This window comes from Blastococcus sp. SYSU DS0541, from assembly GCF_054050875.1.
Window position 1 is genome coordinate 1 of sequence record NZ_JBJHAD010000013.1, and the last position, 113,154, is coordinate 113,154.

Consider the following 113,154-nt stretch of genomic DNA (forward strand, 5'->3'; position numbering starts at 1 on the left):
TTCGCCACCCCTACCGACCCCGGGTCCCCCTACAGGCGCTGAGGCTACCGCGGCCACGAACAGCTGCCCTGAACGTGCCGCGACCACCCTCAGGGTGGGGGTTGTGGGAGGACGCGCCACGGTGAGGGAGGACGCGGTCAGGGGGCTGCGGCGGCCGGCCAGCGGACGAGGCCGTCGTCGCCCAGGACCGCGCCGTCGGCCGGGCGGTGGGGGGTCACCCGGCCGTCGGGCATGAGGTGCCCGACGGTCACACGCCGGCCCAGGACGGCGACGTCGGCGACCAGCCGCCGGTGGCAGCGCCACCACACGTACTCGCTGCACATCACCGCCACCGTGGCGTCCGCCGCCGCGGCGAGCACCTCGTCCAGCGCGGCCGCGAACTCCGGCGTCCGGGTGTACCCGGCGTAGGCCGCGAACTGGGCCACGGTCCACCACCCGTCCGCGGCCGGCTCGTCGCGCGGCAACCGGCGGCGGCCCCCGAGGCGCTCCTCCCAGCGGTAACCGATCCCCGCAGCGGGCAGCCACCGCTCCAGCGCCTCCCGCCGGACGTCGGGGTTGCTGCGGCTGCCGGGAAAGCGCCGCACGTCCACGACCTGCTCCACGCCTGCCGCGCCGAGCCGGGCGGCCAGCGCGGCGCGGTCGTCGGACCCGTGGCCCACGGTCAGCAACCCCACGCCCACGTGCCTACCCGGGTGCCGCCGGTCACTCCCGGCCGGTCATGATCGGCGGGCACGGGATGGACGACGGCGACGGCGAGCGGGGGAGCAGTGGAGGTGCAGGCCCCCCTGTGGCGGTCCCGCGGGGTGCAGTCGCTGGTCGGCGTGACGGCGCTGGGGTTCGTCAGCTACTTCCTCACCCTGGCCTCGCTGCCGGCGTACGCGGTGGCCGGTGGTGCAGCGGAGAGCTGGGCGGGGGTGGTGACCGCGGTCTTCCTGGGCGTCACCATCGCGGTGCAGTCGGTCGTGCCCGCCTTCGTGCACCGCTTCGGGACCGGCCCGGTGTTCGTCGCGGGGCTGCTCGCGCTCGGGGTGCCGGCGCCCTTGTACGTGCTCGACGACGGCGTCGCCTGGATATCGGCGCTCTCCGCGGTGCGCGGCGCGGGGTTCGCGGTGATCACGGTCCTCGGCGCCACCCTGGCGGCGCGGGTGGCGCCCCCGGGGCGGCGGGGGGAGTCCATCGGCCTGTACGGGCTGGCCATCGCGCTGCCCAACATGGCCGCCGTCCCCGTGGGGGTGGCGCTCGTGCTCAACGGGCACGTCGGCGTGCTGTCGTGGCTCTCGGCGTCGCCGGTGCTGGGGCTGGTCTTCCTGCCCGCGCTGCTCCGGGCGGCGGGTGGCCGCGAGGAGCCCGCCCCGGCCGGCAACGCGCGGGCCGCGGTGCGCGCCGCGCTCGCGCCGTCGCTCGTGCTGCTCGTGGTGACGACGGCCGGCGGCGGGTTCGTGACCTTCCTGCCGATCGACCGCCCCGACGGGCTGGTGGCCACCGCCGCCCTGCTGCTGTGGGGGTTGGCCGGTGCGGTGACCCGCTGGCGCGCCGGCGTGCTCGCCGACCGTCTGGGCACCGCGGTGCTGCTGCCGCTCTCGGTGCTGGTCGCCGGGCTGGGGCTGGCGGTGGCCGGTGCGGGGCTGTGGTGGGGCACCGTCTGGGTGCTGCTGGGCGCGGCGCTCTTCGGTGCGGGGTTCGGCGGGGTGCAGAACCTCACGCTGCTGCGGGCCTTCGCCCGGGCAGGGGAGCGGGGGACGACGGCGGCCAGCGCGCTGTGGAACGCCTCCTTCGACGCCGGCACGGCGGCCGGGGCGCTCCTGCTCGGGTTGGCCTACGGCGCCGTCGGGCTCTCGTGGACGCTCGTGCTGTCGGCCGTCGCGCTCGCCGCTGTCCTGCCGGTGGCCGGGGCCGCCGCCCGCGAGCCGTCGGTGCGCCGCTGAGTGCCCTCAGCCCTGCCGGGCGGCGTGCAGCGAGCGGATGAAGAGGATCTCCTCGGCCGACCGCTGCAGCCAGGTGCGCAGCCCGTCGGGGTCGTCGCGGTTGGCGTCGCGCACCTGACCGAGCTTGAGCTGCCGGGTGCTGGCCTGCGTGCGCTGCGCGGTGGGGAGCGCGCGGCCCTCGGCGCGGGCGATCGCGGTGAGCCCGGCGCCCACGAACACCAGGTCGCGGATCTCGTCCAGGCCGGCGAGCAGCCGCTCGGCGGCGGCGTCATCGCCCGCGGTCAGGGCGGTCAGGAGTTCGTCGGCGCGGCGGCGGCCCTCGGCGGCCGGGTCGGGCGTGGTCACCGCACCACTGTGCCCCGGCCGTCGGGGCCGGGGCACAGCGGGGGCGGGGGACTGCGCCGGTTCCGGACGCCTGACGGCCCCCTTCCGGGTACCGCCCCGAGCCTGCGAGGGGTGGGGGGAAGGGGGCCCTTCGTCAGGCGTCGCGCCGGCGCAGCACCAGGTAACCGGCGAGCAGGACGGCGGCCACCTCGGCGCAGAACACGGCGAACCCGGTCCACGGGCCGAGCAGGTTCGGGTTGAACGACACCGGCGTGGCGACGACGGAGCCCGCGTTGCCCGGCATCAGCTTGGTGGCCCACTCGCCCCAGGCGCCTGGCAGCAGCATCACCATGTTGCCGACCACCAGCAGCAGGGCCAGCACGATCGACAACGCCGCGGCGGTGTGCCGCACGAGCAGCCCGACGGCGGCGGCGAACAGGCCGATGCCGGCCATGTAGAGCCCGCTCCCGAGCAGCGAGCGGAGCACGCCGTCGTCGGAGAGCGCCAGGCCGATGCCCTCCCGCTCGAGGAACCAGTTGCCGCCGAGGTAGCCGAGGACGGCGGTGACCGTGCCCGCGACGAACAGCGTCCCGGTCAGCACGAGGGCCTTGGCCACCAGCACCCGGCCGCGGTGCGGGGTCGCGGTCAGCGTCGCGCGGATCATCCCGGTGCCGTACTCGCTGGTGACCACGAGGGCACCCAGCACGATGGCGGTGATCTGCGCGACCGTCATGCCCCAGGTGATGAACGCGCCCGCGGCCTCGCCGGCGGTCCCGTCCGCGAGGTCCGCGGCGCTGACCGCGCACACCAGCACGGTGAGGCCCGCGCCCAGGGTGACCAGCGCGCCGATCGACCAGGGCGTCGAGCGCACCGACCAGAACTTGATCCACTCCGCGCGGACGGTCTGCGCGAAGCCGGGTTCACGGACACCGGGCACGTGCCGGTGCGGGTCGAGGGTGACGGTGTCGGTCATCCGGGGGCTCACGGTTCCGGTCATCGGGTCGCTCCGGCGGGGGTCCGGTCGCGGGCGGTGTACTCGACGCTCGCGGCGGTGAGGGTCATGAACGCGTCCTCGAGCGAGGAGCTGACGAGGGAGAGCTCGTGCAGGAGGTGCCCCTGCCGGCCGACCAGCTCGCCGATGGCGGCGGCGTCGCGGCCCTGCACCCGCAGCTCGTCGTCGACGGTGGTGACCTCGAGCCCGTCCCGGCGCAGCAGGTCGGCCACCGCGGCCCGCTGGGGGCTGCGCACCCGCACGTAGGAGGCGGCGTGCTCGGCGATGAAGTCGGGCATCGAGCAGTCGGCGAGCACCCGGCCCCGGCCGATCACGACGAGGTGGTCGGCGGTGAGCGCCATCTCGCTCATCAGGTGGCTGGAGAGGAACACCGTGCGGCCCTCGGCGGCCAGCTGCCGGGTCAGCGTGCGCACCCAGCGGATCCCCTCCGGGTCCAGGCCGTTGACCGGTTCGTCGAGGACGACGACCGGCGGGTCGCCGAGCAGGGCGACGGCGATGCCGAGGCGCTGGCCCATGCCGAGGGAGAAGCGGCCCACCCGCTGGCCGGCGACGTCGGTCAGCCCGACCAGGTCGAGCACCTCGTCCACGCGGCGCACCGGGAGCCCGTTGCTCGCGGCCATCCAGCGCAGGTGGTCGCGGGCCGAGCGCCCGGGGTGCACGGCGCGGGCCTCCAGCAGTGCGCCGACCTGCCGCAGCGGCGCGGGGTAGTCGGCGTAGCTGCGCCCGTTCACCGTGACGGTGCCGGCGGTGGGCCGGTCCAGGCCGAGCAGCATGCGCATCGTCGTGGACTTGCCGGCGCCGTTGGGGCCGAGGAAGCCGGTGACCCGGCCCGGGTGCACGGTGAAGGAGATGCCGTCGACGGCGGTGCGGTCGCCGTACTTCTTGGTCAGGCCGCGCGCCTCGATCATCGCGGGCCTCCGGGGAGCGGTCGGGAAGTCATGCCCCGGAGCCTGTCGCGCCGGCGGTCCCCGCCACATCGGGGAGCGCCCTGATCGGACCCTGAAAGCTCCCTGGGAGGTCAGGCGGTCCGGGGGAGGGGCATCCCCGGCTGCAGCTCCCGGCGGAGTGCTCGCGCGGCCGCCTGGCCCGCCCGGTTGGCGCCGATCGTGCTGGCGGAGGGCCCGTAGCCGACCAGGTGCAGGCGTGGCTCGCCGACGACCTGGGTGCCGTCCATGCGGAACCCCCGGCCGGGCTCGCGCAGTCGGAGCGGGGCGAGGTGGCCGACCGCCGCGCGGAAGCCCGTGGCCCAGAGGATGACGTCCGCGTCGACGGACCGGCCGTCCTCCCACGCGACGCCCTGGGGTGTGATCCGGTCGAACACCGGCAGCCGCCGGAGGACACCGCGATCGAGCCCGTCGCGCACGTAGGGGGTGTCGACGGGCAGCCCGGTGACGCCGACGACGCTGCCGGGCCGCCGGCCCTCGCGGACCGCGGCCTCGACCATCGCCACGGCCCGCCGCCCGGCGTCCTCGTCGAACGGACCCTCGCGGAAGACCGGGGGGCGGCGGGTGACCCAGGTCGTGGACGTCACGCGGGAGATCTCGGCCAGCAGCTGGGTGGCCGAGGCGCCGCCGCCGACCACGACGACGTGCTGCCCGCGGAACTCCTCCGCGGCGCGGTAGTCGACGGTGTGCAGCTGGCGCCCGCGGAACAGCTCCTGACCCGGGTAGCGCGGGACGAAGGGCCGGGTCCACGTGCCGGTGGCGTTGACGACGGCGCGCGCGTTCCAGGTGCCGCGGTCGGTGGCGACGGCGAAGCGGCCGTCGTCGGCCCGGCGGACGGCGGCGACGCGGACCGGCCGCAGCACGGGCAGGTCGAAGCGCCGCTCGTACTCCGCGAAGTACGCGGGGACCGACTCCACGGCGGGCGCCGCGTCGTCGTCCGGGTGGAAGGGGAGCCCCGGCAGGTCGTGGACGCGGTGGGTGGTGCCGAGGGTCAGCGAGGGCCAGCGGTGGCGCCAGGCGCCGCCGGGCCCGGGCTCGCCGTCGAGCACCACGAACCCGCTGTCCCGCTCGAAACCCTGGCGGGCCAGCGCCCATGCAGTGGAGAGCCCGGCCTGCCCGGCGCCGATCACGGCGACGTCGACGTCGCGGGGCGGCGGGGTGGCGGTCACCCTCCCGGCAACCGGCCGCGGCAGCCGCTGCTTCCCGTCGCCGTCCGACGACGGGGCGCCGGACCCGTTCCGGGAAAACCGACCGGCCGGTATGGTGCGCCGGGCAACGACCGCCCCGACGGGAAGAGCGCACATGACCACGCGCGAGGCAGCCGACCGCACCCCGGGGCCGGATGGCGCGCCGTGGTTCGTCTCCGTCGAGGTGCAGGTGCGGGTGACGGCCGCCCGGCCCGAGCTCGCGGCCGGCGAGCGCCTGGACGCGGCGGGGGTGGCGGTGCTGGAGCGGGCGCGCTCCCGGGGGCTCCGGACGGCGGTGCTCTCGCTCGACCGGGGTGCCTACGGCGACGACCTGGACTGGGTGGTCGACCACTGGGTCGACTGCGACACCCGGGACGCGGCCGGGATCGTGGGGGCGGTGCGCGCGCTGGGCGGGACGGCGGCCGCAGTGACCAGCGCCGTCGCCGGTTGCACCGGCGCCGCGGCCGTCGCCGCCCGCGCGCTGGGGCTGCGCGGCCCGACGCCCGGGTCGCCGGCGTTGGCCGACGACCGCGGCGCCGTTCGCCGGGCGATCGGTCGAGCCGGCCTGCCCGACGTGCGCTGGGCCGAGGTGGCGGCGGACGCCCCGGACCTGACGTCCCCGGTCGGCTACCCCTGCGTGGCGTGGCCGGGCCACGGGGACGCGCGGCTCGTCTCCGACGACCGGGAACTGCGCGAGATCGCGGCCCGGGACCGGGCGCGGTCGGGGCACGGCAGCGCACGGGCGTCCCGCCACCGGTTCGTCGTCGAGGAGCACGTCCCCGGTCCCCGGTTCGGTGCAGACGGCTTCTGCGACGACGGGACCCCGCTCGTCCTCGCCTGGTCGGAGATCGTCACGACCCCGCCTCCGCGGCTCGACCACCTGGTCAGCACGGCGACGACGCGGCCGCCGGTACCGCAGGCCGCCGGCTGGGTCCGCGCCTGGCTGGCCGCGGTCGGCCACGACACCGGGCCCTTCCACGTCGAGTTCGTCCTCGGTCCGGCCGGTCCGCGGCTGGTCGACGTCGGGACCGCGCTCGTCGGCGACGGCGCGCACACCTGCGTCGACCAGGTGAGCGGTGTCGACACCGCCGACCTCCTGGTCGCCCGCCTGCTCGGCGAGCCCGCCACTACCCCGGCAGCGGTCGCCGGCGCCTGCACGCAGATGCACCTGACCGCACACGCGCCGGGCCGGGTGCGCGCCGTGGGCGGCGTCCGCGACGTGGCCGCGATCCCCGGTCTCGTGGTTGCCGAGGTCTTCACCGGTGCGGGCGAGCTCATCGGGGCGGTCGCCGGCCGGCCGGAGCGCCTGGGGCAGGTCGTGACCGTGGGGGAGACCGCCGAGCAGTCCCGGCGGCGGGCCGCCGCGGCGCTCGACGGCATCCACCTGAGCGTCGACGACCTCGACCCCGTGCCGCCTCCGCGACGGCCGGGTCGCCGCGCCTGCGAGGGCGGCGCCGGGTTCCCGACCAGCGGGCGCCGTCGGGGATCGGCGCGGCGGACCGCCTGACCACCGCCGTTCGGCCGTACCGGGCCGACCGGCGCAACGTGCGCACCGCACGCAGGTCCCGGCCGACGGGTGTGGTCCCGGCCCACTGGAGGTCGGCGCAGGGGCCCGGGGCAGCAGAGTGACCGATCCGTGACCGTTCGGGGGATCGCGCTGCGCCGATCTACCCCTAGAGTCACGGCCCATGTGTGCCAGATCACTCGCCGGCCGTGCAGCCGGTGTGCGCCGCACACCCCGGCCGGGGCGCGTGCGCCGTCGTCGCCCCGGTGGGCGAGCGGCGGCGGTTCCCGCGCCGGCCGCGCGGCCCGGGAACGCGACCGCCCCGAGGCCTCGCCTCACCCTTCCTCGCACGCTCGCTCCCGCGCCCTCCGGCGGCGCAGAAAGGAGGTCCTCCTCGTGCTGAGCATCGAGTCGCTGCACGTCACCTACGGCGGAGCCGTCCAGGCCGTGCGGGGGGTGTCCATGGAGGTCCCCGACGGGAAGGTCGTGGCCGTCCTCGGCAGCAACGGCGCCGGGAAGACGACGCTCCTGCGCACCATCTCGGGCACCCTCCGGCTGCACCGCGGCCGGGTGGAGTCGGGGAGCGTGCGGTTCGACGGCACCGACCTGGTGTCCAAGGACCCGGCCCAGGCCGTCCGGCTCGGCCTCGTGCAGGTGCCCGAGGGGCGGCGCATCTTCGGGCGGCTGACCGTCGAGGAGAACCTGCGCGCCGGGGGGATGGGCAACCGCGACAAGGCGGCGAAGTCCGAGGCCCAGCAGCGGGTCTACGACCTGTTCCCGGTGCTGAAGGAACGGAGCTCGCAGCGGGGGGCGCTGCTCTCCGGCGGTGAGCAGCAGATGCTCGCCATCGGCCGCGCGCTGATGGCCAGCCCCCGGTTGCTCCTGCTCGACGAACCGTCGCTGGGGCTGGCGCCGCGCATCATCGGCCAGATCGGCGAGGTCATCGCCGAGATCAACCGGCAGGGCACCTCGGTGCTGCTGGTCGAGCAGAACGCGACGATGGCGCTCGGGGTCGCCGACCTGGCCTACGTGCTCGACGTCGGAGAGGTGTCCCTCTCCGGTGACGCGCGGCAGCTGTCCCAGACCGACGAGGTCCAGCGGCTGTACCTCGGTCACGACGGCGCCGGCGAGGCCGGCGAGCGGCGGGTCCGCGTGCCCTCGGGGAAGAAGCTCTCCCGGTGGACGGCATGACCGCCCCGCACGCCGCCGGCTCGCACGCCGCCGGGCCGGCCGCCGCCGGGCCGGACACCGGGTCGGAGATCCGGTCGGACATCCCGCCGGTCGAGGTCGACAACGTCAGCGTCCGGTTCGGGGCGATCAAGGCCCTGTCGGAGGTGTCCTTCACGGTCGCGCCCGGCTCGATCCACGCGATCATCGGCCCGAACGGCGCCGGCAAGTCGACGATGTTCAACGTCCTCTCCGGGGTCTACAAGGCCGCCGAAGGCCAGGTCCGGTTCGGTGAGCACCGGCTGGACCGGATGCGGCCGTACCAGATCGCCGGCATCGGCGTCGCCCGCGCGTTCCAGAACATCGCCCTCTCCGGCACCCAGTCGGTGGCCGAGAACCTGATGCTGGGCCGTCACCACCTGACCAAGGCCGGCTTCCTCGCTGCCGGCCTGCGGCTCCCGCGGGCGACGCGGGAGGGGAAGATCCACGGGGCCCGCGTCGCCGAGATCGCCGACTTCCTGGAGCTCGGGGAGAAGCTGCACACGCCCGTCGGCGTCCTCTCCTACGGCGACCAGAAGCGGGTGGAGGTGGCCCGGGCGCTCTGCACGGAGCCGCGGCTGCTCCTGCTCGACGAGCCCGTGGCGGGCATGAACGCCGAGGAGACCGACCGGATGGCCGACGCCATCCTCGAGATCCGGTCGGCGCTCGGGATCTCCGTCGTCCTCGTCGAGCACGACATGGGGATGGTCATGTCGCTGGCCGACCGCGTCACCGTCCTGGACTTCGGCCGGCGGATCGCCGACGGCACCCCGGCCGAGGTGCAGAACGACCCCGAGGTGATCCGGGCCTACCTCGGCTCCGGCGACGAGGAGAACCCCGCCGACGCCGCCGCCCACCACCACCCCTCCGACACGCCAGGGGCGACCTCGTGACCCAGTTCCTCTCCCTGCTCCTCAACGGCATCTCCCTGGGCGCGCTGTACGCGCTGATCGCCCTGGGCTTCGTGATCATCTTCAAGTCCAGCGAGGTGGTGAGCTTCACGCACGGCTCGCTGCTGCTGCTGGGCGCCTACTCCATCGCGCGGCTGTCGGACTCGATCGGGTTCCTGCCGGCCGTCGTGGTGGGCATCCTCATCACCGCGCTCGCCGCGTTCGTCATCGAGCGCCTGATCATCAACCGGCTCCGCGGTGCCGCGGTGATCAGCCTCGCGATCGTCACCATCGGCGTCGACATCATCATCCTGACCGAGCTGATCCGGCGGATCGGCTCGGACATCCTGAACGTGCCGCACCCGTGGGGCGGGGAGTCCTTCCGGGTCGGGAGCGTCGGGCTCAGCCAGAACCGGCTGATCGCCTTCATCGTGGCGGCGGTCCTCATCGCCCTGTTCTTCGCGGCCTTCAAGTACTCGAACTGGGGCATCGCGATGCGCGCCTCGGCAGAGGACGGCGAGACGGCGGCGCTGATGGGCATCCGCCAGGGGAGGGTCTCCGCGCTCGCCTGGGTGGTCGCCGGCGTCCTCGCCGCCGTCGCGGCGCTGTTCCTCGTCGGCTCCCCCACCCCGGGCGTCAGCCCGACGGCGTACGCCGTCGCGCTGCGGGCCTTCCCGGCCGCGATCCTCGGGGGCCTGGACTCGACGGGGGGCGCGCTCGTCGGCGGCCTCCTCATCGGCATCGCCGAGGCGCTGGCCGCCGGGTACCAGGACCAGTTGCTCTTCCTCGGCCGCGGCTTCAGCGCCGTCGTCCCCTTCATCGTGATGATCGCGGTCCTCATGTTCCGGCCCTCCGGCCTGTTCGGGACGAAGGAGCTGACCCGTGTCTGAGTCGACGATGACGGCGCCCCAGGGGGCGCACCGGTCGGGAGTCGACGCGGAGTCGTCGGCCGGCGCTGGCGGTTCCCGGTTGCGGTCGCTGCTGCGGCCGCTGCTGCTGGTCGCGTTCCTGCTGGTCCTGCTCGCCCTGCCGCTGTACGTGGAGGAGTTCTGGCTGCGCACGGGGTTCGCCGCCTTCGGCGCGATCGTCGGCGCGATCGGGCTGAACCTGCTCGTGGGCAACAGCGGGCAGCTGTCGCTGGCGCACGCCTTCTTCCTCGCCGTGGGTGCGGTCAGCTACGTCTACGTCTCCGGCGAGCCGGGCGGGCTCGGCGTCGCCGAGCTGGGCGGGCTGGGCCTGCCGCCGATCATCGGCATGATCGTGGGCGTCCTCCTCGCAGGGCTGGCGGGGCTGGTCTTCAGCCCCCTGGCCGCCAGGCTCCGCGGCATCTACCTCGGTGTGGCGTCACTGGCGCTGGTCTTCATCGGCATCCACGTGCTCAACAGCTGGACCGAGGTCACCGGCGGCTTCAACGGGCGGGCGGCACCGGACTTCTCGCTGTTCGGCTTCACGTTCGCCAACAGCGATCCCGACCTGTTCGTGCTGGGTGTGCCGTTCCGGGAGGCCGAGCGGCTCTGGTACCTCGGCTTGGCCCTGGCGCTGGCCGCCTACGTGTTCGCCCGCAACCTGCTGCGCGGACGCCCGGGCCGTGCGCTGCAGACCCAGCGGGACAGCGAGGTCGCGGCCTCGGTGATGGGCGTCAACGTCCAGGGCTACAAGGCGCGGATCTTCCTGGTCAGCTCCATGTACGCCGGGCTTGCCGGCGTGATGTACGCGCTCTCGATCGGCAGCATCGCACCGGAGTCGTTCGGCCTCGAGCTGTCCATCCTGTACCTCGCCATGATCGTCCTCGGCGGGCTCGGCTCGGTGAACGGAGCCGTGCTCGGGGCGATCTTCGTGAGCGCGCTGCCGCTGGTCTTCCAGAGGTACGCCGACCTGATCCCGTTCGTGGGTCGCGGCGAGGGCCTGGCGGCCGGTGAGGCGGCCCGCTTCCTCTTCGGCGCGGCCATCGTCCTGGTGATCCTCTTCGAGCCCGCCGGCCTCGCCGGCATCGCCCGCCGCATCTCCGGGCGGTTCCGCCGTCCGGGAGGCCGGCTGACCCAGCGCCCACCCGACACACCCAGTCGTTCCACCGAACCCACTCCGTCCGACCCACCAGCCCAAGGGAGCACCACGTGAGACTCAGCAAGCGATCGGCCGGCGCCACGATGCTGGCCGCCACCTTCGTCATGGCCGCCAGCGGCTGCAGCACCAAGGCGCCGGAGTCCTCCGGCGGCGGCGGTGGCGGTGCGGCCGCCGGCGACGTCGCGACCGACATCGGCGTCGAGGGCGAGACGATCAACCTCGGTGTGCTCACCGACCTGACGGGCGTCTTCGCGGCGCTCGGCAACGACATCACCAACGCCAACTCCCTGTTCTGGGAGAACAACCAGGTCTGCGACACCTACGACGTCACCCTCGACGTCCAGGACACCGGCTACGTCCCCCAGCAGGGCGTCTCGCTCTACAGCGGCATGCAGGACAACGTCCTGGCCATGCAGCAGACGATCGGGTCGCCGATCAACACCGCGCTGGCCCCGGAGTACGAGGCCGACCAGATCGTCAACTTCCCCTCGGCCTGGTCCAAGACGCTGACCGAGATCCCGGGCACGGGTGTCGTGGGCGCCACCTACGACGTGGAGATCGCCAACGGCTACGACTACCTGTTCCGGGAGGGGCTCCTCCAGGAGGGCGACACCGTCGGCCACATCTACTTCGAGGGCGAGTACGGCGCCAACGGCGTCGAGGGCACCCGGGCCGTCGCCGAGGCCAAGGGCCTCGAGGTGATCGAGGCGCAGATCAAGGCGACCGACCAGGACATGAGCGCCCAGATCACCCAGTTCAACTCGGCCGGCGTGGACCTCATCGCGCTGACCGTGGCCCCGGGCCAGACGGCCTCGGTCGCGACGGTCGCCGCCGCGCAGGGGCTGGACGTGCCGATCCTCGGCAGCAACCCCGTCTTCGCGCCCGGCCTGCTGGAGGGACCGGCCGCCGAGTGGCTGAAGACCCACCTGTACGTGGCGTCTCCGGTGTCGTCCTTCGACGCCCACCCGGAGCTGCTCCAGCAGTACCAGGAGGCCTACCCCGACGCCGTCCCGAGCCTGGGCGTCGTCGTCGGCTTCGGCATGAGCGAGATCATGAAGCAGGTGCTCGACGCCGCCTGCGAGAACGGTGACCTGACCCGTGAGGGCGTCCTGACCGCCTTCCAGGAGCTGGAGGAGGTCGACACCGGCGGTCTCGTCGTCCCGATCCGCGGCTTCGAGGTCGGCCAGTCGCCGAGCCTGGAGAGCTTCATCCTCCAGCCGGCCGACGTGCCCGGCGGTGCCACCGTCCTCCAGGACGCATTCGAGGGCGAGTTCGCGGCCGACATCGCCGGCTGACCCGCACGACCAGCGGCGCCCCCTCCCTTCTGGGAGGGGGCGCCGTCGCGTGTGCCTACAGCCGCCCGGCGCGGGCGACCGGCACCAGCCGGAGGGCCAGGAGCGCGGCGAGCCCGGCGGCCGCGGCCAGGGGCAGGGTCGCCGACGTGGCGCGAGCGGCCACGGCCATCGCGAAGGGCGCGGCGAAGCCGAGGTAGGCGAAGGAGAGGAAGACCGAGGTCAGCGCACCCAGCCGGGCCGGCGGGGCCAGCCGCGCGGTGAGCGTCAGCCCGGCCGCCAGGCAGAGCCCCCCGCCCGCACCGAGCAGGGGTGCGGCGAGGACCAGCCAGGGCAGCGCCCCGGTGGCGGCGAAGGCGGCGGCGCACCCGAACCCGAGCGTCCCCGCCGCGACGCCGACGACGGCGGTCCACGCGCGCAGGCGGCGCTGCAGCCCGGCGACGACCGTGCCCGCGCCCAGCGTGACCCCGGCGAGCACGCCGGTGACCGCCACCCCGCCGTACGGCAGCTCCACCAGCAGCGGGACGGCGCTGATGATCGTCGAGGGGAACGCGTAGACGCAGATCGCCACCGGGGCCAGCACGCTCAGCAGCAGCAGCCCGTCGCCGCGGCGGACCAGCGGCGCGTCCGGCGTCCCCTCGGTGCCGGCGCGCCGGGCGGGGACCAGGTCGACCGTCTCGGGGAGTCGCACCGCGAACGCCAGGCCGGCCGCGACGAGCACGGTGTGCACCAGGTAGGGGAGCACGGTGGGCGCGGGGGCGTACTGGCCGAGCAGGCCGCTGGTCAGCGGACCGAGGGAGAACCCGGCGGTCATGGCGAAGGCGGCGCGCCGCCCGCCCGCCCCCTCCCCGGAGGCCTTCGACAGCTCGCCGACCCACGCGCTGCCGACGCTGAAGACGACCCCGCTGACCACGCCCTGGGCGAAGCGGGCGGCGAAGAGCAGGAGCAGGGAGTCCCCGGCCGCGGCGAAGGCGAGCGATGCCAGCCCCGAGAGGACGATGCCGGGGATCGCCACCCGCCGGCGGCCCAGCCGGTCCGACAGCGGGCCGGCGAGCATGAGGGCGGGCACGAGCCCGGCGGCGTAGCAGCCGAACAACGCGGTCAGCACCTCGGCGGAGAGGCCGAGCCGCTCCTGGTAGACCAGCAGGAGCGGGGTGGGGACGTTGGTGCCCGCCGCGACGGCGAACAGCGCGAACACGGCGCGCTTCCAGATCACCGGCGCACCCTACGGTGCCGCCGCGTCCGGCCCGCCGTCGTCGCGGGCGTGGTCGCGCAGTCCTCGCTGGGCAGCCGGCCGGCGCGCCCCCGTGGCCGCCGGGCCGGTCGCGGTGCCGGCGGCCCTGGGAAACGGCCTCCACGACCCGGATACGACGAAGCGGCGACGCCGTGGGGCATCGCCGCTGGTCGATCCTGGTGCGCCATCAGGGACTCGAACCCCGAACCCGCTGATTAAGAGTCAGCTGCTCTGCCAATTGAGCTAATGGCGCGGTGCGCCCGGGCAGCCGGGCACGAGCAGGAACGATACCAGCGACCACGCCGTGCCCGGTGCCGGGGGCAGGTGCTCTCCGCCACGTTCCCGGAACCGCCCGCCGGTCGTGCCCGTGTCGCATCCCACTCCCGGCTGTCGGACGTGCGTGGACACTGGTGGGGATCGCCCGCCCGGGTCCGGGGTGGGCCGGGGGAGGAGTCCGACGAGGTGCGACGCACAGCCACGATGATCGCGACGGGAGCGCTGGTCCTGCTGGCCGGCTGCACCGGGTCGGACGCCGAGGTGTCGGCCGAGCCGACCGTCGCGGCCGCGCCGGCGACGATCGAGCTCGCGGTCGCCGACGGGGCGGTCGACGTCTCGCCCGTGATCCCGCTGGAGATCGCGGTGACCGGCGGGGAGCTCGACCAGGTCACCGTCACCGACGCCGCGGGGGCGCCGGTGCCCGGCGACGTCGCGGAGGACGACGGCACGGCGCTGTGGGAGCCGGAGACACCTTTGGCCTACGGCACCGGCTACACGCTCACCGCGACCGCCACGGGCGAGGCAGCGGAGCCCACGACGGCGACGTCGTCGTTCACGACGGTGGACCCGGTCTCCGTGGTGACCCCGGGCATCGGCCCGCTCGACGGCCAGACCGTCGGTGTCGGGATGCCGATCCGCGTCTACTTCTCCGAGCCGGTCGTCGACAAGGCCGCCGTCGAGCGCAACCTCGTGGTCACGAGCTCTACGCCCACCGACGGCGTCTGGAGCTGGTTCAGCGACACCGAGGTGCACTTCCGCCCGTCGACGTACTGGCCCGCGGAGATCGACGTCACCCTGGACGCGAACCTCTACGGCGTCGACTTCGGCGACGGCGTGTGGGGGGAGAAGGACCGCTCGATCTCCTTCTCCATCGGGCAGCGGCACGTCTCGGTCGCCGACGCCGCCACCCACACCATGGAGGTCTACGACGGCGACGAGCTGGTGCAGACCTTCCCGATGAGCGCCGGCGGCCCCGAGTTCCCGAGCCGCAACGGCCCGCACGTCGTCACCGAGCTCAACCGGGACCGCATCATGGACTCCAGCACCTACGGCACGCCGGTCGACAGCCCGAACGGGTACCGCACGCCGGTGGAGTACGCGGTCCGGCTCAACGACAACGGCGAATTCGTGCACGCCGCGCCCTGGTCGGTGGCGCAGCAGGGGCGGGAGAACGTGTCGCACGGCTGCATCAACCTCTCCACCGAGCGCGCCGCCTGGTTCTTCGAGTTCTCGCGGCCGGGCGACGTCGTCGAGATCCGGAATTCCATCGGCCCGACGCTCTCGGCGGCCGACGGCGCGATCTACGACTGGGCAGTCCCCTGGGAGGAGTGGCGCGAGGGCAGCGCGCTGGCGTAGGAGCGGCGTTTCCGCGAGATCCCCGGGGGGCACCACCCCGTCGCATCCGAGGAGGGGGTCCGTCGTGGAGCCGTGGTTGATCGTCGTGCTGGTCGTCGTGGCACTGGTGCTGCTGGCGTTGGTGGCGTTCGCGTACACCAGGCGCTCGCGGACCACGGGGGCCCGCAAGCGGGCGCAGCAGCGCGAGGAGGCCCGCGACCACCTGCGAGAGGCCGAGCTCCGCGGCGCCCGGGCCGAGAAGGAGCAGGCGCTCGCCGAGGAGCAGGCCGCCCGCGCCCGCCGGGAGCTCGCCGAGGTGCAGGAGCGCGCCGCGCTCGCCGAGCAGGAGGCCCGGCAGCGCGCCGCGCGCGCCGAGGAGGACCGCACCGCCGCCGAAGAGCTCCGCGCGCAGGCCCAGCGCCTGGCGCCCGACATCGCCTCCGACGGTCAGCCGCACCCCGAGGGCGGCGCCACGCGCATCTGACGCGCCACCGCTCAGTTCGCGCCCCAGCGGCGGTCCCAGTTCCGAGGACCGTCGAACCGGAGGGGTGCCATGACCGATCTGCTGGCCATCGGGACGCGCAAGGGGCTGTGGCTGGCCCGCAGCGAGGACGACCGCCGCACCTGGTCGCTGGACGGCCCGCACCTGCTGGCGCAGGAGGTGGCGGCGGTGTCCGTGGACACCCGTCGCGCCACGCCGCGGGTGCTGGCGGGTGTCCAGTACGGGCACTGGGGTCCGTCGGTCACCTGGTCGGACGACCTCGGGGGCAGCTGGCAGGAGACCGACCACGGGGCCATCCGCTTCCCCGAGGACACCGGCGCCGCGCTCGGCCGGGTGTGGCAGCTGCGCCCGGACTCGGCCGACCGGCCCGACCTGGTCTGGGCCGGGTGCGAACCGCAGTCGCTGTGGCGCAGCACCGACGGCGGCTGCAGCTTCTCGCTGGTGCGCGGGCTGTGGGACCACCCGCACCGGCCCACCTGGGAGCCGGGGGCCGGCGGCGGCGCGGTGCACACCGTGCTGCCCGACCCGGTCACCGACCGGGTGACCGTCGCGATGAGCACCGGCGGGGTCTACGTCAGCGACGACGGCGCCACCGGGTGGTCGCCGCACAACTGGGGCATCAGCGCCGTCTTCCTCCCCGAGCCGCCCGAGTACGGGCAGTGCGTGCACAAGGTCGCCGTCGACGCCGGTGACCCCGCGCGGATGTACGCGCAGAACCACTTCGGGGTCTTCCGCACCGACGACGGCGGCGGGTCGTGGACCTCGATCGCCGACGGGCTCCCGGCCGACTTCGGCTTCCCCATCGCCGCCTCGCCGACGGTGCCCGGCACCGCCTGGGTGGTCCCGCTGGTCGCCGACGTGCAGCGCGTCCCGCCGGACGGCCGGCTCCGCGTGCACCGCACCCGCGACGCCGGGGGGAGCTGGACCGAGGTCGGCGCCGGACTCCCCGACGGCTCCTGGACGGCGGTGCTGCGCGACGCCTTCTGCACCGACGACCACGAGACCACCGGCGTCTACCTCGGCACCCGCGACGGCTGCGTCTACGCCAGCGCCGACGAGGGCGAGACGTTCACCCTGGTCGCCGACCACCTGCCCGACGTGCTCGTCGTGCGGGCGGCCCGGCTGCCGTGAGGGGGGCCGGCATGACCGTGGAGGTGGTCCTTCCCGGGTCGCTGGCCGACCTCGCCGGTGGGACGCGGCACCTGCGGGTCGACCCGGACGACGCGACGCTCGCCGCGGTGCTGGACGCGGTGGCCGCCCGGCACCCGGTGCTCGGCCGGCGCATACGCGACGAGGCGGGCGCGCTGCGGCGGTTCGTCAACGTCTACGTCGACGGTGAGGACGTGCGCTGGCAGGGCGGCCTGGCGACCGCGGTCCGCGACGGCGCGGTGGTGCAGGTGCTGCCCTCGGTCGCCGGCGGCTGTTGAAGGACCCGCTGCCCACGGCCCCGTCCCGAGGGTCGTCCCGAGCCTGCGAGGGATCAGGAGGACGGGGTCCTTCCACTCGTGGCGGGACCCCGCAGGCGGCCTCAGAGGGCGGCGAGCGTGGCGCAGTTCGGGCAGAGCTGCGCGTCGTCGTAGCCCTCCGGCGGCCAGGGCAGCTGCTCGTCGATGGAGACGAAGGCGCCGCACAGCGCCTTGCGGCTCTGCCCGTTCACCCGCCCGATCGTCGCGTGCGCCGGGCCGATCTGCCGGGGAGTGAGGCCCTCGGCGCCGAAGGACCCGACCATGACGACCGCGTGTGCCGTGCCGTACGCGTAGACACTCGTCATGCGCCCAGAGTCCGAGCCCGCAGCCGGTTGCGCCACCACCGCCGGGCACGTGTCCGCCGCACCCGTCACACCACCCCCACCCGACTCGCGCGGTGTGCGGCGGGTGGGGATGGTGGCCCGGTTTCCCGGCGGGGTCCTTCCTCAGGAGGCGTAGATCTTCTCCACCTCGGCGGCGAACTCCTTCATGACCACCGAGCGCTTGAGCTTCAGCGAGGGGGTCAGCTGGCCGCCCTCCACCGTCCACTCGACCGGCAGGACCGCGAAGGACTTGATCGACTCGGCCTTGGACACCTGCGCGTTCGCCCGGTCGACCGCGGCCTGGAGCTCGGCCATGACCTCCGGGTCGTCGACCAGCTCGGCCAGCGGGGTGTCGGTCGGGCGTCCCTTGGCCTCCAGCCACCCGGGCAGCGCCTCGGCGTCCAGGGTGATCAGGCAGCCGATGAACGGGCGGTTGTCGCCGACGACGATGCACTGGCTGACCAGCGGGTGGGCGCGGATCTTGTCCTCGAGCACCGCGGGCGAGACGTTCTTCCCGCCCGAGGTGACGATCAGCTCCTTGATCCGCCCGGTGATCGTCACGTAGCCCTCGTCGTCGATCACGCCGACGTCGCCGGTGGCGAACCAGCCGTCGCGCATCGTCTCGGCGGTGGCCTCCGGGTTGTGCCAGTAGCCGCGGAAGACCTGCGGCCCGCGGATGAGGATCTCGCCGAGGTCGTCGATGCGCACCGCCGAGCCCGGCGCCGGCCGGCCGACGGTGCCGACCTTCATGGCGTCCGGGCCGCTGACCGTGGCCGGGCCGGTGGTCTCGGTGAGCCCGTACCCCTCGAGGATGGTGACGCCGATGCCGCGGAAGAAGTGGCCGAGGCGCTCGCCCAGGGGCGCGCCGCCGGAGAGCGCGTACTCCACCTGGCCGCCCATCGCCGCCCGCAGCTTGCCGTAGACCAGCCGGTCGAACAGCGCGTGCTGCAGCTTCACCGCCAGCGAGGGGCCGCCGGTGTCCTGCCCCTTGGACCAGGCGACGGCGACGCGCTCGGCGCGGTCGAAGATCGCGCCCTTGCCGCCGGCGTGCGCCTTCTGCCGGGCGCCGTTGTAGACCTTCTCGAAGACGCGCGGTACGGCGACGAGGAAGGTCGGCCGGAAGCTGCCGAGATCGGCCAGCAGCGAGGCGAGGTCGGGGGTGTGGCCGAGCCGGGCGCCGTTCTGGATGCAGCCGACCTCGATGATCCGCGCGAAGACGTGCGCCAGCGGCAGGAAGAGCAACGAGCTCGCGTTCTCGGCCACCATCGCGGGGATCACCCTGGGGGCGAGCTCCGCGACGTACAGCAGGTTGCCGTGGGTCAGCTCGCACCCCTTGGGGCGCCCGGTGGTCCCCGACGTGTAGATGATCGTGGCGAGGGTTTCGGTGGTGAGCGTGGCGCGGCGCGCGGCCAGCTCCTCCTCGGGCACCTCGTCGGCGCGGGCGGCGGCGGCCTGCAGGTCGCCGGCGTCGACGGTCCAGATCTCGCGCAGGTCGGGCAGGTCGGCCCGCACCGACTCCACCAGGGCACGGTGCGCGGCGCTCTCGACGACGACGGCGACCGCGCCGGAGTCCGACAGGATCCACTGGGCCTGCTCGGCCGAGGAGGTCTCGTAGATCGGGACGCCGACGGCTCCGGCGGTCCAGATCGCGTAGTCGGCCAGCGTCCACTCGTAGCTCGTCCGGCCGAGGATGCCGACCCGGTCGCCCGGCCCGACGCCGGCCGCGATCATCCCGCGGGCGAGCGCTGCGACCTGCTCGGCGAACTCCCGGCTGGTGACCGGCACCCAGACGCCGCCGACGTTGCGGCTGAGGGCGACCCGGTCGGGGTTCTCGCGGGCGTGGGTGGTCACCGCGTCGGGCAGCGCGGCGGTGGCCGGGATCTCGAAGGCGGTGGGGCTGGAGTACTCCTGCACGGGTGGGCTCCTCGGGGTGACGACACGACACTGTGACGTGGCTCGCGAAGATACAGAACGAGCGGTCTGTATGTTCGGGTTCCCGGCGCGGGGACCGCCCGGGATCCGTGAGTTCCCGGAGGTCGGTGTGCAGTCAGCCCTCTACGAGGCCGAGCACGAGTCGTTCCGCGCGATGCTGCGTGACTTCCTCGCCAAGGAGGTCACCCCGCACCACGACGAGTGGGAGAAGGCCGGCGTCGTCGACCGCTCGGTCTGGCTGCGGGCCGGCGAGCAGGGACTGCTGGGCATGGACGTGCCGGAGGAGTTCGGCGGCGGCGGGGTCAAGGACTTCCGCTACAACGCCATCCTCTCCGCCGAGGTCAGCCGGGCTGGCGCCAGCGGCCTGGGATTCACGCTGCAGAACGACGTCGTCGCGCCCTACCTGATCGGGCTCACCACGGACGAGCAGAAGCGACGCTGGCTCCCTGGGCTCGTCAGTGGCGAGATCATCACCGCGATCGCCATGACCGAGCCGGGCGCGGGCTCGGACCTGCAGGGGCTGCGCACCACCGCCCGCCGCGACGGCGAGGAGTGGGTGCTCAACGGGTCCAAGACCTTCATCACCAACGGCATCAACGCCGATCTCGTCATCGTCGTCGCCCGCACCGACCCCGAGGCCGGCGCCCGCGGCTTCTCCCTGCTCGTCGTCGAGCGCGGCATGCCCGGGTTCGAGCGCGGCCGCAACCTCGACAAGATCGGCCTCAAGGCGCAGGACACCGCCGAGCTGTTCTTCGAGGACGTGCGGGTGCCGGCGGCCAACCTGCTCGGCACGGAGGGCCACGGCTTCTTCCACCTCATGGAGAACCTGCCGCAGGAGCGCCTCTCCATCGCCGCGGGCGCGGTCGCCTCGGCGCGCATCGTGCTCGACCTGACCGTCCGGTACTGCAAGGACCGGACCGCCTTCGGCAAGCCGATCGGGTCCTTCCAGAACACCCGGTTCGAGCTCGCCGAGATGCACACCGAGGTGTCGATCGCCGAGACCTACCTCGAGAAGGCGATCCTCGAGCACAACGCCGGCCGGTTCACCGTCGAGGACGCGGCGATGGCCAAGTGGTGGACGACGGAGCTGCAGAAGCGCGTCGTCGACCGGTGCCTGCAGCTGCACGGCGGCTACGGCTACATGCTCGAGTACCCGGTCGCCAAGGCGTTCCTCGACTCGCGCATCCAGACGATCTACGGCGGGACGACGGAGATCATGAAGGAGATCATCGGCCGCTCGCTCGGCGTCTGAGCCCGTCCACCCATCCCGAGAGGACCCGTATGGCCACCGAGGCACGAGCATGAGCACCGAGGCGTTCATCTACGACGCCGTGCGCACCCCGCGCGGCAAGGGCAAGAAGACCGGTGGGCTGCACTCGGTCAAACCGATCAGCCTGACCACCGGGCTCATCGACGAGGTGCGCCGGCGCAACCCCGGGCTGGACCCGGCGCTGGTCGACGACATCGTCCTGGGCGTCGTCTCGCCGGTCGGGGAGCAGGGCGCGGTCATCGCCCGCACCGCCGCCCTCGCGGCCGGCCTGCCCGAGACAGTGGCCGGCGTGCAGATCAACCGGTTCTGCGCCAGCGGCCTGGAGGCGGTCAACCTCGCCGCGCAGAAGGTGCGCTCCGGCTACGAGAACCTGGTGCTCGCCGGCGGCGTCGAGTCGATGTCGCGCGTGCCGATGGGCTCCGACGGCGGCGCCTGGCCGATGGACCCCGAGACCGCCGCCCGCACCGGCTTCGTCCCCCAGGGCATCGGCGCGGACCTGATCGCGACCCTGGCCGGCTGGAGCCGGGAGGACGTCGACGCCTACGCCGCAGAGTCCCACGCCCGCGCGGCGAAGGCCTGGTCGAACGGCTACTTCGACGGTTCGGTCGTCCCGGTGACGGACCGGAACGGCACCGTCGTCCTGGACACCGACGAGCTGGTCCGCCCCGGCACCACCGTCGAATCGCTGGCCGGGCTGCCGTCGGCGTTCGCCGGGATCGGCGACATGGGCGGCTTCGACGCCGTCGCGCTGAACAGGTACCACTGGGTCGAGCGCATCGACCACGTCCACACCGCCGGCAACTCCAGCGGCATCGTCGACGGCGCGGCCCTGGTGGTCGTCGGCACCGAGGATGCGGGGCGCCGCAACGGGCTGACCCCCCGCGCCCGCATCGTGAGCACCGCCGTCTCCGGCGCCGACCCGGTGATCATGCTGACCGGCCCGGCGCCCGCGACGCACAAGGCGCTGGCGAAGGCCGGGCTCACCGTCGACGACATCGACCTGGTGGAGATGAACGAGGCGTTCGCCGCCGTCGTCCTGCGGTTCATGTCCGACACCGGCTTCGACCACGAGCAGGTCAACGTCAACGGCGGCGCGATCTCGATGGGGCACCCGCTGGGCGCCACCGGCGCGATGATCCTGGGCTCGCTCGTCGACGAGCTCGAGCGGCGCGACCTGCGCCGCGGCCTGGCCACCCTGTGCGTCGGCGGCGGGATGGGCATCGCCACCGTCGTCGAGCGAGTCTGAGGAGCACCGCAGTGAGTGACAGCACCATCCGCTGGGAGTCCGGCGCCGACGGCGTCGTCACCCTCACCCTCGACGACCCCGCGTCGTCGGCCAACACCATGAACGACGCGTACGTGCGGTCGATGGGCGAGACGATCGACCGGCTGGAGCGGGAGCGGGACTCGGTCCGCGGCGTCGTCCTGACCAGCGCCAAGAAGACCTTCTTCGCCGGCGGGAACCTCGGCAGCCTGATCCAGGCGACGCCGGAGACCCGCGACCAGGTCCTCGCCCAGGTGACGCTGGTGAAGAGCCAGCTGCGCCGGCTGGAGACCCTCGGCGTCCCGGTCGCCGCAGCGATCAACGGCGCCGCGCTCGGTGGTGGCCTCGAGATCGCGCTGGCCTGCCACCACCGCGTCGTCCTGGACGACCCGAAGGTCACGCTCGGCTTCCCCGAGGTCACCCTCGGCCTGCTGCCCGGCGGCGGCGGGATCGTCCGCTCGGTCCGGCTGCTCGGCCTGACGACGGCGCTGCTGGAGCTGCTGCTGCAGGGTCGGCAGGTGCGGCCGGACAAGGCCGTGGCGCTGGGGCTGGTGCACGAGTCGGCGGCCGACCGCGACGAGCTGCTCGCCAAGGCGCGCGCCTGGGTGCTGGCGAACCCGGACGCCGCCCAGCCGTGGGACACCAAGGGCTACAAGGTGCCCGGCGGCACCCCGTCGTCGCCGTCGCTGGCCAGCACGCTGCCCGCGTTCCCGGCGAACCTGGCCAAGCAGCTCAAGGGGGCGCCGTACCCGGCTCCTTACGCGATCCTCTCGGCCGCGGTGGAGAGCCTGCAGGTCGACGTCGACACCGCGTTCACCGTCGAGGGGCGTTACTTCGTCGACCTGGTGGTCGGGCAGATCTCGACCAACATGATCCAGGCGCTGTGGTTCGACCTGAACCGCATCAACGGCGGCGGGTCGCGGCCGGCGGTCCAGGAGCGGTTCACCGTCGCCAAGGTCGGCGTGCTCGGCGCCGGGATGATGGGCGCCGGCATCGCGCACGCGTTCGCGAAGGTCGGCGTCGACGTCGTCCTCAAGGACGTGAGCGCCGAGGCCGCCGAGAAGGGCAGGGACCACGTCGCCGGGCTGGTCGGCACGCAGGTGTCCCGCGGGCGCATGAGCCGGGAGAAGGCGGATGCCTTCCTCGCCCGCATCACCCCCACCGGCGACGCCGCCGACCTCGCCGGCTGCGACGTGGTCGTGGAGGCGGTGTTCGAGGACACCGCGCTGAAGCACCGGGTGCTCGCCGAGGCCGAGGCGCACGCCGCGAGCGGTGCGCTGCTGGCCTCCAACACCAGCACGCTCCCGATCACCGGCCTCGCCACCGGTGTGCAGCGGCAGTCCGACGTCGTGGGCATGCACTTCTTCTCGCCGGTGGACAAGATGCCGCTGGTCGAGCTGATCGTGGGGGAGCAGACGTCCGACGTCGCGCTCGCCCGCGCCTACGACGCCGTGCGGCAGATCGGCAAGACGCCGATCGTCGTCTCCGACAGCCGCGGCTTCTTCACCAGCCGGGTCTTCGGCACGCTGGTCATGGAGGGCGCCGCACTGCTGGCCGAGGGCGTCGCGCCGATGAGCGTGGAGCGGGCCGCGCTCCAGGCCGGCTTCCCGGCCGGGCCGCTGACCCTGCTCGACGAGGTCACCCTCACCCTGCCGCTGAAGATCCGCGACGAGGCGGCCAGGGCCGGCGCCACCGACGACCACCCCGGCGTCGCGGTGCTGCGCACGCTGGTCGAGCACGGGCGGACGGGGAAGTCCTCGGGGCAGGGCTTCTTCGACTGGCAGCCGGAGAAGCGGGTCTGGCCCGGGCTCGCCGAGCTGTTCCCGGCCCGCGACCCGCAGGACCCGGCCGCGGTGCCCTTCACCGACGCGCAGGAGCGGCTGCTGTTCGCCATGGCGGTGGAGACGGCGCGCTGCCTCGAGGAGCAGGTGCTGCGGACCGTCGAGGACGCCAACATCGGCTCGATCATGGGGATCGGCTTCCCGCCGCTGTACGGCGGCGTGCTGCAGTACGTCGACCAGTACGCGGGCGGGGTCGCGGGCTTCGTGGCCCGAGCCGACGCGCTGGCCGACCGCTACGGCGAGCGGTTCCGCCCGACGGCGATCCTGCTGGAGCGGGCGGTGCCGGCCGGCAGCCTGCGGGCCGCCGCGGCGGTCTGAGACGACGCCGAGGTGACCGCTGCTCCGACGGCGCGCCGGACGCAGGCCGAGCGGCGGGCCAGCACCCGCGAGGCGCTCGTGCGCGCCACCGTGGGGGCGCTGGTCGAGCTGGGCTACGCACGCACCACCACCCAGGAGGTGCAGCGCCGGGCCGGCGTCTCCCGCGGCGCGCTGACCCACCAGTTCACCACCAAGGCCGAGCTCGTGCTGGCCGCGGTCGACCACCTCTACGAGGAGTTCAGCGCGAGCGTGCGCCAGGCCGCGGTCGACCTGCCGGCGGACCCGGCGGCGCGCGCCCGGCTGGGGGTGCAGCTGGTCTGGGAGAGGTTCCACGGGACCTTGTTCGTCGCGGCGATGGAGCTCTGGGGTGCCGCCCGGACCGATCCCGAGCTGCGCGCCGCGCTGCTCCCGCACGAGCGGCGGCTCGGGGCGCAGCTGCGGACGCTGGCCATGGAGGTGTTCGGTGAGCAGGTGGCGCGGCATCCGCAGGCCGAGGCGGTCTACCAGGTGCTGCTCACCTCGATGCGGGGCCAGGCGCTGACCTACGCGCTGCAGCCCGACGCCCCCCGCACCGGCCCGCACGTCGAGCACTGGCAGTCGATCGTGGAGGCCTTCACCGCCCGCGGGGACCGCCTGAGAAGCTGACACCCTCGACAGGTGCTGCTCCGGGGGGCGCGGATCGATGGCCACGACGGCCCTGCTGGTGCTCGACCTGGTCGGCACCTTCGCCTTCGCCCTCAACGGCGCCCTCACCGCGCTGCGCACCACCCGGCTCGACATCGTCGGCGTGGTCACCCTGGGCATGATCACCGCGCTGGGGGGCGGGACCATCCGGGACGTCTTCCTGGACAGCCTGCCCCCGGCCACCTTCCTGGACTGGCGCTACCTCGCGGTCGCCGCCGGCGGTGGCCTGATCGCCTTCATCGCGGGGCCCTACCTGGAGCGGCTCAACGGGGCGATCAACGTGCTCGACGCCGCCGGCCTGAGCCTGTTCGCGGTCACCGGCGCGCTGAAGGCCCTCGACCTCGGCTTCGGCCCCGCGCAGGCGGTGATCGTCGGCGCGATCACCGGCGTCGGCGGCGGCACGCTCCGCGACGTGCTGATCCGGCAGGTCCCCTCGGTGCTGACCAGCGGGCTCTACGCCGTGCCTGCGCTGGTCGGGGCGACGGCCGTGGTGGTGGCGGAGCTCCTCGGCACCCGCGGGCCGGTCGCCTCGGTCTGCGCCGCCGCCCTGTGCTTCACCATCCGGATGGTGGGGGTGCGCTTCGACGTGCACGCGCCCTTCCCGCCGGTGCGCCGGCCTCGTCCGCGGGAGGGGCCGGCGTCCCGGGGGCGCCTGCGCCGGGCACCGGGCCGGCGACGATCCCGGTCCTGACCGGCGCCGGACCCGCCACCGGCCCGCGCGGCGCGGTTCAGGGTGTCCGCTCGGCCACCGGCAGGATCTCGCCGCTCTCCACGCGGGCGCGGTAGCCGTTGATCTCCCGCTTCACGACCCGGGCCAGGATGTAGAGCCCGATGATGTTCGGCAGCGACATCAGGAAGATCATGCTGTCGGAGAAGCCGATCACCGCGTCCAGGGTCGACGAGGCGCCGATGACCACGAAGAGGCAGAAGATCAGCTTCCACGTCCGGTCGACGATCATCGACTCGCCGAACAGGTAGGTCGCGGCCTTGAGGCCGTAGTAGCTCCAGGCCAGCATCGTCGAGTAGGCGAAGAGGATGACCGCGACGGCCAGCACGATGGGGAACCAGTCGACGACGGTCTCGAAGGCCGCCGACGTCGTCTCCACACCGGGGTCGCTCGCCTCGTCGGCGTAGGTGCCGGTGATGACGATGGCCAGCGCCGTCATCGTGCAGATGACCACGGTGTCGATGAACGGCTCGAGGACGGCGACGTGGCCCTCGGTGGCCGGGTGCTCCGTCTTGACCGCCGAGTGCGCGATCGCAGCCGAGCCCAGGCCCGCCTCGTTGCTGAACGCGGCCCGGCGGAACCCCTGGATGAGGACGCCGACGATGCCGCCGTAGCCGGCCTCGGGGCTGAACGCCTGGGAGACGATCGCCCACAGCGCCTCGGGGATCTGCCCCAGGTTGGCGAACAGCACGGTCAGGCAGGCGAGCACGTAGAAGACCGCCATGAACGGGACCAGCTTGTCGGTGACCCGGGCGATGCTGCGGATCCCGCCGATGATCACCGCGCCGACGAAGAGCGCGAGCACCAGGCCGAACACCGCGCCGGCGGCGCCGAACCCGAGCGGGCCGTCGTCGCCGCCGGTGACCGACTGCGCCTGCTGGAAGGCCTGGTTGGCCTGGAACATGTTGCCGCCGCCGACGGCCCCGCCGAGGGTGAAGATGCAGAACAGGATGGCGAGGACCTTGCCGAACGTGCCCAGCCCCGGACTCCTCTCCCGCAGCCCCTTGGTGAGGTAGTACATCGGGCCGCCGGAGACCCGCCCGTCCGGGTAGACGTTGCGGTACTTCACCCCGAGCGTGCACTCGACGCCCTTGGTGCACATGCCGAGCAGGCCCGCGACGATCATCCAGAGCGTGGCCCCCGGCCCGCCCAGGGAGATCGCCACGGCCACGCCGGCGATGTTGCCCAGGCCGACGGTGCCCGAGACCGCCGTCGCCAGGGCCTGGAAGTGGGTGACCTCACCGGCGTCGCGGGGGTCGTCGTACCGGCCGCGGATCAGCTGGATGGCGTGGCTGAAGGCGCGGAACTGGAAGCCGCGCAGGTAGATCGTGAAGAAGAGGCCGGCGATGACCAGCCAGACCACGATGAGCGGGAGCTCGACGCCCTCGTCGATGAACTCCAGCGGGACGGCGAAGAAGACGATCCCGGTGATCCACTCGGAGATCGGCGCGAAGAAGCCGTCGACCTGCTCGTCGAAGGTGGCGGCCAGGAGCGAGTCGGACGGCGAGGTCATCACGGCACCACCAGGACGGGGATGGGGGACAGCTGGATGAGGCTGCTCGGCGTCGAGCCGAACAGCAGGGTGCGCACCCGGCTCTGCCCCGTCCGGCCGACGGTGATCCAGGCGGCGTCGTGCTCGCGGGCCAGGCGCACCAGCGTCTCGGCGGGGTGCCCGTGCCGGACGACCCCCTCGATCGTCAGGTCGCCGGCCTCGGAGAGCCGGGCGACGACCGGGTTCAGGACGCGTTCGCGGGCGGCGGTGGCCTCCTGCTCCTTCTCCACGGGGCGGCGCTCGTTCTCCTCCGCGGTGGTGAAGGAGTAGGGCGACCACGGGACGACGCAGGCGACGACGAGCCGCAGGTGGTGACGGCGGGCGGCATCGGCCGCCGCGTCCGCGGCGCGACCGCTCGACTCGCTGCCGTCCAGGCCTACCAGGATGGATTCGGGCACGGGCCCACCTCCGGCGGAGAGGATGATCGGGCGACCGTAGCGGTGTTCGCGCCGGTCGGCAGGTCGAGCGCGCCCCTCCGCCGGCCGGGGGTCAGGACGCCGGTGTCACGTGCCGCGCGGGCGGGCGGAGAGCCCCGTCGGCGGGGTCGCCGTCCTCGGTGACCCCGCCGCCGGCAGCCTCGCCGCCCGGAGCGTCGCCGTCGTCCGGCTGCCACTCCGACCGACGGCCGACCTGCCGCCGCCAGCCCTGCACGGCGGCCGCCAGCACCCCGGCCACCGGGACCGCGACGAAGAGGCCCAGCAGTCCGAAGGCCGAGGCGGCTCCGGTGGTCAGCAGCAGCACGACCAGCGGGTGGAAGCTGATCGCCCGGGACAGCAGCAGGGGGGCGAGCACGTTGCCCTCGATCTGCTGCACCAGGACGACGATCAGCAGCGCCCACAGCGCCGTGTCCCAGCCGTTGGTCACGCCGGCGACCGCGACCGCCACGGCGCCGGCGATGGTCGCGCCCACCAGGGGGACGTAGGCGAGCAGGAACGTCAGCGCCCCGATGGGGAGGGCGAGCGGGACGTCGAGCAGCCACAGCCCCAGCCCGATCAGCAGGCCGTCGATCAGCCCGGTGGCGGTCGAGGCGTAGAACCAGGCGCCGGCGGTGCGGAGCCCGGCGCGGAATGCTGCGTCGACCGGCGACCGGTGCTCGACGGGCAGTGCCCGGACGAACTGGCGCCACAGCGCGTCGCCGCTGGTCAGCGCGAAGATCGTGAAGAAGAGCGCGATCAGCAGGACCGTGGTCACGTTCCCCACCGCGTTCAGCCCCTGGGCGGCCGCGCTCCCGAGCCCCGACGCGGCTGTGCCCACCGAGGACTCCAGCTGCTCGAGCACCTGGTCGAGCCCGGCGTTGTTCATGTCCTCGGTCCGCGCCTGGACCCAGGCCGTCGTCTCGTTGATCGCGTCGGCGCTCGCCGCGACGAGGCCGGGCCAGGCCACGATCAGCTGCAGCACCAGGAAGGTGAGCACGCTGACGAAGAAGGCGAGGTAGCCGATGACGCAGAGGATCGCCGCGAGCACGGCAGGGACGCCGTGGCTCCGGAGCCAGCGGGCGATCGGCCAGAGCATGGCGACCTGGGCGAGGCCGAGCATCGCGGCGGCGGCGACGAACTGCACCTGGAGCAGCAGCCAGATGACGCCCAGCGCGGCCAGCCCGATGACCAGCAGCCGCCCGGCGATCACCGCCTCCCGCTGGAAGAGCGCCGCCCGGCTGTCCGCGAGCTGTGGCGTCGCGGGGTGCGCCCCGGCGGCGCGGATCGGCGGCGGTTCGGTCATGCCCCACCCCCCCTCCGCTGCGCGCGGGCCCGTGCCGGGGGCCTCGACGCGCCCATCCTGACGCCTCCGCCGGTCCGGCGGGGAAGCGCCTCGCATGGCGGTCCCCCCGAACGGGTAGCCGACCGGGGGTCACCAGCACGTCGGACGTGCGCGCGGTCGCGGGGCGGCTGCGCGCCGAGGGAGGAGGATCCCGTGCTCGGACTGATCGGGCTGCTGCTGGTCGTGTGGCTGGTGCTCGCCGTCGTCGGTGCGGTCGTGGAGGGGCTGTTCTGGCTCCTCGTCATCGGCGTGGTGCTGTTCCTGGCCACCGCCGCCTGGGGGTGGACCAAGCGCAACACCAGGGTCTGACCGCCGCGGCGGCCGGTTCCGCGGGGACCGGCCGCCCGGCGGGCGGGCCTCAGCCCCGGGCGTGGAGCTGGTCGGCGAGGCCGGCGGCGAAGCCCTCGGCGACGGCGAGCTGCCCGCGCAGCGCGGTGACCCGGGCGGTGGCCGCCTCGTGGAACATGCGCAGCCGGTCCAGCAGCTGCGCCCGGTCGCCGGTGCCGGCATCCAGGTCGGCGAGCAGGCCGAGCAGCTCGCGCATCTCCTCGAGCGCGAACCCCAGCGGCTTCATCCGCTTGATCACCTCGAGGCGCGCGACGTCCCCGTCGCTGTAGAGGCGGAAGCCGCCCTCGGTGCGGGCGGTGGGGACGACCAGCCCCTCCTCCTCGTACCAGCGGATGGTGCGCAGGCTCAGCCCGGTCCGCTCCGCGACCTGGCCGATCTGGAGCAGCCCGGCGCGTGCCGCCTGCATCAGTGCGCCCCGGCGAGCCGGCCGGTGTGCCGCTCGAAGCGGTCGGCCGAGTGCCCGTTGAGGCCGACGATCTCGACCGTCTTGCCGCGGGTGGCGTACTTGTGCGTGATCGCGTCGAGCACCGCCACGGTGGAGGCATCCCAGACGTGCGCGTTCGACAGGTCGACCACGACGTCCTCCGGGTCGCCGTTGTAGTCGAACTGGGAGACGAGGTCGTTGCTCGAGGCGAAGAACAGCGCGCCGTGCACCGAGTACACGCGGGTGCCGCCGTCGGGGTCCAGGACGCTGGTCACCTCGACGAGGTGCGCGACGCGGCGGGCGAACAGCACGCACGCGGTGAGGACGCCGCCCCCGACGCCGATCGCGAGGTTGTGGGTGAGCAGCGTGCCGGCGACGGTCACCAGCATCACCGTGGTCTCGCTGCGGGGCATGCGGTGGAGGGTGCGCAGGCTGTGCCAGTCGAAGGTGGCGATCGACACGAAGATCATCACCGCGACGAGCGCGGCCATCGGGATGATCGCGACGACGTCGCCGAGGGCGACCACGAGGACCAGCAGGAAGGCGCCGGACAGGAAGGTCGACAGCCGGGTGCGGGCACCGGACTTCACGTTGATCATCGTCTGGCCGATCATCGCGCAGCCGCCCATGCCGCCGAAGAAGCCGGAGGCGACGTTGGCCACGCCCTGGCCCCAGGACTCGCGGGTCTTGTCCGAGTGGGTGTCGGTGAGGTCGTCGACGAGCTTGGCGGTCATCAGCGACTCCATCAGCCCGACCAGGGCCACGCCCAGCGCGAACGGCGCGATGATCGTCAGGGTCTCCCAGGTGAAGGGGACGGCCGGGATGCCGAGGAAGGGCAGGCTGTCCGGCAGCTCGCCCTGGTCGCCGACGTCGGGCAGCGCCCAGCCGGCGGCCACCGTCAGCCCGGTGAGCACGACGATCGAGATCAGCGGCGAGGGGACGGCGGCGGTGAGCCGGGGCAGCAGGAAGATCATCGCCAGCCCCGCGGCGACCAGCGGGTAGACCAGCCAGGGGACGTCGACCAGGTGCGGCAGCTGCGCGGTGAAGATGAGGATCGCCAGCGCGTTGACGAAGCCGACCATCACGCTGCGCGGGATGAAGCGCATCAACCGGGCGACGCCGGCCGCGGCGAGCAGCACCTGGAAGACGCCGCCGAGGACGACCGCGGCGAACAGGTACTCGACGCCGTGCTCGAGGGCCAGCGGCGCGACGACGAGCGCGATCGCGCCGGTGGCCGCGGTGATCATCGCCGGGCGGCCGCCGGTGAACGCGATCACCACGGCCATCACGAACGAGGAGAACAGCCCGACCCGCGGGTCGACGCCCGCCAGGATGGAGAAGCTGATCGCCTCCGGGATGAGGGCCAGGGCGACCACGAGGCCGGCGAGGACCTCGGTGCGGGCGGTGCTCGGGGAGAGCCACGCCGGCCGGCGGAACCGGGGCGTGGACGGGGCAGCGAGGGCTGAGGACATGGATCCGTCTCGGTCGTGCGCCGTCGGGGCGCGGGGTGCGGCACCGCGGCGGTGCGGGTCGTGGGTGAGGTGCGCCGGTGCACCTGCGGTGCGGCGCGCCGGCGCGGGGCAGGGGCGCCGCCGGGGGGCCAGGGCGTCGGTGCCGGCGACCGCGGCGCCGGGCTCACCGAGAGTGTGCCGGTCACCCGTCCCTCACGTCAGGGTCTGGCCGGTGAGTCGTTCGTCACCGTGGTGGGGGAGTGGTCGTCGTCACGCACGCCCGGCGCGGGAACTCCGCCGGGGGCTGGAGCGACTACTGGACCACCGCACGGCCCGGCAGCCCGCCGGGCCGGCGGCAGACGAAGGAGCCCGCCCGTGCCCGTCCGTCCTCTCCGCGCGCTCGCCGCGACCTCTCTCGCCACGGTGGTGGTCCTCGCCGCCGGTGCCGGCGCGGCCTCGGCGCACGTCCGGGTGTCCTCGGGCGATGCCGCCCCCGGCGGCTTCGGGGAGTTGACCTTCCGGGTGCCGAACGAGAGCGACACGGCTTCGACGGTCTCCCTGCGGGTCCAGATCCCCGCTGCGACCCCGCTCGCCTCGGTCAGCGTGAAGCCGGTGCCCGGGTGGACGGCGACGACCACCACCGGGCCGGTCGACCCGCCGGTCGAGGTGCACGGGAGCGAGGTGACCGAGGCGGTCAGCGAGATCACCTGGACCGCCGACCCGGGGGCCGGGATCGCGCCCGGGCAGTACCAGAGCTTCTCCATCAGCGCCGGTCCGATCCCCGAGGTGGACGAGCTCACCTTCCCGGCGATCCAGACCTACGACGACGGCACGGAGCAGGCTTGGATCGAGCCGACCGTGGAGGGGCAGGACGAGCCGGAGAGCCCGGCTCCCGTGCTGATGCTGAGCGGTGCGGCCGACCACGGCGGGGGTGCCGCCGAGGCGTCGACGGACGTGGACGAGGCATCCGCAGCGCAGACCTCCGACGGCTCGGGGCTGGCGATGACCGCCCTCGTCGTCGGCGGGCTCGGCCTGCTCGCCGGCGTCGCCGCCCTGGTGCTGGCGCTGGGCTCCCGGCGCCGCGCCGGCTGATACCTGGACGGTCAGCCGGCGGCGGCCGGTCGTCGGCCGGCCCGCCAGGCCCCCTCGAGCGCCGCCACGGCCTCGGCGAGGCCCGGCAGCGCGACGGCCGGGCGGATGTCGGTGCCGGCCCATCCCGAGCCACCGACCAGGACGCGCACCGTCCGGTGCGCGCCGGCGATCTCCGGCAGGGCGCGGACCGCCTCGTCGTCCGGCCGGCTGAGCCAGATCAGCACGGCAGCCGCCCGGGTGCGGCGAGCAGCGGTCACCAGCGCGACCGGTGGCGTCCGGGGGCCGAGCAGCCGGGAGGGCACGCCGCGCTCGACCAGCGCCGCCCGGACGGCGTGCAGCGGCAGCACGTGCTCCTCCTGCGGCCCGCCGGCGAGCAGCACCGGGTGGTCGGCCGGTGGTTCCGGCAGCCCGGCGGTGTGCCGGACCAGCGCCGACGAGACGGCCTGGCTGAAGAGGTGCTCGATCTCGACGCCGGTGCCGGTGGCCTCCCAGTGCGCCCCGGCGGCGACCAGCACCGGCCGGACGACGTCGTCCCAGGCGCGCAGCGTGCCCAGGTCGCGCAGCGCGGCGACGATGGCGTCCTCGGCACGCATCTCGTCGAGCCGGGCAGCGGCCCGAGCCAGCCCCCGGGCCTCGCGGCCGGCTCCCGGTACGGCCAGCACGCTGCCGCCCGCTCCCGACCTGCGCCGGCCGGGGCCGACGTCCGCCGCGCTGCTGTCGAGGCCCCGGGCGGTGGCCGCGGCGACGGCCGGGTCGGTGCCGGACAGGACGGCCCGGTGCACGGCCTCGAGGAGGCCGACGTCACCGGGGGTGTAACGGCGGTGGCCCCCTGCCGAACGGGCCGAGGCGACGAGCCCGTACCGGGTGCCCCACATGCGGACGGCCGACGGCGAGACGCCGAGGCGCGCGGCCACCTCGCCGACCGACAGCAGCTCCATCGGCAGATCGTCACACGAGCCGGGCAGCTCCGTGTCCCGGCGCTCGGCCGGGGGAGACCCTCACCGGCCGCAGCCGCTGCCGGGCCCGGGCGTCCCGTCGGGGACGGGCCGACCAGCGCTCAGCGGGCCGCGTGGGCGACCTGCCACACGGCACCCCGGTGGGCGACGGTGGCCCGCATCCCGTGCTCGGCGAGGAGGGCGAGCATCTCCGCCGGCGGGTGCGCGAACGTGCGGAACCGGCGGCCGCCCCAGTCGAGCAGCCGGTTCTGCACCGCGACGAACGCCCGGGAGACGGCGTTGCGCGGCGGGAAGCTGAAGACGAGCTGCGCGCGGGCGTGGCCGGCGGCGGCGGCGAGGAGCGCCGGGTGGTCGGGGTAGCAGCACACGACGCGGTGCAGGACGACGATGTCCGCCGGCCGGGCTGCCGCCGGGTCGGCGGCGATGTCGGCCAGGCGGCGGTCCACGCGCCCGGTGAGCCCGGCCTCGTCGAGCAGCCGGGCTGCTTCGGCCTCGTAGCCCGGGGAGAGCTCGAGGTTCGTGGCCGAGGCGGCGCCGCGGCGGAGCAGCTCGATGTGGATCTCGCCGACGCCGCCACCGATCTCCAGCACGGTCGCGTCCCGGAGACCGCGCTGCTCGAGCAGGTCCACCATCCGGCGGGCCGTGGCGTCCAGGCCCTTCCTCCGGTAGCGGGCGGCCCGTCGCCTGGCGAACCGCTCGTCGAACACCCCGTCGCACCCTCGGGGATCGCAGCAGCCGGCCACGGCGGCAGTGTCCCACCGTCGCCTGCCGCGGTGGGCCGTTCGCGGGACGGGCCGGTCAGACGGATGACGACCCGTGGCCGCGCGGGTCGGCCGTCCCGGGGGTGAGCAGCCTGAGCGCTATCGACCCCAGCTGGGCGACCTCGGCCGAGGTGAGCCTGTCGAAGACCAGCCGGCGGACCTCGGCGACGTGGCCCGGGGCGACCTTCTCCAGCAGTGACATCCCGGGGTCGGTGAGCGTGGCGTACTGGATCCGCCGGTTCGTGGGACACGGCCAGCGGCTCACCCAGCCCTGCTCCTCCATCGCGGCGACGGCGTGGCTGAGGCGTGACGGGCTGGTCGCGGTCTGCCGGGCGAGCTCGCCCATGCTGAGCGTCCGCTCCGGCTGGGCGGAGAGGATGGCCAGGACCTGGTAGTAGGCGTGCTTCATCCCGGCGTCCTGGCGGAGCTGCCGGTCCAACGCCTGCGGCAGGAGCTGGAGGACCTGGACCAGGGCCAGCCAGGTGGCCATCTCCTCGTCCTCCAGCCAGCGCGCCGGCACCTCCCCCGCGTCGGCGGCCGGGTCCGGGTGCAGCGGGTCGTCGGTGGGGCGGGCCATCAGGACTCCCGACGTCAGAGGATGTGGAAGGACCGCTTGGACAGCCCCAGGAAGTACCCGTCGACGGCGGTGGTGACCGGTGCGGTGGGGGCGGTCGCGGCGCCCAGGGTGACGAACAGCGGGGTGAAGTGCTCGACGGTCGGGTGGGCGTAGCGCAGACCGGGAGCCCGCATGCGGAACTGCGCGAGCTCCTCGACGTCACCGCGGTCCAGGGCGTCGGCCACCCACGCATCGAAATCGGCCGACCAGCCGGGGACGGCGTCCGGCCGCGACCAGTCCATGTACTGCAGGCCGTGGGTCATGAAGCCGGAGCCGATGACCAGCACCCCCTCCGCCCGCAGGGCCCGCAGTCGTTCGCCGAGGGCGAGCAGTGCGGTCGTGTCGTGCGTCGGCAGGCTCAGCTGGAGGACCGGGATGTCGGCGGCCGGGTACATCACCTTCAGCGGCACCCACGCGCCGTGGTCCAGTCCGCGGTTGCGGTGCTCGTGGACGTGCTGGGTGTCCGGCAGGACCGACAGCACCTGGCGGGCCAGCGCGGAGGCGTCGGGAGTGTCGTACCGCATCCGGCGGTACATGGGGTGGAACCCGCCGAAGTCGTAGACCAGCTCGGTAGGGGCCGTGCTGGTGATCCCCAGGCCGTCGGACTCCCAGTGCGCGCTGACGATGAGGATCGCCCTCGGGCGCGGGAGTTCGCGGGCCCAGTCGTGCAGCTGCCGCATCCACCGGCCGTCCTCGAAGGTCGGAGGCGCGCCGTGGCTGATGTAGAGCGCCGGCAGCGGGCCGTCGTCCGGTCTCCATCCGCGGTGCGGCCCGGCAGCCGCGTCGTGCCGCAGGTGAGCCGCGAACGGGTGACGGGTGTCGATCAGCGCGTCGGCTGCGGCTGTGCTGGTCAGGGTGGTGCCGGTGCTCATGCTGGTCTCCGGGAGGGGTGCGGTCTCGAGGGTTCCGGGCTGCGGTCAGACCTGCGCGTGCGCCGGCGCCGGGGCGACGGCGAGCTGCAGAGTCTCCAGGGGAAGCCGCGTCCGGGCAGCCGTCTCGCGGCCGGCGAACGGCTCGGCCAACCGGGCCGTCGCGTCCTGGCGGCCGATGGCCAGCACGACGAGCGGTGTGACGCCGGGAGGCAGCAGGGCCCGGAGGCGGGCGGCGTCGAAGCCGCCCATCTGGTGGACGGCCAGTCCCTCGGACTGCGCCTGGATCGACAGGTGCGCCACGGCCTGACCGGTGTCGTAGCGGGCCCACGGCCGCTCGGCGCCGTCGGTGCCCTCCTCCGTCGCGGCGACCACGACGAGGGCGGAAGCGGCGTGCGCCCATACCCGGTTGCCGCCGGCGAGGGCCTCGAGGACGGCGCCGTGCTCGACGGTTCCCCGCAGGGCGACGGCGAATCGCCACGGCTGGGTGTTGGACGCGCTCGGCGCCCAGCGGGCTGCCTCGAGCAGCGCGGTCACCTGCTCCGCACCGAGCTCGTGCCGCGGGTCGAGGGCCCGGGGGCTCCAGCGCTCCGCCAGCAGCGGGTGCAGCGGGACGGAGGTGTCGGCGGTCTTCGTGGACGGGTTCACGGTGTGCTCCGGTCAGCCGACGAGCGGCAGGTCGAGGGTGTGCGCGGTGCGGTCGCGCTTGGCGGTCAGGTAGCGGGTGTTCGACTCGGTCAGGTGGAGCCCGGTGCGCACCTGCTCGGTGACGGCGATGCCGTGCAGCCGCAACTGGTCGGCCTTGTCGGGGTTGTTGGACAGCAGGCGGATCCGCTCGGCACCCAGCGCGCGCAGCATCTGGGCGGCGACCGCGTAGTCGCGCTCGTCCTCGCCGCGGCCCAGCGCGACGTTGGCGGCGTAGGTGTCCAGCCCGGCGTCCTGCAGGGCGTAGGCGTCGAGCTTGGCGTACAGGCCGATCCCTCGACCCTCCTGGCGCAGGTACAGCAGGAAGCCGCCCGCGTCGGTGATCCGCTCGATCGCCTCCCGCAGTTGCGGGCCGCAGTCGCACCGCTCGCTGCCGAAGACCTCGCCGGTCAGGCACTCGCTGTGCGGCCGGACCAGCGGCGCGGGCCGTCCGGCCGCGGCGTCTTCGAGGGCCCGCCGCCAGTCACCCAGACCGAGCAGGAGGTGCTCCCCGCCGTCGGCCAGGCCGTCGAAGGTGGACACGTCCGCCGTCGTCGCATATCCGTCGGGGAACCGCAGCGGCACGGTCACCGTCGTCCGGACGGTCGCGTCGGTCACCGATCGGGCTCCGGCGCGCGGCGCCGGCCCGTGCGCCGCCATGGTGGGGAGGGGCATCAGAACGTCCATTGACTTGAAACTTCAAGTGACCATAGCGGCAAACAGTTGAGAGTTCAAGAGTTTGTCCGCGCCGTGCGATGTCTCTGCGGTAGGGGGGGCGGTCGAACGCCCGGCGACCCGTGACTCCGCCGTCGACCGCAACGGTGAGGAGGCGGACCGGTCGGCCGCGCCGAATCCCGGCTGCACCGAGCAGCCCCAGCCGTCGCGGTGCCCGCTGTCCCGGGTCGAGGGATCTCCACCACGCCCGAGGAGCCGAGCTGGTGTGAGGTGAGCCCGGGGCGGCTCGAGAGAAGCGGTGGTGGAGCGGCACAGCCACACCACCACCGGGGCCCGGAACGGACGGAGGCCCTGGTCAGCGAGCTGACCAGGGCCTCCACCGCGTGGGGTGAGTGACGGGGCTCGAACCCGCGAGTGAGGCCGGTCCCGGGCCTGGTGGCCCGGCAGATGCGCAGAACAGCCGCCCCGTCGGACGCTCCGGATCGTTCTTGAGCGTTCCTGGGCGGTCTCGAGCGGTCCTGAGCGTCCGATTGCCCCCCAATCTGCCCCCCAGTTCCCGGGCTGCACCGGACGCGCGAGTCGCCCCTCGCGCGGACTCTGGCCGGGGCCTCTCCTGGGGGCGATTGACCGGCGCTGGGTCCCCCGGACCGGTCGAGGAGTGATCGACGAGCAGCTCGCCACCGTCCGGCGGTACACCCGAGCCGAGGCGGCGCGCGCCTTGAACGTCCCCGAGCCGCATCAGCGCAAGGGCGACCCCGACGGCGTTCAGCAGCGCGGGGTGTGGTTCACCCGGCCGACATCATCGCCATCGGCGCGATGCTCCCGGAGCTCATGACGACTCGTCAGTCGAACACCGTCGCCGCCGCTGGTGCTCCCTCCGAGGCGCAGCTCCACCGATGGGCCCACCTCGGCCTCTGACCCTGTCGGGACAGGTCCGGGCATCAACTGGATGACCACCCGGCCCGAGGCCGGCTGCAGTGCCGTCCCCGGCAACTGGCGCAGGTCACCGCTGTCGCGAACGACTCCACCGGCACGACGTCCGTGTCGTCGGCCGCGGGCGTCCCACGTCGGCGTGCGTTGCCCCGTCATCCCGTGACGGCATGCGGCCTCGGCTGACCCGGCGGCCTCGAGCAGGTCGTGGGACTCCACGGCGGCGCGGGCCAAGGTCTTGTAGCCCTCCTGGTCGAACAGCACGGTGAGCCGGTCGGACTCGACCGACATGAGCGTCCCGTGTCGCCGCTCGCGGTGCTGGACGGCGGTGCTCACCGGGAAGGGCGAGGCCTCGGCCACGTGCTCGCTGCCCCGGCCGCCGTGGCGACGGACGCGGTCTTGACCCGGCAGCACCCCGGTACCCTGGTCGAACTCACTCATCGGGACGTCGGCGACGTGTCCCTGTCGCCGGGGGGACGTGTGACTGGCTCACTGCCTTCCGGCGCCGCGCTGCCCCCGCGGTCGGATCCGGCGTTCGAGCGGTTCGCCCGCCTGGTCCGTCGGCAGTTGGACGTCCCGGTCGCGCTGGTCACGCTGGTGTCGGCCGACGAGCAGGTGTTCCCCGGCGCGGTGGGCCTGCCCGAGCCGTGGCAGTCGACCCGCAGGACGCCGCTGAGCCACTCGTTCTGCCAGCACGTGGTGCGCTCGGCGGCTCCGCTGGTCATCGCCGATGCCCGCACCGACCCGCTGGTCGCCGAGAACCTGGCCATCCCGGACCTGCGCGTCATCGCCTACGCCGGTGTTCCGTTGACCGACGGCGACGGCGACGGCGTCGTGGTCGGCTCGCTGTGCGCCATCGACAGCCGGCCGCGGACCTGGTCGGACGATGACCTGGCGGTGCTGACCGATCTGGCCGGAGCCTGCAGCTCGGAGTTGTGGCTGCGGGCGGCCCAGCAGCGCGCCGATGACGCCGTCGCCCAGGCGCAGGAGTCCGCGGTGCGGGCGCAGCGGCTACTGGTGCAGCAGGCGATCGACCGCTCCCGGTGGGCGCTGGCGCTGGACGCGGGGAAGGTCGGCACCTTCGACCTGAACCTGGCCACCGGCGCGCTGACCGTCGACGACCGCCTGCTGGAGCTGTCGGGGATGGACCGGGACACCTTCACCGGCCGCCCGGAGGACGTCTACGTCCACGTGCACCCCGACGACGTCGCCGATGTCCGCGCTCGCGTCCAGCACGCCGTCGACACCGGCGGGATCTACGACGCCGAGTACCGCATCGTGCTCGCCGACGGCTCCCACCGGTGGGTCGCCGCCCGCGGGCAGGTGATCGATGGCGCCGATGGCGCCACCGGACACCTGGTCGGCGTGGTGCACGACACCACCGACCGCGCCCTGACGCAGCAGCAGACCCAGCGCGCCGCCGCCCGGGAGCGGCTGCTCAGCCGGATCACCGAGGAGCTCAGCGGCACCCTGGATGCCGACGAGGCCGCCCACCGCCTGGCCCGGCTGGTGCTGCCCGCGGTCGCCGACTGGTGCATCGTCACCCTCATCGACGACGACCAGGCCGCCGGCTCCCGCCGCGGCCTGCGCCCGGCCGCCGCGGAGCACGTCGACCCGGCGATGCGGCCGGTCCTCGACGGGTACGCGCAGGCGCGGCTGGGCGCGCTGGGCGACGAGGCGATCGTCGTCCGGGCGATGCGCACCGGGCAGGTGCAGTTGGTCGGTGCCGACGCCACCGCGCACGCACTGACGATGCTGACCCCTGGCCCGACGCACGAGGCCATCCGGGCGCTGGCACCCGAAGCCATGACCGTCCTTCCGCTGCCCGGGCGCACCGGCCCGGTCGGGCTGATGACCCTGGCCAACGGTGCCGACCGGGGCCCGTTCACCCACGAGGACCTCAACACCGCCCGGCACGTCGCCGGCCGCGCCGGCCTGGTCCTGGACAACGCCCGACTGTTCCGGCAGCAGCGCGACCTGGCCGAAGGGTTCCAGCGGTCCCTGCTGACCCCGCCGCCGGAACCGGACCACCTGCAGATCGTGGTCCGATACGTGCCCGCGGCGCAGGCCGCGCAGGTCGGTGGCGACTGGTACGACGCGTTCATGCAGCCCAGCGGCGCGACGCTGCTGGTCATCGGCGACGTCGTCGGCCACGACGTGCAGGCCGCCGCGGCGATGGGACAGATCCGCAGCATCGTGCGGACCCTCGGCGCGCTGGACCACGACGGGCCGGCCGCGGTGCTGTGTCGGGTGGAGCAGGTGATGGAGACCCTGCAAACACCGATCCTGGCGACCACGGTCGTCGCGCGGCTGGAGCAGACCGACGAAGAACGCGCCGACGGGCTGACCCGGCTCCGCTGGTCGAACGCCGGACACCCGCCGCCGATGGCGGTCACCATCGACGGCTCGGTCACCGCACTCACCACCGCTCACACCGATCTGCTGCTCGGGGTGGACGCCACAGCCACGCGCCGCGAGTCCCAGGTGCACCTGGGCCGCGACACGGTCGTGCTGTTCTACACCGACGGGCTGGTCGAACGTCGCGACTCCGACCTCGATGCCGGCACGGCCAGGCTGCAGGACACCTTGGCCGAGCTCGCCGGCCGGAACCTGGACGAGTTGTGCGACGAACTGCTGGACCGGATGCTGCCCGACGCGCCCGACGACGACGTCGCCCTGGTCGCGGTGCGGTTGCACCCGCAGGACCGGCCGCGCCCGGCCGAGGCCGGTCCCGAGCGGGTGCCACCGAACCTGCCAGCCGACTGACCCCTGGCGCCCCTGCCGCGGAAAGGTCGAGGTGAAGGTGCATCGCGCGCGGCGGCACACTCGGACACCTACCGGTCGCACCGTCCGTCCGGCGGGTCACCATGCCTGCCTCTCCGCTCCCGCCCGCGGCGATGGCCGACGCGGAACAGGCCGAGACGGGCGTGGCTACCGGCGTCCATCGGGGGCGCGGGCTAACGTCGTCAGTCGCGAGTTCGGCGACTGGATGCCACCGGCGACAGCCTGGACGCCATCGGGTCGCCGGACAGCCGGGGCCGGCTCCTGCACCACAGTCGGTCGATCCTCGGAGGGCACGTTGGGCAACGACCTGTGGGGCCACCGCCATCCGCCGCCGACGGGCGCCGACACCGTCCGCGTCGGACGGTGGAAGCCGGCCGGCATCGCAGACCTGACGAGCGCCCGACGGCGACTCGCCGCAGACCTGCAGCATGCGGCCGGCGCCGACGGCGGGGCCGTGGAGCGGCTGCTGCTCGTGTTCGAGGAGATCGGCTCCAACGCGCTGCGACACGGCGGGGCTCCTGTGGACATCACCGTGTGCAGCTTCGGCAACTACTGGCTGCTGGAGGTCGGGGACACCGACGTCAGTACGCCGCCGACCCCGGCCGTCGATCGAGACGCGGCCGACGGCGGCCTGGGCCTGTACCTGGTCGGGCAGATCTGTGGAGCCCACGGCTGGTACGTCGACGGCACCCGCAAGGTCGCCTGGGCGCGGATCGACTACACCCGGGCGGAGGCCCCTCCCGAGGTCACGGCCTCGCTGCCCAGACCGTCGCTCGCCCGGTCTGGATCCGCATGAGCACCCTGACCAGCCCGGTGTAGGTGATCGTCGGCGGCGCTGCGGGCGACGCGGTCCGGAAGCCTGAGCGACCGGTGGGGCGCAATAGCCAAGTCAGCCCCGTCGGACCAGACCGGCTGTGTGCACGCGTCCGCGGCCGGCGTCCTTCGCGGCGTACATGGCACCGTCGGCGGTGACCGTCAGCAGGTGTGCGCGCTGCGCAGTCGCCCCGTCACTGCCCCCATCCGCCTCCCAAGCGGGGGCAGCGGCGGCCCGATTGCCGCCGCCGACGGCGCCGGAACAGATGGAGGCCCTGGTCAGCGAACTGACCAGGGCCTCCACCGCTCGGGTGAGTGACGGGGCTCGAACCCGCGAGTGAGGCCGGTCCCGGGCCGGGTGGCCCGGCGAATGCGCAGGATAGCGGCCTTCTCGGACGTCCCGGAGCGGTCGTAAGCGGTTCTGCGCGGTCCTGAGCGCTCAGTTGCCCCCCAATCTGCCCCCCCAACCCCTGGGCGCCCGCAGCGACCGGCAGCGGACCCGGAGCCGGCCCTTCCCGATGCCGAGGGGGTAGGAGAGCGCGGCGGGGATTGCCTCCGGCTGCCGGCCGCCGGACAGGTCGAAGGGTGATCAACGAGCAAATCGCCACCGTCCGCTGCTACAAGCGGGCTGAGGTGGCAGAAACCCTGAACATCCCGGACACCTGGCTGAAGCGGTGGGTCACCGCGCGGTCCATCCCGCACCAGCGCAGCGGCAACCCCGACGGGAAGCAGCAGCGCGGGGTCTGGTTCACCGCGGGGGACATCCTGGCCATCGGCCAGATGCTGCCGGAGCTCATGACGCCGCGTCAGGCCAAGCGGACCGCGGTGCCCGACACGCACTGCGCCGCGCCGGATGCCCCGGAGCCCGTCACCGCCGACGTGCTCGACAAGTGGGCCAGCATCGGTCTGCACTGACAGAGCACCGCCGGCGCACGGTGTGGTGACCGGCTGTCCGGCGCCTCCCGCGGAGGGGTGCTTCTGCTGACCGTCGACCTCACCGAGGTGACCCACCTGGCCAGTGCCGGGGTGCAGGTCCTACACCGGATGCGCGACCAGCTCGCCGCCCAGCAGCAGCAGCTGCTGCGGCTCGAGGCATCGCCCGGCAGTCCCGCGCACGCGGTCCTCGACCTGGTGCGCCTGCCGCACCTGGGCGGCGACGGTGACGTCGGTGACCGCCGCACGACCCGCCGTGCGGGGAGCTGAGTCAGGTCCCACCACAGGCCGACCACGGCGGCACCGGTCAGCAGGCGGCCGGTGAGCAGATCGGTGCCGGGCCCGGACCACGTCGGCCACCCGGTCGTCCACGACGTGCCGGTCTCGGGGCCGCCGGTCAGTTCGGTGCGGTCGACCGGTGCCCCAGCCGCTGGGCGGCGCTGCTCATCTACGCGTCGGTGATCGGGCGCCACTCCTGCTCATGGGCGGGGAGCAGCCGGTCGAGCGCGGCCCGCCGCAGCGTGTGCGCGGCCACGGTCGGGTCGACACCTCGGAGCAAGCGCGGGCGGGGTGCGGTGTGCCGCGGGCCGTCGGCGATCAGGCGGTGACAGCGACGCCTCGTCCGTTCAGCGCCGGCTGTCGAGGTGGCCGGCGAGGCTCTCGGCGAAGCCCTCGGCCACGGCGAGCTGCTCGCGCAGCGCGGTGACCCGCGCTGTGGCCGCCTCGTGGAACATCCGGAGCCGCTCGAGCAGCTGCGCGCGGTCGCCAGTGCCGGCATTCAGGTCGGCGAGCAGGGTGAGTAGCTCGCGCATCTCCTCGAGGGCGAAGCCGAGCGGCTTCATCCGCTTGGTGACCTCGAGGCGGGCGACGTCGTCGGTGCTGTAGAGCCGGAACCCACCGTCGGTGCGGGCGCTGGGGACGACGAGCCCCTCCTCCTCGTACCAGCGGATGGTGCGCAGGCTCAGCCCGGTGCGCTCGGCGACCTGGCCAATCTGCATCAGCTCGCTGCGCGGTGTGCCGGTCACCCCTCCTTCATAGGCCACCGGGTGGCCCGCTGAGTCCGTGGCGCGCATCAGTGCGCCCCGGCCAGCTGACCGGTGTGCCGCTCGAACCGGTCTGCGGAGTGGCCGCTCAGGCCGACGATCTCGACCTTCTTGCCGCGGGTCTCGTACTTGTGGGTGATGGCGTCGAGGGCGGCGACGGTCGAGGCGTCCCAGATGTGGGCGTCGGTCAGGTCGATCACCACGTTCTCGGGATCACCGGCGTAGTCGAACTGGGTGTACAGGTCGTTGCTGGAGGCGAAGAACAGCGCCCCCGTCACCGAGTACACCCGGGTGCTGCCGTCGGGGTCGGTGACGCTGGTGACCTCGGCCAGGTGGGCAACGCGGCGGGCGAAGAGCACGCAGGCCGCGAGGACGCCGGCGCCGACACCGATCGCCAGGTTGTGCGTGATCAGGGTGCCGGCGACGGTCGTGATCATCACGATGGTCTCGCTCTTGGGCATGCGGTGGATGGTGCGCAGGCTGTGCCAGTCGAAGGTGGCGTACGCCACGAAGATCATCACGGCGACCAGGGCGGCCATCGGGATGGTCGCGACGACGTCGCCGAGGGCGACCACGAGGACCAGCAGGAAGACGCCGGAGAGGAAGGTCGACAGCCGGGTGCGGGCGCCGGACTTCACGTTGATCATGGTCTGGCCGATCATGGCGCAACCGCCCATGCCGCCGAAGAAGCCGGAGGCGACATTGGCCACGCCCTGGCCCCAGGACTCGCGGGTCTTGTCGGAGTGGGTGTCGGTGAGATCGTCGACCAGCTTCGCCGTCATCAGCGACTCCATCAGCCCGACCAGGGCCACGCCGAGGGCGTAGGGGGCGATGAGACCGAGGGTCTCGAAAGTGAGGGGCACGTCGGGCAGCAGGAAGAACGGCAGGCTGTCGGGGAGCTCGCCCTCGCCGCCGACGTCGGGGATCTCCCAGCCGGCGGTGACCGCCACCGCCGTCAGGACGATGATCGCGACCAGGGGTGCGGGGATCGCCGTCGTCAGCCGGGGGAGCAGGAAGATCATCGCCAGGCCGGCGGCCACGAGCGGGTAGACCAGCCACGGCACGTCGGTCAGCTGCGGCAGTTGCGCGGTGAAGATCAGGATGGCCAGCGCGTTGACGAAGCCGACCATGACGCTGCGCGGGATGAACCGCATGAGGCGGGCGAAGCCGGTCACGCTCAGCAGGATCTGGAAGAGCCCGCCGAGGATGATGGCGGCGAACAGGTACTGGACCCCGTACTGGAGCGCCAGCGGGGCGACAACGAGAGCGATGGCGCCGGTCGCGGCGGTGATCATCGCCGGGCGGCCGCCGGTGAAGGCGATGACCACAGCCATCACGAAGGAGGAGAACAGGCCGACGCGAGGGTCGACCCCGGCCAGGATGGAGAAGCTGATCGCCTCGGGGATCAACGCCAGGGCGACGACGACGCCGGCCAGCACCTCGGTGCGGGCGACCGACGGGGACAGCCAGGCCGGGCGCCGGAAGCGAGGCGCGGGCGGGGCAGCGAGAGCTGAGGACATGGATCCGTCTCGTTCAGTGCGCCGGTCTCGGCGCAGGCGGGCAGCACCGGAGGCGGTGCCGAGTGTGGATGGGTGCTGCAGTGCACCCGTGGAGCGACGCGGCGGTCGGAGCGGTGCGGGGCCGGGCGGGATCTGCCGTCCGGGGCCATCAGCGCAGGTGACCGCGTCGTCGGTGTCGAGGCCAGTCTGCCGGGAACTCGTCCCTCACGTCAGGGTTGAATGGTGAGCCGTTCGTCACTATCGGGCCCGGCCTCCCCGGCAGCGGGCGCGGACCGGCCGGGCCCGGCGGCAGCATGGCCTCCGGCATCGGGACGTCGTCCCGCGGCCCGGAGTCGGAGGACGGGTCGCCGCTCAGCGGGGACGGAACCGGCAGCAGCAGTCCGGCGACGGCGACCAGCAGCGGGAGGACGGCGGAGGCCAGGAGCGCGGCCGTGTAGCCGCCGGTCGCGTCGTGCACCAGCGCGAACCCCACCGGGCCGAATGCGGTGGAGCCGACACTGACCGACGCGACGACGCCACGGATCGTGCCGAGATGCGTGGTGCCGAAGTAGCGCGGGAAGGCCCCGGCCTCCAGCGTGCGGATCGCCCCGGCCGAGCCGCCGAGCACCAGGCCGAACCCGATGGCCGACCAGCCGGGGTCTACCGCGGTGCCCCAGGTCAGCCCGCCGGTCAGCGCCAGCATGGACCCGGCGGTCAGCCAGCGCGGGCTGATCCGGTCGACCAGCGCGCCGACCACGAGGGTGGCCAGCAATGAGGCCGCCGTCTGCGGCAGGAAGTTGGCCGCGGCCTCGCCACTCGACAGGCCCTGCTCCCCGAGCAGGTCGATCTGGTGAAAGGCGACCGCGGTGCCCAGCATCCCCGACACGGCGACCCCGCCCAGGATCACCCAGAAGAAGGGGGTGCGGACCGCCTCGCCGAGGGTCGCGCCGACCGGCCCCGCGGCGGGCGGCGGCGCCCCCTCGGGCGTCCGGCCGTCGGGGCGCTGGCCGAGGTCGGCGGGCGAGTTGCGGACCCCGAACAGGGCCAGCGGGATGACGATTGCCCAGACTGCGACGCCCTCGATGGCCCAGGCGGTGCGCCAGTCGGTGGCCGAAATCAGCGCCTCCAACCCCACCGGCGCGAGGGAGATGCCGGCCGCGCCGACAGCAGAGACCACGCCGACGGCCAGGCCGCGGCGGCGGGAGAACCAGACGGCGACGGCGGTGGTGGCGACCAGCCCGAGGGCGCCCTGCCCGGCCATCCGGACGCCGACGAAGCCCGCAGTGAGTCCCACCACGGTCGACACCTCCGACAGCGCGAGGAGCACACCGCCGAAGACGGCGCCGATGGCGGCCATGGTGAGCCGGGTGCCGTACCGGTCGAGTGCCCGCCCGACCACGGGCATGGCGGCGGCGCCGGCGAGGGTGCCGATCAGGTAGGCGGTGGAGATGGCCGAGCGGCTGATCCCCAGGTCGCGGGTCATCGGGTCGATGAACGCGGAGATGGCCGCGGTCTGCCCGGGGGCGGTTATCGCCAGCGCGAGGGCGGAGACGGCGACCATGTGCCAGCCGTAGAAGCCGCCGGGGCCGCGTGCGCCTGCGGGTGCTGTCTGTGCGGCCGCGGGCGATGTGGACCGGAACGCCGGCGTGGAGCGGTACGTGGGAAGTCCTTGTCGAGGTCGTGCCGGCGTCGCTGACGGCGAGGGTGTGGTGTTCGGATCGGCGAGGGGTCGTCTGCGCGCCCGTGGTCATCCGAGCTGGGCGGCCACCAGGGGTTCCAGGGTCAGGTGCGGCTTGCCTTCCCGCAGCACACCGGCCACCCACTTGGTGGTGAACAGTGCGAGAAGCTCGCCGTCGGAGCGGCGCAGCACCTCTGTCCCACTGCTGGCCGTGATGCCGGCGACCGAAGCCTCGTCAGTGCGCATCGCCAGGCTGTACGGGAGGGGCTCGAGCTCCACCGGAGCGCCGAACTCGTGCTCCATGCGATGGGCGGCGACCTCGAACTGCATGGGACCGACCACGGCGAACACCGGCGCGGAGTCCCCGCGGCGATCCGAGCGGAGCACCTGAACCACACCTTCGGACTCCAGCTGGGCGATGCCCCGGCGGAACTGCTTGTGCTTGGCCGTCTCCCGGCTGCGCGCGACGGCGAAGTGCTCGGGGGCGAAGGTCGTCAGCGGCGGGAAGGCGACGGGCCGGTCGGCGTAGAGGGTGTCGCCCACCCCGAGCGCCGAGGCGTTGACCAGGCCGACGACGTCGCCGGGGTAGGCGACGTCGATGCTCTCCCGTTCCCGGCCGAAGACATGCTGGGCGTACTTGGTGGTGAACGGCCGGCCGGTGGTGGCGTGGGTGACCACCATGCCGCGCTCGAAGACCCCCGAGCACACGCGCAGGAACGCCAGCCGGTCGCGGTGGGCGGCGTCCATGCCCGACTGCACCTTGAACACGAAGGCGCTGAACGGCGCGTCGACCGGGCGCACCGTCCCGTCAGCGGCGGGCCGGCCGGTCGGCGCGGGAGCGAGGTCGACCAGCACGTCGAGCAGCGCGCCGACGCCGAAGTTGGAGATCGCGGAGGCGAACAGCACCGGCGTGGTGACCCCGGAGAGGAACAGCTCCTGGTCGTGCTCGCCGGCCGTGGCGGCCAGCAGGTCGGCCTCCTCGAGCGCCTGCGCCCAGGCCTCGGGCTCACGGGCGGCCGCCTCCTCGGCGGTGAGGTGCTCCTCGGGGGCCACGGTCGCGCCGCCGGCGGTGCGGGTGTACCGCCGGTAGGACCCGTCGCGCCGGTCCAGCACGCCGCGGAAGTCCCCGGCGATCCCTACCGGCCAGGTCAGCGGGGTGGGGGTCAGCCCGGTGCGCTCGCCGATCTCGTCCATCAGCGCCAGGGCGTCCTGGCCGGGGCGGTCCCACTTGTTGACCACGGTGATGACCGGGATGCCGCGGTGCTTGCAGACGGCGAACAGCTTCATCGTCTGGGTCTCCAGGCCCTTGGCGGCGTCGATCAGCATGACGGCGGCGTCGACGGCGGTGAGCACCCGGTAGGTGTCCTCGGAGAAGTCGGCGTGGCCGGGGGTGTCGAGCAGGTTGACCACCGCGTCGCGGTAGGAGAACTGCAGCGCCGCGGAGGTGATGGAGATGCCGCGGGCGCGCTCCATGTCCATCCAGTCCGACACGGTGCCCCGCCGGCCGGCCTTGCCGTGCACCGCGCCGGCCTGCCCGATCACCCGGGCGTGCAGCGCGAGGGCCTCGGTGAGCGTGGACTTGCCGGCGTCGGGGTGGCTGATCACGGCGAAGGTGCGCCGCCGGGCGGCCTCGCCGACCACGTCGGCGCCTGGCGCGTGCCCGGCCTCTGGGCGGGCTGGGGCGGTGGCGCTCATGAGTGGATCTCCCTGGTGCGATGCAGGCGCTGCTCGTGCCGGCACAGCGCCTCGGCGAAGCCGGCCGCGGCGGCCCATCGGTCGTGCAGCGCGGCCACCCGCTGGTCGGCGAGCTCCCGGTACATGGCCAGCCGCTCCAGCAGCTGCGCCGCCGGGGTGTCGGCGGCGCCCGCCTGGTCGGTCACCTCGTCCAGCAGCCCGAGGACGTCCCGCATTTCCTCCAGGGTGAACTCCAGCGGCTTGAGCCGGCGGATCCGCTGCAACCGGGAGACGTCACCGTCGGTGTACAGCCGGAACCCGCCGGAGGTGCGGGCCGACGGGACGACCAGGCCGCTCTCCTCGTAGAAGCGGATGGTGCGCACGCTCAGTCCCGTGCGCTCGGCCACCTCGCCGATCTGCATCCGTCGCCCGGTCATCGCTTCCTCTCGGCAGGCCTCCCCCCGATCCCCGCTACAGCCAACTCTAACGTGAGGGTAGAGTTAGCGCCGCGAGGATCGCTGCCCGACGCCGCGGCTCGCCCCACAGCGAGGAGGTCGGCCCATGCCCATGCGCATCCAGTGCCCCCAGTGCGGGGAGACCGAGGACCTCCTCGGCAGCCGCAGCGCCGACGGCATCCGGATCGCCTGCTGTCGATGCGGCACATCGTTTCTGCGCGACCAGCAGCAGGCGCGGTGCGCCACCTGCGGCGGCACCGACCTGGTCCAGCGGCCGCAGGTACTGACCCAGTTCTCCCGCGGCACCCAGCTGTCGGTCGTCGGGTGGAAGGACACCACCTGCTGCACCGCCTGCGACGCCGACGCCCTGGCCCGGGCGGTGCGGGCCAACGGGCCGATCCCGGCCGACTACCGGTCCCGCGCCGTCACCGCTGCGCCCACGACCTGACCACCCCACTCCCAGGAGGAAGCACCCGTGGCGATCACCCGCATCCAGATCCTCGACTCCGTCGGGCCGGCGTTCGACTCCGGCCCCGTCACCACCGCCCAGCTCCGGGACGCCGCCGAGCGCAGCGGCGCGCATCCCGACGTCCTCGTGCTGCTGCGCCACCTACCCGCCCGCCAGTTCGCCAGCCCGCGCGACATCTGGCCCTACCTGCCCGACCTGCCGGTCGGGGTCTGACCCCACGGCCGGCCCCACGGCCGGCCCCGCGGCCGGCCCCGGCGCACCGCCCCGTCCCTGTTCCCCAGACCGGAGTCCTCCCATTCCGCATCACCCGACCACCCCCCGTGTCCTGCGCACCCGCGGCTCCGCCCGCGACGCCGGCCACACCGACATCCAGCCGCTGCACGACCTGGCCGGCCTGGCCGCCGAGCAACTGCGGGCCCTTGCCGCGCCGCCGAAGGAAGCGGTCGTCGGCATCTACCGCTCGTTCGGCCGCTCCGACCGCATCGCCGCCCGCGTTCTACGGACCCTGCTCGAGCCGGTCACCTGCCACGAGCTGACCGCGGCCACCGGGCACCGGGCAGCCGGCGCGGCCGCCGCCCCGCCGGAGCGGCTCACCCTGGTCGTCGACGTCAGCCGGTTCCCACATCCGCAGGCGCGGCAGATCGCCGAGGCCGCCGGCGCGCCGCTGCTCACGCGGTCCGCCGCGCTGCCACCGATGGACTCCGTCTCCAACCAGGCGGTGGACCGGGGCACCCGGGCCGGCCGCGCCGTCACCCTCGACCGCGGCACCACCCGGCCGACCGGCACCCGACCGACCACCTCGCGCGGCGACGACGGCGCTCCGGCCACCCGCGCCCGATGAGCGACATGACCCCGCAGCGGATCGCCGGCCGCGGCCGGCTGCTCGCCGCGCTCGGGCTGCTGCCGCTGGCCGTGGAGGTGGCGCGCCGCCGCGGGCAGTCCCGCCGGGTGGTCGCGCCCCGGCAGCGGCAGGCCCCTCTCCGCCTGCCCCTGCCGGCCGGGCTCGCGGTGCTGTCGGTGCTGCAGCTGCGCCACACCAGACGTGTCGAGCAGCTGGTCAGCGAGCTCACGCACCGGTCCCGCACCGACGCCCTCACCGGGCTGGGCAACCGCTGGGCGTTCGACGAGGAGCTCGCCGCCCGGCTGCGCAGCAGCCGGACCCCCGCGCTGCGCCGCCGCTGCGACCCGGCGCACACCACGCTGGCGCTCATCGACATCGACCACTTCAAGGCCTACAACGACCGGCACGGCCATCCCGCCGGCGACCAGGCCCTCGCCCAGGTGGCCGAGGCCACCCGCCGCGCCGCGCGGAACGGCGACGGCGTGTACCGCGTCGGCGGCGAGGAGTTCGCCGTCCTCCTGGACGCCGGTCACGGGGAGAGCCTGCGCGTCGCCGACCGGATCCGGCTCGCGGTCGCCGACGCCAGAGCCGGCCGGATCACCGTGTCGGTGGGCGTCGCGACCACCGCCGGGGGCGAGGCCCCCGAGACCCTCATCGCCCGCGCCGACCTCGCCCTCTACCGGGCCAAGGAGCGCGGCCGCAACTGCGTCGACAGCCACCGCACCGGGCCGGCTCCCGCAGAGCACCGGTACCCGGCCACCGCATAGCCACCAGCCGAAGGACTCCATCCCCACGAGGCGGACCAGATGAGCTTCCACCCCGCACCGGCGGCGCACTCGGGACTCGGTGTGCTCGTGCCCGACCTGGACGGCGCGCTGACCCGACCGCTGGAGCTGCTCGCCGACCTCCTCACCGACCTGCGGGCGTGGATCGCACAGCCCGACGGAGGGCGGCGGCCGGACCTGCCGGGCATCCTCGCCGACTGCAGCACCCTGCTGTCGGTGCGCCGGCTGCTCTACCTCCTGGAGCCGACGCAGCGCTGCTCCGCGCGCAGACCCGAGGTCTACGGCCCCCACGCCCCGGAGCCACATGTGGTCCTCACCCCGGTCCGGCTGCCTGGCCCCGACGTCGGCGCGCTGAGCCTGAGCGCGCGGGTGCTCGGACACCCAGCGCTGCCGGCACCGGTGCGGGACCTGCTCACCATCTACGCCGGCGTGGGTCTTCCCGATGACCTCCCCGCCGACCCTCGTGAGCTCGTGGCCGAACTGGCCGGGCTGGTCGGCCTGCTCGACCTGCCCGCCACTCCCGGCACGCGCCTGCTCGCGGCCCGGCTGCTGAGCGCGCAGCGCCGCGGGCAGCCCGCCGTCCTCACCGCGGAGGAGGAGGTCGCCTACCAGGACATCCTCGAGCAGATCAACCTGCTGTGGACAGCCAGCAGCCGCGACCACCGCCCCCTGCGCTGAACCCGCGACCACCGGGAGGACCACATGACCCACCAGCCGGCCGACGCGATCTGGCTGAACAAGGTCGGCGGGCTGCTCCTCGGCGGCGCCCTGGGCGACGCGCTCGGGGCGCCGTTCGAGGGCTCCCCCGAGGTCGACCCGCGCCGGCTCGACCGGCTGCTCGCATCCGAGGCGATGCTGCGCTGGACCGACGACACCGCCCTCCAGCTGGCCTTCGCCGAGCACCTCGCCCACCAGGCCGCCGAGCCAGTGACCGGTGCGGAGGTCGACGAGGACCGGCTCGCGGTGGCGTTCGCCCGCACTTGGCAGGCCGAGCCGTGGCGCGGCTACGGGGCCAACCCGCCGCGGATCTTCGAGGCCGTGCTCGCCGGCAGCGACTGGCGCACCGAGGCCCGCCGATCCTTCGGCGGCCGCGGGTCGCTGGGCAACGGCGGCGCCATGCGGGCCGCACCGGCCGGAGCCCTGCCCGGAGGCCTCACCCGGGTCGGCGCGGCGGCCCGGCGCAGCGCGGCCATCACCCACGCCCACCCCGTCGGCCAGGACGGCGCCGCGATCGTCGCCGTCGCGGTGCACGTCGGGATCCACCAGGCGCTGCCGGGCGACGTCGCGCCCAAACTGGTCCTGCAGCACTGCGGCCGGGCGGCGACCACCGCGGAGCTCCGCGACGCCGTCGGTGCTGCCGGTGCGGTCCCGGAGGACGCCGACCCGGCCGAGGTCGCCCGGCAGACCGGCAACGGGATCGCCGCTCATGAGGCGGTCGGCGCCGCCCTGGGCGCGGCCTTGCGGCACCCCGACGACCCGCTGGCCGCCATCCTGTTCGCCGTCCGCATGGGCGGCGACACCGACACCGTCGCAGCCATCGCCGGCTCCATCGTGGGCGCGTGGACCGGCGCGTCGGCGATCCCCGAAGGGCTGCTCACCCGGATCGAGCAGCGCACGCGCATCCAGACGGTGGCCGCACGCCTGGCCGGCTCCACCCGCGCCTCGTAGCACGCCAGGGCTCGAGCGGAGCCGCGACTTGACCGCCCGGCAGGTGCTCTTCCACGCGAGCTGTTCGAGAACGAGCACTGCGGGAAACGGTCCGCCTCCGCGGCTCATCCGGAGGTTGCGCGCGCGCCACTCGCCACGATGGTCCGCACTGGACACCGACTGTGTTCCGCGCGATCGCCGGAACAGTCAGGTTCCGGCACGCGCCTCCTCTTCGGAGGCCTCATGTCCCAAACCATCCGGACCGGCCGGCAGTCGCCGACCGCGGTGCGCCAGCGACGGCGCGTCACCTGGCAGCCGTCGCCTCGGCAGCAGCGGGAGCAGGACTGGAAGACCCTGGTGGGCACCTATCGGCTTCTGTCACGTCTGGTGGTCGAGCGCACCAAGCACCACCGCCCCGATGACGCGGACACGCTGGCACGGCAGGCCGTCCTCGTAGAGGAGGAGCTGGAGCGCTATCCGACCCGATGGCCGCAGCTGCGTCCGCAGTTGCTCCGGGAACAGTCGAGCTGGTGGAACCAGAAGCACGACGATGACGCGATCACCTGCCGCGCCTGCCGGCTGCAGAACGGGATCGCGGCCGAGCGGATCGACATCCCATAACCGCGCCGCGTATAGCGGTAGGCACGACCGATGGCCCCCGCCGATCGGGCGGGGGCCATCTCCGTGGTGGTGGTCGGTCGGTGCGGGCTATAGCTCCAGGTGCGGATCCCGAAACACCTTGAGGCCGTACTCGGCCCAGTGCATGCCTTCGAGGTGCACGCTCCAGCGTGCGTCTCCAGAGCCGGGGCCCTGTCGGTGCTGCATGGCCAGGGCGCAGGCGGCGTCCAGCACTTCCGGATCGCGGGCTTCGAGGCGGATCAGGCCGTGCGACCAGTCCTTCGAGCCCGGGGCAGGATGCAGACGCAGGTAGCAGCTGAGGACGTCTCGTTCGGCGGTGGTGGTTGCCGGCAGGTGGAAGACGGGGCTGCGCCAGCCGGCCCGGTCGGGGATCACGGACTCGTCGGCGAGGTACTGCGTGTCTGCGGTGTGCTTGACCACCCCGACGAGTTGGTTGCGGCAGTGGCTGCGGATCGAGCCGTCGACGACGAGGTGCTGCCCCTCGGGGATGTGGGTGCTGGCGATGACTTCCCGTTCGAACTCGGTGCGCCAGCGGTCGACGACGTTCTGGGTTGCCGCGGCGATGCCCCACGGCGTGAGCTCCTCGACCAGGTGGACCGGCAGGCCGCGTCCTTGCCTGCTCAACTCGGTCAGCAGCAGCTGGTCGGCGCCGGAGCCGACCAGCTCCAGCCGCTGTCGGAACTCCAGCAGCGTCCGGTCCTCGGAGACGGCGCCGGCTGCGACCCAGACGAGCGAGATCGGCCGGTGCGCTACATGTCGTACGTGGTAGCGCGTCTGGACCCCGTCGGCGAACCCGACCACCGGCAGCGGCGGTACGCGCCTGATGTCCCGAGGGTCGCTGTCCACGGTGCGCACCACACGCCGGTGGCTGGTGCTCGTCGACGCGCCTTCGCCCGTCCCTGCTGCCCGGAGGACGGCGAAGATGTCGTAGCCCAGGCCTCGGACCCGCGCGTGGTGCCGGGACTTACCGGCTGTGGTCGTTCCTGTTGTGGGGGACACGGTGCCTCCAGTGGCTCGGTTGAGCGGCTCGCGGGGCTCTGCGGGCAGGCGCACCATGCCGTGGCACTCGCCGGCGGCATTCACCTCACAGGGCGCGACCGGCTGCAAGCCGCACTGGGCGCTCGCCCTTGATGAGCCAACGACGACGCCCCCTCGACCGGCCGGTCGAGGGGGCGTGGGTGCAGTGCCTGCGGCGTCAGAGCACCGCCCAGCCGTCGAGGCTGTACATGCCGCACTCGGTTCCGGGGATGGGGTTGTCGTCTTCGTCCAGGTCCAGCAGGTCGATGACGATGCGGCCGCTATGGGCGTCAAGGTAGAGGCCGCCGACGTGGAAGATGGCGCCGTGCTCGTTGACGACGGTCCGGTGCAGCAGGTCGAGCGCGTTCATGCTGCGGATCCGGACGCCGCGCGGTCGGCCGAGGACGACCTGGTCGAGGCGGCTCCGTTCGGCGTTGGCCGCCCAGACGTCGATGTGCGCGGTGACGCGGAGCTCGCCGTCCTCCTCTCGGCAGATGACGGCGTAGACGGTGCGGCCTGCGTCGAGGCGCTCACTCCGGGTCTCCACCCAGCGGTTGCCGTTGCGGGTGACCTCGGGGTACGGCGTCATGCTCATCAGGACGTTGATCCACGCCGGGTCGTCGATGGCGTCCGCGCCCTCGGGGCTGCGGTCGGTCAGCGCGGCGTGGATCGACGCGAGCATGGCGATGCGGTTGTTCACGGGTGTCTCCTGGGGTCGTCGGTGATGACGACCCGGACGGTGCGGAGTCTGTGCCGGACGGCAGTCACCCGCGCGTGACGCCGGCAGCGGGTACCGGCCCCGCCGTTCAGGCCGCCACGGCCGGGGCCAGGTCGAACGGTTCCGGGGCGACCATGATCGTGGTCTCCGTCCGCTCGCGCACAGAGCCCTTCGCGCCGGCCTGGCCGGTGAAGAACAGGTCGTAGCCCGCCGGGAACACGGCCTGCTCCCACCGGCTGGCCGTCTGCGGGGACACGTCCGCGGCGGCCACCGGAGCCCTCCAACAGGTCGAACACAGCACCCCCCACCCGGACGCTGCGACCTCGGGGAGCAGCAGCACGCGGTCAGCGACGCCTCGGCAGCCGCGGTGGGGACAGGGTCGGACGCGAATGCGCTGCTTGTCGCTCCCGGGCACGTACTCGAAGTACCGCGGGCGGGTGAAGCCGGCGTTCATCTTCTCCCGGTCTTCCGGGACGACGAGCCGCCGGAGGCCGGTCTTGATGTTCCGGCCGGTGACCGCGGCGAGCATGGTCAGCGGCAGCCCGGCGCTGCGGTGCTCGGGCAGGGCGAGGGTGGCCGCTATGCGCTGGATCTGCAGCGTGTCGTCGGGGCAGGCGGCGAACCCCCACGGGCGTGGCCTGCGCACGTAGCTGTCGACGACGAGGTCACGCCAGGCCTGCGACCAGCGCTGGTGCGCGGGGTTGGGCTGCCCGGTGAGGTGGGCGAAGACGACCTCCCGCGGGGCGCCGGCAGGGTGGTCGACCAGGGCGCACTTCATCTTCGGGCTGGTCATGTGCTGGTCGACCAGCCACGGCATGAGCCGCTTCTTCACCAGCGTCGCCCGCGACACGTCGTGGATGCGCGCGAACTCGTCGATGTCACGGCCCTGCCCGAACACCGCCTCGGCGGCGATGTCGCCGGTCACGGTGTTCCTGCCGGACTTGTGCCGGATGTTGGTGATGGATCCGGCCAGGTTCAGCTCCACGAAGCCGCCCCCCATCAGGGGAAGTCGGGCGGTGCACGACCAGCCGACCCGCGCACCGGCCGGGGTGAAGCGCCATCCGGTGAGCCTCTCCTCGCAGTACTCAGCGGCGCGGTCCGGAACGCTGCCGTTGTTCAGTGCGGCCCGGCGCAAGGTCTCGGCGACGTAGGCGGCGGGGGAGAGGTCGGCGACCGCGTCCTCCGCGGGGGCGGGCGTGGCCACCTCAGCGCGCAACTGCGCGAGCCGCGCTTCGAGGTGCATGCGCCGCTCGTCGGCGGCCCGCGCTTCGGCGTCGCGCTCGTCGGCCTGCCGGTCGTAGGTGCGGAACTTCTCCCGGTTGCCCTCCTGCTTGAACTCGAAGGCGGTCTCCCGCAGGCCCTCGGCCTTGCGGCTGAGATCGGCGACCTCCTTGCTCGCGGCGGCCAGGTCGCGCTGGAGGGCACCTAGGCGCGCCTCCAGCGGCTCGGCCACGGCGCGCTGCGCGGGCAGCACCACCGGGGCGAGGTCGCAGCGGCCCAGGACGCGGGACTCGACTGCCTCGACGAAGCGGGCTGCGGTGTCGCCGGCGAGCTCGGCGAGGTTGATGGTGGCCTGCACGAACAGCTTCGGGTTGGACTGCTGCTTGCCCCACCCGGCCCGGGAGCCGTCCGCCGCGGTGCCCTCCGCCCAGGACCTCCGGTAGATGACGACGTTCTGCCGGCCGCGGCTGTCGCCTGCGGTCGCTGCGTCGCCGTGGGCGGTGGGGCGGCGGTTGTTCACCCGGGCACCGGCGGTCCACTCCCACGGCTGGTCCTCGATCCCGGAGTCGGTGGTCCAGGAGGCGAAGTCCTCCAGCACTCGGCGGGTGCCTCGGGCGCGGCCGCGCCCGCCGCGTGGGCCGGCGTCGGGCCGCTCGGTGAGCAGCCGCTCGGTCAGCAGCTGCCAGGTCTCGTCGGGGATGCCCCATGCGACCAGCTCCTCGCCGGTGTCGGGGTCGATGGGGAAGCCCCACCGGGTCTCGATGAGGAAGTAGCCGAACTGGTCCATCGGATCGCGGTAGATGGGCGTCTCGCCCTTGACTGCGACTTCGCGGCCGCGGACGTCGTTCTCCCGCTTCTGCACGAAGATCCCGGTGCGCCAGAGGATCACCTTCTGCAGGAACAGCCGCTCCTCCAGCGTCAGGTCCGGTTGGGCCAACCGGTCGGCGGCCGGTCGGGGCCGGTAGGAGTTGTTGACGAAGAACGAGCGACCGACCCGGTAGAGGGTCATGCCGTCGACGGCGGCGGCGGTGACGGCTGCCGGATCGGTGATGTCGGCGTCGCCGAACAGGTCTCGGTAGGAGCCGTCCACGGCTTGGCCGCGGCGGGGCACGTCGGCGACAGCGAGCAGCCGGGTCACCTCCCTCATCGGCATGGTGTACCGGCCGCGGACGTCACGGGTGACAGCGGCTGTCACGATCGCCTGCATGGCGGGGACGAAGGCCCAGTCGGCCTCGGGCAGGTAGCCGCGGGTGGCGTCGCGCACCTTGCGGTTGGTGCCGGGGACCCGGGCATGCCGGAACCCGTAGGGCATCTGCCGCTCGGAGCGGGGAACGCCGCCGTCCTTCGCCTTCTGCACGGTCGTGCCGGTGAGCTTCTGCCGGCGTTCGTAGTCGTCCTCCTCGCCGAAGGCGCCGAGGATCGCCAGCGCCTGACGGTCGCCGACGGGGTGGTACGACTTCGTGCCGAACGTCATCGTCAGGTTGCGGTCTGCGCTGGCTCGATGGGTTAGCGCCCAGTTGACGCGGTCACGAGCGCCGCGGGTGATGTCGGCCGCCCAGCGGGTTTCGGTGAGGCTGTCGTAGTGGTTGAACACAGCGAGCATCAGCACCGTGTACGCGTTCTCGTCGGGCCCGTCGAGCCGCTGCACCTGGCGGGTGACTGCGGAGCTCATGATGCGGAAGAACAGCGTCGTGGTGCCCGGCCAGCAGCAGCCGATGACGTCGTCCTTGGCCACGAACGGGTGCACGTCCGAGAGGCGGATCCAGATCAGCCCGTACTTGGCCGCGAGGTGCTGGTTGGCAGGGTTGAAGGCCTCCTCGGGGATGGCGGTGTAGGCCTGAACGTCCGGGTCGTTGGGGTAGAGCTTCGTGGTGGTGCGGACCTGCGTGGCCACGCCATCGAGGTCACGGGTGATCGAGAACCGGTCCCAGTGCACACGACAGAACCGCCCTCCGGGCAGAAGGGCTGCCAGCAAGACGTGGACCTTGCGGTCGGTGAACAGCTTGGCCATCTGGACGAGCAGGTCGGACATGGTGGGCGCTCCTTGGGTCGGGGGCTCGGTCGGGGGGACCGTGCCGCCCGCACCGTCGGCGCCATTCGCAGCGATACAAGGGCCGTCACTCGGTGAGCTGAGTGCAGGGCGCTACAACCGGGTGCTCACCCTCGACCTGAAGGCGGCGGCCGGTGGAGATGGACGCGCACCGTGGCCTCGACCGGGTCGAGGGAGGCTGGGTCCAGGGCGTTGAAGTCTTCGTCGCTCAGCCGGCGTAGTGCGGTGGTCAGGTCCTGCCAGGATGCCGCGGCGCAGGCGGCCGCTTCCGATCGCGTCATGGCGGTGACCGTCGGCGCGGTCACCGCCCTCAGAACCGGTGAGCTTCAGCCGGGGGGTCAGCTCGGGGTGCCGATCCAGAACCGCGCAGGGTCACCGGGACACCTTCGCCCCTATCGCTTCTGTTGGGCAGGAAGGGCGTGGACGAAAGCGGCAGTGGTGGATGGAGAGGGCCTGGAGCGAGGTGTCCCGGTGTCCCTGCCGTCGCGGAGGGCGGTGCATCCATGTGGCGCTTAGCAGGACCGATGCCCTACTCGCCCGGCTCTGAAGCGCGAGGCGCCGGTCAGCGGAGTGCCCCTCGATGGGCGTCCGGTGTCGCCCGGTTCACCCAGTAGCGACCCTGGTGCGTTGCGCCAAGTCGCCACAGGTGTCCCTGCCGTCGCCCCTGTCGGGCACCCCGGCTGACGGGCCCGCGTCCGGACCGCTCTCCGAGCCCCGGCGACGGCAGCCCGTGGGGCCGACGGCCCACCTCCGTGACACCCGTGCGCAGCTGCGAACTGTGGGGCCACATTCGAGGAGGAAAGGGCCCAGCTGTGTCCGAACGGGATCGCCGGCGGTACGCCGAACGTGGCGTCGACCGGGAACGGTTGCGACTGCGCGTCGATCGACAGCTCGCGGCACTGCTGCGGGACGCGGCTGCGACGCGCGGTCTGTCGGTCAACGCGTTCACCGAGTCCTTGCTGGCCGGCTACCTGGTCGGCGCGGACATCACCCGTGTCCCCGACCTCCCGCAACCGACCGACCGGGCGTGCCCTGCGGCATCGCCGGTCGACCCGCCGCCGCGCGCAACGAAGCCCTAGACGAGACGACGCCGTCCGGGCGGCCACCCGGACGGCGTCAGTGAAGGAGTGAGGAGCCCCTTCCAATGCCCAGCACTGTCCGCGCCGGCGACGATTCCGCAAGGGACGTCGTCGACCCGCTCGTCGACTACACCCCCCGCGGCGAGCCCTTGCCACCGGCCTCCGGGCCCGTGCCCCAGCCGGAGTTGCCCCGACGCCGTCCCGCTGACGCGCGTGACGCCGGCCTCTACGGCGATCCGACCGAGCAGGCCCCGCCCGGGGTCCAGCCGGCCGCCGACACCCCGGCGGCTCCCCGAGACAGCCAAGCCGCAACCCTGGTCGCGATGACGAAGGCGAACTTCGCCATCTGGGAGGCGGAGGGCGCCACCGTCGTCACGCCGCGGGGCGCCAGCACCAGCGGTGCCTTCGCGCTGCCGCCGAACATCGCTCTGCCGCTCCGTGGCCGCGGCGGACTCGCCCAGCACCTGCGGCTGCTGTGGGAGGACGCCCGCCTGGGCTCGGTGCCCTCGGCGACCGCACTCGCCGATGCGCTGAGCCAGGTGGACTCACTCGGCATCCGAGGTGACGACGTGTGGCTCCACCGGCGTGTTGCGCACCTGCCGGACCAACGGCAGGTGGTCGTCGACCTCGGTACTCGCGACGGCGCTGCGGTGGTGGTGACGCCCGGAGGCTGGAGGATCGTTGCGGCTGACGCCTGCCCGGTGCTCTTCCAGCGGAGCCCGCTGGCCCGCGCCTACCCCCTACCCGCCGTCCATCAGGTGGGCGCAGCTGCCTCGGCAGGGGTCCTGGCCGACCTGCTGCTGCTGCGCCGGTACGTCAACGTCACCGATGCCGACTGGCCGCTCCTTGTGGGCTGGTTGGCCGCTACCCACCTCACCGGGCCGACCCCGGTGCTGCTGCTGACCGGGCCGGCGGGCTCGGGCAAGTCGTCCGCCGCCCGCGCGGTCATCGACCTGATTGACCCGCAGCAGGCACCGCTGCGCCAGGTACCGCGCGACGAGGACCAGCTGACCGTCGCCGCGCTGGGCACGGCCGCGTTCGCCTGGGACAACGTCTCTCGGCTCCCGGCATGGCTCAGCGACGCGCTGTGCCAGCTGGTCACCGGCCACGGCCGGGTGGTCCGGCAGCTGTACACCGACACCGGCGCAGTCCCCACCTGGATGCGCCGGTCGGTCGTGATGACCAGCATCGACGCCGGCAGCCTGCGCGGTGACCTGGCCACTCGGCTGCTGCCGATCGAGCTGTTCCCGCTACGTGATCGCCGCGGGGAGCGGGAGCTGGAGGCGACCTGGAGGGTCGACCGCCCGCGCATCCACGCCGCCCTGCTCACCCTCGTCAGCCGGGTCCTCGGCACGCTCGCCGAGGTCGAGGTCTCGCCGCCTCACCGCGAGCTGCGGATGTCGGACTTCTCGTCGGTGCTCGCCGCGCTCGACCGCGTGACCGATGTTCCCGGCGGCGATGGCCAGGCGCTCGCGGCCTACGCCGACGGCCAGGTGGACGTGCAGATCGTCGTCGCGGAGGGCGACCCGCTCACGACGGCTATCAAGGGTCTGGTCGACGCCGGCCACGATCGGCAGTGGTCGGGGACCTGGGAGCAGTTCCTCACCGCGGTGGCGGCGTCCCGTGACCCGCAGGACCGGGACTGGCCCATGACCGGACAGCAGGCCAGCGGCCGCGTCAAGCGGCTGGCCGAGGCGCTGGCTGCGCTCGGCATCACCGCCCGGCCGGGCAAGTCGAATGGGGTGCGGAAGGTGACCTTCATCGCCACCGCGCTCGAGGAGGACCGTCCCGACCCGGGCACGTTGCCGCGCCCGGTTCGGCCGCTCTGACCACACGCCCGCGTCGCATGGCCACCGCAGGGGGAGGAGCACACCTCCCCCCCCTGCTCAACCGAGGCGAAGGAGCCGCCCGAGCAGCCCGGCGACCCGGCGGAGCGCCCGCCGGGCGGACCGCAGCACCACGGAGACCGCCCGGGCCGTGCTGGGTCGACGCGCGGACGTCGGCACCGGCCGCGGCGGCTCAGTGCGTAGTCGACGGACGGCAGCGGCGGAGAGCCCGGCTCGACGTCCCAGCTCCCGGTCGGAGAGTCCGGCCTGCTCGCGCAGGAGCTCGCGCGCTACCGCGCGGCGCACCTCCAGGTCCCTGGTTGACACGTGTCGCCGGCCGTCGCGGCCGACGCGTTCCTGGGTGCTCAGGTGCGGCATTTCCACACCCGCGCGGTCCGACAGGGTCTTCCGCCATCGACCCACAGACCTCGCGTCGACTCCGGCGGCCGCCGCGATCCGGCGGTCGGACCAGTGCGGAGCGAGGACGAGCAGCCGCACCGTCGCCTCCCGGCGCTGGCGGGCGGTTAGCGGCAACCCGTGGCTCGCGTTCGTGCGGATCGCCTGCTCCCAGGCGACGGCCTCGTCGCCGGACACCCACTCCACCAGCACCTCGGTCCGACCGAGGCTGCGTGCGGCGTCCAGCCGCATGAACCCGTCGAGTACGCGCCGACCCTCCACGAGCGCGAGCACCGGGGGAGTCTCGTCCAGCACGTCGGCGAGGACCCGAACATGGCCGGCGTCGGCCGGCCGCAGGCGCCCGCCGACATCGAGAGTGTCGAGGGCGACCGTCTCGGTCGCTGGCTCGTGCGATGACATGGGGGAGACGGTGCTGGGTTCGCCGTGGTGGGCATTCGGACTTCGGCGCTGTCTCACCAGCCGCCAACCGTGATACCGGAAGCCGCCCCGTGGGCGCGTGCGAGCCCCGGGCCCAGCGCAGACGACGGGCCCGGGACCGGCGTTGCCGGCCCTTCCCTGGTGACAGCAGGGACGGAGCACCCGCGGCGCTGCGGCCGGGTGATGCACCACCCCGCCGCAGCCTCTGACACGGCCGGTCCGCGCCGACATGGCCGCTGGCAGGTGCATCGTCCCCACAGACGGGGGAGCCGAGCGCCCCAGGACGAGTCCACCCCTGATGGGTGAAGTGCGCAGCGACTCGGGCGCCACACCCGCCCGGCGCACCCGGAGCGTCACAGGGATGTCCTACGGTCCGCGCGCGGCCCGATACCGTCGGGAGTGGTGCGCCCGACCACCGGGCGCCGTGACGGTCCGCCGGGTGCGTGGATCGAGGACGACACGGGGGTGAGTGGCCGGTGCGCGAGGCCTACCTGACGCCGGAGGCACAGGCGCGCGTGCGCATCGACGAGATGCTCACCGCGGCCGGCTGGGTCGTCCAGGACTACCGGGACATCAACCGGACCGCCGGGCGCGGTGTCGCCGTGCGCGAGTTCGAGCTGACCCGGGGCCATGGCCGCGCCGACTACCTGCTCTTCGTCGATGGCGAGGCTGTTGGGGTTCTGGAGGCGAAGAAGGTCGGCACATCGCTGGTCGGCGTAGAGACCCAGTCGGCCAAGTACGCCGACGGACTGCCCGACGGCATCCCCTCGGCGGGACGGCCGCTGCCGTTCGCCTTCGAGTCCACCGGCGTCGAAACCCGATTCACCAACCGCTACGACCCCGTGCCCCGCTCGCGTGAGGTGCAGTGGTTCCACCGGCCGGAGACCCTGGTCCGCTGGGTGCAGCGCTTCCGTGCCCAGCCGGCTACAGCCACCTTCCGCGGTGGTTTGCGGCACATGCCGCCGCTGGACCGCGTCGGTCTGCGCCCGGCCCAGTACGACGCGATCGTCGACCTAGAGGCGTCCTTGGCCGCCGACCGGCCGCGCGCCTTGGTCCAGATGGCCACTGGCGCGGGCAAGACGTTCATGGCCGCTGCCCAGACGTACCGCGTGCTGAAGTTCGCCGGCGGCAACCGCGTCGCGTTCCTCGTGGACCGCGGCAACCTCGGCCGACAGACGCTGCGCGAGTTCCAGACGTTCGTCACGCCGGACACCGGCCGCAAGTTCACCGACCTGTACAACGTGCAGCTGCTCACCTCGAACAAGATCGACCCGGCCGCGCACGTCGTCATCACCACCATCCAGCGCCTGTACTCGATCCTGCGCGGGGAAGCCGAGCTCGACCCGGAGCTGGAGGAGACCTCCATCGAGGACCTCACCCCGGCCGACCCGCCGACCGTCGACTACAACCCCGCAGTGCCCATCGAGGCGTTCGACCTGCTGTTGGTCGATGAGTGCCACCGGTCGATCTACGGGCTGTGGCGGCAGGTGCTGGAGTACTTCGACGCCCACCTCGTCGGCCTAACCGCCACCCCGAGCAAGCAGACGCTCGGGTTCATGAACCAGAACCTGGTCTTCTCCTACACGCACGAGGAGGCCGTTGCCGACCAGGTCAACGTCGACTTCGAGGTGTACCGGATCCGCACGAAGATCGGATCCGCGGGCTCGACTGTGGAGGCCGACGGCGAGACCGTCGTGAAGTTCCGCGACCGGCTCACCGGGCAGACCCGGCTGGTCGCCCTCCAGGACGACTACGTGTACGCCGCCGAGCAGCTCGACCGCGACGTCGTCGCCGAGGACCAGCTGCGCACCGTCGTCCGCACCTTCCGCGACCGGTTGTTCACCGAGATCTTCCCCGGCCGGCGCGAGGTGCCCAAGACGCTGGTGTTCGCCAAGGACGACGCGCACGCCGACCGCATCGTGAAGGCGTTCCGCGAGGAGTTCGACCGGACCAACGACTTCGCCGTGAAGATCACCTACAAGACGTCCGGCAAGAAGCCCGAGGAACTCCTCGCCGACTTCCGGACCAGCTACAACCCAAGGGTCGCCGTCACCGTCGACATGATCGCCACCGGCACCGACATCAAGCCGCTCGAGTGCGTCGTGTTCCTGCGCAGCGTGAAGAGCCGGAACTTCTTCGAGCAGATGAAGGGCCGCGGCGTCCGTGTCATCAACGACGCCGACTTCCGCGCGGTCACCCCCGACGCGCCGGGCAAGACCCACTTCGTCCTCGTGGACGCCGTCGGCGTCACCGAGACCGAGCTCAACGAGACCACCCCGCTGGAGCGGGCCAAGCAGGTGAGCTTCGACAAGCTGCTGCACCAGGCCGCCCTCGGCGTGGCCACCGCCGACCTCGCGTCCTCTCTCGGCTCCCGGCTGACCCGGCTGGACAAGCAGCTCACCGACGAGGACCGGCTCGAGGTCGAGACCATCAGCGGCGGCGTGAGCGTGCAGCAGCTCGCTCACGACCTGGTCGCCGCGGTCAACCCCGACCGCGCCTTCGCCGCCGCGCAGGCCGCTCGGGTCGCCCGCGGCGAGGCCGGTGAGCCGGAGCCGGCGGAGGTCGCCACCGCGCAGGAGGGGCTCATCCGCACCGCGCTGCAGCCGTTCAACAGCAAGGACCTCCGGGAGAAGCTGTCGGCGCTGAAGAAGGCCGCCGAGCAGCTCATCGACGAGTACAGCAAGGACAAGGTCGTCGAGGCCGGGTTCTCCACCGACGCCACCGACCGTGCGAAGCAGACCGCCGCGGACTTCCGCGCGTGGATCGACGAGCACCGCGATGAGCTCGCCGCCCTGCAGGCCCTCTACGGGGTGCCGTACAAGCGGCAGGTCACCTTCCGGCAGGTCAAGGAGCTGGCCAACGCCATCGCCAAGCCCCCGCACGCCTGGACCCCGGAACGGCTGTGGGAGGCCTACCAGGCGCTCGACGCGTCCAAGGTGCGTGGCGGCGGCCAGCGCATCGTCACCGACCTCGTGTCGCTGGTCCGGTTCGCGCTGGAGCAGGACAACGAGCTGGTGCCCTACACCGAGACGGTCAACCAGCGGTTCGCCGGCTGGCTGGCCCAGCAGGAGCAGACCGGCCGCCGGTTCAGCGGCGAGCAGCTGGAGTGGCTGGAGCGGATCCGTGACGTCATCGGGTCCTCCCTGACGGTCACGGTCGACGATCTGGACGACGCGCCGTTCGCCGAGCGCGGCGGCCTCGGAGGTGCGTACAAGGTGTTCCACGGCGAACTCGAGCCCCTGCTCGACGAGCTCAACCAGGCGCTCGTCGCGTGACCGGTCTCCCCGACCTGCCCACCGGCTGGGCCTGGTCCACAGTGGCCGAGGTTGGTCAGGTGCAACTTGGACGCCAGCGGGCGCCCAAGTACCACACAGGTACGAACATGCGCCCCTACCTGCGCGTGGCGAACGTGTTCGAGGATCGCATCGACACCGCTGACGTGATGTCCATGCACTTCGACCCCGACGAGTTCGAGCGGTACCGCGTGCTGCCCGGTGACATCCTGCTGAACGAGGGGCAGTCTCCCGAGCTGCTCGGCCGCCCAGCCATGTACCGCGGCACCCCGGCCGACGTCGCGTTCACCAACAGTCTCATCCGGTTCCGTGCCTACCCGGGGATCGAACCGGACTGGGCGCTGACCGTCTTCCGGTACTACATGCGCAGCGGCCGGTTCACCCGCGAGTCGCGCATCACCACGAACATCGCCCACCTGTCGGCGAACCGCTTCAAGACCATCGAGTTCCCCGTGCCGCCGGTCGAAGAGCAGCGCCGCATCGTTGCGGTTCTGGAGGAACGGCTGACAGACCTCGACCGGACCGCCAGCGACCTGGTGCCGCTGGGCCAGCATCTGGAGCGGCTCGCGGAGTCGGTCGTCCACGCCGCCGTGCTGGGCAGGCTCGTGCCGGGAACGGTGGGAGCCACGTCGGCCGCAGTCCATCTGGCGGCGGAGCTGGACGCGGTCCTCGCGCCCGACACCCCCGGTCTGCCAGCGTTGCCCGCCGGGTGGACATGGACGACCTTGGGCGCCCTCTGCGACGTCACCGGTGGCGTCACCAAGGACGCCAAGAAGCAGGCCGACCCCAGCTACGTGGAGGTGCCCTACCTGCGGGTGGCGAACGTGCAGAAGGGCCGCCTGGACCTCGACGAGGTCGCCCGGATCCGGGTGCCGCCGGCGAAGGCTGAGGCGCTGCGGCTGCTGCCCGGTGACGTGCTGTTCAACGAGGGCGGCGACCGGGACAAGCTGGGCCGCGGCTGGGTGTGGGAAGGGCAGATCCCCGACTGCATCCACCAGAACCACGTCTTCCGCGGCCGCGTCCGCAGCGGGGTGCTCGACCCCCGGCTGCTGTCTTGGCACGGCAACACCTTCGGCCGCCGCTGGTTCGAGGCCGCCGGCAAGCAGACCACCAACCTGGCGTCGCTGAGCATGACCAACCTCAAGCGGCTACCCGTCCCGGTGCCGCCGCTGGAGGATCAGCCGTTGATCGTGGCGGAGCTGCAGCGCCGCCTGTCGATCATCGACGCAGCTCGGCATGACCTCGCCGGCGTACGTCGCAAGGCGCAGCTGATGGCCCGATCCCTCCTGCGCACCGCCGTCACCGGTCGGCTCGTCGACCAGGACCCCGCGGAGGAGGGCGCCGAGCTGCTGCTCAAGCGCATCGCTGAGGACCGCGCCGCCGCGGCGCCGACTGCTCGCCGTCACCGGGCCCGCACCGTTCCCACCGCCCGCACTGCGCCCGTCGAGGAGTCGGCATGACCAACGCCCAGCAGCTCGTCGCCAAGCTGTGGTCCTACTGCCACGTGCTCCGGGACGACGGCGTCTCCACGCTCGACTACGTCCAGCAGCTGACCTACCTACTGTTCCTGAAGATGGCTGACGAGCAGTCCCGGCCGCCGTACAACCGGCCGTCCGCGGTGCCCGCCGGGCTGGACTGGCAGTCGCTGCTGACCCGCAGCGGCGACGACCTTGAGGCGCACTACATCCACGTCCTGCGCGAGCTCGGTCAGCAGCCTGGCATCCTCGGGCAGATCTTCCGCAAGGCGCAGAACAAGATCCAGGACCCGGCCCGGCTGCGGCACCTCATCGTCAATCTCATCGACAAGGAGACCTGGTCCTCCCTCGACGCGGACGTCAAGGGCGACGCCTACGAAGGACTGCTCGACCGCGGCGTCTCCGAGGGCGGGTACGGCGCGGGGCAGTACTTCACCCCGCGGCCGCTGATCCAGGCGATCATGGACTGCCTCCAGCCCACCCCGGCCGACACCGTCGTCGACCCCGCGTGCGGCACCGGCGGGTTCCTCCTCGCCGCGCATCAGTACGTGGTCGAGCACAACTCCCACCTTGACCCGGACGAGCGCCGGCACCTGCGCACCGGGTTCGCCACCGGCTACGAACTGGTCGACGACACCGCCCGGCTGGCCGCGATGAACATGGTGCTGCACGGCATCACCCAGCCGACCGGCGACAGCCCCATCCACACCGGCGACTCGCTCAAGGCCGATCCCGGCCGGCGCTGGACCTGCTGCGCGGCGAACCCACCATTCGGTCGCAAGTCCTCGGCCGTGGTCGTCACCGACGAGGGCGGCACCGGGCGGGAGCAGATGACCATCGTCCGGGACGACTTCTGGGCGACCACGTCGAACAAGCAGCTGAACTTCGTCCAGCACATCCACACCATCCTCGACACGCACGGCCGGGCCGCGGTGGTGCTGCCGGACAACGTGCTGTTCGAAGGCGGTGCCGGGGAGACCATCCGGCGCAAGCTCCTGCAGACCTGCGACCTGCACACCATGCTGCGGCTGCCGACCGGCATCTTCTACGCCGGCGGCGTGAAGGCCAACGTGCTGTTCTTCGACAAGATGCCGGCCGCGGAGGCGCCATGGACCCGCGAGACGTGGATCTACGACTTCCGCACCAACCAGCACTTCACGATGAAGACCAACCCGCTGCGGCGGGGGCATCTGGACGACTTCGTCGCCGCCTACCGGCCCGGCGCGCGGTACGAGCGGGTGGAGTCCGAGCGGTTCCGCCGGTTCACCTACAAGGAGCTCATCGCCCGCGACAAGGTCAACCTCGACATCACCTGGCTCAAGGACGACAGCCTCGAGGACCCCGACAGCCTGCCCGCGCCCGACGTGCTCATCGCCGAGATCCAGGAGGAGATGGCCGCCATCCTCAAGCAGTTCGGCGAGATCGCCGTCGGGCTGGGCGTCGAGCCGCTGGAGCCCGCCGAGGTCGCCGAGTAGGCCTGCAGCCGGACCAAGCCGAGGTCTGACACGGAGGGCCGGGCACGACGACCCCCGGCCCTCCGCGCCCGTCAGACCTCGACGACGACGGCACCCCGGCGGATCCACTCCCCGAGACCGCGGCGCATCGCGTCGGCGACGCGTCGACCGAGATCCGACGGGTCGAACCGCCCACCACACGAGCAGTCCGGCGACCCCTCGATGCCGCCCACACTGCCCCCACCCGGTGAACACCGAAGCGGCCCAGGCACCTCAGCCTCCACCCGCACGCAGAGCGGTGGGCAGTCCTGACGGTGCCTGGTGCAGTGGACGATCGCGCGGACCCAGTTGTGCGGCCCCACGCCGGGCTACTTCCGCTTCGGCGTCTGCGAGAGCGCAGAGGCCGCGGCGGACTTCTCCGCCTTCGTGCTCTTGGGGTTGGACAGCACCTTGCCGGCTGCCTTGGCCGCCTTGGTGCCAGTCTGGCGGGTGTTGCGTCTCACCATCAGAACTCCTTGGTCCCGTTGATGACCACCACCCGGAGAGGCAGACTGCTCAGTCTCAGCAAGCAGCAGGCCCGCTCCCCGTGGGCGGTCTCTGTGACAGCGCCCCTCCGGCGGCAACCGGGGGGGCGCTGTCGTTTCAACACCTCCGGACGGAGGTGACGCGCTGATCGTGGCAGGTCCCACCGACGGATCCGGGGGTCTTCTGCTCAGGGGCCCCACGCGCCCCATGCGTCCCGCTGTCTCCGTGTGGCGCAGAGACGCGCATAGCCACCGGGCGAGTGGGGTCCGTCGTACCAGACGCCGCCGGGCACGGACGCAAGCGAGCGCGCCGACGGGTGGTCACGCTGGCCGTGCCGACCCAGCCTCATGCAGGGGCTCGACCAGTGCGGGGTTGTAGCCCTGGAGCTAGTGCTGGTCGGTGGGGGACGGTGCCGGTAGGAACGTCTCGTCCAGCGGTTGCACCCGTTTCGGTTCGTCGATCATCAGGGGCCGCCCTGGCATGCGGCGGACCCGCCCCTCGCAGACCACCGAGCGGCCATCGCGGGCCCAGTCGAAGGTCTCCAGCAGCTGCTCAGCCCGCAGTCGCACGCGTACCTCCGTCTGCCGCCCACGCCGGACCGTCTGGACGGAGATCTCGCCGAACGGGTTGTCCGGCTCATGCCGGACTTCGACGATGGGCCCGGTGACGATCTCGTCCGGTGTGTACGAGGACGCCTTCAGCTGCTGCGCCGCCTGCTGCAGCCGCGGCGCGGCGGCCGCGGGTAGGCGCACACTGCTCGGCACTCCGGCGGGCGCCATCACGCCTCCCGCCCATGAGAAGGCGGCCGCGAACTCGGACACCGCGTCGTCGGTGAGCACCCGGTGCAAGGCCATCACCATCTCCCGGCTCGCACCGGCTACAACCGCCGCCTGGAGATCGCCGCCAGATGGCGTCCGTTCCGGGGCGACGATGACCTGGTCGACGGCCGCGAGGGCTTGCGCGAACGTTCGCATCACCCGGCGCTCGGGAGGTTCGTGCGCCAACCGTTCCAGTTCCAGGCCCGGAACGGCAGGCCGGTCTGCAACTTCCGCCGCCGTCGGGGTGAGCGGCATGAGCACCGGGATGACGTAGGAGCCCTCCTGCGTGTGTCCCAGGCGAGCCTGCTCCACGAGGGCATCAGCCTGTCTGGAGAAGCCGCCGGCGATGTGCCCACGCGGTCGCACGGCCGTGGTTGCCGCAGCACGCAGCATGGACCAGGCCGAGCTGACCAGGCTCACCCCTGCTTCCAGCGGGATTGACCCGCGGATGACGATGTCGTTCGCCGCCCTGAGACGCGTGACGTCTGTGAGATGGAACTCCACGCTGGTCTCGACGTCCTGTGGGGCGCGCCGCTCGAACCGGGCCAGGCGCTCGACGACCCCGCGCCACTCCGCCGCCGCCGGGCTGAGCTCGTGAGGTACGGCGATCGCAGCGTCGTCGCCGTGGCGCCAGAGCGCACCGGCCGGACCGGGTGGATCGGCGGTCCAGCCGGTCCGCTGGAGGTACAGCTGCAGCAGGTGGGACGCGGCTGCGTGCATGAACGCGCCGCTTCCGACGACGGGGTCAGGTGCCGGTGCGCGCCACCGCGACTCGGTCACGAGGTGCCTCCGCTGGTGAAGGACGCAAGCAGATCCTGCCGCCAGCCATCCAAGGTGTCAGCGGTCAGCCGCTGGGTCTTCGGGACGTCGAGTCGCGTCGCGCTCATCGCGGGCGGGAGGCGCCGCCAGAAGGCGGCAGCGCGGTGGGATGTCCCCCGTGCGTGGTGATCGATCCAGCTGGGGATGTCCTTGCCGACGATGACCAGCACGAAGTAGACGGGCACCAGGTGGTGCGACCACGCGCGCAACCACCCCTCTTCGAGTGGCCAGCTGGCGCTCCGCCCGGCGATGGTGAACTGGCTGGTGCACTTCACCTGGACGCGCACCGCGGCCTCGGCGAACTCGACCGAGCAGTCGACCGCCAGGACATCCTCGTCGGCCGGGGTCTCGTTCATGCCGACTCCCGCCTGCGCGCAGACGTTGCGCAGGTAGGCGACGCCGTATCGCGCCTTGCGCGCGCTCGGCAGCAGCGTGGCGGTGGGCACCGACAGTTCGGTAGGGGGAGTCACCGTGTCGCCGCTGCCGGCGCGTTCGTAGGAAGCCGATGCCGCTCCACCGGCTCCGCGCCGGCACCTGCTCCCCGGCCACCGGTGAATGGCCTGGGCCGGCCCCGTTTCGCCTCGTGTCGCGCGGGATGGCGTCGGCGCGTCGGACGGGTCGGCGATGGAGTCAGCCCGGCTCCGCGCGACACCCGTCACCCCTCACCGCCGCCCGACCCCGTGCGCTCCTGCACGAGCCTCCGTAGCTTGCCAGGTCAGCGGCGCAAACGTGGCGCCGGACCGAGGCTGGGAGCACTCGTCACCGGGTCCGTGAAGCCCGTCGTCCGCACGGCTGGTGCCGTCGGGCATGTCCGGGAGCCTGCTGCGTCGAGGCAGGTTGGCCCCGGGCTCGTCAGAAGGACGAGCCCGGGGCCTCCCGGGTGGCCGATGTCAGGCCGCGAGGTCGTCCTGGTCGTCGATGTCGAACTCCGGCATCTGCTCCTCCGCCTGGGTGAGGGTCACGACCGTGGCCCCCTCCTCGTCGCGGGCGAGCACGTCGGGCAGGAGGCCGTCGACGATGGTGATGGCCCGGTCGTCGGACTCGGTGGTGATGTGCCCGTAGATGTCCTGTGTCGTGGTGGTCGAGCTGTGCCCGAGCCGCTTGGCGACCACGATCGGCGCCTCGCCTGCGCACAGCAGCCAGGCGGCATGCGTGTGCCGCAGGTCGTGGATGCGGATCGCCTTCGGCACACCGGCACCGGTACCGGCGTCGGCGACGGCCTCCTTCCAGTAGCGCTTGTGGAAGTTGCCGTGGTGTAGCGGGTCGCCTGGCTTGCCCTCCACCATGTTGAACACGTAGTCCTCCGGTCCCTTGTCCTTGACCAGCGGCCGCAGCACGTCCACGAGCTTGGGCGGGAGCAGGATGCGGCGGACCGAGGAGCGGGTCTTCGGCCGGCCGAGCGTCCACTTCTTGCCGCGCCACTTCAGCGCCAGCCGGATGTCGACGTACGGCCGGTCGGCGTCCAGGTGCAGGTGGCGCACCAGCAGGCCGGCGGCCTCGCCGTAGCGGGCGCCGGTGCCTACCAGGAAGTCCAGCAGCGGGCGGAAGTGCTCGTGCATGGCGCACCGCAGGACGGCGTAGGCGGCGGCGTCGTCGAGGAAGAACATCTCCCGGCGGTCCTGCTTGGGCAGCCGGATGCCGGTTGCTGGGTTGAGGTGCAGCACCGGCGGCCGTTCCTGGATCGCCACGTCCAGGCACTGGCCGAGCACGGTGAGCACGTTGCCGATGAAGTCGTAGCTGATCAGCGTCCCGGGCCGGAGGCGGCCCATGTTGTCCCGCTTCGGTGTGGCCTCCATCTTCTTCAGCCAGTCGTCTTCCACGTAGAGCGCGCCCGGGAGGGCGTCGGAGGGCCGTAGCGGCCGGGTGCGCTGGATGAGCGCGATGTCCGTGTCACCGAAGAACGGCAGCAGGTGGTACTTGCCGTAGCTCTTGTACAGCTCACGGGTGCCCTTGCGGACGTGGCGGTGCCGGTCGAGGAACGTGGTCCACAGCGTGCGGAAGCTGACACCGGACAGGCGGGGGTCGTCCGGCGCCGCCGCCGTGGCGGCGCGGACGCCGGGGGTGATCAGCGGGCCGGCTGCCGCCACTCCGGCCGGGGCGGGGGCCTGCTCGGCCTGCGCCGCGGCGAGCAGCTCCCTGCGCGCCGATGCGTCCGGCGTGGCCATCACCTGGCGGGCGGTGTCCAGCCCGAAGTGCGCGGCCATGCCGATGAACTGCTCGGCGTCACCGCGCGACTCCAGGCGCTGGTAGGAGCGGGCGGGCAGACCGAGGCCGGCCGGGTTGCGCCAGTACACGCGGTGCTGGCGGCCCCGCTTCTCGATCCACATGCTTGGGGGCTTGAGGGACATGGTGGTGTGCTCCGTGCGGTTGTCGGTCGGTTGACCGGCCGCACGGTGCGCAGCGGGATCCGCTGCGCAGTCGCCCCCGCCACTGCCCCCCAAAGTGCCCCCCAGCGAGGGGCGCCGGGCGTGATCTTGCCCCCCAGTACGGGTCGGGGAACGGGAAAGGCCCTGGTCAGCGGACTGACCAGGGCCTCTCACGTGGGGTGAGTGACGGGGCTCGAACCCGCGACACCCAGGATCACAACCTGGTGCTCTACCAGCTGAGCTACACCCACCGCGATTCCGCCGGACGCACGCGGCCGGGGGAACGCGACAACGATACCGGAGGCCGCCACGCGACCCGCCGGGGGAGTCGCGGGCGTCAGGTGGTGGCGGCGTCCCCGGCGGTCAGCAGCTCGGCGAAGGAGCCGACCACCTGGTCGGCGGCCTGCTTCGCCTGGTCGCCGCTCGGGCCGGGCGCGGGGACGAAGAGGGTCCGCCGGTAGTAGGCGAGCTCGCGCACCGATTCGATGATGTCGGCCAGTGCGCGGTGGGCGAGGCCCTTGGGCGGCTGGGCGAAGTAGACGCGGGGGAACCAGCGGCGCGCCAGCTCCTTGACCGAGGAGACGTCGACCATCCGGTAGTGCAGGTGGTCGTCGAGCTCGGGCATGTCGCGGGCGAGGAAGCCGCGGTCGGTGCCGATGGAGTTGCCGCAGAGCGGGGCGGTGCGCCGCTCGGGGACGAACCGCTTCACGTAGGCGAGGATCTGCTGCTCGGCCTCGGCCACGGTCAGCGTCGCCGCCCGGACGGCGTCGGTCAGCCCCGACTTCGCGTGCATCTCGGCCACGAACTCGGTCATGCCGTCGAGGTCGGCGTCCTCGGCGGAGATGATGAGATCCAGGCCCGGGTCCAGGACGTTGAGCTCGGAGTCGGTGACCAGCACCGCGACCTCGATCAGCTTGTCCTTGGTGAGGTCCAGCCCGGTCATCTCGCAGTCGATCCAGACCAGGTGCCCTGCGCTCTCCGCCACGTCGCCCGACAGTACGCACCGCTCGCCACGGCCGCCCCGATCACCCCTCGTGTCCAGGCGCATCCCAGCTGCTGCGGCGGCTCGCCTGGAAGGGCTCGGATTCGGTGCCGTTCACGGCTAGGGTCGCCCGAACGCCCGCCGTCAGGAAGCCCTCCCGTGTCCTCTGCACCCGCCCCCGTCGTCGCTGCCGTGCCCGAGGCGCCGGGCACGCTCCGCGCCGGCCTGGCCCACCCGACCGCCCTGGTGCGGTGGCTGTGGGCGGCCTACATGACCCCCGGCCGGCCCGGGCGGCCGACCGACCAGACCGAGCTGCGCTGGATCTACACCGCCTGGCTGGCGGCGTTCCTGCTGAAGATGCTCGGCTCCTCCTGGGACGTCTCCTGGCACTTCAAGTGGCTGCGCGACGACCTCGCGCCGCCGCACCTGCTCAACACCGTGGGCACCGCGGTCGTCGTCGCGCTGGTGCTCTTCCACAGCTACAGCGGCTACGGCGTGGACCGCTGGGCGCTGCGGCTGATGCAGGCCGGCACGGCCACGTTCCTGGTCGCGATCCCGATCGACCTCGTCAACCACCGGGTCAACGGGCTGGACATCACCAGCTGGAGCCCGAGCCACGCGCTGCTCTACCTCGGGACGGCGATCATGCTGGCCGGCGCGCTCCGCGGCTGGTGGCTGTACGCCGCGCCGGGGCGCCTCCGCGACCTGGTCTCGCTGGGGCTGTGGCTGTTCTTCGTGGAGAACGTGCTCTTCCCCAACCAGCACCAGGAGTACGGCGTCCTGTCGTTGGAGGCATACGACGCCGGGCGGACGACGGCCGAGCCGTCGCTGCTGGACTTCGCGGCCTCGCAGGGGCAGTCGCCGGCGATGTTCATGCTGCCGGTGCCGTCGTGGGTGCACCCGGCGTGGCTGATCTGCGCCGGCCTGCTGGCGCTGGTGCTGGCCCGCCGCATCGTGGGGATGCGCTGGACGGCGACGCTGGTCGCCGTCGTCTACCTCGGCTACCGAGGCGTCATGTGGCTCGGGCTGGTGGCGCTGGACTTCCCGCCGTCGGTGCTGCCGGTGGTGCTCGTCGTGGGCGCGGTGCTGATCGACGTCGCCGTGGACCGTCGGGTCCCCGGCTGGCTGGCGGGCCCGGTGGTCACCGCGGCGGTGTACGCCGTCGCCTGGCCGATGGAGTCCCTCGGGCTGCTCCCGCCGTGGAACTGGTGGTCGGTGCTGCCGGTGGCCGTCGGGTTCGCCGCGCTGTGGGCGGTGGTCGACGCGCTGGCCACCAGCGCCTGGCTGGCGCGCTGGCGCGTCGCCGACCAGCCCGCCGCAGCGGCCCTCGCCAGCTGACCGGGCCAGGGCTCCCAGCGCCGCGGAGCCGTCGCACCGATGACGTAGCGTCGGTCCCGGCTGCCCGCGGCGGCCGGCGGCCCGCGCCGGCGGCGCCCCGACCGCAGAACCCGAACGCCCGGAGGACGACGTGCTGGTCCTGACCCCGGCGCCGCTCGAGACGGCGGCCGAGCGGGCCTTCTTCGGCGAGCTCACGCGGTGGGACGCCGGTGCCTCGGTCCGCGCCGCCGTGGTCGCGTCACTGCCCCTGGTGGACGAGCCGCTCGGTCGCCGCCGGTCCGACGCGGTGCTGCTGGTCCCCGAGGGGCTCGCCGTCATCCGCGTCGTCGAGGTTCAGCGGCAGTCCGGGACCGTGACGGCGAAGCCGGAGGGTCCCTGGACGATCGCCGGCGCCACCGGCCCCGAGCAGGTGCTGCACCTGGCCGGCGGCGGCTCCTCGCCGCTGGACGGGCTGATGGCCGCCGGCATGGACACCGCGATGAAGCTGCGCCGCGCCGGGCTGGAGCCGGGGCGGATCGCCCGCCTCACCGTCCTGGTCGGCGAGATCGCCGGGCTGGTGCCGGCCGACGGTGACCTGGGCGAGGGCGACCTGGTGGCCACGCTGGATCCCCGCTCCCTGCTGCTGGCCCTCGCGCGCGCCGCGCGGCACGCCGGCGTCGACAACCCCCGGCTCTGGACCACCGCCGACGTGCGGGCGGCCCTGGAGGCGCTGCAGCTGCCGGGCCGGGGGCCCACGGTCGAGGAGCTGAACGGCGAGGCCTTCCCGTACTCGCCCTACGTCCTCCGCCGTCCGCAGCTGCTGACCCCGGCGGCGATGGCCGCCTCCCCCATGGTCGCCGCGCCGGGCACCGACGCGCCCGGAGCGCGCGCCGGCGGGGGCGCCGCGACCTACGACGGGGCCCCGTTCAGCGCCACGGCCGTGGCCCGCGCGGTCGCCGCCTCGGTCGCCTCCGCCCACGCCGCCGCGGTGGCGGCCGCGGCGCCCGGGAAGGTCGTGCCCGGGCCGGCCGGGCCGCGCGACACCGTCGAGGTGGGCGGTGCGCCGGCCCCGCCGCGCACCGGCACCCACGCCGACGACCGCACCGCTGACCGCGCCGACGCCGCCCCCGGCGAGGCGGACCGCGAGGGGGGTGACCCGGCGGCGCCGCGAGGGCCGCGCACCGCCGTCCTCCCGGTCGCACCGCCGGCCGCGCAGCCGCCCGTCCAGCCGGCCACCCCGCCACCCACCGGGCAGCCGGCGGAGAAGCCCGCCCGGCCGCCGCTGTCCGGGGCCTGGGGCGCCACCGCCACCGCCTCCGGCCGGGCCGAGGAGCGGGGATCCGGCAGCGGCCGGCGGGTCGCCGCGCTGGTCGCGGCCGCGGCGGCGCTGGTGGTCGCCTGCGTCCTCGGTGCCGGGCTGCTGCTGGGGGGCGACCCGCCCGTGGAAGGCGCCGCGGGCGGCGGCGGGGTCCCGGCCGACGACGCGGTCGCGACCGGCCCCGTACCGGGGGAGGTGCGCGAGGTGGACGGCACCACCTACACCGTGCAGGCCGTGCAGGTCGACGACACCTGCGCCGCGCACGCCTACGGGGAGGTGGCCGGGTTCTTCGCCGCGAGCGACTGCGTCGGGCTCTCCCGGGCGCTCTACTCGACGGAGGTGGAGGGCGCCCCGGTGGTCGTCTCGGTGTCGCGGGTGGCCATGCCCGACGACGCCGCCGCCCGCGAGCTCCGCGCCCTCACCGACCGCGACGGCAGCGGCAACGTCAGCGATCTGCTCCGCGAGGGGGTCACCTACGCCGGTGGTCCGGCGAGGCTGCGGTCGGCGCAGTACGCCAGCGCCGTCTCGGGGTCCACGGTCACCGTCGTCGAGAGCGCGTGGGCCGGCGCGGCCGCCGGCAGCGACGCCGCGGTGGACCAGGTCGCCTCCGACGGTCTCGCGCTCCCGGTGCCGCCGCTCGGGTGACGGCCCCGAACGGCCCGGAACGGCCTGGTCCGAGGCTCGCCGCGAGCGGGCGAGCGGTGCGGGGGACCGGCGCCCATCTCACGGGGTCGCGGTCGCGGCCGCCCAGGCCATCGCGCGGAGCAGCTCGGTCATCGTGGGCCGGTCGAGCCGGCCGGCGCTGTGCGGGGTGGAGTTGATCAGCCCGAAGACGGCGTGCGCGCGGGCGCGGCAGGCCGCCGCCGGCGCCTCCGGGTGCACCCGGGCCAGCACGGCCACCCACACCTCGACGTAGCGGCGCTGCAGTCGCCGCACCTGGGCGGCCTCGGCCTCGGGCAGGGAGGTGAGGTCCCGGTCGTGGACCACGATCAGGGCCGGGTTGTCGAGTGCGAATTCGACCTGGAAGCCGATCAGCGCGCGCAGCTGGTCGGCGGGATCGCCGCCCGCGGCCGCCACCCGCTCCCGCCCGCCGTCGGCCAGCCGGGCGCTGATGCGCAGCAGCATCTCGGCGAGCATCGCGTCCTTGCTGGCGAAGTGCCGGTAGATCGCCGGCCCGGTCACCCCGACCGCCGCACCGACGTCGTCCACCCCCACCGCGCGGGAGCCGCGCTCGGCGAACAGCCGTGCGGCGGCCTGCAGGATCTGCTCCCGCCGGGAGGGTCGGGCGGCGTCGGCGTGCAGCGCGCTGTCCTGGGCGGGGGAGCCCTGCTCCAGCCCCGTGCCGGCCGACGTCATGCGACGGATGCTAACCCCGCGGGTGAACGTCCGTTAACCCCTCGATGGGGAGGGGTGGACCGCGACGGTGAACCGTGGTTAACCTCTGCGGCGTGGATGCACCGGTGCTCTCCCACGCCTCCCCGGCCGACCCGGCAGGCGCCGCCCGCAACGCCGCGGCGCACGCGGAGCTCGTCGCCGACCTGGCCGGCCAGTTGCGCGCCGTGGCCCTCGGCGGCGGTGAGCGGGCGCGCGAGCGGCACACCGCCCGCGGCAAGCTCCTGCCCCGCGAGCGGGTCGATGCACTGCTGGACCCGGGCAGCCCCTTCCTCGAGCTCTCGCCGCTGGCCGCGCACGGGCTCTACGACGGCGAGGCGCCGGCCGCCGGGATCATCACGGGCATCGGCCGCATCTCCGGGCGGGAGTGCGTCGTCGTCGCCAACGACGCCACCGTCAAGGGTGGCACCTACTACCCGATGACGGTGAAGAAGCACCTGCGCGCGCAGGAGGTGGCGCTGCAGAACCGGCTGCCCTGCATCTACCTGGTCGACTCCGGGGGCGCCTTCCTCCCGATGCAGGACGAGGTCTTCCCCGACCGCGAGCACTTCGGCCGGATCTTCTTCAACCAGGCGAACCTCTCCAAGGCCGGGATCGCCCAGATCGCCGCCGTCCTGGGGTCCTGCACCGCCGGTGGTGCCTACGTGCCGGCGATGAGCGACGAGGCGGTGATCGTCCGTGAGCAGGGCACGATCTTCCTCGGTGGCCCGCCCCTGGTGAAGGCCGCGACCGGCGAGGTCGTCACCGCCGAGGACCTGGGCGGGGGAGACCTGCACAGCCGGGTCAGCGGGGTCACCGACCACCTGGCCGACGACGACGCGCACGCCCTGCAGATCGTCCGCCAGATCGTCTCCACGCTCGGCCCGCGCGAGGCCCGCCCGTGGGACGTCGAGCCAGTCGAGGAGCCCGTGCACCCCCCGGAATCGGTCTACGAGGTCGTGCCGCCGGATCCGCGCACGCCCTACGACGTCCGGGAGGTCATCGCCCGGCTGGTCGACGGCTCCCGGTTCGCCGAGTTCAAGCCCCTCTACGGGCAGACGCTGGTCACCGGCTTCGCGCGGCTGCACGGCCACCCGGTCGGCATCATCGCCAACAACGGCGTGCTCTTCGCCGAGTCCGCGCTCAAGGGCGCGCACTTCATCGAGCTGTGCGACCGCCGGAAGATCCCGCTGCTGTTCCTGCAGAACATCACCGGCTTCATGGTCGGCCGCGACTACGAGGCCGGCGGCATCGCCAAGCACGGCGCCAAGATGGTCACCGCGGTCGCCTGCGCCCGGGTACCGAAGCTGACCGTGGTCATCGGGGGCTCGTTCGGCGCGGGGAACTACTCGATGTGCGGCCGGGCGTACTCGCCCCGGTTCCTCTTCACCTGGCCCAACTCGCGCATCTCGGTGATGGGCGGGGAGCAGGCCGCCTCGGTGCTGGCGACCGTCCGCCGCGACGGGATCGAGGCGCGCGGCGGGGAGTGGCCGGCCGAGGAGGAGGAGGCGTTCAAGGCGCCGATCCGCGACCGGTACGAGTCGCAGGGGCACCCGTACTACGCCACCGCCCGGCTCTGGGACGACGGCGTCATCGATCCCGCGCAGACCCGCACCGTGCTGGGCCTGGCTCTCGCCGCCTGCGCCAACGCGCCGCTCGAGGACGTCGGCTACGGCGTCTTCCGGATGTGAGGGACTGATGTTCGACACCGTCCTGGTCGCCAACCGCGGCGAGATCGCCGTCCGCGTCATCAGCACGCTGCGCGCGATGGGCGTCCGCTCGGTCGCCGTGCACAGCGAGGCCGACGCCGGCGCGCTGCACACCCGCCTCGCCGACGTCGCCGTCCCCATCGGGCCGGCGCCGGCCGCGCAGAGCTACCTCTCCATCGAGCGGGTGCTCGAGGCCGCCGCGCGCACCGGCGCGCAGGCGATCCACCCCGGCTACGGCTTCCTGTCGGAGAACGTCGACTTCGCCCGCGCCTGCGAGGAGGCGGGGATCGTCTTCATCGGCCCGCCGGTGGGCGCGATCGAGGCGATGGCCGACAAGATCCGCGCCAAGCAGACGGTGATGGCCGCCGGGGTGCCGGTCGTCCCCGGCCGCACCGAGCCCGGCATGAGCGACGCCGAGGTCGCCGACGCCGCCGTCGCCGTGGGCTTCCCGGTGCTGCTCAAGCCCAGCGCCGGCGGGGGCGGCAAGGGCATGCGGGTGGTGCGCTCGAAGGACGAGTTGCCGGACGCGATCGCCGGCGCGCGGCGCGAGGCGAGCGGCTCCTTCGGCGACGACACGCTGCTCGTGGAGCGCTACGTCGGCAACTCCCGACACATCGAGGTCCAGGTGCTGGGGGACGCCCACGGCACGGTCATCCACCTCGGCGAGCGCGAGTGCAGCCTGCAGCGGCGGCACCAGAAGGTGATCGAGGAGGCGCCGTCCCCCTTGCTCGACACGGCGATGCGCGCCTCGATGGGCCGCGCCGCCGTCGAGGCGGCGAAGGCCGTCGGCTACACCGGGGCGGGCACGGTCGAGTTCATCGTCGACGCCGACCGGCCGCGCGACTTCTTCTTCCTGGAGATGAACACCCGGCTGCAGGTCGAGCACCCGGTCACCGAGATGGTCACCGGGCTGGACCTGGTGGAGCTCCAGCTGCGCGTGGCCGCGGGCGAACCCCTGCCGATCGACCAGAGCGACGTCTCCCTCGACGGGCACGCCATCGAGGCCCGGCTCTACGCCGAGGACCCCGCCCGCGGTTTCCTGCCCCAGGCCGGCACCGTGCTCGGCCTCGTGGAGCCGACGGGCCCGGGCATCCGCCTCGACAGCTCCCTGGCCGTCGGCGGTCGGGTCGGCACCGACTACGACCCGATGCTCGCCAAGATCATCGCCTGGGCCCCCGACCGGGAGACCGCACGCGCGCGCCTGGTGGGGGCGCTCGGGCACACCGCCGTCCTCGGCGTGACCACCAACGCCGCCTTCCTGCGGGCGCTGCTCGACGACGCCGACGTCGTGGCCGGGGCGCTCGACACCGGGCTCATCGAGCGGCGCGGCGAGGAGCTGACCGCCGTCGGTGAGCCGTCTGCGCACGTCTACGCGGCCGCGGCGCTCGCCCTGCTGGTCGAGTCCGAGCCGGCCGGCCCCGTCGTGGACCGCTGGGACGTGCCCGACGGCTGGCGGCTGGGCGAGCCGGCGTGGACGGTGCGGCGCCTCCAGGTGGCGGGTGCGGATCCGCTGACCGTCCGCGTGCGCGGCCGGTCTGCGGACGCCGAGGTGGCCGTGGGCGACGCGGCGCCGGAGCCGGCCCGGGCCGTCCGCGACGGCGACAGGCTGGCGGTGACGTTCGCCGGGCGCTCGTCGTCCTACGCGCTGGTGCACCACGGCGGTCAGGTGTGGCTGGCCGCCGAGGGCCGGGTCACCGCGCTGCGGGAGCACGAGCGGCTGGCGTCGACCGCCGGGCAGGCCGGGGGTGACGGCGCCGTGACCTCCCCCATGCCGGGGACGGTGACGGTGGTGCGGGCGTCCGTCGGCGACGAGGTGGAGGCGGGCACCCCGCTGCTCGTCGTCGAGGCGATGAAGATGGAGCACGTGCTCACCGCCCCGGTCGCGGGGACGGTGGCCGAGCTCGCAGTGACGGCGGGCCAGACGGTCGCGCTGGACGAGCGGCTGGCGCTGGTGACCCCGGCGGCCGGGCCCGAGCAGCAGGAGAACTGATGTTGGACTACCGGCTCAGCGACGAGACCGAGACGCTGCGGAAGACCGTGCAGGAGTTCGCTCGGGAGGTCATCGCCCCGCAGATCGGGGAGTTCTACGAGCGCGACGAGTTCCCCACGGAGATCGTGCGGCAGATGGGCGAGCTGGGGCTGTTCGGCCTGCCCTTCCCCGAGGAGTACGGCGGCGCCGGGGGCACCTACTTCGACCTGTGCGTGGCGCTCGAGGAGCTGGCGCGGGTGGACAGCTCGATGGCGATCACCGTCGAGGCCGGCGTCTCGCTGGGCGCCATGCCGATCTACCGGTTCGGCACCGAGGAGCAGAAGCGGGAGTGGCTGCCCCGGCTGTGCACCGGGGAGGCGCTGGGCGCGTTCGGGCTCACCGAGCCCGGTGGCGGGTCGGACGCCGGGGCGACGCGCACCACCGCGCGCCTGGAGGACGGGCACTGGGTGATCAACGGCTCCAAGGCGTTCATCACCAACTCCGGCACCGATCTGACGGCGCTGGTCACCGTCACCGCCGTGACGGGTACCAAGCCGGACGGCAAGAAGGAGATCTCGGCGATCATCGTGCCGTCGGGGACGCCGGGCTTCACCGTCGGCCAGCGGTACTCGAAGGTCGGCTGGAATGCCTCGGACACCCGCGAGCTCTCCTTCGACGACTGCCGCGTGCCCGAGGAGAACCTGGTGGGGGAGCGGGGCCGCGGCTACGCGCAGTTCCTCTCCATCCTCGACGAGGGCCGGATCGCCATCTCCGCGCTGTCGGTCGGGCTGGCGCAGGGCTGCGTCGACGAGTCGGTGAAGTACGCAGCCCAGCGGGAGGCCTTCGGCCAGCCCATCGGCCGCAACCAGGCGGTGCAGTTCATGATCGCCGACATGGAGGTGCGGGCCTCCACCGCGCGGCTGGCCTACTACCGGGCGGCGGAGAAGATGCTGCGCGGCGAGCCGTTCAAGCGCGAGGCCTCGATCGCCAAGCTCTACAGCTCCGAGGTCGCGATGGACAACGCCCGCTACGCCACCCAGGTGCACGGCGGGTACGGGTTCATGAACGAGTTCCCGGTCGGCCGCTTCTACCGCGACGCGAAGATCCTCGAGATCGGTGAGGGCACCAGCGAGGTGCAGCGGATGCTGATCGCCCGCGACCTCGGCGTCGGCTGAGCGCGCGCGGGTCGACCTGCCGCGTCAGCGCCGGGCGAGCTCCGCGGCCAGGGGGTCGAGGCCGAGCTGGCCCAGCGCCAGGACGTCGCGGTGCCACTGCGCCAGGTCGAAGGCGTCGCCCGCGCGCCGCCGGGCCTCCTCGCGGCAGGTCAGGAACACCCGCTCACCCACCTTGTAGACCGGCGCCTGCCCGGGCCAGCCGAGGTAGCGGTGCAGCTCGTCCACGCGCATGGCGTCCTCCATGCTCACGTGCCGGCGCAGGAAGGCCAGCGCCACGTCGTAGTCCCAGCGCGGGCCTGCCGCCGCCCCTGCGGGGATCGGCAGGTCCAGGTGCACCCCGATGTCGAGCACGACGCGCGCGGCCCGCAGCTCCTGGGCGTCGAGCATGCCGAGCCGGTCGCCCGGGTCCTCGAGGAAGCCCAGCTCCCCCATCAGCCGCTCGGCGTAGAGCGCCCACCCCTCGGCGTTCCCCGAGCAGGAGCAGAGCACCGCTGCCACCGGTTGAGCCGCTCGGCGTCGTGCACGGCCTGCCCGATCTGCAGGTGGTGGCCCGGCACGCCCTCGTGGAAGACGGTCGTGGTCTCCCGCCAGGTCGTCATCTCCTCGACGCCCTCGGGCAGCGACCACCACATCCGGCCCGGGCGGCTGAAGTCCTCGCTGGGGGCGGTGTAGTAGACGCCCTCGCCCGCGGTCGGGGTCAGCCGGCCCTCGATGCGGCGCACGGGCTGCGGGATGTCGAAGTGCACGCCGTCGAGCGCGGCCACCGCCCGGTCGGCGGTCTCCTGCAGCCAGGCCTGCAGCGCCTCGCGGCCCCGGATGATCCGCGCCGGGTCGGCGTCCAGCGCCGCCATCGCGCCGGCCACGCCCTCACCAGGCGCGATCACCTCGGCGACCCGCTCCTTCTCGGCGACGATGCGGGCGAGCTCCGCCCAGCCCCAGTCGTAGGTCTCGTCGAGGTCCAGCCGAGCGCCGGTGTGGAAGCGCGACTCGACGAGGTAGCGGTCGCGGCCCACGCCGTCGGCCGACGGCGCCAGCGGCAGCAGCACCCGCTCGAGGTGCCCGGCGAACCCGAGCAGGGCGCCCGACGCCCGCTCGGCGCCGTCGGCCAGGTCGCGGCCCAGTGCGCTGCGCGGCTCGACAGGCGCCTCGCGGGCCAGCCGGGTGAAGAAGCCGGGGCGCTCGGGTGTGCCGGCCCACTGCCGCGCCCGCTCCGCGGCCAGCCGGATCTGCCGGGCGGTGGAGACGCGGCCGCGGTCGGCGGCGTCGTCCAGGCCGCGGGCGTAGCCGAGCAGCGCCGTCGGCATCGCCGCGAGCCGGACCGCCACGGCGGACCAGTCCTCGTCGCACTCGGTGGGCATGAGGTCGAAGACTTCGCGGAAGTTCTGCAGCGGGCTGTCGACGGTGTTCAGGTCGGCCTGCGCGTAGCCGGCGTCGTAGCGGTCGAGCTCCGCGCCGAGCCGCTCGAGCATGGCGCTGCGCGCGATCTCGTCCCGGCGGTCGACCGGCTCGAGCGCCTCGGCCTGCGCGCGGGTGCGGCGCAGCAGCTCGGCGTGGGCGGCGTGGCCGTCGCTGCTGAGGTCGGGCCACCGGTCGTCGTGCCCGCGGACCCCGATGTAGGTGGCGACCACCGGCTGCGCCGCCGCGTATCTCTCGACGAAGCCGTCGGCGAGCTGGTCCAGCGGCGACGGCGGGCGCGCGGAGGAGGCGGTCACCCGCTGACGCTATCCCGGTGACTGCTCTCGGCCGTCAGTGCGCGGCGGGCGCGCGCTGCGGGACCGCGACGCTGAGCAGGACGACGGAGTCCTCGTCGGCGTGCAGGCTGTGCCGGCGGGCCAGGATCGGCGCCACGTCCGAGCCGCTCAGCTCGTCGGTGTGCTCGCCGGCCAAGAGCCGCACCCGCCCGCGGAGGACCAGCAGGCTCGCGAGGCCGGGGCTCTCGTGCTCGGCCAGCTCGGCTCCGCCGCGGAGCGCGATGACCGTCTGGCGCAGCCCGTCGACCGGGTGCGGCAGGGCGCGTGCCGCGCGGCCGGCGTGCTCGGAGCGCGCCCGGTCGAGCAGCTCGTCGGCGAGCGCGCTCAGGTCGGTCGTCGTCGCGGGATCACTCATGGCCCGAGGCTAGGCACAGCGCCGCGCTCAGGCGGTGACGTCGATCAGCACCTTGCCGACGGCCCCGTCCTGCACCGCCCGGTGCGCGGCGGCGGTCTCGGCGAGCGGGTGGACGTGCAGCGGCAAGCCGGCGTCCTCCCCGACCCGGATCGCGCCCTCGGCGACCGCGGTGGCGACGTCCTCGATGCCGAGGACCTTCGCCCGCTCCGGCTCGGTGTAGACGAGCACGAACTGCCAGCGGGCGTTGGGCGTCATCTGGGCGCGCACCGGCACGGTCACCTCCGCGCCGCCGTCGTCGGCGTACATCGCGACCGCCCCGTGCATCCCGATGACCTGCGCATCGACGGCGGCGTTGACCGCTGCCGAGACCTCGACGATCGCGTCCACACCCTTCGGCGCGAGCTTCCGCACCTCGGCGACGACGTCCTGCTGCTTGTAGTCGACGACGTGATCGGCGCCGGCCGCGGCGGCCAGCCGCGCCTTGCGGGGGCTGCTCACCGTGGCGATGACCGTCGCGTCGGCCCACCGGGCGAGCTGGATGGCGGCGTTGCCCACCGCGCCCGCGCCGCCCTGCACCAGCACCGTGTGCCCGGTGAGGGCACCGGCGCCCAGCCGGTCGGGCAGCGACTCTCCCACGGTGAGGCAGCGGTGCGCCGTGAGGAACGGGATGCCGAGGGCGGCGCCGAGCTCGAAGGGGGTGTTCTCGCCCAGGAGGACGACGTGCCGCGCCGGGACGACGGTGTACTCCGCGGCGGTGCCCCACGGCCGCTGCCAGGCGGCCTCCCAGATCCACACCCGCTGGCCGAGCATCGCCGGCTCCACGCCCTGGCCGACGGCGTCGACGGTGCCCGAGCCGTCCTGGTTGGGCACCTGCCCGTCCGGGCCAGGCTGCGCGTTCGTGCGCGACTTCCAGTCAGTGGGGTTGACGCCGGAGAAGGCGACGCGGACGCGCACCTCACCGGGGCCGGGCTCGGGCACCGGGCGGTCGATCAGTTGCAGGACGTCGGGGCCACCGGGCTGGGTGTAGGAGATCGCGCGCATCGGGGTCCGCTACCCGGTCCCGTCCGAGGCACACCGACGCGCATAGGCACGGGGAGTGGTACGGTTTCTCGTACCACGTGCCGATGGAGGGTCCATGTCCGTCACCGCCAGCGAAGCCCGTCAGCGGCTGTTCCCGCTGATCGAGGAGGTCAACGCCGACCAGGTCGCCGTCGAGATCGTCTCGAAGCGCGGAACGGCATTCCTCGTCTCCGCCGACGAGTACCACTCGCTCAAGGAGACCGTGCACCTCCTGCAGTCACCCAGGAACGCCGAGCGCCTTCGCGAGAGCCTGGCGGAGGCGGCCGACGGGAAGGCTGAGCCGCACCAGCTGGTCGAGTGAGGATCGTCTTCACGACCCATGGCTGGGACGACTACACGAGCTGGACGGGCGACCGGAAGACGCTGGGCCGGATCAACCGTCTCATCACCGAGGCCGCCCGGGACCCTGCTGCAGGAGCGGGCAAGCCTGAGCGCCTCCGTGGGGACCTCTCCGGCTGCTGGTCGCGCCGCATCGACCAGGAACACCGCATGGTCTGCACCGTCCGCGGTGACGACCTCGTGATCCTGCAGGCGCGGTACCACTACTGACCGGGCCCATCGGCCCGATCAGCCGGGCGGGGCGTCGTCGTCGGTGGGCCACTCCGGGATCGGCAGGCCGGAGGCGGTCAGCAGCCGCTCGACGGTCTGCTCGACCACCTCGTCGGTGGGCGGCACGCCGCCCGGCGAGGCCATGAGGCCCCGCACCGCCGCCGGCTCCAGCTCCGTGCCCACCGCGTCCCGCACCCACCGGGCGAACCCCTCGGCCTCGGCGTCGACGTCCACGGGCGCCGAGGCGTCGGGCTCGTCGAAGTAGATCCGCGGCTCGTAGCCGAGGAAGAAGCGGCCGCCGGAGGCGTCGGCGGCGCGGTAGTCCACGGTCGCGATGTCGCTGTCGTGCACGTCGACCATCAGGAACGGCACCGCGGTCGGCCGCCCCGTGCGCCAGCGTCCTTCGCTGTAGACGAGCGTGCCGAAGTAGCCCATGGACGGAGGCTACCGACGCCCGGGGCCGGCAGCCCCGGGCGCCCGAGCCGGAGCCGCACTGCCGCGCTGGCAGCCCCGGTGTCGGAACCCGCGCCGGCGACCGGCCCGTCGTGCGGCTCCCCCCACTACCCTCCGGCGATCCGGGTGGCGCTCCTGCGGGAGCCGGGGGCGAGGAGCCAGACGTGGACGGACGGCGGATGCTCAGGGCGCTCGTCGTCGGGATCGCGGCGGCGGTGCTCGGCGGAGTGGTCGGGGCCGTGCTGACGCGGGGGCTGATGCGGCTGGTCGCGCTCGTGGCCGGAGGCGACCCGGCCTTCAGCTGGACCGGTCTGGCGTTCATCGCGGTCTTCTACATCGTGTTCCTGGCTCCGGGCGCCGTCGCGCTGGCCTGGGGCCGGTCCCGTTGGTCCCAGGCCGTGCTGGCCCTCGGCGCCGTCGCCATCCCGGTCCAGGCGGCGGGCATCGCGCAGAGCGACCTCGAAGGCGTCGGTCCGCTCGGTGCCGGGCAGTGGACCGCGCTCACCGCGCTGTTCGTGGCGATGGCAGTCGTGTACGCGCTCCAGGCGGTGCTCGTCTACCGGCTGGCACGCTCAGGCGCGGCTGATCGAGGGCGTGAGCCGGCGGCGCGGCTCACAGCTGCGTGAGCGACCCCGGCGGCAGGTTCACCACGATCGCCTCCTGGCTGCTGCGGGCCAGGACCACGACCGCCTCCTCCTGCCCGGGGTTCTCCTCGCGGTGCGGGGTCCACGGCGGCACGAACACGTAGTCGCCCGGCTCGGGGGTGAGTCGGACCTCCTCGCCGTCCCGGGCGAAGACGAACACCGGCCGGCCGGAGACCACGTAGATGCCGGTCTCGGAGTCGCCGTGGTGGTGGTTGGCCGAGGCGGTGCCGGGCGCGACGTGGGCCTCACCCATCCAGACCTTCTCCGCACCGACGCTCTTCCCGGACACCGCCTCCTTGCGGGTCATGCCGCTGCTCTGCCCCGTGTCGGTCGAGAGCTCCGCCGCGCGGACGTGGCGCAGCGGGGCGTGCCAGTGGTCGGTGCCGTCGAGTGCCATGGACGGACGCTAGCGCTGGTCGGCCGTGCGCGGCAGGCGGGACCATCAGGGGATGCTGCGCAGGGTGCTCACGGGTGCGGCCGTCGTCGTCCTGCTGTGCACTCTCCTGGTGACCCTGCTGTGGGCGTTCCAGCGCCGCCTGGTCTACCTGCCCGACGCCGGACCGCTCCCGCCGGCGGGGCAGGCGGTGCCGGGCGCGCGGGACGTCGTGCTCGAGACCGACGACGGCCTGCGGCTGGGCGCCTGGTTCGTCCCGGGCCGGACGCCGGATGCCCCCGGGGTCCTGGTCACCAACGGCAACGGCGGCCACCGCGGCATGCGGGCGCCGCTGGCGCGGGAGCTGGCGGACGAGGGGCTCGCCGTCCTGCTCTTCGACTACCGCGGCTACGGCGGGAACCCGGGCAGCCCGAGCGAGGAGGGGCTGGCGCTGGACGCGGAGGCGGCGCGGGAGTTCCTGATCGGGGACGGCGGGGTGCCGGCCGACCGGCTCGTCTACTTCGGGGAGAGCCTCGGCGCGGCGGTCGCGACCGGGCTGGCGGTGGAGCACCCGCCGGCCGGGCTGGTGCTCCGCTCCCCGTTCGTGGACCTCGCCGCCGTGGGGAGCGAGCACTACCCGTTCCTGCCGGTGCGGGCGCTGCTGCGCGACCGCTACCCGGTGGCCGAGCAGGTCCGCCGGATCGAGGTGCCCACCACGGTGGTGTACGGCAGCGCCGACTCGATCGTCCCGCCGGCGCAGAGCCGGGCGGTGGCCGACGCCGCCGCTTCGCTGCACCGTGTGGTGGAGGTCCCGGGTGCCGACCACAACGACCTCGTCCTGCTCGCGGGGGAGGAGGTTGTCGCGGCGGTGGTGAGCTCGCCGCCCTCGACGCGGGGTGAGTACGCCTCATGTGGGTGGTGGCATCGGGCAGCCTGTCCGTCGTGAAACTCGCCCAGAAGGCGGCTCCAGGGACACCAGCACGCGTGTCCTGACACCTGCGCCGGAGCGCGACCGCGAGGTGCACCTCTGCTCGACGGGCCCGCTCCTTCGCTCCGACAACTCGTGGGCATCAGAACGTTTCAAGGCTGCACGAGCGGAGCACATGTCCGGTGCGGTCCGTACCGAACGACGCTCTGCCCCCGCGCGATGGTGGCTGCCGCCCCTCACCCCTGACCCGCGTGGAGGACCCATGGCCAAGAGCACCCGTTCGAGCATCCAGACAGCCCAACAGCCCGCCTCGCCGCCAAGCCAGCCCAGTCCAACGCAAAGTGGATGGATCTTGGTTGCGATCGTCGCCATCCTGGCATCCCTGATGGCAGTGACGCTGTGGATCACCCGAGATGTCAATCAGGCGACACAGATGGTCGCGCCGATGGCCGTGATCCTCGTCCTTCTGGGGATCGGCCGGTCGACCCGGCACTGATCGCTCGACGCTGACGCCCGCCCGGGAGGCCTCCCGGGCGGGCGTCAGTCTTCCGTCGTCGAGACATGGGGTCCCAGTCGGACCCGCGACAGTCGCTCAGTCATCGGGTTCCTCCTCCACATCGACACCGGTGGGCGTCGTCCGGAGGGCCCTCTGCCGGAAGGGCAGCGATCAAGATCACAACTTGCATCTGCCGTGTCGAGACTCGTCGTCACGAGGAGGGCGGCAGCCGTGGCACCTGTTCGAAGGCTTTGTCCGGCTGTCCCTGAGCGGCCCACTCGGGGGCAGTTGATCGACCTGCTTGACCGTCTCGATGAGCCGTTCAGCGGTCGGTGAGCGCCACCCGGACGCCCAGACCGATGAGCACAGTTCCTGTGACGCGCTCGATCGCGACACGTACGCGGTCCCGGGACAGCAGCCGACCGAGAGCGCCGACGGCGAGCGAGAACGTCCGCCACCAGAGCACGGCCACGCCCAGGAAGACGGCTGCCAGCACGCCGGTGGTGAACGCCGGCTCTCCGGGAGACACGAACTGCGGGATGAGCGTCAGGAAGATGAGTGCGATCTTGGGGTTGAGCAGGTTGGTGATGAGGCCCTGCCGGAAGGCCGCCTTCCGCCCCAGCACCGTCGGCGCGGGCGCCTCGGTGGGCGTGGAGGCTGCCGGGTGCTTGCGCGAGTGCCACAGGGCCATGACGCCCAAGTAGACCAAGTACGCGGCGCCGACGAACTTGATGACCATGAAGGCCGTGGCCGACGCGGCGAGGATCGCGGCCAGGCCGATCGCGGATGCCGTGGCGTACGCGGCGATGCCCGTGCAGCAGCCCAGTCCTGTCCACCACGCCATCCGGACGCCGCCCCGTACTCCGTTGCGTAGGACGAGGGCCATGTCCGGTCCGGGGGTCAGCGTGAGAACCGCGACTACGGCGAGGAAGGGCAGGAGCTGAGCTGGCACCGAGCCACTGTAGGCAGCGCCCCGGTTCCCTTGGCTGTGGCGCTTCCAGGCGATGGCAGGGAGATTGCGAGATCTGTCTCCGAAGCCGCCTCCAGGGCCAACGTTGCCGGATGCGCTGCTGGTGCTCCTGTTGCAGGTGTATTCGCCTGACCCAGGACGGGCCGCTCAGAGACACAGCTGATTGCCACAGGCGTTCCCGCGGGCGGTCGCATCTGCGGAGTCAGTCCGGCCTGTCCATCCTCATGTGCCGTACTCAACGCGGGGCGATCGAGAGGGTCAGCCGGGCGCGGCCCTCCTCGGAGTGGGCGGTGGCGATCCGCTCGGCCGACGGCGTGCCGTACTCGGTGGTGCGCTGGCGGGCGGGGCGGCCGATCGCGGCGGCCATCGCCTCGAGCTCGGCGATGGTCTTCAGCGACCCGTTCTCGCTGCCGGCCATGCGGCTGATCGTCTCCTCCATCAGCGTGCCGCCGAGGTCGTTGGCCCCGCCCTGCAGCACCGCCTGGGTGCCGGTGTCGCCGAGCTTCACCCACGAGGTCTGGATGTTGCCGATCCGCCCGTGCAGCAGCAGCCGCGCGACGGCGTGCACCGCCCGGTTCTCGCGCACGGTCGGCCCGGGGCGGGCGACCCCGGCCAGGTAGATGGGGGAGTTGTGGTGCACGAACGGCAGCAGCACGAACTCGGTGAAGCCGCCGGTGCGGTCCTGCAGGGCGGCCAGGGTGCGCAGGTGGGCGACCCAGTGGGCCGGGGTGTCGACGTGGCCGTACATCATCGTCGACGTCGTCGGGATGCCGACCTCGTGCGCGGTGCCGATGATCTCCAGCCAGGTCGCCGTCGGCAGCTTGCCCTTGGTGAGCACCCAGCGGACGTCGTCGTCGAGGATCTCCGCGGCCGTGCCGGGGATCGAGTCGAGGCCGGCCTCCTTGAGCCCGGTGAGGAACTCGCGGAACGGGAGCCCGGTGCGGGCGGCGCCGTTGACGATCTCCATGGGGCTGAACGCGTGCAGGTGGATGCCGGGCTGGCGCTGCTTCACCTCCCGTGCGAGGTCGAGGTACGCGGTGCCGGGCAGGTCGGGGTGGATGCCGCCCTGCATGCAGATCTCGGTCGCCCCGGCCGCCCACGCCTCGTCGACCCGGTCGCCCACCTGGCTCATCGAGAGCGTGTAGGCGTCGGCGTCGGTGCGCCGCTGGGCGAACGCGCAGAACCGGCAGCCGGTGTAGCAGACGTTGGTGAAGTTGATGTTCCGGTTGACGACGTAGGTGACGTCGTCGCCGTTGACGTCGGCCCGGACCGCATCGGCGAGCGCGCAGAGGTTCTCGAGGTCCGTGCCGTCGGCACCCAGCAGCGCCAGGTACTCCGCGTCGGAGAGCCCCGCCGGGTCCTGCTCGGCGTGCAGCAGCGCCGCCAGCACCTCGCGGTCGCCGGCGGACAGCGCGGTGGACCGCCCGTCGCGGGCCGACGTCGTCCGGTCGCGGAGCTCGGACCAGTCGCCGTAGACGGCGTCGAAGTCGCTGCGCCGGTCGGCCGTCCGCCCGACGGTGTCGACCTCGACGTGCAGGTCGACCCGGCCCGAGGAGATCCACGCCTCGTCCGGCTCCTGCCAGGGCAGCCCGACCGGGATGCGCCCCTCGACCGCCAGCCCGTCGGGGCCGGCGAGCGCGGTGACGTGCGGGCGCACCCGCGGGTCCAGCCACGGCTCGGGCTGCAGGACGTAGGGGGGCTGGGCGGCCAGCCGCTCGCGCAGCTCGAACCCCGCGTAGTCGGAGAGCTTGGCCAGCTCCTCCAGGTTCGGCCACGGCCGCTCGGGGTTGACGTGGTCCGGGGTCAGCGGCGAGACGCCGCCCCAGTCGTCCACCCCGGCGCGGAGCAGCAGCCCGAGCTCGGTGGAGTCGCTCAGGTTCGGCGGCGCCTGCACCCGCGCCTTCGGGCCCAGCAGCAGCCGGGTGACGGCGACGGCGGCCACGTACTCCTGCAGCTCCAGGTCCTCGTGGGCCTGCATGGCGGTGCGGGGCTTGGCGCGGAAGTTCTGGACGATGACCTCCTGCACGTGGCCGTGCCGCTGCGCGGTGGCGCGGATCTGCAGGACGGCGTCGACCCGCTCGGCGTAGTCCTCGCCGATGCCCAGCAGCACGCCGGTGGTGAAGGGGACGGCGGAGCGCCCGGCGTCCTCCAGCACGCGGAGCCGGAGCGCGGGCTCCTTGTCGGGGCTGCCGAAGTGCGGGCCGCCGGGCTGCGACCACAGCCGGGTCGCCGTCGTCTCCAGCATCATCCCCATGGACGCGGCCACCGGCTTCAGCCGCTGGATCTCCTCCCACGAGAGGACCCCGGGGTTGAGGTGGGGCAGCAGCCCGGTCTCCTCCAGCACCCGGATCGCCATCGCGCGCAGGTAGCCCAGCGTCGAGTCGAAGCCGTGCGCCTCGAGCCACTCGCGGGCGACCGGCCAGCGGTCCTCGGGGCGGTCGCCGAGGGTGAACAGCGCCTCCTTGCACCCCAGCGCGGCGCCGTCGCGGGCGATCTGCAGCACCTCGTCGGGGGAGAGGTAGGGCGGCTTGCCCTGCGCCCGCAGCTGCCCGGGCGTCGTCACGAAGGTGCAGTAGTGGCAGCGGTCGCGGCAGAGGTGGGTGAGCGGGATGAACACCTTGCGGCTGTAGGTCACGACGCCCGGCCGCCCGGCGCTCGCCAGCCCCGCGTCGCGGACGCGGCCGGCGGCGGTCAGCAGCCGGTCCAGCGGCTCGCCGTCGCCCAGGCCACGGGCGTGCAGCAGGGTCTCCGCCTCGGTCGCGTCCAGCGAGACGCCCCGTTCGGCGCGGACCAGGGCGCGGCGGACGGCGGACTCGGATGGTGCAGGCAGAGCGCTCATAGCGGGTCCGACGCTAGCCCGCGGAGCTGACGACCGGGCTCCCCGCCCCGTCGACGTGGCCGCGACTGCGCGCACATCGGGCTGTCGGCGGCCGCGGAGACCGCGTCTTCCGCGCCTCGGCGGCCTCGGCCCGACCGGCGCAGGGAAGGGCGGTGGAAGCTCGCTCTCTGCCCCGTCCCGGTGGGCAGAGAGCGAGCATGGCCGGACCCCCGGCCGTCCAGGCCCGGAGCCAGCGCACCGCGGCGGCTCAGATGTCGCGGCGCTGGAACGAGAGCGCGGTGAGCCCCCAGACCACGGCCACCCAGACGGCGGCCCAGAGCAGGTAGACCGGGGTCGGGGCGGCGTCGCTCAGGAAGGGGAAGCCGCCCTCGGGCCCCATCTGGATCAGCGCGCCCGGGTCCTGGAAGGCGTTCATCGCGCCCCGCCACAGGCCGTCGGTGGGCAGCAGCACCCGCGACACGGTGCCCACCCGCTCGACGCCCTCGTTGCCCAGCGCGCCGCCGATCCCGCCGACCACGCCGGCCACCCAGGTCGCCCCGAAGAGGCCCACCGCGACGATGCCCGACGCCATCGGGGAGATGACGCTGGAGAGCAGCAGGGCCAGGGTGAGCAGCACGACGGTCTCGGCCGCCAGCAGCGCGAGCCCGGCGGCGGGCGAGGGCGGCCAGTAGCCGACCACCCCGCGCACCACGAGCAGCTGGGCCAGCCCCGCCAGGACGACGTAACCGCAGCCGAACGCCAGCAGGCCCAGCCACTTGCCCAGCAGCACCGACGACCGGCGCACCGGGCGGGCGAGCACCGCCAGCGCCTGGCCCGACTCCACCTCCCCGGCGAGCGTGGGGCCGGCCAGGAACGCGGTGCCGATCGCGGCGACCAGGCTGAAGCCGAACATGATCAGGTTGAGCAGCAGCGACGCCACGAGGCGGGCCTCGCCACTGGTGAGCGTGCCGAGCTCGGTGTCCAGGCCGATCAGCCGCGAGAAGCCCCAGCCACTGAGCGCCAGCAGCACCACGGTGAGGGCCAGCAGCGCCCAGACGACCTTGCGCCGGGCGGCCTCGCGCAGGGTGAGCCCCGCGATGGTCAGCGCGATCACGGCGCCGCCTCCTCGTGGCGGAGGACGGCGAGCAGCCGCTCCTCGAGGCTAATCCGCACCGGCTCGACGGCGTGCACGCGTACGCCCAGGCCGACGAGGTCGCGCACCAGGTCGGGCACGGTGACGCCGTCGTCCTCCGACCCCAGCGCCACGGTGAACCAGTCTCCGCTGCGCGCCAGCGAGCCGGCCGCCCGCAGCCGCTCCTCGACCCGCTGGTCGACGTCGCCGAGGCGGAGCCGCACCTCCCGCTGACCGAGCAGCTCGGCGAGCGTCCCGGACGCGGCCACCTTGCCCTCGTCCAGGATGACCACCCGGTCGCACACCCGCTCGACCTCGCCGATCAGGTGCGAGTTGAGCAGGACGGCGACGCCGCGGGCCTTCAGGGAGAGCACGAGGTCGCGGACGTCGACCCGGCCGATCGGGTCCAGCGCGCTGGTCGGCTCGTCCAGGACCACCAGCTCCGGCCGGGCGACCAGCGCGACGGCGAGCCCGAGCCGCTGCTGCATGCCCTTGGAGAAGCCGCCGACGCGGTCACCGGTCCGCTCGCCCAGGCCGACCGTCGCCAGGCACTCCCGGCGCTCCGCGGGCGGGACGTCGGTGCGGGACAGCTTGACGTGCAGGTCCAGCACCTCGGCCGCGGTCAGCCACGGCTGGTAGCGGAACAGCTCGGGCAGGTAGCCGACGGCGCTGCGGGAGCGGGGGTCGGCGGACTCCCGGCCGAGCAGCAGCACCTCGCCGGCGTCCGGCCGCACGAGGCCGAGCAGCATCTTGATGACGCTGGTCTTCCCGGCGCCGTTGGGGCCGAGCAGCCCGACCACCTCGCCGCGACCGACGGTGAACGAGACGTCGTCCACGGCGGTCCGGCGTCCGTACCGCTTGCGCAGCCCTGAGCACCAGACCGCCGGGGACGGCGGCAGGTCGGTGAGCGTCGCGCCCGCCGTCCCCGCCGCCGTCGACCCGGAGCTCATGCCGGCGACCGTAGCGGCGTCAGCCGAGCTCACGGGCGACCGACAGCAGCTCGTCGGCGGAGAGCGTCCCGGCGACGCCGGTCATCACGCCGTCCTCGACCAACACCACGCCGGCGAACAGGCCGTTGCGGCTGGTCAGCACGGTCGCCTCGACACCGTCGACGTCCGCGGTGGAGGAGGTGACCAGCTCGGCCGGCACCGGCAGGGGCAGCGTCGCGCCGTCCGCGGAGAGGTCGCGGAGCTGTTCGGCGAGCCCGGCGGGCAGCCCCGGCAGCGACAGGAGGTAGTCGCGCACCGTCTCGAACGGCACCCCGGAGGACTCCACGCGCGGCGCACCGACCCGGGCCACGACCAGCGTCGGCACGCCGGTCGGCTGCGCCCACATGGCCGCGACGCCCGGCCCGGCCTGCAGGCGCAGCGAGCTGCCGTCGAGCCCGGCGGGCACCGGCGGCAGGTCCTCGCCCTCGGCGGCCGCCGCCTGCGCGGCCTTCTCGGCGGAGAAGGTGAAGGTGGCCTCGAGGACGCCCGCGGCCTGGTAGGTCGGGTCGCCGGTCACGCCCTCGGGCAGCTCGGCGACCCCGGGGACGTCCAGCCCGGTCCGCTCGCGCGCCGCCTCGGCGTCGGCCACCTGCTCGGGCTCCGGCGCGCGGACGACCTGCAGGTCGCCGTAGGCGGAGAGGTCGGGCACCTGCACGAGCTCGGTGGCGCTGACCTCCACCGGCTCGACCTGCTCGGTCGAGAAGATCGGCAGCCAGTCGTTGGCCGCGGCGACGCCGGCGCCGGTGAACAGCACCACCGCGCCCAGCGCGGCGACGGCAGGCCGGCGCACCGCGGTCCGCCAGCCACCGCGCCGCGCCACCGCCGGGCGGGCGGGCTCCGGCGCGGTGTCGGCGGCGGCCGCGGCCGAGAAGCGGGCCCAGGCGGCGTCGGTGTCGACGGCGACCGGCGGCCCCAGCGCGGAGCCGACCAGGTGGGCTTCGCTGCGGGCGCGCTCGAAGGCGGGGCGGCAGGTCGCGCAGGCGGCGACGTGGGTGCGGTCGGCGTCGGTCACGCCGGCCGGCTCGTCGACGAGACGGCGCAGGACGCCCTCACTCGGGTGACGCATGGCGGTTCAGCTCCTTGAGCAGCACGGATTCGGCGCGGCGCACGGTGGTGCCCACGCTCCCGGGGGACATGTCGAGGGCGGCGGCGACCTCGGCGTAGCTGAGGCCGCTGTGCCGCAGGACGAGCGCGGCCGCCTGCTTGTGCGGCAGCCGCCCGAGCGCCGCCCGCACGGAGCTGCGCTCCTCGCGGGTGATGACGTCCTCGGCGACGTCGGGGACGACGGTCGGGCCGCCGTCGCCGGCGATCTCCTCGCGGGCGCTGCGACGGCGGCCCGAGCGGAGCACGTTCAGCGCGGTGTGGGTCGCGGCGACGGCCAGCCAGCCGCCGGCCTCGTCGGCCGGCACGGTGGACCGACCGAAGGAGAGGAAGACCTCCTGGGCGACGTCCTCGGCCTGGTCCCGCGAGCCGAGCACCCGGGTGGCCACCGCGACGACCCGCGCGTAGTGGTCGCGGAAGACCTCCTCGAGGTCGGCCCGGACGCCGACCCGTGACCGTGGCATGCGCACGCCCCGATCAGTGCGGGGCCGGGCCGCGCCGCGCACCCCGGGCAGGGAGAGGGCCGCGGTGGCCGACGGCCGTATCAGGTCCACACCCGTACAGCACCGCCGGCGCCCGGGATGTGACAGCCGACGGCGAGAACTGCACCGCCGGTCTCACGGCCGCGCCGGCGACCGGCCCGGGGCGTCCAGGTACCGGCCGCGGTGGCGCAGCAGCGGGCGGGCGGTCGTGTCCTGCACCGCGGCGTCGTCGACGGCGAGCAGGGCCAGCACGTGGTCCCCGGCCTCGACCAGCCGCTCCAGCCGGCAGTCCAGCGCGGCCAGCCCGCCGGTCAGCACGATCGCCCCGCTGCCGGCCGCCCGCGTCCAAGGCACCGACTCCAGCAGGTGGCGGGCGCTGGGCCGGCCGGCGGAGGCGAACCGCGAGGCGACGATCGCGTGCTCGGCGGCGAGGACGGTCAGCGCGCAGGCCCCGACCGCCTCCAGCACCTCGGCCGGGTAGCCCTCGGCGCTCAGGCCGACGGCGACCAGCGGAGGGGAGGCGGAGACGCTCATGACCGAGCTGACCGTCGTCCCCACGTCGTCGATGTCGTCCCGCACGGTGAGCAGGCAGACGCCGGCGGCGTGCTGGGCCAGGGCGGCGGCGAACGCCGCGGGGTCGACCGGCATGGCGGCCAGTCCAGCACACCCCCCAGGATGGGCCGGTGACCGAAGCCGAGCGCACGTACGACGTCGTGGTCCTGGGAGCGGGGTCGACCGGGGAGAACGTCGCCGACGTCGTGGTGCGGGGCGGGCTGTCGGCGGTGCTCGTGGAGCCCGAGCTGGTGGGCGGCGAGTGCTCCTACTGGGCCTGCATGCCGAGCAAGACGCTGCTGCGCGGTACCGAGGTGCTCGCCGAGGCGCGGGCCGTGGACGGCGCGGCGCAGGCGGTCACCGGGGAGCAGGACGTGGCAGCCACCCTCGCCCGCCGCGACTCGTTCACCTCGCACTGGGACGACTCCGGCCAGGTGGAGTGGGTGCACGGCGCCGGCATCGACCTGCTGCGTGGCAGCGGCCGGCTCGACGGCGAGCGGACCGTCGTCGTCACCGCCGAGGACGGGACGACGACCCGGCTGACCGCGCGGCACGCCGTCGCCGTCTGCACCGGGTCGAAGGCCGCCCTACCGCCCGTCGACGGGCTGGCCGAGGTCGACCCGTGGGGGCCACGCGAGGCGACCAGCGCCAAGGGGGCGCCGGCCCGGCTGCTGGTGCTCGGCGGCGGCTACGTCGGCTGCGAGATGGCGACGGCGTGGCAGGCGCTCGGGTCGCGGGTGACGCTGCTCCAGCGCGGGGACCGGCTGCTGCCGGGGCTGGAGCCGCAGGCCGGCGACGCCATCGCGGCGTCGCTGCGGGACTCGGGCGTCGACGTGCGGCTGGACACGGAGGTCACCGCCGCCCGGCGGGACGGCACCGAGGTGGTGCTGACGACGGCGGACGGCGAGGTGCGCGGCGACGAGGTGCTGGTCGCCACGGGCCGCTCCGCCCGCACCGCCGACATCGGGGCGGAGACGGCGGGCCTGGAGCCGGGGGAGTACCTCCCGGTCGACGCGACGCTGCGGGTCGAGGGCATCCCGTGGCTCTACGGGGTGGGCGACGTCAACGGGCGCCGTCAGCTCACCCACATGGGCAAGTACGAGGCGCGTCAGGCCGGCGCGGCGATCGTCGCCCGGGCACGTGGTGAGCAGCTCGACACCTCGCCGTGGTCCCCGTTCGTCGCGACCGCGGACGACGTCGCGACGCCCTCGGTCGTGTTCACCTCGCCGCAGGTCGCCGCCGTCGGGCGCACCGCCGCGGAGGCCGCGGATGCCGGGTTGCCGCACCGCGTCGTCGAGTACCCGATCGGCAAGGTCTCCGGTGCCGCGGTCTTCGCCGACGGGTACACCGGTACGGCGATCGCGGTGGTGGACACCGAGCGGGAGGTGCTGCTGGGGGTGACCTTCGTCGGCCCCGCGGTCGCCGAGCTGCTGCACGCGGCGACGATCGCGGTGGTCGGGGAGGTGCCGATCGCGCGGCTGTGGCACGCCGTCCCCGCCTATCCGACGATCAGCGAGATCTGGCTGCGGCTGCTGGAGACCTACCGCGGCTGACCCCCCTCACCCCAGGCCCGTGGCCGCCGCCCCGTCCGCGTACGGCTGGGGTCGCGACCGCGGCGCACGGGCGGGCCCTCGCGGGACCTGACCCCGGCGACGGCCGCGCGGAGGTCCGTGCTGGAGTGGGCCGTGCAGTTCGACCGCTCCGCGCGTTCCCCCTGGCGCCGCTACATCGCTCTCGGCGACTCGTTCACGGAGGGGCTGAGCGACCCCGACCCCGAGCGCCCCGGCGAGTTCCGCGGCTGGGCCGACCGGCTGGCCGAGCACCTCGCGGCCGCCGCGCCCGGCGCCGACGTCGAGTACGCGAACCTGGCGATCCGCGGGCGGCTCCTGGCCCAGGTGCTCGCCGAGCAGGTGCCGGTGGCCCTGGAGGCGCAGCCGGACCTGGTCAGCCTGGTCGCCGGCGGGAACGACCTCATGCGCCCGGGCGCCGACCCCGACGAACTGGCCGCGCAGCTGGAGTCCGCGGTCGTCCGCTTCCGCGCCGCGGGGGCCGACGTGCTGCTGGCCACCACCGCCGACACCCGGAACACGCCGATCCTGCGCCGGCTGCGGGGGCGGATCGCCGTCTTCGACGCCAACCTGTGGTCGATCGCCGCGCGGCACGGCGCCGCCGTCCTGGACCAGTGGGGCGCGGCGTGGATCCAGGACTTCCGGCTGTGGGACTCCGACCGCATCCACCTCACGGGCGAGGGGCACCGGCGGATGGCGCTCGCCGCCGCCGCGGCGCTGGGGCTGCCCGGTGCCGACGGCGAGGACTGGCGCACCCCGCTCCCGCCGCAGCCGCCCCGCGAGCTGCGGGCGGCGCTGGCCGAGGAAGCCGCGTGGGTGCGCGGCTTCGTGGCGCCGTGGGTCGGCCGGCGGCTGCGCGGCCGCTCCTCCGGCGATGGCAGGGTCGCCAAGCGCCCCGTGCCCCTGGCTCTCCCTCGGAGGTGACGCGCTGGAACGGGTGACGTGCTGGAACGGCCCTCCTGCAGGGCCCCGCCGCGAGCGTGCGAGCAGTGGGGGGCAGGAGAGTCCTTCTACTGGTCGGGGTCGGCGAGGTCGTCGAAGAGCGAGCCGGCGCCGAACCGGCCGGTGTCGACCCGGTCGTGCCCCTCGGGGGTCGACGGCGGCCGCTGGCGGGGGAGCCCGAGGGGCGTGGGCGGCTCCGGCAGCAGCTCACCGGCGACGTCCTCGGCCGGGGCCTGGGTGACCTCGCCGATGAGCACCTCCGCCGGGCTGGGCAGGGGCGCGGGGCGGCCGAAGGCGTAGCCCTGGGCCATGGCGCAGCCGTGGTCGAGCAGCCAGGCGGCCTGGTCGAGGTCCTCGATGCCCTCGGCGATGACCTGCAGCCCCATGCCGCGCCCGAGCTGCAGCAGCCCGTGCACCAGCGCGGCGGTGGAGGGCTGGGTGACGACGTCGGCGACGAAGGACCGGTCGATCTTCACGGTGTGGATGGGGAGCCGGTGCAGCGCGGTGATCGCCGAGTACCCGGTGCCGAAGTCGTCGAGCGCGAGGGTCACGCCCTGGTCGGTGACGACGGCGACCGAGTGCAGCGTGGCCTCGGCGGCGAAGAGCGCCGTCGACTCGGTGATCTCCAGCTCCAGGCGCTGCGGCGGCAGCCCCGACTCCTCGAGCGCCGCGGCGACCAGTTCGCTGAAGCCGTCCTCGGCCAGGTGCCGGGCGGAGATGTTGACGTGCACCCGGAGGTCGTCGGCCCACGTGGCGGCGTCCAGGCACGCGCGGCGCAGCACCCAGGCGCCGAGCTTGGAGGTGAGCCGGTTGTTCTCGGCGACGTCCAGGAAGACGCCGGGCGGCAGCAGCCCGCGGGTCGGGTGCTGCCAGCGGATGAGCGCCTCGTAGCCCAGCAGCGTCTCGTCGGCCAGGTGCACGATCGGCTGGTAGAAGAGCCGCAGCTCGTCGTTGTCGAGCGCGTGGCGGAGCTCGGTCTCCAGCTGGAGCGCGTCCACGTCGCTGCGCGAGAGCGCCCCCTCGTGCACCTCGATGCGGGCGCGCTGGCCGTCGGCCTTCGCCTTGCTGAGCGCGCTCTGCGCCTGGCGGAGCAGGTCGTCGGGGGTCATGTCGGCGCCGAGGGTGAGCCCGACGCTCGCCGAGAGGGTGATCTCCCGGCCGTTCACCAGGAAGGGCTCGTCGAGCACGCCCAGCAGCCGGCCGGCCAGCGCGCGCAGCCCGTCCAGGTCCTCGACGTCCTCGGCGACCACCAGGAACTCGTCGGCGCCCAGGCGCACGGCGGTGTCCTCGACGCGGGTGCTCCACCGGAGCCGGTCCGCGAACTGGCTGAGCAGCAGGTCGCCGGCCTCGTGGCCGAGGGCGTCGTTGACCGCCTGGAAGCGGTCGATGTTGAGGTGCACCAGGCCGACCTGCAGGCCCCGGCGGCGGGAGAGGGCGACGGCGTGGCGCAGCCTGTCGGTGAGCGCGCGGCGGTTGGGCAGCCCGGTGAGCGGGTCCATGAACGCGCGGCGGACGGCGTCCTCCTCGGCGCGGCGGCGGTCGGTGACGTCGACCAGCGACAGGACGACGAACTGCGGCGTCCCGTTGTTCTGCCGCACCACCTCGTGGGACTGCACCACCCACAGCTCCGTGCCGTCGGAGCGGCGCAGCCGGCGCTCGCCGTCCAGCAGCAGGTTCGGGTCGAGCGCCGGCTCGTCCGGCGCCGGCTCCAGGCCGAGGTCGCCCACCGGTGGGTCGTCGGGGTGGGCCAGCAGGTCGACGTGCCGGCCGGCCAGGCTCTCGGCGGTGCGGCCGGTGAGGGCGCACATCCGCGGATTGGCCACCAGCACGTGACCGTCGAGGTCGACCAGGGCCTTGGCGATCGGTGCGCTGAGGAACAGGGCCTGGAACAGCTGGCCCCGGTCGGCGAGCAGCGTGTCGATCGCCCGCAAGCGCTGCCCGGCGCCACCGCCGGGCGTGCCCGGGGAGCGGGGCATCTCGGGTGCGGGGAGGCTCACCGGCACAGCGTCACGCATCGCAGGCGAGAAGTGACGGAAGCCGTTCACGGAGAGTCGTGATCGCCCCGTCACACTCCGTCGCACCGGGTCACACCCGTCCCACCGGTCGCGCGCGTTCCGCGGACCTGCCATGCGCGGTGGGAATCCGGGCCGCCCCCCTCGCGCTGCTGGGGCAGACATCGACGAAAGGACCCAGTCGTGGACAAGCGGATCGGCTTCCTGTCCTTCGGCCACTGGCAGCCCATCCCGGGCTCGCAGGTGCGCACCGGGCGGGACGCCCTCGTGCAGAGCGTGGAGCTCGCGGTGGCCGCCGAGGAGCTGGGGCTCGACGGGGCCTACGTGCGGGTGCACCACTTCGCCCGGCAGCTCTCCTCGCCGTTCCCGCTGCTGGCCGCGATGGCGGCCCGCACCCGGCGGATCGAGCTCGGCACCGGCGTGATCGACATGCGCTACGAGAACCCGCTCTACATGGCCGAGGAGGCGGCGGCGACCGACCTGCTCGCCGACGGGCGGCTGCAGCTGGGCGTGAGCCGTGGGTCGCCGGAGACGGCGCTGCGCGGCTCGGAGGCGTTCGGCTACGTGCCCGGCGAGGGCAGCAGCGACGCCGAGCTGGCGCGGCAGAAGACGGCACTGTTCCTGGCGGCGGTCTCCGGGCAGCCGGTGGTCGACGCCGACCCGCGCATGACCGGCGGGGCGTCCGGTCGGCTGGCGGTGCAGCCGCAGTCGCCGGGGCTGGCCGAACGCATCTGGTGGGGCTCGGGCACCCGGGCCACGGCGGAGTGGACGGCGCGGCAGGGGCTGAACCTGATGAGCTCCACGCTGCTGGTGGAGGACACCGGCGTGCCGTTCGACGAGCTGCAGGCCGAGCAGATCGCGCGCTACCGCGCCGCCTGGGCCGAGGCGGGGTGGGAGCGGGAGCCGCGGGTGTCGGTGAGCCGGAGCGTGCTCCCGATCACCAGCGACCTCGACCGGCAGTACTTCGGCAGCGGCCGGGACGGCGAGGACCAGGTGGGCATCCTCGAGGGGGTGCGGGCGCGCTTCGGCAAGAGCTACACCGGTGAGCCCGACGTCCTCGCCGAGGAGCTGGCCAAGGACGCCGCCGTCCGGGAGGCCGACAGCCTGCTGCTCACCGTGCCCAACATGCTGGGTGTCGAGTACAACGCGCACCTGCTGCGGACGATCGTCGAGCACGTCGCCCCCGCGATCGGCTGGGTGCACCCGGACCAGCGCGCCGCCTGAGAAAGGACCCCGTCCTCCCCGCCCTTCGCAGGCTCGGGGCGGTCCCCTGGACGGGGCCGCTGGCGGCGGGCGGGTCAGCGGAGGTCGAAGCCCAGGTCGAGCACCGGCGCGCTGTGGGTGAGCGCGCCGACCGCCAGGTAGTCGACACCGGTCGCCGCGACCTCGGCGGCCCGCTCCAGCGAGAGGCCGCCGCTGGCCTCCAGCCGCACGCCGGTCCCGCGCACCAGCTCGACGGCGGCGCGGGTGTCGGCGAGGGGGAAGTTGTCGAGCAGCACCAGTTCGACGCCGGCCGCGACCGCCTCGCGCACCTGGTCGAGGGTGTCGCACTCGACCTCGAGCGGGATGCCCGGCGCCGCCCCCCGCACCGCCTCCACGGCCGCGGTGATGCCACCGGCCGCGGCGACGTGGTTGTCCTTGACCAGCGCGGCGTCGCCGAGCGCCATGCGGTGGTTGACCCCGCCGCCGCAGCGCACGGCGTACTTCTCCAGCGCCCGCAGGCCCGGGATCGTCTTGCGGGTGTCGCGGATCGCCGCGTCCGTACCCGCGAGGGCGTCCACCCAGCGCCGGGTCAGGGTGGCGACGCCGGAGAGATGCCCGACGAGGTTCAGCGCCGTCCGCTCCGCCGTGAGCAGTGACCGGGTGGGCCCGGCGGCGGTGAGCACGGGCGCGTTCGTGCGGGCGGCCATGCCGTCGGCCGCGTGCAGCGTCACCTCGACGTCGTCACCGCCCACGATGGCGAACACCGCGGCGGCCACCGGGACGCCGGCCAGCACGCCCGGCGAGCGGGGCACCACGTCGCCGGTGGCGCGGGCGCCGGCGGGGACGGTGGCGGTGGTGGTGACGTCGGGGCCGAGCGCGAGGTCCTCGTCGAGGGCGCGGCGGATCACCCGCTCGACGGCCTCGGGCTCCAGGCCGCCGTCGCGGAGGACGTCGGCGAGCTCCGGTCGGAGCGGGCGCCACCCGGTCATGCCACTCCCTGGGTCTGGTGGGCCGCGGTCAGCGGCTCGGTGCGGGTGTGCAGGTGGCCGGCGCCGTCGATGCGGTGGACCAGCCGCACCTGCCACTCGGGCCGCGTGCCGGGGGCGTCGGCCCGCCGGTGGCAGCCGCGGCTCTCCGGGCGGGCGAGCGCGGCCGTGGCCAGCAGCGTCGCGACGGTGTGCGCCGCCGTCGCCTCGACCGCGGCCAGGTCCAGCTCGTCGGTCCGGGGGGTCGCGGCGAGCACTCGGGCCAGCTCGGTGAGGCCGGCGGCGGTGCGCAGCACGCCGGCGTGCCGGCTGGTGGCGACGCCGATCGCCGCGCGCGCGGTGGGGTCGACGGCGCCGGCGGCGAGGGTCCGGGCGGCGACGGGCTCGGCCGGATCGCCGCCGGGCAGCGTCGCGTCCAGCAGCGCGGCGCAGCGGCGGGCGGCGACCAGCCCCTCGGTGATCGAGTTGGACGCCAGCCGGTTGGCCCCGTGCACGCCGGTGCAGGCGACCTCGCCGACGGCGGACAACCCGGGGACGCCGGTGCGCCCGTCCAGGTCGGCGAGCACCCCGCCGCAGGTGTAGTGCGCGCCGGGTGCCACCAGCACGGGCTGGGTGACCGGGTCGACGCCGGCCTCCCGGCAGGCGCGGAGGATGCCGGGGAAGCGGCGCTCGAGGAACTCCGCGCCCAGGTGGGTCGCGTCCAGGAGGACGTGGTCCTCGCCGCTCGCGGCCAGGTGCGCGGCGATGGTGGCGGAGACGACGTCGCGCGGGGCGAGGTCGGCCAGCGGGTGCGCGCCGGCCATGACCCGCCGTCCGGCGCGGTCGACCAGGACCGCGCCCTCACCGCGCACGGCCTCGGAGACGAGCACCTGCTGCCCCGCGGCGCCCGGCCCCTGCCAGAGCACGGTCGGGTGGAACTGCACCATCTCGACGTCGGCGACCTCGGCGCCGGCGCGCAGTGCGAGCGCCAGCCCGTCGCCGGTCGTGCCGGCGGGGCTGGTGGCGGCGGCGTACGCCTGGCCGTAGCCGCCGGTCGCCAGGACGACGGCGTGCGCGCGCAGGTCCCCGGCGTCGGTCAGGGCGCCGCCGGCGCAGACCCGCGCGACCCGCAGGCCCACGACCGTCCCGTCGGCGGCGCGCAGCGCGTCCAGGGCGAGGGTGTGCTCGAGGACCTCGACGCCGGCCGCGCCCAGCGCATCCACCAGCGTGCGGGTGACCTCGGCGCCGCTGGCGTCACCGCCGGCGTGCACGATCCGGTCGCGGCTGTGCCCTCCCTCGCGGGTCAGCGCCGGGCGGCCGTCGCGGCTCAGGTCGAGCCGCGCGCCGAGGTCCATCAGCAGCGCGATCGCGGCCGGCGCCTCCGCGACGAGCGTGGCCACGGCGGCCGGGTCGCAGAGCCCGGCGCCCGCGGTCAGGGTGTCCGCCAGGTGCAGCGCGGCGTCGTCGTCGGCACCGAGGACAGCGGCCAGGCCGCCCTGGGCCCACCGGGTGCTCCCGTCGCCGAGCGCGCCCTTCGTGACGACGGTGACCCGCCGCCCGGCGTCGGCCAGCGCGAGCGCGGTCATCAGCCCGGCTGCGCCGCTGCCCACGACGACGGCGTCGGTGACGGCGGTCCAGCCGGCCTCCGGCAGCGGGAGCGCGGGGACGACGGCGGGGGCGACCGGCGCGGTGCGGCGGGGCCCCACGGTCACTCGCCGACCAGCGAGGGGGTGCCGAGGGCGATCATCGCCTCGACCGCCGACCGGGCGCGGGCGGCGACCTCGGGGTCGACGGTGACCTCGTCGCGGCCCTCGCGCAGGGCGCGCAGCAGCTTCTCCGGCGTCGACATCTTCATGTAAGGGCACTCGGCGCGCGGGTTCACCGCCTCGAAGGCGGCAGCGGGGTTGGCCTGGCGGAGCTGGTGCAGCATGCCGATCTCGGTGGCGACCAGCACCCGCTTCGCCGTGGTCCGCCGGGCCTGGTCGAGCATCGCGCCGGTGGAGAGGACGTGCACCCGGTCCGAGGGCAGGTCGCCCTGGCCGACCATCCACAGCGCGCTGGTGGCGCAGCCGCACTCGGGGTGCACGAGCACCTCGGCGTCGGGGGCGTCCTCGATGCTCTGCCGCAGATCGGTGGGGGAGATGCCGGCGTGCACGTGGCACTCACCCATCCAGATGCGCATGTTCCGCCGCCCGGTGACCCGCTGGACGTGGGCGCCGAGGAACTGGTCGGGGAGGAACAGCACCTCCCGGTCGGCGGGGATCGACTCGACCACCTCGACCGCGTTGGAGGAGGTGCAGCAGATGTCGGTCTCGGCCTTCACCTCGGCGGTGGTGTTGACGTAGGAGACGACGGCGGCGCCGGGGTGCTCCGCCTTCCACGCGCGCAGCTGATCGGCGGTGATCGTGTCGGCCAGCGAGCAGCCGGCGGCGGCGTCGGGCACGAGGACTGTCTTCTCCGGGCTGAGGATCTTCGCCGTCTCGGCCATGAAGTGGACGCCGGCGAAGACGATCGTGCCGGCGGTGCTGGCCGCGGCGATGCGGGAGAGCGCGAGCGAGTCGCCCACGTGGTCGGCGACGTCCTGGATCTGCGCGGCCTGGTAGTTGTGCGCCAGGACGACGGCGTCCCGCTCGGCGGCCAGCCGGCGCACCTCGTCGCGCCAGTCCTGCCACTGCTCCGGCGTCCACTGCGCGCTGGTGGGGGCGGAGAGCGTTGCGGTCACCGGGACCTCCGGAGGAGTGGGTTTCTTACTGTGAGGCGAAAACCTGTGCCCGGAAACCTAGCATGGATTCCGTGACGTCCGTGTGGTCCTCGCCCGAGCGGCCGGCCTTCCCGCACCAGGCCCTCGCGGTGGTGCTGCAGGTCCGGTCCGCCCGGCTGCACGTGATGCTCTGGCGGCGCGCCAAGGAGCCCTTCGCCGGGGCGTGGGCGCTCCCGGGCGGGCCGCTCCTGGCCGACGAGACCCTCGGCGCCTCCGTGGGCCGGCAGCTGGCCTCGAAGGTCGAGGTCGCCCAGCTCGCGCACCTGGAGCAGCTCGAGACCCGCAGCGATCCGCACCGCGACCCGCGCAGCCGGACCGTGGCGACCGCCTACCTGGGCCTGGTCCCGGGTGACCTGGACCCGGTGCTGCCCGAGGACACCGCCTGGCACCCGGTCGACGCGCTGCCGGAGACCGCGTTCGACCACGGCTCGATCGTCGGGTCGGGGCTGGAGCGGCTGCGCGCGAAGCTCTCGTACACGAACGTCGCCTTCGCGCTGGCCCCGCCGACGTTCTCGATCGCCGAGCTGCGCGAGGTCTACGTCGCCGCGCTCGGCTACGAGGTGACCGCCACCAACCTGCAGCGCGTCCTGCTGCGGCGCGGCGTGCTGGAGGCGACCGGTGAGCTGGCGGCGCCCGGCCGCGCGGGCGGCCGGCCGGCAGCGCTCTACCGCTTCGTCACCACGACCCTCGAGGTGACCGACCCCTTCGCCGTCCTGAAGCCCCCGGTCGCGCGCTGACGGCACCGCGGCCGAGCGCTTGCCTGTGCCACAGCGCGTCCGACGGCGGCAGAGCCGTGATCACGAACGGGTGAACCTCGGGCGGGCCGGTTTGGCGGGGACGCCGAGGTGGCTATTCGCCGCCTCGACTGCAGACCGCAGACTGCAGGAACCGAACGGAGACGCGCGTGCTCATCCTTGGCCTGATCCTGCTCTTGCTCGGCTTCGTCCTGGACATCTCGATCCTCTGGACCATCGGGATCATCCTCCTCGTCGTGGGAGCCGTCCTCTACGTCCTCGGCGCCACCGGACGTGCGGTCGGAGGGCGGAAACACTACTTCTGACCTCCGCGGTGCAGGGCTCCCCATGGAGACCCGTACCGGCGACACGGCGGGACGGCGAACCCCCGGCTGCACCGAGCGGCCGGGGGTTCGCCGTCGTCCGGCGCCCGGCGCTCCGCCGCCGACCGCGCGGCCGCCCTCGGTCACCGCCGGCCGGGTCACTCGCCGGTGGCCCCGTCCAGCGCCTCCCGGATCAGGTCCGCGTGGCCGTTGTGCCGGGCGTACTCCTCGACCAGGTGCAGGAGGATCCAGCGCAGCGAGAAGGTGTCGTCGCGGCCCCACGGCCGGTCCTCGGTGTCCAGGGGCAACCGGCGGGCGACCTCGCCGACAGCGTCGGCCGCTGCCCGCCACGTCGTCCATGCCGCGGTCACGTCGTCGGCGGTGACGGTGGTCGGGTCGACGCCGAACTGCTCCTCGTGGTCCCGGACCACCCCGGGCCAGAGGTCGAGGGGCAGCCCGCCGAAGCCGACGAGCCAGCCGGTCTCCACCGCCGCGAGGTGGCGCACCATGCCCAGCAGCGTGAGCCCCGACGTGGGTACGGCGCGCGTGGCCAGTTGCTGCGGGGTGAGGTCGGCGCACTTCCACTGCAGCGTCTGCCGGTGGAACTCCAGGAAGCTCGTCAGCAGCGTCGCCTCGTCACCGGTCAGCGGTGGCTCGGTGCGGTGGTCGGCAGGTGTCATCGGGACCTCTCCTAGGGGGTCGAGGCGCGGGTGGGCTCCGTCGCCGCGCATCCTGCGGCACGGGGGCGACGACCCGGGTGCTGGTCGCCTCGGCGGTCAGCCACCCACGGGCCCTGAGCGCGGACCGCTCGCCCGGCGGCGGAACCACGCCGAGCTCAGGACGGTCACCGTTCGACCACGTCGGTCCTCGCGGTGCGCCGCTGCTTCCGCACCAGGAAGGTGGCCAGGCCCAGGTTCGCGACGGCCAGCAGGACGAAGAGCACCGTCGCGAACGTGCCGCCGGACGTGCCCCACCCGCCGACGGCGAGCACCGCCCACATCGTGCCGAGGACGAAGTACAACGTCGGGCTCGGGCGTCTGGCGGATCTGTCCACGTGCTTTTCGTAGGTCACGCACCGCGCGAGGGCAAGGGGTCGCCAGCGATCGGCGCGCCGGCTCGCCTCGCCTCGGCAGAGCCGAGTGACGCCGAGGGTCAGGGCGTCACGCGGGCACCGGCCCCATCCCGAACGGGTGGACGTGGCTCAGGGGATGGCCTGTGCAGCCGCAGACGGCGGCGGCGACCAGGCATCGCCCTGCCCGGGGCGGGGCACAGGGATCAACCCGATCCGGACCGCCGGTGGAACGAGCCCCTGGGCCGCCCGCAGCAGGGAGGCTCGACGGCGCGCCCGGCAGGACTCGAACCTGCGGCCAAGTGCTTAGAAGGCACCTGCTCTATCCGCTGAGCTACGGGCGCTCGGACGCCGATCATCGCACCGCCCGCCGAGGTGGTGACGGCGGTGGGCGCCGGCGTCGTCCACAGGGGGGAGCCGAGTCCACAGTTCCCGGGACGACCTCCCCGTCGCCGGGCACGGCGGCCAGGGTCGACGGCACACCGGCAGCGCGCCGGTCGCGCCGTCCGGCGCAGCACCCCCGAGGAGCACCGTGAACGACACCATCGTCACCGTCGTCGGCAACGTCGCCGACGACCCGCGCCGCAAGGTCACGCAGAACGGCGCGGTGACCAACTTCCGCATGGCCTCCACCGCGCGCCGGTTCGACGCCGGCCTCGGGCAGTACGTCGACTCCGGCACCTTCTGGATCGACGTCGAGTGCTGGAACGGCCTCAGCGGCAACGTCGCCGGGTCGATCAGCAAGGGCGACCCGGTGATCGTCCAGGGCGCCCTGACCACGCACAGCTGGGAGTCGGACAACGGACCGCGGAGCAAGCCGCAGATCCGGGCGTACGCCGTCGGCCCGAACCTCGCCAAGGGCATGGCGGTGTTCAAGCGCGACCGGTCCGGTCGGGCGCCCGATGCGGCCGCGGGGAACACCCCCGGCTCCCCCGCCGAGCCCGGCCACGACACCGAGCCCGACGCCCCCGTGGCCGGGTGGGACTACGTGGGGGAGGGTGCGGCGTTGTCCTCCGTGGACGGCCCCGATCCCTCGCAGGAGTCCGCGCACGCCTAGTTGCCCGGGCTGGGAGGATCGGAGGCGAGAACGTACGGGGTGGGGTCGCGACCCGCGGCCCCGCCCCCGCTCGCGAGACGACGGAAGGCTCGAATAGCCAGTGGCTCAGTACATCTACACGATGGTCCGCGCGCGCAAGGCGCACGGCGACAAGGTGATCCTCGACAACGTCACCCTGTCGTTCCTGCCCGGCGCGAAGATCGGCGTCGTCGGCCCCAACGGCGCCGGCAAGTCGACCGTGCTGCAGATCATGGCCGGTCTGCAGCAGCCCTCCAACGGTGACGCGACGCTCGCGCCCGGCGCGACGGTCGGCATCCTGCTGCAGGAGCCGCCGCTGAACGAGGAGCTCGACGTCCGCGGCAACGTGGAGGAGGCGGTGAAGCCGCTCCGCGACGCACTGCGCCGCTTCGAGGAGGTCAGCGCGGCGATGGGTGAGCCCGACGCCGACTTCGACGCGCTGATGGCCGAGCAGGGCGAGCTCATGGAGGTCATCGAGAACGCCGACGGCTGGGAGCTCGACGCCCGCATCGAGCAGGCGATGGATGCGCTGCGCTGCCCGCCCGGCGACGCCGACGTGACCGTCCTCTCCGGTGGTGAGCGCCGCCGCGTCGCGCTGTGCCGCCTGCTGCTCGAGGCGCCCGACCTGCTGCTGCTCGACGAGCCGACCAACCACCTCGACGCCGAAAGCGTCGCGTGGCTGGAGCAGCACCTGGAGAAGTACGCCGGCACCGTCGTCGCCGTCACCCACGACCGGTACTTCCTCGACAACGTGGCCCAGTGGATCCTCGAGCTCGACCGCGGCCGCGCCTACCCCTACGAGGGCAACTACTCGACCTACCTCGAGACGAAGGCCGCCCGCCTCCAGGTCGAGGGCGCCAAGGACGCCAAGCGCCAGAAGCGCCTCAAGGAGGAGCTGGAGTGGGTCCGCTCCGGCGCCAAGGCCCGCCAGGCCAAGAGCAAGGCCCGCCTGGCCCGCTACGAGGAGATGGCCGCGGAGGCCGAGAAGTTCCGCAAGCTGGACTTCGAGGAGATCCAGATCCCGCCGGGCCCGCGCCTGGGCAGCGTCGTCGTCGAGACCAAGAACCTGACCAAGGGCTTCGGCGATCGGGTGCTCATCGACGACCTCTCCTTCACGCTGCCCCGCAACGGCATCGTCGGCGTCGTCGGCCCGAACGGGGTCGGCAAGACCACGCTGTTCAAGATGCTGGTCGGCGAGGAGAAGCCGGACGACGGCGAGATCAAGGTCGGCGAGACCGTCCAGCTCTCCTACGTCGAGCAGAGCCGCGGTGGGATCGACCCGAAGAAGACGCTGTGGGAGGTCGTCTCCGACGGTCTCGACCACATCAAGGTCGGCAACGTCGAGATGCCCTCGCGCGCCTACGTCGCCGCGTTCGGCTTCAAGGGCCCGGACCAGCAGAAGCCGGCGGGCGTGCTCTCCGGTGGTGAGCGCAACCGGCTGAACCTCGCGCTGACCCTGAAGCAGGGCGGCAACCTGCTGCTGCTCGACGAGCCCACCAACGACCTCGACACCGAGACGCTCACCAGCCTCGAGGGCGCGCTGCTGGAGTTCCCCGGCTGCGCCGTCGTCGTCAGCCACGACCGGTGGTTCCTCGACCGCGTGGCGACGCACATCCTCGCCTACGAGGGCGACTCGAAGTGGTTCTGGTTCGAGGGCAACTTCGCCGACTACGAGAAGAACAAGGTGGAGCGGCTCGGCCCCGACGCGGCTCGACCGCACCGCGCCACCTACCGCAAGCTCAGCCGCGACTGAAGAAGGACTCCTTCGCCCCCCACCGCTCGCAGGCTCGCGGCGGGGCCCTGCGAAGGAGCCGTTCCCTCGACTCGCCTACGGCCGGTCCGGAGCACCTGCTCCGGGCCGGCCGTCGGCGTCTCCGGCCGGGATCGGGTCGACCGGTCCGGCGACCCCTGGTCCGGCGGGCCCGGCTTCCCTAGGGTCGCGCCACCTCGTCGTGCAGCGGCACGACCGCGACCGCACCGGAGCGCGCATGAGCCTGATGAGCATGGCCCGCGCCGAACGCGAGGACCTGCGCGCCCTCCTGACCGGCCTCACCGCCGAGCAGTGGGCCGCCCCCTCGCTGTGCGAGGGCTGGTCGGTGCGGGACGTGGTGGCGCACGTGCTCAGCTACGACGAGCTCGGTCCGCGCGAACTGGCCCGGCGGTTCACCCGCGGCCGGTTCACGGTGGACCGCACGAACGCCGTGGGGCTGAGCGAGTACGGGACGCGGACCCCCGCCGAGCTCCTCGCGCTCCTCGACGACCACCTCACGCCCGCCGGGCTGACCGCCGGGCTGGGCGGAGCGATCGCGCTGACCGACGGGATGATCCACCAGCAGGACATCCGGCGCCCCCTCGGCCTGCCCCGGCAGATCCCGGCCGAACGACTCGTGCCGGCGCTGCGCACCGCGCTGTTCTCCCCGACCCTGCTGGGCGCGGTCCGCGTGCGCGGGGTGCGGCTGGTGGCCACCGATCTGGACTGGGCCTTCGGGCGCGGTCCGGAGGTCGGCGGCACGGGAGAGGCGCTGCTCATGGCGGTGGCCGGCCGCCGGGGCGTCGTCGAGGAGCTCTCCGGACCCGGCCGGGAGCGGCTGGCCCGGCGCCTCCCCGGATGACGCCCGGCCCCGATGCCCGGCCGCCGGCGGGTCAGCCGAAACGTTCGACGAAGCGGCGCTGCCACGGCGTCTCCACCGCGCGGCGCCGGTACCCGCGGCGGACGTACTCCACGGCCTCCCCGGGCGGGACGCCGTCCAGGACGGCGAGGCAGGCCAGGGCCGTCCCGGTGCGCCCGGTTCCGCCCCGGCAGGCGACCTCGACCCGCCCCTCGGCGGCGCGGTCCAGCGCCGCCTCCAACGAGGTCCGCAGCTCGGCCGGATCGGCCGGCAGCCCGAAGTCCCGCCAGCGCACCCAGCGGCTCTCCCACGGGACGACCGGTGGGCGGCCGACCAGGTAGACGCCGAAGGTCGGATCCGGGCCGCGCGGGACCCGGCGCAGCCCCCGTCCCCGCACCCGCCGCCCCGACGGGAGCACCAGCACCCCCGGCTCGTCCGCGGCCCAGGACCCCACGCGGCCACGCTAGCCCGGGCGGACCACCGCCCCGGCGCCGCGCAGAGACGGGCGTAGGGCAGGGTGGCGGTGTGAGGCACACCGTGCACGTCCCCATGCGCTGGTCGGACATGGATGCCTACCAGCACATCAACAACGTCGCCTTCCTCGGCTACTTCGAGATGGCCCGCGTCAACCTCTTCTTCGAGCAGCCGACCCACGACGAGCGGACCGGCCTGCGGCGCGGGCTCGTCGTCGCCTCCCACGAGATCGCCTACAAGCGGTCGGTCGTCTACGACCGGGATCCGCTGGAGGTGCAGGTGTGGGTCGCCGGCGTGCGCGCGGCCGCCTTCACCTGCCACTACGAGCTCTTCGACCACGGGCAGCTCGCCGTCACCGGCAGCACCCTGCTCGTGCCGTTCGACTTCGGGCTGAACCGGCCGCGCCGCCTGACCGCGGAGGAGAAGGAGTTCCTCGCTCGCTGGAGCGACGAGCCGGCCGGCTGACCTGCGAAGGGGGCCGGCGGGCGGTAGCGCTCTGCCCCGCCGGGGTGGG

The 113,154-nt window shown here is 73.8% G+C and carries 106 protein-coding genes, 3 tRNA genes and 1 pseudogene; 53 read left to right on the top strand and 57 right to left on the bottom strand.

All coding sequences use genetic code 11. The features are described from left to right. Positions 1-137: 137 nt before the first annotated feature. On the bottom strand, positions 138-674 hold the full coding sequence (locus tag ACI794_RS14315) for a DUF488 domain-containing protein (RefSeq protein ID WP_456616687.1): 537 nt from the start codon (positions 672-674) through the stop codon (positions 138-140). A gap of 99 nt (positions 675-773) precedes the next feature. Between ACI794_RS14315 and ACI794_RS14320 the strand changes: the two genes are divergently transcribed. After that, positions 774-1,925 (top strand): MFS transporter, encoded by a 1,152-nt coding sequence (locus ACI794_RS14320; RefSeq protein WP_456616688.1) that lies wholly within the window; start codon positions 774-776, stop codon positions 1,923-1,925. 6 nt (positions 1,926-1,931) lie between these two features. On the opposite strand, the gene ACI794_RS14325 is transcribed toward ACI794_RS14320, so the two are convergent. From ACI794_RS14325 to ACI794_RS14340, 4 genes are all read right to left on the bottom strand, one after another. Further along, positions 1,932-2,270: a hypothetical protein gene (locus ACI794_RS14325; protein WP_456616689.1), complete on the bottom strand. Its 339-nt coding sequence runs from the start codon at positions 2,268-2,270 to the stop codon at positions 1,932-1,934. 133 nt (positions 2,271-2,403) lie between these two features. Continuing rightward, complete coding sequence (locus ACI794_RS14330) at positions 2,404-3,246, bottom strand: ABC transporter permease (protein ID WP_456601323.1); 843 nt, start codon at positions 3,244-3,246, stop codon at positions 2,404-2,406. Further along, positions 3,243-4,169 carry an ABC transporter ATP-binding protein gene (locus tag ACI794_RS14335; RefSeq protein WP_456601322.1) on the bottom strand — a complete coding sequence of 309 codons (927 nt, stop codon included), beginning with the start codon at positions 4,167-4,169 and terminating at the stop codon, positions 3,243-3,245. Before ACI794_RS14335 ends, ACI794_RS14330 begins: the two co-directional genes overlap by 4 nt. A 110-nt stretch (positions 4,170-4,279) precedes the next feature. After that, complete coding sequence (locus ACI794_RS14340; RefSeq protein WP_456616690.1) at positions 4,280-5,374, bottom strand: NAD(P)-binding domain-containing protein; 1,095 nt, start codon at positions 5,372-5,374, stop codon at positions 4,280-4,282. A 133-nt stretch (positions 5,375-5,507) separates the two neighbouring features. Between ACI794_RS14340 and ACI794_RS14345 the strand changes: the two genes are divergently transcribed. From ACI794_RS14345 to ACI794_RS14370, 6 genes are all read left to right on the top strand, one after another. Continuing rightward, positions 5,508-6,899, top strand: a complete 1,392-nt coding sequence (locus ACI794_RS14345) for an ATP-grasp domain-containing protein (protein WP_456616691.1) — start codon at positions 5,508-5,510, stop codon at positions 6,897-6,899. Between the two features lie 393 nt (positions 6,900-7,292). Further along, positions 7,293-8,087 carry an ABC transporter ATP-binding protein gene (locus ACI794_RS14350; RefSeq protein ID WP_456582926.1) on the top strand — a complete coding sequence of 265 codons (795 nt, stop codon included), beginning with the start codon at positions 7,293-7,295 and terminating at the stop codon, positions 8,085-8,087. Continuing rightward, entirely contained in the window at positions 8,084-8,995 is a 912-nt protein-coding gene (locus ACI794_RS14355; RefSeq protein ID WP_456582925.1) for an ABC transporter ATP-binding protein, read from the top strand. Before ACI794_RS14350 ends, ACI794_RS14355 begins: the two co-directional genes overlap by 4 nt. Continuing rightward, positions 8,992-9,882, top strand: coding sequence for a branched-chain amino acid ABC transporter permease (locus ACI794_RS14360; RefSeq protein ID WP_456601318.1), 891 nt, complete (start codon positions 8,992-8,994; stop codon positions 9,880-9,882). Before ACI794_RS14355 ends, ACI794_RS14360 begins: the two co-directional genes overlap by 4 nt. Continuing rightward, positions 9,875-11,110, top strand: coding sequence for a branched-chain amino acid ABC transporter permease (locus tag ACI794_RS14365; protein ID WP_456601317.1), 1,236 nt, complete (start codon positions 9,875-9,877; stop codon positions 11,108-11,110). Before ACI794_RS14360 ends, ACI794_RS14365 begins: the two co-directional genes overlap by 8 nt. Next, a complete protein-coding gene (locus ACI794_RS14370; protein ID WP_456601316.1) occupies positions 11,107-12,351 on the top strand; it encodes an ABC transporter substrate-binding protein in 1,245 nt (414 codons plus the stop codon). Before ACI794_RS14365 ends, ACI794_RS14370 begins: the two co-directional genes overlap by 4 nt. 55 nt (positions 12,352-12,406) lie before the next feature. Here the strand turns inward: ACI794_RS14370 and ACI794_RS14375 are convergent, their stop codons facing one another. Continuing rightward, a complete protein-coding gene (locus tag ACI794_RS14375; protein ID WP_456601315.1) occupies positions 12,407-13,564 on the bottom strand; it encodes an MFS transporter in 1,158 nt (385 codons plus the stop codon). Between the two features lie 195 nt (positions 13,565-13,759). Further along, positions 13,760-13,835: transfer RNA gene (locus ACI794_RS14380), tRNA-Lys, on the bottom strand. Positions 13,836-14,044: 209 nt separating this feature from the next. On the opposite strand from ACI794_RS14380, the gene ACI794_RS14385 reads away from it, so the two are divergent. The 4 genes from ACI794_RS14385 (at position 14,045) to ACI794_RS14400 (ending at position 17,122) form a co-directional block, all read left to right on the top strand. Continuing rightward, a complete protein-coding gene (locus ACI794_RS14385) occupies positions 14,045-15,214 on the top strand; it encodes a L,D-transpeptidase (protein ID WP_456616692.1) in 1,170 nt (389 codons plus the stop codon). A 64-nt stretch (positions 15,215-15,278) separates the two neighbouring features. Then, positions 15,279-15,677: a hypothetical protein gene (locus ACI794_RS14390; RefSeq protein WP_456616693.1), complete on the top strand. Its 399-nt coding sequence runs from the start codon at positions 15,279-15,281 to the stop codon at positions 15,675-15,677. Positions 15,678-15,746: 69 nt separating this feature from the next. After that, positions 15,747-16,826: an exo-alpha-sialidase gene (locus ACI794_RS14395; protein ID WP_456616694.1), complete on the top strand. Its 1,080-nt coding sequence runs from the start codon at positions 15,747-15,749 to the stop codon at positions 16,824-16,826. A gap of 11 nt (positions 16,827-16,837) precedes the next feature. After that, positions 16,838-17,122, top strand: coding sequence for a ubiquitin-like small modifier protein 1 (locus ACI794_RS14400; protein WP_456601312.1), 285 nt, complete (start codon positions 16,838-16,840; stop codon positions 17,120-17,122). A gap of 101 nt (positions 17,123-17,223) precedes the next feature. Here the strand turns inward: ACI794_RS14400 and ACI794_RS14405 are convergent, their stop codons facing one another. Together ACI794_RS14405 and ACI794_RS14410 are read right to left on the bottom strand one after the other, a co-directional pair. After that, the gene (locus tag ACI794_RS14405) at positions 17,224-17,466 is read right to left on the bottom strand and encodes a hypothetical protein (RefSeq protein ID WP_456601311.1); all 243 of its coding nucleotides are present in this window, start codon (positions 17,464-17,466) and stop codon (positions 17,224-17,226) included. A 141-nt stretch (positions 17,467-17,607) separates the two neighbouring features. Then, the gene (locus tag ACI794_RS14410) at positions 17,608-19,398 is read right to left on the bottom strand and encodes an AMP-dependent synthetase/ligase (RefSeq protein ID WP_456616695.1); all 1,791 of its coding nucleotides are present in this window, start codon (positions 19,396-19,398) and stop codon (positions 17,608-17,610) included. A gap of 127 nt (positions 19,399-19,525) precedes the next feature. Between ACI794_RS14410 and ACI794_RS14415 the strand changes: the two genes are divergently transcribed. The 5 genes from ACI794_RS14415 to ACI794_RS14435 are packed head-to-tail and all read left to right on the top strand — an operon-like array spanning position 19,526 to position 25,484. Then, on the top strand, positions 19,526-20,668 hold the full coding sequence (locus ACI794_RS14415; protein WP_456601309.1) for an acyl-CoA dehydrogenase family protein: 1,143 nt from the start codon (positions 19,526-19,528) through the stop codon (positions 20,666-20,668). A 49-nt stretch (positions 20,669-20,717) separates the two neighbouring features. Further along, the gene (locus ACI794_RS14420) at positions 20,718-21,932 is read left to right on the top strand and encodes an acetyl-CoA C-acetyltransferase (RefSeq protein ID WP_456616696.1); all 1,215 of its coding nucleotides are present in this window, start codon (positions 20,718-20,720) and stop codon (positions 21,930-21,932) included. A gap of 11 nt (positions 21,933-21,943) precedes the next feature. Then, entirely contained in the window at positions 21,944-24,109 is a 2,166-nt protein-coding gene (locus tag ACI794_RS14425; protein ID WP_456616697.1) for a 3-hydroxyacyl-CoA dehydrogenase NAD-binding domain-containing protein, read from the top strand. A 12-nt stretch (positions 24,110-24,121) separates the two neighbouring features. Continuing rightward, the gene (locus ACI794_RS14430) at positions 24,122-24,754 is read left to right on the top strand and encodes a TetR/AcrR family transcriptional regulator (RefSeq protein WP_456601306.1); all 633 of its coding nucleotides are present in this window, start codon (positions 24,122-24,124) and stop codon (positions 24,752-24,754) included. Between the two features lie 37 nt (positions 24,755-24,791). Further along, entirely contained in the window at positions 24,792-25,484 is a 693-nt protein-coding gene (locus ACI794_RS14435) for a trimeric intracellular cation channel family protein (protein WP_456616698.1), read from the top strand. A 37-nt stretch (positions 25,485-25,521) separates the two neighbouring features. Here ACI794_RS14435 and ACI794_RS14440 read toward each other — a convergent pair whose 3' ends face one another. The 3 genes from ACI794_RS14440 to ACI794_RS14450 form a co-directional block, all read right to left on the bottom strand. Beyond that, complete coding sequence (locus ACI794_RS14440; protein ID WP_456601304.1) at positions 25,522-27,033, bottom strand: alanine/glycine:cation symporter family protein; 1,512 nt, start codon at positions 27,031-27,033, stop codon at positions 25,522-25,524. After that, positions 27,033-27,470, bottom strand: coding sequence for a universal stress protein (locus ACI794_RS14445; RefSeq protein ID WP_456582908.1), 438 nt, complete (start codon positions 27,468-27,470; stop codon positions 27,033-27,035). The genes ACI794_RS14440 and ACI794_RS14445 overlap by 1 nt, the downstream gene beginning before the upstream one ends. 91 nt (positions 27,471-27,561) lie before the next feature. Further along, positions 27,562-28,791 carry an AI-2E family transporter gene (locus ACI794_RS14450; RefSeq protein ID WP_456616699.1) on the bottom strand — a complete coding sequence of 410 codons (1,230 nt, stop codon included), beginning with the start codon at positions 28,789-28,791 and terminating at the stop codon, positions 27,562-27,564. A 192-nt stretch (positions 28,792-28,983) separates the two neighbouring features. On the opposite strand from ACI794_RS14450, the gene ACI794_RS14455 reads away from it, so the two are divergent. Further along, positions 28,984-29,139, top strand: a complete 156-nt coding sequence (locus ACI794_RS14455) for a hypothetical protein (protein ID WP_236828110.1) — start codon at positions 28,984-28,986, stop codon at positions 29,137-29,139. Positions 29,140-29,188: 49 nt separating this feature from the next. On the opposite strand, the gene ACI794_RS14460 is transcribed toward ACI794_RS14455, so the two are convergent. Together ACI794_RS14460 and ACI794_RS14465 are read right to left on the bottom strand one after the other, a co-directional pair. Further along, positions 29,189-29,584: a MerR family transcriptional regulator gene (locus tag ACI794_RS14460; protein WP_456616700.1), complete on the bottom strand. Its 396-nt coding sequence runs from the start codon at positions 29,582-29,584 to the stop codon at positions 29,189-29,191. Beyond that, positions 29,584-31,074, bottom strand: a complete 1,491-nt coding sequence (locus tag ACI794_RS14465; RefSeq protein WP_456616701.1) for a SulP family inorganic anion transporter — start codon at positions 31,072-31,074, stop codon at positions 29,584-29,586. The genes ACI794_RS14460 and ACI794_RS14465 overlap by 1 nt, the downstream gene beginning before the upstream one ends. A 354-nt stretch (positions 31,075-31,428) precedes the next feature. On the opposite strand from ACI794_RS14465, the gene ACI794_RS14470 reads away from it, so the two are divergent. After that, positions 31,429-32,145 carry a YcnI family copper-binding membrane protein gene (locus ACI794_RS14470; protein WP_456616702.1) on the top strand — a complete coding sequence of 239 codons (717 nt, stop codon included), beginning with the start codon at positions 31,429-31,431 and terminating at the stop codon, positions 32,143-32,145. 11 nt (positions 32,146-32,156) lie between these two features. Here ACI794_RS14470 and ACI794_RS14475 read toward each other — a convergent pair whose 3' ends face one another. From ACI794_RS14475 to ACI794_RS14505, 7 genes are all read right to left on the bottom strand, one after another. Further along, entirely contained in the window at positions 32,157-33,083 is a 927-nt protein-coding gene (locus ACI794_RS14475) for a MerR family transcriptional regulator (protein ID WP_456616703.1), read from the bottom strand. 119 nt (positions 33,084-33,202) lie between these two features. Continuing rightward, positions 33,203-33,808, bottom strand: coding sequence for a methyltransferase domain-containing protein (locus ACI794_RS14480; RefSeq protein WP_456601298.1), 606 nt, complete (start codon positions 33,806-33,808; stop codon positions 33,203-33,205). A gap of 91 nt (positions 33,809-33,899) precedes the next feature. After that, positions 33,900-34,439, bottom strand: a complete 540-nt coding sequence (locus ACI794_RS14485) for a MarR family winged helix-turn-helix transcriptional regulator (protein WP_456601297.1) — start codon at positions 34,437-34,439, stop codon at positions 33,900-33,902. A gap of 14 nt (positions 34,440-34,453) precedes the next feature. Then, on the bottom strand, positions 34,454-35,350 hold the full coding sequence (locus tag ACI794_RS14490; protein WP_456601296.1) for a dioxygenase family protein: 897 nt from the start codon (positions 35,348-35,350) through the stop codon (positions 34,454-34,456). Between the two features lie 45 nt (positions 35,351-35,395). Next, on the bottom strand, positions 35,396-35,995 hold the full coding sequence (locus ACI794_RS14495) for a nitroreductase family protein (RefSeq protein WP_456601295.1): 600 nt from the start codon (positions 35,993-35,995) through the stop codon (positions 35,396-35,398). 12 nt (positions 35,996-36,007) lie between these two features. Beyond that, positions 36,008-36,649: a GTP cyclohydrolase II gene (locus tag ACI794_RS14500; protein ID WP_456616704.1), complete on the bottom strand. Its 642-nt coding sequence runs from the start codon at positions 36,647-36,649 to the stop codon at positions 36,008-36,010. Between the two features lie 822 nt (positions 36,650-37,471). Continuing rightward, on the bottom strand, positions 37,472-38,077 hold the full coding sequence (locus ACI794_RS14505) for a hypothetical protein (RefSeq protein WP_456616705.1): 606 nt from the start codon (positions 38,075-38,077) through the stop codon (positions 37,472-37,474). Between the two features lie 39 nt (positions 38,078-38,116). Between ACI794_RS14505 and ACI794_RS14510 the strand changes: the two genes are divergently transcribed. From ACI794_RS14510 to ACI794_RS14525, 4 genes are all read left to right on the top strand, one after another. Continuing rightward, the gene (locus ACI794_RS14510; RefSeq protein WP_456616706.1) at positions 38,117-40,402 is read left to right on the top strand and encodes a SpoIIE family protein phosphatase; all 2,286 of its coding nucleotides are present in this window, start codon (positions 38,117-38,119) and stop codon (positions 40,400-40,402) included. Positions 40,403-40,715: 313 nt separating this feature from the next. Beyond that, a complete protein-coding gene (locus tag ACI794_RS14515; RefSeq protein WP_456616707.1) occupies positions 40,716-41,216 on the top strand; it encodes an ATP-binding protein in 501 nt (166 codons plus the stop codon). Between the two features lie 602 nt (positions 41,217-41,818). Beyond that, positions 41,819-42,148 carry a hypothetical protein gene (locus ACI794_RS14520; RefSeq protein WP_456616708.1) on the top strand — a complete coding sequence of 110 codons (330 nt, stop codon included), beginning with the start codon at positions 41,819-41,821 and terminating at the stop codon, positions 42,146-42,148. 57 nt (positions 42,149-42,205) lie between these two features. After that, positions 42,206-42,436 carry a hypothetical protein gene (locus ACI794_RS14525; RefSeq protein WP_456616709.1) on the top strand — a complete coding sequence of 77 codons (231 nt, stop codon included), beginning with the start codon at positions 42,206-42,208 and terminating at the stop codon, positions 42,434-42,436. Positions 42,437-42,792: 356 nt separating this feature from the next. Here the strand turns inward: ACI794_RS14525 and ACI794_RS14530 are convergent, their stop codons facing one another. The 5 genes from ACI794_RS14530 to ACI794_RS14550 all read right to left on the bottom strand — a co-directional run bounded on the left by ACI794_RS14530 (position 42,793) and on the right by ACI794_RS14550 (position 48,497). Then, complete coding sequence (locus ACI794_RS14530; protein WP_456616710.1) at positions 42,793-43,191, bottom strand: MerR family transcriptional regulator; 399 nt, start codon at positions 43,189-43,191, stop codon at positions 42,793-42,795. Positions 43,192-43,238: 47 nt separating this feature from the next. Then, on the bottom strand, positions 43,239-44,729 hold the full coding sequence (locus ACI794_RS14535; RefSeq protein WP_456616711.1) for a SulP family inorganic anion transporter: 1,491 nt from the start codon (positions 44,727-44,729) through the stop codon (positions 43,239-43,241). Between the two features lie 148 nt (positions 44,730-44,877). Continuing rightward, complete coding sequence (locus tag ACI794_RS14540) at positions 44,878-46,269, bottom strand: MFS transporter (RefSeq protein WP_456616712.1); 1,392 nt, start codon at positions 46,267-46,269, stop codon at positions 44,878-44,880. Between the two features lie 186 nt (positions 46,270-46,455). Then, positions 46,456-48,081: a peptide chain release factor 3 gene (locus ACI794_RS14545; protein ID WP_456616713.1), complete on the bottom strand. Its 1,626-nt coding sequence runs from the start codon at positions 48,079-48,081 to the stop codon at positions 46,456-46,458. Further along, positions 48,078-48,497 (bottom strand): MerR family transcriptional regulator, encoded by a 420-nt coding sequence (locus ACI794_RS14550; protein WP_456616714.1) that lies wholly within the window; start codon positions 48,495-48,497, stop codon positions 48,078-48,080. The genes ACI794_RS14545 and ACI794_RS14550 overlap by 4 nt, the downstream gene beginning before the upstream one ends. Before the next feature lie 124 nt (positions 48,498-48,621). Between ACI794_RS14550 and ACI794_RS14555 the strand changes: the two genes are divergently transcribed. The 7 genes from ACI794_RS14555 (at position 48,622) to ACI794_RS14585 (ending at position 52,878) form a co-directional block, all read left to right on the top strand. Then, entirely contained in the window at positions 48,622-48,963 is a 342-nt protein-coding gene (locus ACI794_RS14555; protein ID WP_456616715.1) for a hypothetical protein, read from the top strand. 27 nt (positions 48,964-48,990) lie between these two features. Beyond that, on the top strand, positions 48,991-49,197 hold the full coding sequence (locus ACI794_RS14560; RefSeq protein WP_456616716.1) for a DUF2795 domain-containing protein: 207 nt from the start codon (positions 48,991-48,993) through the stop codon (positions 49,195-49,197). Between the two features lie 481 nt (positions 49,198-49,678). After that, positions 49,679-49,825, top strand: coding sequence for a hypothetical protein (locus ACI794_RS14565; protein WP_456616717.1), 147 nt, complete (start codon positions 49,679-49,681; stop codon positions 49,823-49,825). Next, the gene (locus tag ACI794_RS14570) at positions 49,822-50,592 is read left to right on the top strand and encodes a GGDEF domain-containing protein (protein WP_456616718.1); all 771 of its coding nucleotides are present in this window, start codon (positions 49,822-49,824) and stop codon (positions 50,590-50,592) included. The genes ACI794_RS14565 and ACI794_RS14570 overlap by 4 nt, the downstream gene beginning before the upstream one ends. Positions 50,593-50,631: 39 nt before the next feature. After that, entirely contained in the window at positions 50,632-51,288 is a 657-nt protein-coding gene (locus ACI794_RS14575) for a hypothetical protein (RefSeq protein ID WP_456616719.1), read from the top strand. A gap of 24 nt (positions 51,289-51,312) precedes the next feature. After that, positions 51,313-52,278 (top strand): ADP-ribosylglycohydrolase family protein, encoded by a 966-nt coding sequence (locus ACI794_RS14580; RefSeq protein ID WP_456616720.1) that lies wholly within the window; start codon positions 51,313-51,315, stop codon positions 52,276-52,278. 222 nt (positions 52,279-52,500) lie between these two features. Continuing rightward, positions 52,501-52,878, top strand: coding sequence for a hypothetical protein (locus ACI794_RS14585; RefSeq protein WP_456616721.1), 378 nt, complete (start codon positions 52,501-52,503; stop codon positions 52,876-52,878). Positions 52,879-52,965: 87 nt separating this feature from the next. On the opposite strand, the gene ACI794_RS14590 is transcribed toward ACI794_RS14585, so the two are convergent. The 3 genes from ACI794_RS14590 to ACI794_RS14600 form a co-directional block, all read right to left on the bottom strand. Next, complete coding sequence (locus tag ACI794_RS14590; protein ID WP_456616722.1) at positions 52,966-53,751, bottom strand: hypothetical protein; 786 nt, start codon at positions 53,749-53,751, stop codon at positions 52,966-52,968. Between the two features lie 340 nt (positions 53,752-54,091). Further along, complete coding sequence (locus ACI794_RS14595) at positions 54,092-54,613, bottom strand: hypothetical protein (protein ID WP_456616723.1); 522 nt, start codon at positions 54,611-54,613, stop codon at positions 54,092-54,094. A 106-nt stretch (positions 54,614-54,719) separates the two neighbouring features. Then, positions 54,720-57,884, bottom strand: coding sequence for a hypothetical protein (locus ACI794_RS14600; RefSeq protein ID WP_456616724.1), 3,165 nt, complete (start codon positions 57,882-57,884; stop codon positions 54,720-54,722). 830 nt (positions 57,885-58,714) lie between these two features. Between ACI794_RS14600 and ACI794_RS14605 the strand changes: the two genes are divergently transcribed. Continuing rightward, the gene (locus tag ACI794_RS14605; protein ID WP_456616725.1) at positions 58,715-58,981 is read left to right on the top strand and encodes a hypothetical protein; all 267 of its coding nucleotides are present in this window, start codon (positions 58,715-58,717) and stop codon (positions 58,979-58,981) included. Positions 58,982-59,304: 323 nt separating this feature from the next. Continuing rightward, complete coding sequence (locus ACI794_RS14610; protein WP_456616726.1) at positions 59,305-60,810, top strand: hypothetical protein; 1,506 nt, start codon at positions 59,305-59,307, stop codon at positions 60,808-60,810. A 57-nt stretch (positions 60,811-60,867) separates the two neighbouring features. Here ACI794_RS14610 and ACI794_RS14615 read toward each other — a convergent pair whose 3' ends face one another. Next, on the bottom strand, positions 60,868-61,623 hold the full coding sequence (locus tag ACI794_RS14615) for a hypothetical protein (protein ID WP_456616727.1): 756 nt from the start codon (positions 61,621-61,623) through the stop codon (positions 60,868-60,870). Positions 61,624-62,117: 494 nt separating this feature from the next. On the opposite strand from ACI794_RS14615, the gene ACI794_RS14620 reads away from it, so the two are divergent. Genes ACI794_RS14620 through ACI794_RS14630 form a run of 3 tightly spaced genes read left to right on the top strand, consistent with a single transcriptional unit; the run spans position 62,118 to position 67,884 of the window. Then, positions 62,118-64,916, top strand: a complete 2,799-nt coding sequence (locus ACI794_RS14620; RefSeq protein ID WP_456616728.1) for a type I restriction endonuclease subunit R — start codon at positions 62,118-62,120, stop codon at positions 64,914-64,916. 59 nt (positions 64,917-64,975) lie between these two features. After that, on the top strand, positions 64,976-66,394 hold the full coding sequence (locus ACI794_RS14625; RefSeq protein WP_456616729.1) for a hypothetical protein: 1,419 nt from the start codon (positions 64,976-64,978) through the stop codon (positions 66,392-66,394). Then, the gene (locus tag ACI794_RS14630) at positions 66,391-67,884 is read left to right on the top strand and encodes an N-6 DNA methylase (protein WP_456616730.1); all 1,494 of its coding nucleotides are present in this window, start codon (positions 66,391-66,393) and stop codon (positions 67,882-67,884) included. Before ACI794_RS14625 ends, ACI794_RS14630 begins: the two co-directional genes overlap by 4 nt. 347 nt (positions 67,885-68,231) lie before the next feature. On the opposite strand, the gene ACI794_RS14635 is transcribed toward ACI794_RS14630, so the two are convergent. The 6 genes from ACI794_RS14635 to orn form a co-directional block, all read right to left on the bottom strand. Next, positions 68,232-68,369 carry a hypothetical protein gene (locus ACI794_RS14635; RefSeq protein WP_456616731.1) on the bottom strand — a complete coding sequence of 46 codons (138 nt, stop codon included), beginning with the start codon at positions 68,367-68,369 and terminating at the stop codon, positions 68,232-68,234. Between the two features lie 405 nt (positions 68,370-68,774). After that, positions 68,775-69,986 (bottom strand): hypothetical protein, encoded by a 1,212-nt coding sequence (locus tag ACI794_RS14640; RefSeq protein ID WP_456616732.1) that lies wholly within the window; start codon positions 69,984-69,986, stop codon positions 68,775-68,777. Next, complete coding sequence (locus ACI794_RS14645) at positions 69,983-70,471, bottom strand: DUF4365 domain-containing protein (RefSeq protein ID WP_194290537.1); 489 nt, start codon at positions 70,469-70,471, stop codon at positions 69,983-69,985. The genes ACI794_RS14640 and ACI794_RS14645 overlap by 4 nt, the downstream gene beginning before the upstream one ends. 444 nt (positions 70,472-70,915) lie before the next feature. Next, positions 70,916-72,352, bottom strand: coding sequence for a tyrosine-type recombinase/integrase (locus ACI794_RS14650; protein ID WP_456616733.1), 1,437 nt, complete (start codon positions 72,350-72,352; stop codon positions 70,916-70,918). Between the two features lie 214 nt (positions 72,353-72,566). Beyond that, positions 72,567-72,642: transfer RNA gene (locus ACI794_RS14655), tRNA-His, on the bottom strand. 86 nt (positions 72,643-72,728) lie between these two features. Beyond that, a complete protein-coding gene (orn, locus tag ACI794_RS14660) occupies positions 72,729-73,376 on the bottom strand; it encodes an oligoribonuclease (RefSeq protein WP_456601293.1) in 648 nt (215 codons plus the stop codon). 156 nt (positions 73,377-73,532) lie between these two features. Between orn and ACI794_RS14665 the strand changes: the two genes are divergently transcribed. Together ACI794_RS14665 and ACI794_RS14670 are read left to right on the top strand one after the other, a co-directional pair. Further along, complete coding sequence (locus ACI794_RS14665; protein WP_456616734.1) at positions 73,533-74,711, top strand: hypothetical protein; 1,179 nt, start codon at positions 73,533-73,535, stop codon at positions 74,709-74,711. A gap of 130 nt (positions 74,712-74,841) precedes the next feature. Beyond that, positions 74,842-76,653, top strand: coding sequence for a hypothetical protein (locus ACI794_RS14670; protein ID WP_456616735.1), 1,812 nt, complete (start codon positions 74,842-74,844; stop codon positions 76,651-76,653). Between the two features lie 78 nt (positions 76,654-76,731). Here the strand turns inward: ACI794_RS14670 and ACI794_RS14675 are convergent, their stop codons facing one another. Further along, positions 76,732-77,364 (bottom strand): SACE_7040 family transcriptional regulator, encoded by a 633-nt coding sequence (locus ACI794_RS14675; protein ID WP_456601290.1) that lies wholly within the window; start codon positions 77,362-77,364, stop codon positions 76,732-76,734. A 92-nt stretch (positions 77,365-77,456) separates the two neighbouring features. Between ACI794_RS14675 and ACI794_RS14680 the strand changes: the two genes are divergently transcribed. Genes ACI794_RS14680 through ACI794_RS14690 form a run of 3 tightly spaced genes read left to right on the top strand, consistent with a single transcriptional unit; the run spans position 77,457 to position 82,232 of the window. After that, positions 77,457-79,070 carry a carboxyl transferase domain-containing protein gene (locus tag ACI794_RS14680; protein WP_456601289.1) on the top strand — a complete coding sequence of 538 codons (1,614 nt, stop codon included), beginning with the start codon at positions 77,457-77,459 and terminating at the stop codon, positions 79,068-79,070. A gap of 7 nt (positions 79,071-79,077) precedes the next feature. After that, on the top strand, positions 79,078-81,078 hold the full coding sequence (locus tag ACI794_RS14685; protein ID WP_456616736.1) for an ATP-binding protein: 2,001 nt from the start codon (positions 79,078-79,080) through the stop codon (positions 81,076-81,078). After that, the gene (locus tag ACI794_RS14690) at positions 81,078-82,232 is read left to right on the top strand and encodes an acyl-CoA dehydrogenase family protein (RefSeq protein ID WP_456601287.1); all 1,155 of its coding nucleotides are present in this window, start codon (positions 81,078-81,080) and stop codon (positions 82,230-82,232) included. The genes ACI794_RS14685 and ACI794_RS14690 overlap by 1 nt, the downstream gene beginning before the upstream one ends. A 24-nt stretch (positions 82,233-82,256) precedes the next feature. Here the strand turns inward: ACI794_RS14690 and ACI794_RS14695 are convergent. The 3 genes and pseudogenes from ACI794_RS14695 to ACI794_RS14705 all read right to left on the bottom strand — a co-directional run bounded on the left by ACI794_RS14695 (position 82,257) and on the right by ACI794_RS14705 (position 85,379). Then, positions 82,257-83,944 (bottom strand): annotated as a pseudogene (locus tag ACI794_RS14695) (DUF885 domain-containing protein). A 34-nt stretch (positions 83,945-83,978) separates the two neighbouring features. After that, positions 83,979-84,338 (bottom strand): LuxR family transcriptional regulator, encoded by a 360-nt coding sequence (locus ACI794_RS14700; RefSeq protein WP_456601286.1) that lies wholly within the window; start codon positions 84,336-84,338, stop codon positions 83,979-83,981. Positions 84,339-84,365: 27 nt separating this feature from the next. Continuing rightward, the gene (locus tag ACI794_RS14705) at positions 84,366-85,379 is read right to left on the bottom strand and encodes an NADPH:quinone reductase (protein WP_456616737.1); all 1,014 of its coding nucleotides are present in this window, start codon (positions 85,377-85,379) and stop codon (positions 84,366-84,368) included. Between the two features lie 94 nt (positions 85,380-85,473). Here ACI794_RS14705 and ACI794_RS14710 point away from each other — a divergent pair, with 94 nt between their 5' ends. Together ACI794_RS14710 and ACI794_RS14715 are read left to right on the top strand one after the other, a co-directional pair. Further along, positions 85,474-85,719 carry a type II toxin-antitoxin system Phd/YefM family antitoxin gene (locus ACI794_RS14710; RefSeq protein ID WP_456581486.1) on the top strand — a complete coding sequence of 82 codons (246 nt, stop codon included), beginning with the start codon at positions 85,474-85,476 and terminating at the stop codon, positions 85,717-85,719. Next, positions 85,716-85,967, top strand: a complete 252-nt coding sequence (locus tag ACI794_RS14715) for a Txe/YoeB family addiction module toxin (protein ID WP_456601284.1) — start codon at positions 85,716-85,718, stop codon at positions 85,965-85,967. Before ACI794_RS14710 ends, ACI794_RS14715 begins: the two co-directional genes overlap by 4 nt. Positions 85,968-85,985: 18 nt before the next feature. Here the strand turns inward: ACI794_RS14715 and ACI794_RS14720 are convergent, their stop codons facing one another. Then, on the bottom strand, positions 85,986-86,402 hold the full coding sequence (locus ACI794_RS14720) for a hypothetical protein (RefSeq protein ID WP_456601283.1): 417 nt from the start codon (positions 86,400-86,402) through the stop codon (positions 85,986-85,988). Between the two features lie 182 nt (positions 86,403-86,584). Here ACI794_RS14720 and ACI794_RS14725 point away from each other — a divergent pair, with 182 nt between their 5' ends. Continuing rightward, positions 86,585-87,046 carry a hypothetical protein gene (locus tag ACI794_RS14725; protein ID WP_456601282.1) on the top strand — a complete coding sequence of 154 codons (462 nt, stop codon included), beginning with the start codon at positions 86,585-86,587 and terminating at the stop codon, positions 87,044-87,046. On the opposite strand, the gene ACI794_RS14730 is transcribed toward ACI794_RS14725, so the two are convergent. Continuing rightward, a complete protein-coding gene (locus ACI794_RS14730) occupies positions 87,033-87,461 on the bottom strand; it encodes a cupin domain-containing protein (protein WP_456581482.1) in 429 nt (142 codons plus the stop codon). The genes ACI794_RS14725 and ACI794_RS14730 overlap by 14 nt on opposite strands. A gap of 52 nt (positions 87,462-87,513) precedes the next feature. Here ACI794_RS14730 and ACI794_RS14735 point away from each other — a divergent pair, with 52 nt between their 5' ends. Further along, entirely contained in the window at positions 87,514-88,383 is an 870-nt protein-coding gene (locus ACI794_RS14735) for an alpha/beta hydrolase (RefSeq protein WP_456616738.1), read from the top strand. 244 nt (positions 88,384-88,627) lie between these two features. Next, a complete protein-coding gene (locus ACI794_RS14740; RefSeq protein WP_456601280.1) occupies positions 88,628-88,861 on the top strand; it encodes a hypothetical protein in 234 nt (77 codons plus the stop codon). Between the two features lie 322 nt (positions 88,862-89,183). Here the strand turns inward: ACI794_RS14740 and ACI794_RS14745 are convergent, their stop codons facing one another. From ACI794_RS14745 to ACI794_RS14775, 7 genes are all read right to left on the bottom strand, one after another. Then, positions 89,184-89,813, bottom strand: a complete 630-nt coding sequence (locus ACI794_RS14745; RefSeq protein WP_456601279.1) for a LysE family translocator — start codon at positions 89,811-89,813, stop codon at positions 89,184-89,186. A 253-nt stretch (positions 89,814-90,066) separates the two neighbouring features. Beyond that, positions 90,067-92,670, bottom strand: a complete 2,604-nt coding sequence (locus ACI794_RS14750) for a bifunctional FO biosynthesis protein CofGH (protein WP_456616739.1) — start codon at positions 92,668-92,670, stop codon at positions 90,067-90,069. 247 nt (positions 92,671-92,917) lie between these two features. Continuing rightward, positions 92,918-93,763 carry an ABC transporter permease subunit gene (locus tag ACI794_RS14755; RefSeq protein ID WP_456581479.1) on the bottom strand — a complete coding sequence of 282 codons (846 nt, stop codon included), beginning with the start codon at positions 93,761-93,763 and terminating at the stop codon, positions 92,918-92,920. After that, positions 93,760-94,731 carry an ABC transporter ATP-binding protein gene (locus ACI794_RS14760; protein ID WP_456601277.1) on the bottom strand — a complete coding sequence of 324 codons (972 nt, stop codon included), beginning with the start codon at positions 94,729-94,731 and terminating at the stop codon, positions 93,760-93,762. Before ACI794_RS14760 ends, ACI794_RS14755 begins: the two co-directional genes overlap by 4 nt. Positions 94,732-94,750: 19 nt before the next feature. Further along, the gene (locus tag ACI794_RS14765; protein ID WP_456616740.1) at positions 94,751-95,836 is read right to left on the bottom strand and encodes a hypothetical protein; all 1,086 of its coding nucleotides are present in this window, start codon (positions 95,834-95,836) and stop codon (positions 94,751-94,753) included. Next, on the bottom strand, positions 95,820-96,335 hold the full coding sequence (locus ACI794_RS14770) for a sigma-70 family RNA polymerase sigma factor (RefSeq protein WP_456601275.1): 516 nt from the start codon (positions 96,333-96,335) through the stop codon (positions 95,820-95,822). The genes ACI794_RS14765 and ACI794_RS14770 overlap by 17 nt, the downstream gene beginning before the upstream one ends. Positions 96,336-96,488: 153 nt before the next feature. Beyond that, the gene (locus ACI794_RS14775; RefSeq protein WP_456601274.1) at positions 96,489-97,001 is read right to left on the bottom strand and encodes a flavin reductase family protein; all 513 of its coding nucleotides are present in this window, start codon (positions 96,999-97,001) and stop codon (positions 96,489-96,491) included. Between the two features lie 35 nt (positions 97,002-97,036). On the opposite strand from ACI794_RS14775, the gene ACI794_RS14780 reads away from it, so the two are divergent. Both ACI794_RS14780 and ACI794_RS14785 read left to right on the top strand, forming a co-directional pair. Beyond that, positions 97,037-98,458: a dihydrolipoyl dehydrogenase family protein gene (locus ACI794_RS14780; RefSeq protein WP_456616741.1), complete on the top strand. Its 1,422-nt coding sequence runs from the start codon at positions 97,037-97,039 to the stop codon at positions 98,456-98,458. A gap of 132 nt (positions 98,459-98,590) precedes the next feature. Then, positions 98,591-99,397, top strand: a complete 807-nt coding sequence (locus ACI794_RS14785; protein WP_456616742.1) for an SGNH/GDSL hydrolase family protein — start codon at positions 98,591-98,593, stop codon at positions 99,395-99,397. A gap of 86 nt (positions 99,398-99,483) precedes the next feature. Here ACI794_RS14785 and ACI794_RS14790 read toward each other — a convergent pair whose 3' ends face one another. Then, positions 99,484-101,412: a putative bifunctional diguanylate cyclase/phosphodiesterase gene (locus ACI794_RS14790; protein WP_456601271.1), complete on the bottom strand. Its 1,929-nt coding sequence runs from the start codon at positions 101,410-101,412 to the stop codon at positions 99,484-99,486. 198 nt (positions 101,413-101,610) lie between these two features. On the opposite strand from ACI794_RS14790, the gene ACI794_RS14795 reads away from it, so the two are divergent. Continuing rightward, the gene (locus tag ACI794_RS14795) at positions 101,611-102,651 is read left to right on the top strand and encodes an LLM class flavin-dependent oxidoreductase (RefSeq protein ID WP_456616743.1); all 1,041 of its coding nucleotides are present in this window, start codon (positions 101,611-101,613) and stop codon (positions 102,649-102,651) included. A gap of 74 nt (positions 102,652-102,725) precedes the next feature. Here the strand turns inward: ACI794_RS14795 and nadC are convergent, their stop codons facing one another. From nadC to nadA, 3 genes are read right to left on the bottom strand one after another with little or no spacing between them, the layout of a single operon-like run. Then, positions 102,726-103,619: a carboxylating nicotinate-nucleotide diphosphorylase gene (nadC, locus tag ACI794_RS14800; protein WP_456616744.1), complete on the bottom strand. Its 894-nt coding sequence runs from the start codon at positions 103,617-103,619 to the stop codon at positions 102,726-102,728. After that, a complete protein-coding gene (locus tag ACI794_RS14805) occupies positions 103,616-105,307 on the bottom strand; it encodes an L-aspartate oxidase (RefSeq protein WP_456616745.1) in 1,692 nt (563 codons plus the stop codon). Before ACI794_RS14805 ends, nadC begins: the two co-directional genes overlap by 4 nt. Continuing rightward, complete coding sequence (gene nadA, locus ACI794_RS14810) at positions 105,304-106,317, bottom strand: quinolinate synthase NadA (protein ID WP_456601267.1); 1,014 nt, start codon at positions 106,315-106,317, stop codon at positions 105,304-105,306. The genes ACI794_RS14805 and nadA overlap by 4 nt, the downstream gene beginning before the upstream one ends. Before the next feature lie 71 nt (positions 106,318-106,388). On the opposite strand from nadA, the gene ACI794_RS14815 reads away from it, so the two are divergent. Beyond that, complete coding sequence (locus ACI794_RS14815; RefSeq protein ID WP_456616746.1) at positions 106,389-107,093, top strand: NUDIX hydrolase; 705 nt, start codon at positions 106,389-106,391, stop codon at positions 107,091-107,093. Between the two features lie 167 nt (positions 107,094-107,260). Beyond that, positions 107,261-107,416 (top strand): DUF6131 family protein, encoded by a 156-nt coding sequence (locus ACI794_RS14820; RefSeq protein ID WP_456581466.1) that lies wholly within the window; start codon positions 107,261-107,263, stop codon positions 107,414-107,416. 155 nt (positions 107,417-107,571) lie between these two features. On the opposite strand, the gene ACI794_RS14825 is transcribed toward ACI794_RS14820, so the two are convergent. The 3 genes from ACI794_RS14825 to ACI794_RS14835 all read right to left on the bottom strand — a co-directional run bounded on the left by ACI794_RS14825 (position 107,572) and on the right by ACI794_RS14835 (position 108,826). Continuing rightward, a complete protein-coding gene (locus ACI794_RS14825) occupies positions 107,572-108,093 on the bottom strand; it encodes a DinB family protein (RefSeq protein WP_456616747.1) in 522 nt (173 codons plus the stop codon). A gap of 164 nt (positions 108,094-108,257) precedes the next feature. Beyond that, on the bottom strand, positions 108,258-108,467 hold the full coding sequence (locus ACI794_RS14830; RefSeq protein WP_456616748.1) for a hypothetical protein: 210 nt from the start codon (positions 108,465-108,467) through the stop codon (positions 108,258-108,260). A 286-nt stretch (positions 108,468-108,753) separates the two neighbouring features. Continuing rightward, positions 108,754-108,826: transfer RNA gene (locus ACI794_RS14835), tRNA-Arg, on the bottom strand. 188 nt (positions 108,827-109,014) lie between these two features. On the opposite strand from ACI794_RS14835, the gene ACI794_RS14840 reads away from it, so the two are divergent. The 3 genes from ACI794_RS14840 to ACI794_RS14850 all read left to right on the top strand — a co-directional run bounded on the left by ACI794_RS14840 (position 109,015) and on the right by ACI794_RS14850 (position 112,169). After that, on the top strand, positions 109,015-109,539 hold the full coding sequence (locus ACI794_RS14840; RefSeq protein WP_456616749.1) for a single-stranded DNA-binding protein: 525 nt from the start codon (positions 109,015-109,017) through the stop codon (positions 109,537-109,539). Positions 109,540-109,639: 100 nt separating this feature from the next. Further along, the gene (ettA, locus tag ACI794_RS14845; protein WP_456601262.1) at positions 109,640-111,310 is read left to right on the top strand and encodes an energy-dependent translational throttle protein EttA; all 1,671 of its coding nucleotides are present in this window, start codon (positions 109,640-109,642) and stop codon (positions 111,308-111,310) included. Positions 111,311-111,545: 235 nt separating this feature from the next. Beyond that, positions 111,546-112,169: a maleylpyruvate isomerase family mycothiol-dependent enzyme gene (locus ACI794_RS14850; protein WP_456601261.1), complete on the top strand. Its 624-nt coding sequence runs from the start codon at positions 111,546-111,548 to the stop codon at positions 112,167-112,169. Positions 112,170-112,200: 31 nt separating this feature from the next. On the opposite strand, the gene ACI794_RS14855 is transcribed toward ACI794_RS14850, so the two are convergent. After that, a complete protein-coding gene (locus ACI794_RS14855) occupies positions 112,201-112,620 on the bottom strand; it encodes a protein-tyrosine phosphatase family protein (RefSeq protein ID WP_456616750.1) in 420 nt (139 codons plus the stop codon). A 71-nt stretch (positions 112,621-112,691) separates the two neighbouring features. Between ACI794_RS14855 and ACI794_RS14860 the strand changes: the two genes are divergently transcribed. Next, positions 112,692-113,105 carry an acyl-CoA thioesterase gene (locus ACI794_RS14860; protein WP_456601259.1) on the top strand — a complete coding sequence of 138 codons (414 nt, stop codon included), beginning with the start codon at positions 112,692-112,694 and terminating at the stop codon, positions 113,103-113,105. Positions 113,106-113,154 lie beyond the last annotated feature (49 nt).

Excerpts from the sequence above, each read along its gene's own strand:
- ACI794_RS14330 (WP_456601323.1), bottom strand. The coding sequence starts at position 3,246 with ATGACCGGAACCGTGAGCCCCCGGATGACCGACACCGTCACCCTCGAC.
- ACI794_RS14335 (WP_456601322.1), bottom strand. The coding sequence starts at position 4,169 with ATGATCGAGGCGCGCGGCCTGACCAAGAAGTACGGCGACCGCACCGCC.
- ACI794_RS14345 (WP_456616691.1), top strand. The coding sequence starts at position 5,508 with ATGACCACGCGCGAGGCAGCCGACCGCACCCCGGGGCCGGATGGCGCG.
- ACI794_RS14355 (WP_456582925.1), top strand. The coding sequence starts at position 8,084 with ATGACCGCCCCGCACGCCGCCGGCTCGCACGCCGCCGGGCCGGCCGCC.
- ACI794_RS14395 (WP_456616694.1), top strand. The coding sequence starts at position 15,747 with ATGACCGATCTGCTGGCCATCGGGACGCGCAAGGGGCTGTGGCTGGCC.
- ACI794_RS14400 (WP_456601312.1), top strand. The coding sequence starts at position 16,838 with ATGACCGTGGAGGTGGTCCTTCCCGGGTCGCTGGCCGACCTCGCCGGT.
- ACI794_RS14405 (WP_456601311.1), bottom strand. The coding sequence starts at position 17,466 with ATGACGAGTGTCTACGCGTACGGCACGGCACACGCGGTCGTCATGGTC.
- ACI794_RS14420 (WP_456616696.1), top strand. The coding sequence starts at position 20,718 with ATGAGCACCGAGGCGTTCATCTACGACGCCGTGCGCACCCCGCGCGGC.
- ACI794_RS14435 (WP_456616698.1), top strand. The coding sequence starts at position 24,792 with ATGGCCACGACGGCCCTGCTGGTGCTCGACCTGGTCGGCACCTTCGCC.
- ACI794_RS14440 (WP_456601304.1), bottom strand. The coding sequence starts at position 27,033 with ATGACCTCGCCGTCCGACTCGCTCCTGGCCGCCACCTTCGACGAGCAG.
- ACI794_RS14450 (WP_456616699.1), bottom strand. The coding sequence starts at position 28,791 with ATGACCGAACCGCCGCCGATCCGCGCCGCCGGGGCGCACCCCGCGACG.
- ACI794_RS14460 (WP_456616700.1), bottom strand. The coding sequence starts at position 29,584 with ATGCAGGCGGCACGCGCCGGGCTGCTCCAGATCGGCCAGGTCGCGGAG.
- ACI794_RS14465 (WP_456616701.1), bottom strand. The coding sequence starts at position 31,074 with ATGTCCTCAGCCCTCGCTGCCCCGTCCACGCCCCGGTTCCGCCGGCCG.
- ACI794_RS14475 (WP_456616703.1), bottom strand. The coding sequence starts at position 33,083 with ATGGAGCTGCTGTCGGTCGGCGAGGTGGCCGCGCGCCTCGGCGTCTCG.
- ACI794_RS14485 (WP_456601297.1), bottom strand. The coding sequence starts at position 34,439 with ATGGCCCGCCCCACCGACGACCCGCTGCACCCGGACCCGGCCGCCGAC.
- ACI794_RS14490 (WP_456601296.1), bottom strand. The coding sequence starts at position 35,350 with ATGAGCACCGGCACCACCCTGACCAGCACAGCCGCAGCCGACGCGCTG.
- ACI794_RS14505 (WP_456616705.1), bottom strand. The coding sequence starts at position 38,077 with ATGAGTGAGTTCGACCAGGGTACCGGGGTGCTGCCGGGTCAAGACCGC.
- ACI794_RS14535 (WP_456616711.1), bottom strand. The coding sequence starts at position 44,729 with ATGTCCTCAGCTCTCGCTGCCCCGCCCGCGCCTCGCTTCCGGCGCCCG.
- ACI794_RS14540 (WP_456616712.1), bottom strand. The coding sequence starts at position 46,269 with ATGGTCGCCGTCTCCGCCCTCGCGCTGGCGATAACCGCCCCCGGGCAG.
- ACI794_RS14545 (WP_456616713.1), bottom strand. The coding sequence starts at position 48,081 with ATGAGCGCCACCGCCCCAGCCCGCCCAGAGGCCGGGCACGCGCCAGGC.
- ACI794_RS14550 (WP_456616714.1), bottom strand. The coding sequence starts at position 48,497 with ATGACCGGGCGACGGATGCAGATCGGCGAGGTGGCCGAGCGCACGGGA.
- ACI794_RS14555 (WP_456616715.1), top strand. The coding sequence starts at position 48,622 with ATGCCCATGCGCATCCAGTGCCCCCAGTGCGGGGAGACCGAGGACCTC.
- ACI794_RS14565 (WP_456616717.1), top strand. The coding sequence starts at position 49,679 with ATGGACTCCGTCTCCAACCAGGCGGTGGACCGGGGCACCCGGGCCGGC.
- ACI794_RS14570 (WP_456616718.1), top strand. The coding sequence starts at position 49,822 with ATGAGCGACATGACCCCGCAGCGGATCGCCGGCCGCGGCCGGCTGCTC.
- ACI794_RS14575 (WP_456616719.1), top strand. The coding sequence starts at position 50,632 with ATGAGCTTCCACCCCGCACCGGCGGCGCACTCGGGACTCGGTGTGCTC.
- ACI794_RS14580 (WP_456616720.1), top strand. The coding sequence starts at position 51,313 with ATGACCCACCAGCCGGCCGACGCGATCTGGCTGAACAAGGTCGGCGGG.
- ACI794_RS14585 (WP_456616721.1), top strand. The coding sequence starts at position 52,501 with ATGTCCCAAACCATCCGGACCGGCCGGCAGTCGCCGACCGCGGTGCGC.
- ACI794_RS14600 (WP_456616724.1), bottom strand. The coding sequence starts at position 57,884 with ATGTCCGACCTGCTCGTCCAGATGGCCAAGCTGTTCACCGACCGCAAG.
- ACI794_RS14610 (WP_456616726.1), top strand. The coding sequence starts at position 59,305 with ATGACGAAGGCGAACTTCGCCATCTGGGAGGCGGAGGGCGCCACCGTC.
- ACI794_RS14615 (WP_456616727.1), bottom strand. The coding sequence starts at position 61,623 with ATGTCATCGCACGAGCCAGCGACCGAGACGGTCGCCCTCGACACTCTC.
- ACI794_RS14630 (WP_456616730.1), top strand. The coding sequence starts at position 66,391 with ATGACCAACGCCCAGCAGCTCGTCGCCAAGCTGTGGTCCTACTGCCAC.
- ACI794_RS14635 (WP_456616731.1), bottom strand. The coding sequence starts at position 68,369 with ATGGTGAGACGCAACACCCGCCAGACTGGCACCAAGGCGGCCAAGGCA.
- ACI794_RS14650 (WP_456616733.1), bottom strand. The coding sequence starts at position 72,352 with ATGTGGATCGAGAAGCGGGGCCGCCAGCACCGCGTGTACTGGCGCAAC.
- ACI794_RS14675 (WP_456601290.1), bottom strand. The coding sequence starts at position 77,364 with ATGACGTCGGCCGGCACGGGGCTGGAGCAGGGCTCCCCCGCCCAGGAC.
- ACI794_RS14685 (WP_456616736.1), top strand. The coding sequence starts at position 79,078 with ATGTTCGACACCGTCCTGGTCGCCAACCGCGGCGAGATCGCCGTCCGC.
- ACI794_RS14690 (WP_456601287.1), top strand. The coding sequence starts at position 81,078 with ATGTTGGACTACCGGCTCAGCGACGAGACCGAGACGCTGCGGAAGACC.
- ACI794_RS14700 (WP_456601286.1), bottom strand. The coding sequence starts at position 84,338 with ATGAGTGATCCCGCGACGACGACCGACCTGAGCGCGCTCGCCGACGAG.
- ACI794_RS14705 (WP_456616737.1), bottom strand. The coding sequence starts at position 85,379 with ATGCGCGCGATCTCCTACACCCAGCCCGGTGGCCCCGACGTCCTGCAA.
- ACI794_RS14710 (WP_456581486.1), top strand. The coding sequence starts at position 85,474 with ATGTCCGTCACCGCCAGCGAAGCCCGTCAGCGGCTGTTCCCGCTGATC.
- ACI794_RS14720 (WP_456601283.1), bottom strand. The coding sequence starts at position 86,402 with ATGGGCTACTTCGGCACGCTCGTCTACAGCGAAGGACGCTGGCGCACG.
- ACI794_RS14730 (WP_456581482.1), bottom strand. The coding sequence starts at position 87,461 with ATGGCACTCGACGGCACCGACCACTGGCACGCCCCGCTGCGCCACGTC.
- ACI794_RS14735 (WP_456616738.1), top strand. The coding sequence starts at position 87,514 with ATGCTGCGCAGGGTGCTCACGGGTGCGGCCGTCGTCGTCCTGCTGTGC.
- ACI794_RS14740 (WP_456601280.1), top strand. The coding sequence starts at position 88,628 with ATGGCCAAGAGCACCCGTTCGAGCATCCAGACAGCCCAACAGCCCGCC.
- ACI794_RS14750 (WP_456616739.1), bottom strand. The coding sequence starts at position 92,670 with ATGAGCGCTCTGCCTGCACCATCCGAGTCCGCCGTCCGCCGCGCCCTG.
- ACI794_RS14760 (WP_456601277.1), bottom strand. The coding sequence starts at position 94,731 with ATGAGCTCCGGGTCGACGGCGGCGGGGACGGCGGGCGCGACGCTCACC.
- ACI794_RS14765 (WP_456616740.1), bottom strand. The coding sequence starts at position 95,836 with ATGCGTCACCCGAGTGAGGGCGTCCTGCGCCGTCTCGTCGACGAGCCG.
- ACI794_RS14770 (WP_456601275.1), bottom strand. The coding sequence starts at position 96,335 with ATGCCACGGTCACGGGTCGGCGTCCGGGCCGACCTCGAGGAGGTCTTC.
- ACI794_RS14775 (WP_456601274.1), bottom strand. The coding sequence starts at position 97,001 with ATGCCGGTCGACCCCGCGGCGTTCGCCGCCGCCCTGGCCCAGCACGCC.
- nadC (WP_456616744.1), bottom strand. The coding sequence starts at position 103,619 with ATGACCGGGTGGCGCCCGCTCCGACCGGAGCTCGCCGACGTCCTCCGC.
- ACI794_RS14825 (WP_456616747.1), bottom strand. The coding sequence starts at position 108,093 with ATGACACCTGCCGACCACCGCACCGAGCCACCGCTGACCGGTGACGAG.
- ACI794_RS14850 (WP_456601261.1), top strand. The coding sequence starts at position 111,546 with ATGAGCCTGATGAGCATGGCCCGCGCCGAACGCGAGGACCTGCGCGCC.